The 111546-nt window shown below is 69.5% G+C and carries 101 protein-coding genes (1 of these 101 running past the window's edge); 57 read left to right on the forward strand and 44 right to left on the reverse strand.

Annotation, left to right across the window (positions count from 1 at the left end; all coding sequences use genetic code 11):
• From glcF to FIU88_RS03065, 4 genes are all read right to left on the reverse strand, one after another.
• Positions 1–277 carry the beginning of a glycolate oxidase subunit GlcF gene (gene glcF / locus FIU88_RS03050; protein WP_152478143.1) on the reverse strand. 965 nt of this gene lie to the left of the window's left edge, so only the first 277 of its 1242 coding nucleotides appear in the window; the start codon lies at positions 275–277; its stop codon lies off the left edge, out of view.
• Between the two features lies 1 nt (position 278).
• A complete protein-coding gene (gene glcE, locus FIU88_RS03055; protein WP_152478144.1) occupies positions 279–1364 on the reverse strand; it encodes a glycolate oxidase subunit GlcE in 1086 nt (361 codons plus the stop codon).
• A 9-nt stretch (positions 1365–1373) separates the two neighbouring features.
• Positions 1374–2873 carry a glycolate oxidase subunit GlcD gene (gene glcD / locus FIU88_RS03060; protein ID WP_152478145.1) on the reverse strand — a complete coding sequence of 500 codons (1500 nt, stop codon included), beginning with the start codon at positions 2871–2873 and terminating at the stop codon, positions 1374–1376.
• Positions 2874–3246: 373 nt separating this feature from the next.
• Positions 3247–4947 (reverse strand): L-lactate permease, encoded by a 1701-nt coding sequence (locus FIU88_RS03065; RefSeq protein WP_152478146.1) that lies wholly within the window; start codon positions 4945–4947, stop codon positions 3247–3249.
• A gap of 317 nt (positions 4948–5264) precedes the next feature.
• Here FIU88_RS03065 and FIU88_RS03070 point away from each other — a divergent pair, with 317 nt between their 5' ends.
• The gene (locus tag FIU88_RS03070; RefSeq protein ID WP_016855766.1) at positions 5265–5972 is read left to right on the forward strand and encodes a glutathione S-transferase family protein; all 708 of its coding nucleotides are present in this window, start codon (positions 5265–5267) and stop codon (positions 5970–5972) included.
• Positions 5973–6143: 171 nt separating this feature from the next.
• Positions 6144–6494 carry a phasin family protein gene (locus FIU88_RS03075; RefSeq protein WP_172977647.1) on the forward strand — a complete coding sequence of 117 codons (351 nt, stop codon included), beginning with the start codon at positions 6144–6146 and terminating at the stop codon, positions 6492–6494.
• 154 nt (positions 6495–6648) lie between these two features.
• Here FIU88_RS03075 and FIU88_RS03080 read toward each other — a convergent pair whose 3' ends face one another.
• Positions 6649–7272 (reverse strand): phosphoribosyltransferase, encoded by a 624-nt coding sequence (locus FIU88_RS03080; RefSeq protein WP_152478148.1) that lies wholly within the window; start codon positions 7270–7272, stop codon positions 6649–6651.
• 204 nt (positions 7273–7476) lie between these two features.
• On the opposite strand from FIU88_RS03080, the gene FIU88_RS03085 reads away from it, so the two are divergent.
• Positions 7477–8904, forward strand: coding sequence for a uracil-xanthine permease family protein (locus FIU88_RS03085; protein ID WP_152478149.1), 1428 nt, complete (start codon positions 7477–7479; stop codon positions 8902–8904).
• A gap of 87 nt (positions 8905–8991) precedes the next feature.
• Here FIU88_RS03085 and uraD read toward each other — a convergent pair whose 3' ends face one another.
• The gene (uraD, locus tag FIU88_RS03090) at positions 8992–9516 is read right to left on the reverse strand and encodes a 2-oxo-4-hydroxy-4-carboxy-5-ureidoimidazoline decarboxylase (protein WP_152478150.1); all 525 of its coding nucleotides are present in this window, start codon (positions 9514–9516) and stop codon (positions 8992–8994) included.
• A 224-nt stretch (positions 9517–9740) separates the two neighbouring features.
• Between uraD and uraH the strand changes: the two genes are divergently transcribed.
• The 3 genes from uraH to FIU88_RS03105 all read left to right on the forward strand — a co-directional run bounded on the left by uraH (position 9741) and on the right by FIU88_RS03105 (position 12415).
• On the forward strand, positions 9741–10094 hold the full coding sequence (gene uraH / locus FIU88_RS03095; protein ID WP_152478151.1) for a hydroxyisourate hydrolase: 354 nt from the start codon (positions 9741–9743) through the stop codon (positions 10092–10094).
• 206 nt (positions 10095–10300) lie between these two features.
• Positions 10301–11560, forward strand: a complete 1260-nt coding sequence (locus FIU88_RS03100; protein ID WP_152478152.1) for a urate hydroxylase PuuD — start codon at positions 10301–10303, stop codon at positions 11558–11560.
• A gap of 114 nt (positions 11561–11674) precedes the next feature.
• Positions 11675–12415 (forward strand): GntR family transcriptional regulator, encoded by a 741-nt coding sequence (locus tag FIU88_RS03105; RefSeq protein WP_016855759.1) that lies wholly within the window; start codon positions 11675–11677, stop codon positions 12413–12415.
• A gap of 101 nt (positions 12416–12516) precedes the next feature.
• Here the strand turns inward: FIU88_RS03105 and FIU88_RS03110 are convergent, their stop codons facing one another.
• The 3 genes from FIU88_RS03110 to FIU88_RS03120 all read right to left on the reverse strand — a co-directional run bounded on the left by FIU88_RS03110 (position 12517) and on the right by FIU88_RS03120 (position 16265).
• A complete protein-coding gene (locus FIU88_RS03110; protein WP_152478153.1) occupies positions 12517–13977 on the reverse strand; it encodes an NCS1 family nucleobase:cation symporter-1 in 1461 nt (486 codons plus the stop codon).
• 87 nt (positions 13978–14064) lie between these two features.
• Positions 14065–15420, reverse strand: a complete 1356-nt coding sequence (locus FIU88_RS03115) for an NCS1 family transporter (RefSeq protein WP_152478154.1) — start codon at positions 15418–15420, stop codon at positions 14065–14067.
• Positions 15421–15503: 83 nt separating this feature from the next.
• Positions 15504–16265 carry an aspartate/glutamate racemase family protein gene (locus FIU88_RS03120; protein WP_152478155.1) on the reverse strand — a complete coding sequence of 254 codons (762 nt, stop codon included), beginning with the start codon at positions 16263–16265 and terminating at the stop codon, positions 15504–15506.
• A gap of 636 nt (positions 16266–16901) precedes the next feature.
• Between FIU88_RS03120 and puuE the strand changes: the two genes are divergently transcribed.
• The 9 genes from puuE (at position 16902) to FIU88_RS03165 (ending at position 27520) form a co-directional block, all read left to right on the forward strand.
• Positions 16902–17828 carry an allantoinase PuuE gene (puuE, locus tag FIU88_RS03125; protein WP_152478156.1) on the forward strand — a complete coding sequence of 309 codons (927 nt, stop codon included), beginning with the start codon at positions 16902–16904 and terminating at the stop codon, positions 17826–17828.
• A gap of 65 nt (positions 17829–17893) precedes the next feature.
• Positions 17894–18382 carry an ureidoglycolate lyase gene (locus tag FIU88_RS03130; RefSeq protein ID WP_152478157.1) on the forward strand — a complete coding sequence of 163 codons (489 nt, stop codon included), beginning with the start codon at positions 17894–17896 and terminating at the stop codon, positions 18380–18382.
• Between the two features lie 51 nt (positions 18383–18433).
• Positions 18434–19282 (forward strand): bifunctional allantoicase/(S)-ureidoglycine aminohydrolase, encoded by an 849-nt coding sequence (locus tag FIU88_RS03135; RefSeq protein WP_152478158.1) that lies wholly within the window; start codon positions 18434–18436, stop codon positions 19280–19282.
• 337 nt (positions 19283–19619) lie between these two features.
• Positions 19620–21395, forward strand: a complete 1776-nt coding sequence (gcl, locus tag FIU88_RS03140; protein WP_152478159.1) for a glyoxylate carboligase — start codon at positions 19620–19622, stop codon at positions 21393–21395.
• Between the two features lie 88 nt (positions 21396–21483).
• A complete protein-coding gene (gene hyi / locus FIU88_RS03145) occupies positions 21484–22260 on the forward strand; it encodes a hydroxypyruvate isomerase (protein WP_152478160.1) in 777 nt (258 codons plus the stop codon).
• Positions 22261–22508: 248 nt separating this feature from the next.
• Positions 22509–23396 carry a 2-hydroxy-3-oxopropionate reductase gene (locus FIU88_RS03150; RefSeq protein ID WP_152478161.1) on the forward strand — a complete coding sequence of 296 codons (888 nt, stop codon included), beginning with the start codon at positions 22509–22511 and terminating at the stop codon, positions 23394–23396.
• A 193-nt stretch (positions 23397–23589) separates the two neighbouring features.
• Positions 23590–24960, forward strand: a complete 1371-nt coding sequence (locus tag FIU88_RS03155) for a glycerate kinase (protein WP_152478162.1) — start codon at positions 23590–23592, stop codon at positions 24958–24960.
• Positions 24957–26447, forward strand: a complete 1491-nt coding sequence (gene pyk, locus FIU88_RS03160; protein WP_152478163.1) for a pyruvate kinase — start codon at positions 24957–24959, stop codon at positions 26445–26447. The genes FIU88_RS03155 and pyk overlap by 4 nt, the downstream gene beginning before the upstream one ends.
• Before the next feature lie 344 nt (positions 26448–26791).
• Positions 26792–27520 (forward strand): GntR family transcriptional regulator, encoded by a 729-nt coding sequence (locus FIU88_RS03165; RefSeq protein WP_016855662.1) that lies wholly within the window; start codon positions 26792–26794, stop codon positions 27518–27520.
• 110 nt (positions 27521–27630) lie between these two features.
• On the opposite strand, the gene FIU88_RS03170 is transcribed toward FIU88_RS03165, so the two are convergent.
• From FIU88_RS03170 to FIU88_RS03180, 3 genes are all read right to left on the reverse strand, one after another.
• Entirely contained in the window at positions 27631–28875 is a 1245-nt protein-coding gene (locus FIU88_RS03170) for a nucleoside permease (RefSeq protein ID WP_016855663.1), read from the reverse strand.
• A gap of 94 nt (positions 28876–28969) precedes the next feature.
• Positions 28970–30040 (reverse strand): sugar phosphate isomerase/epimerase, encoded by a 1071-nt coding sequence (locus tag FIU88_RS03175; protein WP_152478164.1) that lies wholly within the window; start codon positions 30038–30040, stop codon positions 28970–28972.
• 12 nt (positions 30041–30052) lie between these two features.
• Complete coding sequence (locus FIU88_RS03180) at positions 30053–31213, reverse strand: Gfo/Idh/MocA family protein (RefSeq protein WP_253742697.1); 1161 nt, start codon at positions 31211–31213, stop codon at positions 30053–30055.
• 319 nt (positions 31214–31532) lie between these two features.
• Here FIU88_RS03180 and FIU88_RS03185 point away from each other — a divergent pair, with 319 nt between their 5' ends.
• The 7 genes from FIU88_RS03185 to FIU88_RS03215 all read left to right on the forward strand — a co-directional run bounded on the left by FIU88_RS03185 (position 31533) and on the right by FIU88_RS03215 (position 38190).
• Positions 31533–32417, forward strand: a complete 885-nt coding sequence (locus FIU88_RS03185; RefSeq protein WP_152478165.1) for a sugar phosphate isomerase/epimerase — start codon at positions 31533–31535, stop codon at positions 32415–32417.
• A gap of 53 nt (positions 32418–32470) precedes the next feature.
• A complete protein-coding gene (locus tag FIU88_RS03190; protein ID WP_152478166.1) occupies positions 32471–33370 on the forward strand; it encodes a hydroxypyruvate isomerase family protein in 900 nt (299 codons plus the stop codon).
• Positions 33371–33398: 28 nt separating this feature from the next.
• Positions 33399–35087: a GMC family oxidoreductase gene (locus tag FIU88_RS03195; RefSeq protein WP_152478167.1), complete on the forward strand. Its 1689-nt coding sequence runs from the start codon at positions 33399–33401 to the stop codon at positions 35085–35087.
• Positions 35084–35659, forward strand: a complete 576-nt coding sequence (locus FIU88_RS03200) for a gluconate 2-dehydrogenase subunit 3 family protein (RefSeq protein WP_016855669.1) — start codon at positions 35084–35086, stop codon at positions 35657–35659. The genes FIU88_RS03195 and FIU88_RS03200 overlap by 4 nt, the downstream gene beginning before the upstream one ends.
• A gap of 71 nt (positions 35660–35730) precedes the next feature.
• On the forward strand, positions 35731–36489 hold the full coding sequence (locus FIU88_RS03205) for a DUF1080 domain-containing protein (RefSeq protein WP_016855670.1): 759 nt from the start codon (positions 35731–35733) through the stop codon (positions 36487–36489).
• Positions 36490–36588: 99 nt separating this feature from the next.
• Positions 36589–37611 (forward strand): LacI family DNA-binding transcriptional regulator, encoded by a 1023-nt coding sequence (locus FIU88_RS03210; protein ID WP_016855671.1) that lies wholly within the window; start codon positions 36589–36591, stop codon positions 37609–37611.
• Between the two features lie 54 nt (positions 37612–37665).
• A complete protein-coding gene (locus tag FIU88_RS03215) occupies positions 37666–38190 on the forward strand; it encodes a DUF192 domain-containing protein (RefSeq protein WP_152478168.1) in 525 nt (174 codons plus the stop codon).
• Positions 38191–38200: 10 nt separating this feature from the next.
• Here the strand turns inward: FIU88_RS03215 and FIU88_RS03220 are convergent, their stop codons facing one another.
• Positions 38201–39070: a DMT family transporter gene (locus FIU88_RS03220; RefSeq protein WP_152478169.1), complete on the reverse strand. Its 870-nt coding sequence runs from the start codon at positions 39068–39070 to the stop codon at positions 38201–38203.
• A gap of 337 nt (positions 39071–39407) precedes the next feature.
• Between FIU88_RS03220 and FIU88_RS03225 the strand changes: the two genes are divergently transcribed.
• The 3 genes from FIU88_RS03225 (at position 39408) to FIU88_RS03235 (ending at position 42259) form a co-directional block, all read left to right on the forward strand.
• On the forward strand, positions 39408–40418 hold the full coding sequence (locus FIU88_RS03225; RefSeq protein ID WP_152478170.1) for a DctP family TRAP transporter solute-binding subunit: 1011 nt from the start codon (positions 39408–39410) through the stop codon (positions 40416–40418).
• A 79-nt stretch (positions 40419–40497) separates the two neighbouring features.
• Positions 40498–40974 carry a TRAP transporter small permease gene (locus tag FIU88_RS03230; protein WP_016855675.1) on the forward strand — a complete coding sequence of 159 codons (477 nt, stop codon included), beginning with the start codon at positions 40498–40500 and terminating at the stop codon, positions 40972–40974.
• On the forward strand, positions 40964–42259 hold the full coding sequence (locus FIU88_RS03235; RefSeq protein ID WP_035594922.1) for a TRAP transporter large permease: 1296 nt from the start codon (positions 40964–40966) through the stop codon (positions 42257–42259). Before FIU88_RS03230 ends, FIU88_RS03235 begins: the two co-directional genes overlap by 11 nt.
• A gap of 12 nt (positions 42260–42271) precedes the next feature.
• On the opposite strand, the gene FIU88_RS03240 is transcribed toward FIU88_RS03235, so the two are convergent.
• Positions 42272–42733: a macro domain-containing protein gene (locus FIU88_RS03240; RefSeq protein ID WP_253742698.1), complete on the reverse strand. Its 462-nt coding sequence runs from the start codon at positions 42731–42733 to the stop codon at positions 42272–42274.
• 345 nt (positions 42734–43078) lie between these two features.
• Between FIU88_RS03240 and FIU88_RS03245 the strand changes: the two genes are divergently transcribed.
• The 8 genes from FIU88_RS03245 to FIU88_RS03280 all read left to right on the forward strand — a co-directional run bounded on the left by FIU88_RS03245 (position 43079) and on the right by FIU88_RS03280 (position 53711).
• Complete coding sequence (locus FIU88_RS03245) at positions 43079–44059, forward strand: TAXI family TRAP transporter solute-binding subunit (RefSeq protein ID WP_152478172.1); 981 nt, start codon at positions 43079–43081, stop codon at positions 44057–44059.
• Between the two features lie 143 nt (positions 44060–44202).
• Complete coding sequence (locus FIU88_RS03250; protein ID WP_152478173.1) at positions 44203–46797, forward strand: TRAP transporter permease; 2595 nt, start codon at positions 44203–44205, stop codon at positions 46795–46797.
• A gap of 12 nt (positions 46798–46809) precedes the next feature.
• Positions 46810–47238: a universal stress protein gene (locus FIU88_RS03255; RefSeq protein WP_016855680.1), complete on the forward strand. Its 429-nt coding sequence runs from the start codon at positions 46810–46812 to the stop codon at positions 47236–47238.
• Positions 47239–47470: 232 nt separating this feature from the next.
• Complete coding sequence (locus FIU88_RS03260) at positions 47471–48289, forward strand: DUF2189 domain-containing protein (protein ID WP_152478174.1); 819 nt, start codon at positions 47471–47473, stop codon at positions 48287–48289.
• Between the two features lie 112 nt (positions 48290–48401).
• Positions 48402–48908, forward strand: a complete 507-nt coding sequence (locus FIU88_RS03265; protein WP_152478175.1) for an oxidoreductase — start codon at positions 48402–48404, stop codon at positions 48906–48908.
• Between the two features lie 18 nt (positions 48909–48926).
• Complete coding sequence (locus tag FIU88_RS03270) at positions 48927–51110, forward strand: ATP-binding protein (RefSeq protein ID WP_152478176.1); 2184 nt, start codon at positions 48927–48929, stop codon at positions 51108–51110.
• Between the two features lie 107 nt (positions 51111–51217).
• Positions 51218–52378, forward strand: a complete 1161-nt coding sequence (gene nosP / locus FIU88_RS03275; protein WP_152478177.1) for a nitric oxide-sensing protein NosP — start codon at positions 51218–51220, stop codon at positions 52376–52378.
• Positions 52362–53711 carry a hybrid sensor histidine kinase/response regulator gene (locus FIU88_RS03280; RefSeq protein ID WP_152478178.1) on the forward strand — a complete coding sequence of 450 codons (1350 nt, stop codon included), beginning with the start codon at positions 52362–52364 and terminating at the stop codon, positions 53709–53711. Before nosP ends, FIU88_RS03280 begins: the two co-directional genes overlap by 17 nt.
• A gap of 16 nt (positions 53712–53727) precedes the next feature.
• Here FIU88_RS03280 and FIU88_RS03285 read toward each other — a convergent pair whose 3' ends face one another.
• Entirely contained in the window at positions 53728–54435 is a 708-nt protein-coding gene (locus FIU88_RS03285; RefSeq protein WP_152478179.1) for a response regulator transcription factor, read from the reverse strand.
• 157 nt (positions 54436–54592) lie between these two features.
• Here FIU88_RS03285 and FIU88_RS03290 point away from each other — a divergent pair, with 157 nt between their 5' ends.
• Entirely contained in the window at positions 54593–56113 is a 1521-nt protein-coding gene (locus tag FIU88_RS03290) for an aldehyde dehydrogenase family protein (RefSeq protein ID WP_152478180.1), read from the forward strand.
• 276 nt (positions 56114–56389) lie between these two features.
• Here FIU88_RS03290 and FIU88_RS03295 read toward each other — a convergent pair whose 3' ends face one another.
• The 9 genes from FIU88_RS03295 to FIU88_RS03335 all read right to left on the reverse strand — a co-directional run bounded on the left by FIU88_RS03295 (position 56390) and on the right by FIU88_RS03335 (position 65644).
• Positions 56390–56863 (reverse strand): CreA family protein, encoded by a 474-nt coding sequence (locus FIU88_RS03295; RefSeq protein WP_367613880.1) that lies wholly within the window; start codon positions 56861–56863, stop codon positions 56390–56392.
• A 12-nt stretch (positions 56864–56875) separates the two neighbouring features.
• Positions 56876–57244, reverse strand: a complete 369-nt coding sequence (locus FIU88_RS03300) for a DOPA 4,5-dioxygenase family protein (RefSeq protein ID WP_152478182.1) — start codon at positions 57242–57244, stop codon at positions 56876–56878.
• 173 nt (positions 57245–57417) lie between these two features.
• Positions 57418–59469 (reverse strand): choline BCCT transporter BetT, encoded by a 2052-nt coding sequence (betT, locus tag FIU88_RS03305; RefSeq protein ID WP_016855690.1) that lies wholly within the window; start codon positions 59467–59469, stop codon positions 57418–57420.
• Positions 59470–59654: 185 nt separating this feature from the next.
• A complete protein-coding gene (locus tag FIU88_RS03310) occupies positions 59655–60341 on the reverse strand; it encodes a periplasmic heavy metal sensor (RefSeq protein ID WP_172977648.1) in 687 nt (228 codons plus the stop codon).
• 104 nt (positions 60342–60445) lie between these two features.
• A complete protein-coding gene (locus FIU88_RS03315; RefSeq protein ID WP_016855692.1) occupies positions 60446–61162 on the reverse strand; it encodes a response regulator in 717 nt (238 codons plus the stop codon).
• Positions 61159–62595 carry an ATP-binding protein gene (locus tag FIU88_RS03320; RefSeq protein ID WP_016855693.1) on the reverse strand — a complete coding sequence of 479 codons (1437 nt, stop codon included), beginning with the start codon at positions 62593–62595 and terminating at the stop codon, positions 61159–61161. The genes FIU88_RS03315 and FIU88_RS03320 overlap by 4 nt, the downstream gene beginning before the upstream one ends.
• A gap of 91 nt (positions 62596–62686) precedes the next feature.
• Positions 62687–63736 (reverse strand): LacI family DNA-binding transcriptional regulator, encoded by a 1050-nt coding sequence (locus FIU88_RS03325; protein WP_172977649.1) that lies wholly within the window; start codon positions 63734–63736, stop codon positions 62687–62689.
• Positions 63737–63960: 224 nt separating this feature from the next.
• A complete protein-coding gene (locus tag FIU88_RS03330; RefSeq protein WP_152478184.1) occupies positions 63961–64893 on the reverse strand; it encodes a lysine exporter LysO family protein in 933 nt (310 codons plus the stop codon).
• Positions 64894–64987: 94 nt separating this feature from the next.
• Positions 64988–65644, reverse strand: coding sequence for a hypothetical protein (locus tag FIU88_RS03335; RefSeq protein ID WP_152478185.1), 657 nt, complete (start codon positions 65642–65644; stop codon positions 64988–64990).
• 186 nt (positions 65645–65830) lie between these two features.
• On the opposite strand from FIU88_RS03335, the gene FIU88_RS03340 reads away from it, so the two are divergent.
• A complete protein-coding gene (locus FIU88_RS03340; protein ID WP_016855704.1) occupies positions 65831–66388 on the forward strand; it encodes a DJ-1/PfpI family protein in 558 nt (185 codons plus the stop codon).
• Between the two features lie 177 nt (positions 66389–66565).
• Here FIU88_RS03340 and FIU88_RS03345 read toward each other — a convergent pair whose 3' ends face one another.
• The 3 genes from FIU88_RS03345 to FIU88_RS03355 all read right to left on the reverse strand — a co-directional run bounded on the left by FIU88_RS03345 (position 66566) and on the right by FIU88_RS03355 (position 69559).
• Entirely contained in the window at positions 66566–67135 is a 570-nt protein-coding gene (locus FIU88_RS03345; protein ID WP_152478186.1) for a nicotinamidase, read from the reverse strand.
• Between the two features lie 68 nt (positions 67136–67203).
• Positions 67204–68139: a glyoxylate/hydroxypyruvate reductase A gene (locus FIU88_RS03350; protein WP_152478187.1), complete on the reverse strand. Its 936-nt coding sequence runs from the start codon at positions 68137–68139 to the stop codon at positions 67204–67206.
• A 16-nt stretch (positions 68140–68155) separates the two neighbouring features.
• Positions 68156–69559 carry a PLP-dependent aminotransferase family protein gene (locus FIU88_RS03355; protein ID WP_152478188.1) on the reverse strand — a complete coding sequence of 468 codons (1404 nt, stop codon included), beginning with the start codon at positions 69557–69559 and terminating at the stop codon, positions 68156–68158.
• Positions 69560–69765: 206 nt separating this feature from the next.
• Here FIU88_RS03355 and doeA point away from each other — a divergent pair, with 206 nt between their 5' ends.
• From doeA to FIU88_RS03405, 10 genes are all read left to right on the forward strand, one after another.
• Positions 69766–70965, forward strand: coding sequence for an ectoine hydrolase DoeA (doeA, locus tag FIU88_RS03360; protein ID WP_016855708.1), 1200 nt, complete (start codon positions 69766–69768; stop codon positions 70963–70965).
• A gap of 10 nt (positions 70966–70975) precedes the next feature.
• Positions 70976–71989 carry a N(2)-acetyl-L-2,4-diaminobutanoate deacetylase DoeB gene (gene doeB, locus FIU88_RS03365; protein WP_152478189.1) on the forward strand — a complete coding sequence of 338 codons (1014 nt, stop codon included), beginning with the start codon at positions 70976–70978 and terminating at the stop codon, positions 71987–71989.
• Positions 71986–72465 (forward strand): Lrp/AsnC family transcriptional regulator, encoded by a 480-nt coding sequence (locus FIU88_RS03370; protein WP_040478371.1) that lies wholly within the window; start codon positions 71986–71988, stop codon positions 72463–72465. Before doeB ends, FIU88_RS03370 begins: the two co-directional genes overlap by 4 nt.
• 170 nt (positions 72466–72635) lie before the next feature.
• A complete protein-coding gene (locus tag FIU88_RS03375) occupies positions 72636–73505 on the forward strand; it encodes a carbon-nitrogen hydrolase family protein (RefSeq protein WP_152478190.1) in 870 nt (289 codons plus the stop codon).
• Between the two features lie 38 nt (positions 73506–73543).
• Complete coding sequence (locus FIU88_RS03380; RefSeq protein WP_152478191.1) at positions 73544–75163, forward strand: biotin carboxylase; 1620 nt, start codon at positions 73544–73546, stop codon at positions 75161–75163.
• 56 nt (positions 75164–75219) lie between these two features.
• On the forward strand, positions 75220–76209 hold the full coding sequence (locus FIU88_RS03385) for a C45 family autoproteolytic acyltransferase/hydolase (RefSeq protein ID WP_152478192.1): 990 nt from the start codon (positions 75220–75222) through the stop codon (positions 76207–76209).
• A gap of 37 nt (positions 76210–76246) precedes the next feature.
• Complete coding sequence (locus FIU88_RS03390; protein ID WP_152478193.1) at positions 76247–79024, forward strand: aminotransferase class I/II-fold pyridoxal phosphate-dependent enzyme; 2778 nt, start codon at positions 76247–76249, stop codon at positions 79022–79024.
• A gap of 183 nt (positions 79025–79207) precedes the next feature.
• Entirely contained in the window at positions 79208–80689 is a 1482-nt protein-coding gene (locus tag FIU88_RS03395) for an NAD-dependent succinate-semialdehyde dehydrogenase (RefSeq protein WP_016855715.1), read from the forward strand.
• Positions 80690–80960: 271 nt separating this feature from the next.
• On the forward strand, positions 80961–82370 hold the full coding sequence (locus FIU88_RS03400) for an aminotransferase (protein WP_152478194.1): 1410 nt from the start codon (positions 80961–80963) through the stop codon (positions 82368–82370).
• Between the two features lie 140 nt (positions 82371–82510).
• Positions 82511–83185: a haloacid dehalogenase type II gene (locus FIU88_RS03405; RefSeq protein ID WP_152478195.1), complete on the forward strand. Its 675-nt coding sequence runs from the start codon at positions 82511–82513 to the stop codon at positions 83183–83185.
• Positions 83186–83192: 7 nt separating this feature from the next.
• Here the strand turns inward: FIU88_RS03405 and FIU88_RS03410 are convergent, their stop codons facing one another.
• Positions 83193–83912 carry a DUF3047 domain-containing protein gene (locus tag FIU88_RS03410; RefSeq protein ID WP_152478196.1) on the reverse strand — a complete coding sequence of 240 codons (720 nt, stop codon included), beginning with the start codon at positions 83910–83912 and terminating at the stop codon, positions 83193–83195.
• 199 nt (positions 83913–84111) lie between these two features.
• On the opposite strand from FIU88_RS03410, the gene FIU88_RS03415 reads away from it, so the two are divergent.
• Complete coding sequence (locus tag FIU88_RS03415; protein WP_253742699.1) at positions 84112–84570, forward strand: DUF302 domain-containing protein; 459 nt, start codon at positions 84112–84114, stop codon at positions 84568–84570.
• 1 nt (position 84571) lies between these two features.
• On the opposite strand, the gene FIU88_RS03420 is transcribed toward FIU88_RS03415, so the two are convergent.
• The 8 genes from FIU88_RS03420 to FIU88_RS03460 form a co-directional block, all read right to left on the reverse strand.
• Positions 84572–84766, reverse strand: coding sequence for a zf-HC2 domain-containing protein (locus FIU88_RS03420; RefSeq protein WP_016855720.1), 195 nt, complete (start codon positions 84764–84766; stop codon positions 84572–84574).
• Entirely contained in the window at positions 84763–85341 is a 579-nt protein-coding gene (locus FIU88_RS03425) for a sigma-70 family RNA polymerase sigma factor (protein ID WP_026068524.1), read from the reverse strand. Before FIU88_RS03425 ends, FIU88_RS03420 begins: the two co-directional genes overlap by 4 nt.
• A gap of 131 nt (positions 85342–85472) precedes the next feature.
• Positions 85473–86150: a TIGR04282 family arsenosugar biosynthesis glycosyltransferase gene (locus tag FIU88_RS03430; RefSeq protein ID WP_152478197.1), complete on the reverse strand. Its 678-nt coding sequence runs from the start codon at positions 86148–86150 to the stop codon at positions 85473–85475.
• A complete protein-coding gene (locus FIU88_RS03435; protein ID WP_172977650.1) occupies positions 86140–86832 on the reverse strand; it encodes a TIGR04283 family arsenosugar biosynthesis glycosyltransferase in 693 nt (230 codons plus the stop codon). Before FIU88_RS03435 ends, FIU88_RS03430 begins: the two co-directional genes overlap by 11 nt.
• Positions 86833–86866: 34 nt before the next feature.
• Positions 86867–87511, reverse strand: a complete 645-nt coding sequence (locus FIU88_RS03440) for an ATP-binding cassette domain-containing protein (RefSeq protein WP_172977651.1) — start codon at positions 87509–87511, stop codon at positions 86867–86869.
• Entirely contained in the window at positions 87508–89187 is a 1680-nt protein-coding gene (locus FIU88_RS03445) for an ABC transporter permease (protein WP_152480112.1), read from the reverse strand. The genes FIU88_RS03440 and FIU88_RS03445 overlap by 4 nt, the downstream gene beginning before the upstream one ends.
• A 49-nt stretch (positions 89188–89236) precedes the next feature.
• The gene (locus tag FIU88_RS03450; protein WP_152478200.1) at positions 89237–90472 is read right to left on the reverse strand and encodes an ABC transporter substrate-binding protein; all 1236 of its coding nucleotides are present in this window, start codon (positions 90470–90472) and stop codon (positions 89237–89239) included.
• 93 nt (positions 90473–90565) lie between these two features.
• On the reverse strand, positions 90566–91654 hold the full coding sequence (locus FIU88_RS03460) for an aminoglycoside phosphotransferase family protein (RefSeq protein ID WP_152478202.1): 1089 nt from the start codon (positions 91652–91654) through the stop codon (positions 90566–90568).
• A gap of 442 nt (positions 91655–92096) precedes the next feature.
• Between FIU88_RS03460 and FIU88_RS03465 the strand changes: the two genes are divergently transcribed.
• The 4 genes from FIU88_RS03465 to FIU88_RS03480 all read left to right on the forward strand — a co-directional run bounded on the left by FIU88_RS03465 (position 92097) and on the right by FIU88_RS03480 (position 97485).
• Positions 92097–93626 carry a nodulation protein NfeD gene (locus FIU88_RS03465; RefSeq protein WP_152480113.1) on the forward strand — a complete coding sequence of 510 codons (1530 nt, stop codon included), beginning with the start codon at positions 92097–92099 and terminating at the stop codon, positions 93624–93626.
• A gap of 91 nt (positions 93627–93717) precedes the next feature.
• Positions 93718–94488 carry a slipin family protein gene (locus tag FIU88_RS03470; protein ID WP_016855728.1) on the forward strand — a complete coding sequence of 257 codons (771 nt, stop codon included), beginning with the start codon at positions 93718–93720 and terminating at the stop codon, positions 94486–94488.
• A 562-nt stretch (positions 94489–95050) separates the two neighbouring features.
• Positions 95051–96541 carry a SulP family inorganic anion transporter gene (locus FIU88_RS03475; protein ID WP_152478203.1) on the forward strand — a complete coding sequence of 497 codons (1491 nt, stop codon included), beginning with the start codon at positions 95051–95053 and terminating at the stop codon, positions 96539–96541.
• Between the two features lie 89 nt (positions 96542–96630).
• Positions 96631–97485: a universal stress protein gene (locus FIU88_RS03480; RefSeq protein ID WP_152478204.1), complete on the forward strand. Its 855-nt coding sequence runs from the start codon at positions 96631–96633 to the stop codon at positions 97483–97485.
• 153 nt (positions 97486–97638) lie between these two features.
• Here the strand turns inward: FIU88_RS03480 and FIU88_RS03485 are convergent, their stop codons facing one another.
• The 4 genes from FIU88_RS03485 to FIU88_RS03500 all read right to left on the reverse strand — a co-directional run bounded on the left by FIU88_RS03485 (position 97639) and on the right by FIU88_RS03500 (position 100134).
• Entirely contained in the window at positions 97639–98097 is a 459-nt protein-coding gene (locus FIU88_RS03485; protein WP_152478205.1) for a DoxX family protein, read from the reverse strand.
• A complete protein-coding gene (locus FIU88_RS03490; protein ID WP_152478206.1) occupies positions 98094–98903 on the reverse strand; it encodes a DNA-binding domain-containing protein in 810 nt (269 codons plus the stop codon). Before FIU88_RS03490 ends, FIU88_RS03485 begins: the two co-directional genes overlap by 4 nt.
• A complete protein-coding gene (locus FIU88_RS03495; RefSeq protein WP_152478207.1) occupies positions 98900–99787 on the reverse strand; it encodes a DUF692 domain-containing protein in 888 nt (295 codons plus the stop codon). The genes FIU88_RS03490 and FIU88_RS03495 overlap by 4 nt, the downstream gene beginning before the upstream one ends.
• A 65-nt stretch (positions 99788–99852) precedes the next feature.
• Positions 99853–100134 carry a DUF2282 domain-containing protein gene (locus tag FIU88_RS03500; protein ID WP_152478208.1) on the reverse strand — a complete coding sequence of 94 codons (282 nt, stop codon included), beginning with the start codon at positions 100132–100134 and terminating at the stop codon, positions 99853–99855.
• A 297-nt stretch (positions 100135–100431) separates the two neighbouring features.
• Between FIU88_RS03500 and FIU88_RS03505 the strand changes: the two genes are divergently transcribed.
• Positions 100432–100794 (forward strand): RidA family protein, encoded by a 363-nt coding sequence (locus tag FIU88_RS03505; protein WP_152478209.1) that lies wholly within the window; start codon positions 100432–100434, stop codon positions 100792–100794.
• A 102-nt stretch (positions 100795–100896) separates the two neighbouring features.
• On the opposite strand, the gene FIU88_RS03510 is transcribed toward FIU88_RS03505, so the two are convergent.
• Genes FIU88_RS03510 through FIU88_RS03520 form a run of 3 tightly spaced genes read right to left on the reverse strand, consistent with a single transcriptional unit; the run spans position 100897 to position 104023 of the window.
• A complete protein-coding gene (locus FIU88_RS03510; protein WP_152478210.1) occupies positions 100897–102408 on the reverse strand; it encodes an ABC transporter permease in 1512 nt (503 codons plus the stop codon).
• Entirely contained in the window at positions 102405–103139 is a 735-nt protein-coding gene (locus FIU88_RS03515; RefSeq protein ID WP_253742701.1) for an ATP-binding cassette domain-containing protein, read from the reverse strand. The genes FIU88_RS03510 and FIU88_RS03515 overlap by 4 nt, the downstream gene beginning before the upstream one ends.
• Positions 103140–103168: 29 nt before the next feature.
• Positions 103169–104023 carry a putative selenate ABC transporter substrate-binding protein gene (locus tag FIU88_RS03520; RefSeq protein WP_152478212.1) on the reverse strand — a complete coding sequence of 285 codons (855 nt, stop codon included), beginning with the start codon at positions 104021–104023 and terminating at the stop codon, positions 103169–103171.
• 182 nt (positions 104024–104205) lie between these two features.
• On the opposite strand from FIU88_RS03520, the gene FIU88_RS03525 reads away from it, so the two are divergent.
• From FIU88_RS03525 to FIU88_RS03545, 5 genes are all read left to right on the forward strand, one after another.
• Positions 104206–104955, forward strand: a complete 750-nt coding sequence (locus tag FIU88_RS03525; protein WP_152478213.1) for a FadR/GntR family transcriptional regulator — start codon at positions 104206–104208, stop codon at positions 104953–104955.
• A gap of 66 nt (positions 104956–105021) precedes the next feature.
• A complete protein-coding gene (dgoD, locus tag FIU88_RS03530) occupies positions 105022–106170 on the forward strand; it encodes a galactonate dehydratase (RefSeq protein ID WP_152478214.1) in 1149 nt (382 codons plus the stop codon).
• A gap of 11 nt (positions 106171–106181) precedes the next feature.
• On the forward strand, positions 106182–107162 hold the full coding sequence (locus FIU88_RS03535; protein WP_152478215.1) for a 2-dehydro-3-deoxygalactonokinase: 981 nt from the start codon (positions 106182–106184) through the stop codon (positions 107160–107162).
• Positions 107163–107178: 16 nt separating this feature from the next.
• Positions 107179–107790: a 2-dehydro-3-deoxy-6-phosphogalactonate aldolase gene (locus tag FIU88_RS03540; RefSeq protein ID WP_152478216.1), complete on the forward strand. Its 612-nt coding sequence runs from the start codon at positions 107179–107181 to the stop codon at positions 107788–107790.
• Entirely contained in the window at positions 107787–108662 is an 876-nt protein-coding gene (locus FIU88_RS03545; protein ID WP_172977652.1) for an SMP-30/gluconolactonase/LRE family protein, read from the forward strand. Before FIU88_RS03540 ends, FIU88_RS03545 begins: the two co-directional genes overlap by 4 nt.
• Positions 108663–108920: 258 nt before the next feature.
• Here the strand turns inward: FIU88_RS03545 and FIU88_RS03550 are convergent, their stop codons facing one another.
• Positions 108921–109784 (reverse strand): MurR/RpiR family transcriptional regulator, encoded by an 864-nt coding sequence (locus FIU88_RS03550; RefSeq protein WP_016855744.1) that lies wholly within the window; start codon positions 109782–109784, stop codon positions 108921–108923.
• Positions 109785–110013: 229 nt separating this feature from the next.
• Here FIU88_RS03550 and zwf point away from each other — a divergent pair, with 229 nt between their 5' ends.
• Positions 110014–111522 (forward strand): glucose-6-phosphate dehydrogenase, encoded by a 1509-nt coding sequence (zwf, locus tag FIU88_RS03555; RefSeq protein ID WP_152478217.1) that lies wholly within the window; start codon positions 110014–110016, stop codon positions 111520–111522.
• The last annotated feature ends 24 nt before the right edge of the window (positions 111523–111546 follow it).

Here is a 111546-nt window from a genome sequence, read left to right on the forward strand (position 1 = left end):
CCACGCCGGACGGGCAGGTGGTCTCGCAGTTGCGGCAGGTCAGGCAGCGGTCCAGGTGCAGCCGGGTCTCCTCGGTGACGACGTCGTCCTCGGGGTTCTCCAGCATCTGCTTCATCAGGTAGATGCGTCCGCGGGGGCCGTCGCGCTCGTCGCCCAGCAGCTGGTAGGTCGGGCAGGTGGCGTTGCAGAAGCCGCAGTGCACGCAGGTGCGCAGCACCCGCTCGGCCTCGCGGATGTGCGGCTGTTCGAGATCCTGTTCGGTGAAGTGCGTCTGCATGTCAGAGCTCCGCGTAGAGTCGGCCCGGATTGAAGATGCCCTTCGGGTCCAGCTCGGCCTTGAGGCGACGGTGGTACTTGAACATCACCTCGGGCAGCGGGGTGAAGGGCTCGGCGGCGCCCGGCGTCAGGCAGGTGGCGTGTCCGCCGGCGGCGGCGCAGGCCTCGCGCAGTGACTCGGCGGGCAGCTCGGTCCTGAGCCAGCGCTGGGCGCCGGCCCAGTCGTGGAGCATGGCCTGCTCGTCGAGGCCGTCGGCCTCGAGCCGGGCGCGCTGGGGCAGCGAGATGCGCCACAGCGGGCGCTCGTCATCGCCGGCGAAGAGCGGCAGGCGCTGCTCGCGCAGGTCGTCCCAGAAGCCGGGATCGAGGTCCTCGCCGCCGAGGCGCTCGCGGGTGGCGGCCACCGAGCCCGGGCCGCCTTCGAGGCGGAGATGCAGGGCGCCGTCCTGCCAGGCGGCGGCGGTCAGCGGCAGCGGCTGGCGGCCCCATTCGGCGAGGCGTTCGCGGGCCTCGTCGAGCGGCATCTCGAGGCGCAGCCCGTGGCGGGCGGAGGGGCGCGGCAGCACCTTGAGCGTGACCTCGGTGAGCAGCCCCAGGCCGCCCTGGGCGCCGACCATCAGCCGCGACAGGTCGTAGCCGGCGACGTTCTTCATCACCTCGCCGCCGAAGCGCTGTTCTTCGCCGGTGTGGGTGATCACCCGGGCGCCGAGCACGAAGTCGCGCACGGCGCCGGCCCAGGGGCGGCGCGGGCCGGAGAGCCCGGCGGCGACCGTGCCGCCGACGGTGGCGGCGGCGCCGAAGTGGGGCGGCTCGAAGGGCAGCATCTGGCCGTTCTCGGCCAGCGCCGCTTCCAGCTGGGCCAGCGGCGTGCCGGCGCGCACCGAGACGATCAGCTCCACCGGATCGTATCCGGTGATGCCGCGATGCTCGCGGGTGGAGAGCGTCTCGCCCTCCACGGGGCGACCATAGAAGGCCTTGGTGTCACCGCCGACGATGCGCAGCGCCGTGCCCGCGGCGTTGGCCTGGCGGACGCGCTCGCAAAGCTCGGTGCCGATGTCCCGGTCCTGCGGGGATGTGGATGTGGCCATGATCATTCCTCAAAAACGGGGCAGCTCGGGGTGCGGCAGCTCGCCGCCGTGCACGTGCATGGCGCCGAACTCGGCGCAGCGTGCCAGGGTCGGGATGTTCTTGCCCGGGTTGAGCAGGCCCTCGGGGTCGAAGGCCGCCTTCACCGCGTGGAAGGTGGTCAGCTCGTCGCTGCCGAACTGGGCGCACATCTGGTTGATCTTCTCGCGGCCCACGCCGTGCTCGCCGGTGATCGAGCCGCCGGCTTCCACGCACAGTTCGAGGATCTTGCCGCCCAGCGCCTCGGCCTGCTCGAGCTCGCCCTCGCGGTTGGCATCGAACAGGATCAGCGGGTGCATGTTGCCGTCGCCGGCGTGGAAGACGTTGGCGACCTTCAGCCCGTAGGCCTCGGACAGGTCGGCGATGCCCTGCAGCACGCGGGGCAGCTCGCGGCGCGGGATGGTGCCGTCCATGCAGTAGTAGTCCGGCGACATGCGGCCCACCGCGGGGAAGGCGTTCTTGCGCCCGGCCCAGAAGCGCGCGCGCTCGGCCTCGTCGCGGGCCTGCTGGATGTCGGTGGCACCGGCCTTCTCGAGCACCTCGCGGACCCGCTCGACGTCGTCGTCGACGTCGGCTTCCACGCCGTCCAGCTCGCACAGCAGGATCGCCTCGGCCTCGACCGGATAACCGGCGTGGATGAAGTCCTCGGCGGCGCGGATCGCCAGGTTGTCCATCATCTCCAGCCCGCCGGGAATGATGCCGGCGGCGATGATGTCGCCCACGGCGCGGCCGGCCTTGCCCACGTCGTCGAAGCTGGCCATCAGCACCTTGGTGGTCTCGGGCTTGGGCAGCAGCTTGACGGTGATCTCGGTGACCACGCCCAGCATGCCCTCCGAGCCGTTGAACAGCGCCAGCAGGTCGAAGCCCGGGGCGTCCAGTGCCTCGCTGCCGAGGGTCATGCGCTCGCCCTCGATGGTGATGATCTCGACCTTCATCACGTTGTGCACGGTCAGGCCATACTTGAGGCAGTGCACGCCGCCGGCGTTCTCCGCCACGTTGCCGCCGATCGAGCAGGCGATCTGGGAGGAGGGGTCCGGCGCGTAGTAGAGGCCAAAGGGCGCGGCGGCCTCGGAGATGGCCAGGTTGCGCACGCCGGGCTGGACGCGGGCGATGCGGGCATCCGGGTCGACCTCGAGGATCCTGCTGAAGCGCGACATCACCAGCAGCACGCCCTGCTCCAGCGGCAGGGCGCCGCCGGAGAGGCCGGTGCCGGCGCCGCGGGTGACCACCGGCACGCCCAGTGCCCGGCAGCCCTTGAGCAGCGCCTCGACCTGATCGAGGGTCTCCGGCAGGGCCACCAGCATGGGCATGACGCGGTAGGCGGCCAGGCCGTCGCATTCGAAGGGATGCAGGTCTTCCTCGCGATGGAGCAGCGTCAGGCCGGGGACGGCCTGCTGCAGGCTGGCGAGCACCTCCGCCTTGTCCCGGCGGGGCAGCTCGCCATCGAGTCGTGCGTCGTAGTGGATGTTCATGACGGCTCCGGCGGATGAGGCAGCGATGGCATGATAGCGATCAGAACACGCCTCGTGCGTTTACAGAAATATTTTCCATACCATTCCCTGTTCACGCTCAGGGGACCGCGAGCGCGGGTGGCCGCGAGGGCGTCAAGGAATGCCTGATAGCAGAACGATACGACCCCGGGGGCGCGGGTGGCTACGCTGGATCATTGGTCATACCAATTGGTGCCGGCGGTGGAGTCGCAGGTTTCCGCCAATGTTCATTGACAATCAAGGGCTTAGTGAAAGGCGCCCGGCGCTTGTCCGGCCAGGCGCCCGAGGCGCGTTAGACTAATGAACGAGCCGCTCCGGCGACCGCCCGCGGCATGGGCCGCGGGCGGTCGCCGGCTCAGCCGAGGGCCAGCAGCGGGTCGGCGATGCTCCACGCCTGGATGGCGATCAGGCCGATCAGGCCCGCGGCCAGGACGTAGTAGATCGTCGGCAGGATGGTCTTGCGGATGGTGATCCCCTCGCGACCGAGCAGGCCCACGGTGGCCGAGGCGGCGACCACGTTATGGATGGCGATCATGTTGCCGGCGGCGGCGCCGACGGCCTGCAGGGCCACCATCATGGCGGTGGACACGCCGAGCTGCTGGGCCACGTTGAACTGGAAGTCCGACAGCATCAGGTTGGACACGGTGTTGGAGCCGGCGATGAAGGCCCCCAGCGCGCCCACGGCGGGGGCGAACAGCGGATAGATGCCGCCGACGCCGTCGGCCACCAGGCTCGCCATGGCCACCGGCATCGAGACCAGATCGGCGGTGTTGACGCCGGAGTTGATCAGGATGCGCACCATGGGAATGGTGAACACCAGCACGAAACCGGCACCGGCCAGGGTCCGGGTGGACTCGCCGAAGGCGGCGCGCAGTTCGCCGAGGCGCATGCGATGCAGCAGCGCGGTGAGCAGCACGACCGCCACCAGGATGCCGCCGGGCAGGTAGAGCGGCTGGATGCTGCCGGACACGCCGGCTTCGCCGAGGATGTTGCTCCAGCCGAGGCTGACCGAGGTCAGCGCGTCCTTCAGCGGGTCGATGGTGCGCGAGGCGACCAGCAGCACGGCCAGCAGCACGTAGGGCAGCCAGCCCATGGCGGTGGAGATGGGTGTCTTGCCGACCACCTCGTCGGTCTTGATGACCAGCTTGCCGATCCAGTGGTCAGGCCAGGCGTTGGATTCCGGGAAGTCCCAGCTCTCCTTGGGAATCAGGAAGCCGCGGCGGGCGGCCGGCACGACGATGGCCAGGCCGACCATGGCACCGATCATCGACGGGAACTCCGGCCCCAGCAGCACGCCGGCCAGCGCATAGGGCACCACGAAGCTGATGCCGGCGAACAGCGCGAAGGGCGCGATGGCCAGGCCTTCCTTCCAGGAGCGGTTGGCGCCGAAGAAGCGCACCATCACGGCGACCATCAGCAGCGGCATGAACATGCCGACCAGGGCGTGGATGATCGCGACCTGGCCGGCCACCAGGTGGAAGTATTCGAGCCAGCTGGCGCCGCCGGCCTCCAGGGTCGCGCTGATGCCGCTCTTGTCCAGGCCGCCCGAGACGCCGACCACGATCGGCGTGCCCACGGCACCGAAGGAGACCGGGGTGGACTGGATCATCATGCCGACGACCACGGCCGCCAGCGCCGGGAAGCCGAGCGCCACCATCAGCGGGGCGGCCACCGCGGCCGGCGTGCCGAAGCCCGAGGCGCCCTCGATGAAGCAGCCGAACAGCCAGGCGACGATGATGGCCTGGACGCGACGGTCCGGGCTGATGCCCGAGAAGCCGTTGCGGATGGCGGTGATGCCGCCGGAATGCTTGAGCGTGTTGAGCAGCAGGATGGCGCCGAAGATGATCCACAGGATCGCCACCGTCAGCATCAGGCCCTGCAGGGTCGAGGCCAGCACCCGGGTGGCGGTCATGTCCCAGGCGAACAGGGCGATGACGGCGGTCACGGCGAAGACGATCGGCATGGCGACCCGTGCCGCCATGCGCAGACCGATCAGCAGGATCCCCGCCAGCAGCAGGGGGGTGAAGGCCAGTAGCGCCAGTAGTGAGTCGTGCATGGATGAGGTCCCTCATCGATGATGGTGTTGTTGTAGGCCGCGCGAGGGCGACGATCCGCGGAACCTTACGACCGGCGGCACGGATTGACCATCCAGGGTAAATTGGTATTACCATTGGTTCGGGTACAAGAAACTCGTGCTGGTTTCACGAAAGTTTTTTTGGATCAATGGGTTAACGCTCTGAGGGATGAAGGCGAGCGACCGTTGGACGGCGCGATGCTTCGACCAATAGACAACGGCCGACGAGTCGCCCGCGGCGTGCGGGAAGGGCGTCGGCCTGTCATCATCGGGCTTTACCCCAGCGACAAGGAGTTGGTATGACACGCGAGCTCTATGATCTGTGCGGCATCGACGAACGGCTGCGGTTCTCGCCCTATTGCTGGCGCGCCCGGTACGCCCTGGCCCATAAAGGGCTCGATGTCCAGACGCGGCCCTGGCGATTCAGCGAAAAGGAGGCCCTGGCGTTCTCGGGCCAGGGGCAGGTGCCGGTGCTGGTCGATGGCGATGAGGTCGTCCATGACAGCTATGAGATCATGCGTTATCTGGATCGCGCCTATCCCGAGTCGCCGTTGCTCGGTGAGGGAGCGGCCGAGGCCCGTGCCCGCTTCTTCAAGCACTACGCCGAGCGTTCCCTGGCGCCGGCGATCCTTCGCACCGTCGTCATGGACCTGTTCAACGCCATTCACCCCGACGATCGCGCCTACTTCCGCGAGACCCGCGAGGCACGTCTGGGATGCAGCTTCGAGGAGTTCCACTCACCGGCCAAGGGGCTCTCGCAGCTCGACACCGCCCTGGCGCCGCTGCGCGGGCGCCTGGAAGAAGCCGACTTCCTGGACGGCGATGCCCCGGGGGGCGCCGACTATCTGGTGTTCGGCTTCTTCATGTGGGCGCACTGCGTCTCCAGCGCCGATCTGGTCTCCAACGCCGACCCGGTCTATGCCTGGCGCGAGCGCATGCTCGACCTGTACGACGGGCTGGGCCGCGAGGCGCTGCGAGTCACCGATATCGAGGGCGCCTATCGCTGAGGGAGAGAGCCGAGCGTGGCCCGCTGCTCGGGTGCCGCCTGGCAAGCGAGGCCCGATGGGCAAGGCGCGACGAGGATGAAAAACGCCCGTGTTGCAGTGCACAAAATCGCCTGCTATGTTGCAGTGCAACACGGGCCTTCGCCCGCTGTTCATCCCAATCGGAGGTGGAGCATGACCCAGGCAGCGACCGCCAAGACCGGCGAACAGTTCGACACCCTCTTCATGACCCCGATGCGCGCCTATGGCGCCCTCAACCTCGAGACCGCCGAGAAGCTGATGGCGACCCAGTTCGGCATCGCCGAATCGCTCTCCGAGGCGACGCTGGCCCAGGCCCGCGACTGGCTGTCGGTGAAGAGCGCCGAGGACGTCCAGAAGACGCTGGAGGGGCAGCAGCAGGCCATGCAGTCGCTCGGCGACCGACTGAAGTCCGACGCCGCGACCCTGTTGAGCCTGGGTCAGGACTACGTCCAGAAGAGCCAGAAGCTGGCCGAGCAGCAGTTCAAGGCGCTCGGCTCGCAGTAACCGATCATCCGCGGCGTTCGCCCGGCCTCGATGCCTGTCGGACGCCGGTCGAACCAGTAGGCCCTGCCGGGCCGTTGGGGCCATCGCCATGCGATGGCCCTTTTTCGTGCCCGAACGCTTTGTGTTTGAACCGGTGGGCGGGCCGGGCAAAGGCTCAGCCGTGCTCGGTGCCGAGCAGGCGCACGACCTCGTCGTCGCTGACCTGGCCGAAATCGGCGAAGAACCGGCCGACGGCGCCGAAGCTGGCCGGGGCCTCCAGGCAGATCACCTCGTCGGCCAGCGCCTCCAGTCGGGCCACGGTCTCGGGCGGGGCGGCGCCCAGGGCGGCGATCAGCCGCGCCGGGTGGCGATGCTTCAGGGTCTCCAGCGCCATGGCCATGGTGGCGCCGGTGGCGCTGCCGTCGTCGACCACCACCACCACGCGCCCCGCCGGATCGATAGGCGCGCGCACCGGGGTGTAGCGTCGTCGGCGGTCGGCCAGCCGCGCCTGCTGGGCCTCGATCTCGCTGGCGATCTGCCGCTCGTCGTAGTGGGCGGCCGCCGGCTCCAGCCTCACGCGTTCTTCTTCTCCCACCGCGCCGATGGCGTACTCCGGTTGGCCCGGCGCGCCGAGCTTGCGTACCAGCACCACGTCCAGCTCGCCCTCCAGCGCATCGGCGATCAGCCGCCCCATGGGCACGCCGCCGCGGGGGATGGCGAGGACCAGGGGGCGTTGTTGCCTCAGGGGCGCCAGCCGATGGGCCAGCTGTTCGGCGGCATCCCGACGGTCACGAAACATGGCGGCCTCCGCTATCGCCTGCATGGCTTCGAGTCTAGTTCAGTCGATGGGCATTCGCGGCCAAGGTCTGGTTGATTGTATACAGTTTTAATCGCTATGGTATTTCTCGATACCGATCAATGTGTATCCATGTGCTGGGAGCCAACCTGCCGGCGCGACGCTGACGGCTGAACGCACAACAACACCACACCGAAGGCCGAGACCATGCAGAGCAATGCCAACAACACCTCGCTATTCGACTTCCACGGCAGGCCGCGCCTGCTCAAGGCGCTGCCGATCTCCCTGCAGCACGTGCTGGCGATGATCGCCGGCGTCATCACGCCACCGATCATCATCGCCGGGGTGATCGGCGCCACCCCGGCGGAGAAGCTGCAGCTGATCCAGATCGCGGTGCTGGCCTCCGGGGTCTGCACCCTGTTCCACCTCTACGGGGTGTGGAAGTTCGGCGCCCGGCTGCCGGCGATCTTCGGCGTGGGCTTCGCCTACGTGCCGACGCTGATCGCCGTGGGCGGCCAGTTCGGCATCGAGGGCATCCTCGGGGCCCAGCTGATCGGCGGCATCACCATGATGGTGGTGGGCTACTTCATCCAGTACATCCGCCACCTCTTCCCGCCGGTGGTGGCGGGCACCGTGGTGCTGGTGATCGGGCTGTCGCTGTACGACATCGCCATCCGCTACATCGCCGGCAGCGGCAACGTCGACGCGCCGCAGTTCGGCGAGCTGAAGAACTGGGGCGTGGGCGCGCTGACCCTGGTGACGGTGCTGCTGGCTTCCCAGTTCGGCCGCGGCGTGGTCAAGCTGTCGGCGATCATCGTCGGCCTCCTGGTCGGTTACCTGGTCGCGCTGCCGCTGGGCATGGTCGACTTCGGCCCGGTGGAAACCGCCGCCTGGATCGCCGTGCCGACGCCGATGCCGTTCGAGATGGAGTTCCACTCCGCCGCCATCGTCTCGCTGGTGGTGATCTGCGTGATCAACTCGGTGCAGACCATCGGCGACCTGTCGGCGACCAGCGTGGCCGGCATGAATCGCGAGCTGAAGACCCGGGAGCTGACCGGCGGCCTGCTCGGCAACGGCCTGACCACCGCCGCCAGCGCTTTCTTCGGCGCCCTGCCGACCTCCACCTTCAGCCAGAACGTGGGCATCGTGGCCATGACCAGGGTGATCAGCCGAGTCGTGCTGGCCATCGCCGGCGCCTTCATGCTGCTGGCCGGCTTCAGTCCCAAGTTCGGTGCCCTGATGACCACCATTCCCTACCCGGTGCTGGGCGGCGCCACCATCACGGTGTTCGGGATGATCACCATGACCGGCATCCAGCTGCTGACCAAGGACGAGATGTCGGCCCGCAACATGACCATCGTCGGGCTCGCCCTGGCGCTGAGCCTGGGCATTGCCGCGGTGCCTTCGGCCATCGCCGAGTTCCCGCAGACCCTGCAGAACGTGATCGGCGGGGCGCCGATCGTGGTCGCGGCGATCACCGCCTTCGTGCTCAACCTGGTGCTGCCGCGCACCACCCTGGCCGACGAGGCCCGGGAGCGCGAGGCCATCGCCGAGGCGGATGCTGCCGTCGAGCAGGCCGCCCGTGGCGAGCCCCGGGCGGACGGCGGGCGCGTCGCCTCCGGCGCCCGCGACTGACGTTTTCACGCATCCGCCGGCACGAAAAAGGCGCCGCCGGGAGTCCGGCGGCGCCTTGCGGATGAGGCGGTGGGCAGCGGCGGGCGCTCAGCCCACCCGCGCCTCCAGGCGGAAGGCGGCGATGCGGTTGATCTGCTCGATGGCGGTGCGGCGCTCCTCGTCGAGGCCGTGCTCGAGGCGCGTCTCGAAGGCGGCCAGGATGGCGTGGCGGTCGCTGCCCTTGACCGCCATCACGAAGGGAAAGCCGAAGCGCTGCTTGTAGGCGGCGTTCAGGCGCTCGAAGCGGGCCATCTCCTCGGGCGTGCACTGGTCGAGCCCGGCGCCGGCCTGCTCGCGGGTGGAGTCGTCGGTGAGATCACCGGCGATGGCGGCCTTGCCGGCGAGGTCCGGGTGGGCGCGGATCACCTCGAGCTGGCGCTCCGGCTCCGCCTCGTTCAGCACTCGGCCCATGGTCGCGGCGAGGCCCGCGGGGGTGTCCTGTTCGGCGCCGAGGCCGCGCTGCCAGGCCAGCTCGGCCACCCAGGGTGAATGCTCGTAGATATCGCCGAACTGTGCGACGAAGGCGGCACGGTCCAGCTGGCTCGGGCGCGGGGAAAGCGTCTTGTGGTTCATGCTCGGGTCTCCGTGAGGGACGTCGATGTGGGTCGTCTCAGGGTAGCGATAAAACTGTATACAATAAAGTGTTTGAAATGTACGCTATCCAAGGCTAGAACTGTTGATAGACGTGACGCCCGCGCCATGGGGCGTCATCACAGGATATACGCCGGCCGGATCGGCGCCCGGTTTCGGGCCCCGAAGGACGACGGCGGCACACAACAACACGCGAGGAGACGACGATGGGCTATCTCACCACCCACGTGCTGGATACCTCCCTCGGCCTGCCGGGCGAGGGCATCCGCATCGAGATCTACCGCCTGACGGACGGCGAGCGCCAGCGGCTCGGCGAGGTGGTGACCAACGACGACGGCCGCTGCGACGCGCCGCTGCTGGAGGGCGAGGCCTTCGTCGTTGGCGAGTACGAGCTGCTCTTCCATGCCGGCGAGTACCTGGACCGCCGCGGCGTGGCCGCGGACGGGCCGCGCTTCCTCGATGCGATCCCGCTGCGCTTCGGCGTCGCCGATGCCTCGCAGCACTATCACGTGCCCCTGCTGCTGTCTCCCTACAGCTACTCCACCTACCGGGGCAGCTGAGAAAACGCCGATTTATTACGGCGCTCGGCATCCTGGCCGCCGGCGGGCCCGAAGCGTCGGACCGTCGTCATGCTCATGTAGCAGGCGACATTCCGGTGACTGTGGTCCGGCGGAGACCAGCCTTCCCTCGCTCGTGACATAAATCAGCCGTTTTCTGTATCGCTCGAATCGAACAACAATCGCACCATTCCAACGAGGCCTGACCGATGGAAGCCTACTTTCTGGACTTCGCCAACCTCCTGCTGAGGTGGCTGCACGTGATCGCCGCCGTGGCCTGGATCGGCGAGTCGATCTACTTCGTGATGCTCGACAACAGCCTGCGCCCGCCCAAGGCGGCGGAGGATCAGCAGAAGGGCGTGTTCGGCGAGATGTGGGCCGTGCACGGAGGCGGCTTCTATCACAACCAGAAGTACGCCAGCGCGCCGGCCAAGCTGCCGGCGGACCTGCACTGGTCGTTCTGGAAGGCCTACACCACCTGGCTGTCGGGCTTCGGGCTGTTCGTGCTGCTGTACATGGCCAATCCGGGGTTCTATCTGGTCAATCCGGGCAGCAGCTGGGAATGGGCCGCCAACCTGACCGGCTGGCAGGCCAACATCGTGGCACTGGCGTTCCTGCTCGGTGGCTGGGTGGTGTACAACGAGATGTGCAAGCGCATCAGCCCCAACATGGAGCGCGACGGCCTGCTGAGCCTCGGCGTGGCGGTGCTGATGGTGGTGGTCGCCTACCTGAGCAGCCAGATCTTCGCCGGCCGCGCGGCCTTCCTGCTCACCGGCGCGGTGATGGCCACCGCCATGTCGGCCAACGTGTTCTTCTGGATCATCCCCGGCCAGCGCCGCATGGTGAAGGCGATGAAGGCCGGCGAGACGCCCAACCCGCTCGACGGCAAGCGCGGCAAGCAGCGCTCGGTGCACAACACCTACTTCACGCTGCCGGTGGTGCTGCTGATGCTCAGCAACCACTACTCCTTCACCTACACCCATGAGCTGTCCTGGGTGATCATGTCGCTGTTCATCTTCGCCGGCGCCCTGATCCGCCAGTTCTTCGTGCTTATGCACGCCGGCCAGACCAGGCCCGCCTATCCCGCGGCCGGGGTGGCGCTGATCCTGGTGGCGGTGTGGATCGGTGCGCCGAGCGGTGCCGGCAATGCCGCGCCGATGGCCGGTGGGACGAGTGTCGAGACCGATGGTCAGGCGGTCGCCGCCGAGGACGCCACCGTCGCGTCCGGCGGCCCCGTGGACGAGATCCACGGCATCATGGAGCGGCGCTGTGCGTCCTGCCACGCCCAGCAACCCACCCACGAGGCCTTCACGGCGCCGCCCGCCGGCGTGGCCCTGGAGACCCGGGAGCAGCTGCTGCGCCAGGCCGATCAGGTCAAGCAGGTGGTGGCGAGCGGCTACATGCCGCTGGGCAACCTGACCCAGATGACCGACGAGGAACGGGCCAGCATCGCCGCCTGGACGCCCTGAACCCGGGGCTGTACGCCGCATCGACCGCCGCCCGTCGCCGACGGGCGGCGGTCGTCTCGTTGGGGAAAAAGCGTATACAATGTTCGTCATGAGTCGTCAGGAGGTGAGCAGTCCATGAGTCAGCGCCAGGTCGATGCCGAGCGCAAGCCGGCCTCGGGAAGCGGGCGTCCCGGCAAGAACGGCGATGGCGCCGAGCGCCACGAGGCGATCCATCGCTCGATCAGCGATGCGATCATCGAGCACCGCCTCAAGCCGGGGGCGCGGCTGCGCGAGGACGCCCTGTCGGAGGTGTTCGGCATCAGCCGCACCGGCATCCGCAAGATCCTGCAGCGCCTGGCCCTGGAACAGCTGGTGACGCTCACCCCGAGGCGCGGCGCCAGCGTGACCCGGCCCACCGCCGAGGAGGCCAAGGACGTCTTCGACGCGCGGCAGATGGTCGAATGCGGCCTGATGCCGGAGGTCGCCCGGCGCATCACCGCCGCCGACCTGGAACGGCTGCGCGACATGGAGCGCCGCGAGCGCCAGGCGCTCAAGGCCGGCGAGCAGAGCTCCGCGATCAAGCTCTCCGCCGCCTTCCACGGCGAGCTGGCGCGACTCTCCGGCAACGACACCCTGGCGGCCTTCGTCGAGCAGCTGTGCTCGCGCTCCTCGCTGATCCTCGCCGTCTACGGCAACGCCGGCCATCTGGGCTGCGAGTCCCACGACCATGACGGCCTGCTGCGTCATCTCGAGGGTGGCGACGGCGAACGCGCCCGCGCCTTCATGAGTCGCCACCTCAAGGCCATCGAGGCCTCGCTGTCGATCCACGAGCCCGAGGACGAGTCCCCGGACCTCTACGAGATCTTCTCCGGCTGAGTCACCCGTACCGACGCCCTCAAACAACGCGCCCCGGTGCCCGGATGTCATCCAGGGCCCGGGGCGCTTGAGTCTTACGGCGGCGATCGGGTCGCCGCTGATCAGGCGGGCTGAGCGGCCGGCAGGCGCTGCCCGCGCATCAGCAGGAAGTAGAAGCCGCCGCCGAGCCCGGCGCCGACCAGCCAGGCGTAGCCGCCCAGGGCCTCCAGCGCCGGCAGCCACACCGAGGCGATCGAGAACAGCGCGGCCAGGGCGAAGGCGGCGATGGCACGCTTGTTCCAGCCCTTCACGTAGTGATAGGCGCCGTCCGGGGCGCTGGAGAACATGTCCTGCAGGTCCAGGCGCTGGCGCTTCACCACGTAGTAGTCGACCACGATGATGCCGTAGAAGGGCGCGACGACGGCCCCCAGGGCGTTGACGAAGCCGGCGACGCCGATATCGCTGATCACGGACACCCACAGCGCGCCGACGAAGAAGGCGATGATGGCGGTGATCAGGCCGCCGAGGCGGAAGCTGATCTTGCTCGGGAACAGGTTGGCCAGGTCATAGGCCGGCGGAATGAAGTTGGCGACCAGGTTGATGCCCACGGTGGCGGCGAAGAAGGTCAGGGCGGCGACGATGGTCAGCGGCAGCGAGTCGACCCGCTCGATGATGTCCGAGGGGTTGGTCAGCGTCTCGCCGAACAGCACCAGGGTGCCGGCGGTGATGATCAGGGCGATGAACGAGAAGAAGGCCACGTTGAGCGGCAGGCCCACCAGGTTGCCGAGCTTCATCTCGCGATCGCTCTTCACGAAGCGGGTGAAGTCGCCGAAGTTGATCACCACCGCGGCGAAGTAGGCGATCATGGTGCCGGTGATGGCCAGGAAGGCGCCGATCGCGCTGCCGTGATAGTTGCTCTGGCCCTCGAAGATGGTGCCGACCGCGGGCAGCAGCTCGTCGCCGGCCTTGACCCAGACGACGATCATCAGCGCCACCATCACCACGTAGACCAGCGGCCCGGCCCAGTTGAGGAAGTACTTGATGCGCTCGATGCCGGCCCAGAACATCGCCATCTGGAAGGCCCACACGATCACGAACGACAGCCAGCCCAGCGCCGACATGCCGAGCAGGGTGCCGCCCGGATCGCCGAACAGCGACGTCAGCAGCAGCTTCATGGCGGTGGAGGCGAAGTAGGTCTGCACCCCGTACCAGAAGATGCCGATCACGGCGCGCAGCATGGCCGGCAGGTTGGCGCCGTGCACGCCCATGCTGGCGCGGATCATCACCGGGAAGGGCACGCCGTACTTGACGCTCGGCTTGCCGGTCAGGTTGACCAGGCCCATCACCACCACGCCGGCGAGGATGATCGCCGCCATCACCGCCCAGCCGTTGAGCCCGTAGGAGATGAACAGCGAGGCCGCCAGGGTGTAGCCGAAGAGGCTCTGGATATCGTTCGACCAGACGTTGAAGATCTCGAACCAGCCCCAGTTGCGATCACGCTTCTTGATCGGGGCCAGGTCGTCGTTGTAGAGGCGCGGATCGATGCGCCGGATTTCCAGTTCTTTGTCGCTCAGGTCCGTCATGGGATGGCCTTGTTGTCGTTATTAGGAAAACGGCCCGCCCCGGAGGGGAGGGCCGCGTTTCCCGGGCGTGCCGCCCGGGCGCGAGGATCAGTCGCGGAAGCGCTGGCAGGGGGCCCAGTGCTTCATCAGCAGGAAGTAGGTGACACCGGCGGGAATCAGGCTGGCGTACCAGGAGACGGAGGAGAAGGTCAGGGCGGCGGCGATGCCCATCGCGGTGGCGATCAGGGCCGCCGGGTTGACGCCGCGGTAGGGCCCCTGGGCGTCGTAGAGCTTGCCGAGGTCCAGGGTGCGGCGGCGGATCAGGTAGTAGTCGACCACCAGCACCGCAAAGATCGGACCGAGGAAGGCGGAGTAGGTCTGCACGAAGATCTGCAGGCCGGTGGCGGACTCGTCCTTGACCAGCTCCCAGGGGAAGGTGGCGAAGGCCAGCAGGCCGACGATCACGGTGGCGGTGCGATACTTCAGCTTGAAGGCGTCCATCAGCACGTAGGTCGGCGGCACCACGTTGTTGAGCACGTTGGTGGTGACCTGGGCGAAGGCGATGAACAGCAGGGTGGTCATCAGCAGCGGCGTGTTGTCCACGGCGTTGGCGAACACCTGGATGGGATCGGCGACGCCGGTGGCCTCGGAGACCATGTAGCCGATCAGGCCCATGAACAGGGTGCAGGGCAGGATCGACATGGCGTAGAGGGTGGTCAGCAGGCCCGGGCCGCTGCCTTCCTTGTGCTCGCGGGAGTAGTCGCTGACGTTGAGCATCATGGTGCTGTAGATGCCCAAAAACAGCATGGTGGCGCCCCAGAAGGGCAGGCCCCAGGAGCCGTCCATGGTCAGCATGCTGGCCGAGAGCTCGTCGCCGTAGCGCTGCACGGTGCTATAGAACATGTAGACCAGCGAGGCCAGGATGAAGCCGCTGCCGATGTTCTCCAGCCACTTGATGCCCTGGAAGCCCAGCACCGAGAGGCCGATCTGCAGGAACTGGAAGGCGACGAAGAAGAAGATCAGGTTGTCGAAGCCGAACAGGGTCGCCGAGACCATGTTCAGGGCGCCGGCACCGATCCAGCTCTGGAAGCCGTACCAGACGATGGCCGGCACGGCCCGTACCAGCCCCGGCAGGCGGGTGCCGGAGAAGCCGAAGGCGCTGCGCGCCTGGACCATGAAGGGAATGCCGTACTTGTAGCCGGCGGCGCCGTTCAGCGCCAGGGCGATGCCGATCACGAAGCAGCCGATGGCGATTGCGAGCGTCGCCTGCAGCAGGTTCAGCGTGCCGACCACGCTCGAGCCCATGGTGAAGGTGCCGATCGAGACGCAGCCGCCGAACCAGGCCAGCAGGTAGGAGCCGCGGCCCATGATGCGGGTCTGCTGCGGGGCCAGCGACTCGTGGCCGGCCCCCTTGGTGTGATGGGCGGAATCGTCCGCGTGGGAGCGTGAAGTCGAGAGGCTCATGGTGGGATCCTCGCTAAGGGTGCCGTGATTGTGGTTATTGTCCGCCCTGGGCGGTGGTGGGCGCCGTCAGCCGGCGCCGGGGCTCAGCGTGTCTCGTCGCTGCCCGACGCGCCCTGGTCCGAGAAGTGGGCGTAGCGGCCGATGAAGGGCTTGGGCCGCGGGAAGGCCAGATCGCCATGCTTGCTGGTGCCAAGCCCCAGGCCGACCAGCGCCTCGGTCAGCTTGACCGCCGCGGTCACGCCCTCTACCACCGGCAGGCCCACGGCCTCGGAGATCTCGTCGGTGAGATCGGCCATGCCGCCGCAGCCCAGCACCAGGGCGCCGATGCCGTCCTCGTCCCGGGCGCGGCGGCCCTCCTCGATGATCCGCGCAAGCGCCGCATCGCCGTCGTCCTCCAGGTCGAGCACCGGGATCTCGGCGGCGCGAACCCGGCGGCAGTGGTGGCCGAAGCCATACTGCTCGAGCAGGTGCTCGGCGATGATGCCGGTGCGGCCCAGGGTGGTGACCACCGAGAAGCGGGTGCTGATCAGGGTGGCCATGTGGAAGGCCGCCTCGGCGATGCCGATGACCGGGGCCCGGGTCAGCTCCCGGGCGGCCAGCAGGCCGGGGTCGCCGAAGCAGGCGATGATGTAGGCGTCCACGCCATCGCGCTCGCCCGCCGCGACTTCCTCGAGCACGCCCGTGGCGCTGATCGCCTCGTCGAAGTGGCTCTCGATGGAGACCGGGCCATGGGCCGGCTGGATGGCGCTGATGAGGGTGCCGGGGGAGGCGATGGCCTGGGCGGCGTTGCCGATGGTCTCGGTCATGCCGCGGGTGGTGTTGGGGTTGATGACGCGAATCTGCATGGGATCTCCGACGATGATTGTCTTTGTGAACAAGGGAGATTTTCTTTGTACACAAAATAGTCCCTATCCCCGTCGGAAATCAAGGCGCATCCGGCGCCGGTGGGGTGCTTTATTCCCGTTGGTAAACAGTGGCTTGAGAATACTCCAGGAATTTTTTATGGCGACAATAGCTGTATACATTTAATGGGCCACAAGCCTTCTGATGATCGGGCATTCATCGAGGCCATCACCCGTCGGGCTTGGTGCCCTGCGCCGTCCGGACGCCATCGCTGACCCGTCAGTGGGGGAGGGCGGTGCTTATGGACCGCCGTATGGAGAGCCGCGTGAGAGTCCGGGCGAGAACCGGGAGGGGATTGGCAATCCGGATGTTTTTGTATACAAAGTAGAGAGTGAGCCGCAAGGGCTGGCCGAAGGCGGTCGCCATGGGCCTCGCGGTTGTCATCTCGGATGCCGAAGCGTGCGTCGGGCTGCGCCCAGGACGGCGCAGGCTCCTTGCAAGCAAGGTGAGCACACCCTAGAATTTAATTGTATACACTTATTGTTCATCGTGGCGCTACGAGGCGTGAGGGCCGTCGGCGACGACGGCGACAAAGGCGATCTACAACCCCCCCCCTACAACAACATGGAGGCGTCGCCATGACCGCGACACGCGACTATCCCCGTGACCTGATCGGCTACGGCCGCACTCCGCCCGAGGCCAAATGGCCCGGCAAGGCGCGCATCGCCGTGCAGTTCGTCCTCAATTACGAGGAAGGCGGCGAGAACTGCGTGCTTCACGGCGACGAGGGCTCCGAGCAGTTCCTCTCCGAGATCATCGGCGCCGATGCCTACCCGGACCGCCACCTGAGCATGGAGTCGATCTACGAGTACGGCTCCCGGGCCGGCGTATGGCGCATCCTGCGCGAGTTCGAGCGCCGCGGCCTGCCGCTGACGGTGTTCGGCGTGGCCATGGCGCTGGAGCGCCACCCCGAGGTGGCCCACGCCTTCAAGGAGCTGGGCCACGAGATCGCCTGCCACGGCTATCGCTGGATCCACTACCAGAACGTGTCGGAGAGCGTCGAGCGCGAGCACATGCGCCGCGCCATCGAGATCTTCCAGTCGCTCTACGGCGAGAAGCCGCTGGGCTGGTACACCGGCCGTGACAGCCCCAATACCCGGCGCCTGGTGCTCGACGAGGGCAGCTTCCTCTACGACAGCGACTACTACGGCGACGATCTGCCGTTCTGGACCCGCGAGGCCGACAGCCAGGGCCGCGAGCACAGCCATCTGGTGGTGCCCTATACCCTGGACAGCAACGACATGCGCTTCGCCGCGCCGCAGGGCTTCAATACCGCGGACCACTTCTTCACCTATCTGCGCGACGCCTTCGACGTGCTCTATGCCGAGGGCGAGGACACGCCGAAGATGCTGTCGGTGGGCATGCACTGCCGGCTGCTCGGCCGCCCCGGTCGCTTCCGCGCTTTGCAGCGATTCCTCGACCACATCGAGGCCCACGACCGCGTCTGGGTCACCCGCCGGGTGGATATCGCCCGGCACTGGGCCGAGCATCACCCGGCCAACTGAGCCATCCGATGCGGGGCGAATGGCATCACGCTCGCCCCGATCCGCATGTCAGCAGGAGACCCCGCATGCTCGAACTCGAAGCCCGTCCCCTGACGCCCGAGGCCTTCGCCCCGTTCGGCGAGGTGATCGACACCCGGACGTCCGACTACTTCCCCATCAACGCCGGCCGCACCCGCCGCTATCACGACCTCGCGAGGGTCGAGACGCTGGGCGAGCAGGCGCGCACGCTGATCAGCATCTTCGTCAGCCAGCCCGTCACGGCGCCGCTGGAGCTCGCCTTCCTGGAGCGTCATCCCCAGGGCAGCCAGGCCTTCATGCCGCTGCACGAGGAGCGCTTTCTCGTGGTCGTCGCCCCGCCCGGCGAGGCCATCGACCCCGCCGAGGTGCGCGCCTTCGTCACCGACGGCCGCCAGGGCGTCAACTACGCGGCCGGCACCTGGCACGCCATCCAGTCGGTGCTGGAGCGCGAGGGCGAGTTCCTGGTGGTCGACCGGGGCGGCGAGGGCAACAACTGCGACGAGCATCACATCGACATCCGCGTGACCCTGCCGTAAGGCCGGCGCGTCGATCCCGGGACAAGACAACAGATCACAAGAGGACCTCTCATGAGCCAGCGCCAGCACTCGCATCAGTACTATGCCCCCCAGGGCGGCCATCCGGGCCAGAAGGTGATGACCACCGACCGGGCCATGTTCACCGAGGCCTTCGCGGTGATTCCCAAGGGCGTCTATCGCGACATCGTCGCCAGCAAGCTGCCGCACTGGGACAACACTCGCCTGTGGGTGCTGTCGCGTCCGCTGTCCGGCTTCGCCGAGACCTTCTCCCAGTACATCATGGAGGTCTCGCCCGGCGGCGGCAGCGAGCGCCCCGAGACCGACCCGGGTGCCGAGGGCGTGCTGTTCGTGGTCGAAGGCGAGATGACCCTGACCCTGGCCGGCGAGCCGCACCGCATGGAGCCGGGCGGCTATGCCTTCATCCCGCCGGGCACCGACTGGCAGCTGCGCAACGAGTCCGATGCCCCGGTGCGCTTCCACTGGATCCGCAAGGCCTACGAATTCGTCGACGGCATCGAGGTGCCGGAGCCCTTCGTCACCAACGAGAACGACATCGAGCCGTCGGTGATGCCGGACTGCAACGAGGTGTGGGCCACCACGCGCTTCGTCGACCAGGACGACCTTCGCCACGACATGCACGTCAACATCGTCAGCTTCCAGCCCGGCGGCGTGATCCCGTTCGACGAGACCCACGTCATGGAGCACGGCCTCTACGTGCTCGAGGGCAAGGCGGTCTATCACCTGAACCAGCAGTGGGTCGAGGTCGAGGCCGGCGACTACATGTGGCTGCGCGCCTTCTGCCCGCAGGCCTGCTACGCGGGCGGCCCGGGGCCCTTCCGCTACCTGCTGTACAAGGACGTGAATCGGCATATGGCGCTGCCGTACAGCAAGCGCCGTTGAGCCCACGATCGGCCCGGCACGCCACGGCATGACGACACCCGCCTTCTGGCGGGTGTCGTCGTCCGGGGCCTCTTTCAGCTCGCGATCCGGTCATCGATGCCATCGCCTGTATCGGGCCTGGGGCCGTTATCGGGACCGGTGAACCGGCACGGTCGTTGTCAACAATCCTCCTGTTTTACTCTCTCTTATCTGAATGAAATAAAAGGGATTATTTCGCCCTGATGAATTATTGGAAAAATTTTCCATAATTCGTTGACGGGGTGCCGGCGGCGGGCCTAGTCTCTGTATACAGAAATATTTTCCAGAAAATATAACAACGCCACTGGAGGATCTCGTCATGGCTCGCATGACCGCCGCGGAAGCCGCCGTTCACGTGCTCAGGAAGGAAGGCATCGATGTTGCCTTCGGCCTGCCTGGCGCCGCCATCAACCCCTTCTATGCCGCCATGCGCACGGTCGGCGGCGTGGACCACGTGCTGGCCCGCCACGTCGAGGGCGCCTCGCACATGGCCGAGGGCTACACCCGTGCCCGGCCCGGCAACATCGGCGTGTGCATCGGCACCTCCGGCCCGGCCGGCACCGACATGATCACCGGCCTCTACTCGGCCTCCGCCGATTCCATCCCGATCCTGTGCATCACCGGCCAGGCGCCGGTGAGCAAGCTGCACAAGGAAGACTTCCAGGCCGTCGACATCCAGGCCATCGCCGGTCCGGTGACCAAGTGGGCCACCACCGTTCGCGAGGCGGCCCAGGTGCCGCGCGCCTTCCAGCAGGCCTTCCAGCTGATGCGCAGCGGGCGTCCCGGCCCGGTGCTGCTCGACCTGCCGATCGACGTGCAGATGACCGAGATCGAGTTCGATCCGGACACCTACGAGCCGCTGCCGGCCTACAAGCCATCCGCCAGCCGTGCCCAGATCGAGAAGGCGCTGGCCATGCTCAACGAGGCCGAGCGGCCGCTGCTGGTCGCCGGGGGCGGGATCATCAACGCCGACGCCAGCGAGCTGCTGACCGAATTCGCCGAGCTGACCGGGGTGCCGGTCATCCCGACCCTGATGGGCTGGGGCACCATCCCCGACGACCATCCGCTGATGGCGGGCATGGCCGGCCTGCAGACCTCGCACCGCTACGGCAACGCGACCCTGCTCGCGTCCGACTTCGTGATGGGTATCGGCAACCGCTGGGCCAATCGCCACACCGGCAATCTCGAGACCTACACCGAGGGCCGCACCTTCGTTCACGTGGACATCGAGCCGACCCAGATCGGCCGCATCTTCGGCCCCGACTACGGCATCGTCTCCGACGCCGGGGCGGCGCTCGCGCAGTTCGTCGAGGTGGCCCGCGAGTGGCAGGCCGAGGGCCGGCTCAAGGATCGCAGTGCCTGGGCCGAGGCCTGCCAGGAGCGCAAGCGCACCCTGCTGCGCAAGACCCACTTCGACAACGTGCCGGTCAAGCCGCAGCGGGTCTTCGAAGAGATGAACCAGGCCTTCGGCAAGAACACGCGCTACATCAGCACCATCGGCCTCTCGCAGATCGCCGGCGCCCAGTTCCTGCACGTCTACAGGCCGCGCCACTGGATCAACTGCGGCCAGGCGGGCCCGCTGGGCTGGACCATTCCGGCCGCGCTCGGGGTGCGTCGGGCCGATCCCGAGGCCGAGATCGTCGCGCTGTCGGGCGACTATGATTTCCAGTTCATGGTCGAGGAGCTGGCGGTGGGCGCGCAGTTCCACCTGCCCTACCTCCACGTGCTGGTGAACAACTCCTACCTGGGGCTGATCCGCCAGGCCCAGCGCGGCTTCGACATGGACTACCAGGTGCAGCTGTCGTTCGAGAACATCAACTGCCCCGAGATCAACGGCTATGGGGTGGACCATGTCTCCGTGGTCGAGGGCCTGGGCTGCAAGGCGATCCGCGTCACCGAGCCGGGCCGGATCGGCGAGGCCTTCGCCGAGGCCCGCGAGCTGATGAGGCAGTACCGGGTGCCGGTGGTGGTCGAGGTGATCCTCGAGCGGGTGACCAACATCGCCATGGGCACCGACCTGACCGGCATCAACGAGTTCGAGGCGCTGGCCGAGAGCGTCGCCGATGCGCCGAGCTCCATCGCCGCCCTGCGGTAGGAAGCGTTAGGCTGGTCGCCGCTGGTGGCCGGCGGCGGGCGCATCGGCAAGATCGATGACACACACGACAGGACACAGGGAGAAGCACATGGCCAAGTTTGCCGCCAATCTCAGCATGCTGTTCACCGAGGTGGACTTCCTCGACCGCTTCCAGGCCGCCGCGCAGGCCGGCTTCAAGGGCGTCGAGTACCTCTTTCCCTACGACGTCGAGGCCGCCGAGATCAAGAAGCGCCTCGACGACCACGGCCTGACCCAGGTGCTGTTCAACCTGCCGGCCGGCGACTGGGGCGCCGGCGAGCGCGGCATCGCCTGCCACCCGGACCGCGTCGAGGAGTTCCGCGCCGGCGTCGACCGCGCCATCGAGTATGCCCGCGTGCTCGGCAATACCCGGGTCAACTGCCTGGCCGGCATCCAGCCCGCCGGCGTCAGCATGGAGCAGGCCCGCCGGACGCTGATCGACAACCTGCGCTTCGCCGCCGACAGGCTCGAGGCCGCCGGCATCCTGCTGGTCGCCGAGCCGATCAACACCCGCGACATTCCGGGCTTCTTCCTCAACCGCACCGAGCAGGCCCTCGCCATCTTCGACGAGGTAGGCTCAGGCAACCTGAAGCTGCAGTACGACATCTATCACATGCAGATCATGGAAGGGGACCTGGCGCCGACCATCGAGACACACATCGACCGCATCGCCCACGTGCAGCTGGCCGACAACCCGGGCCGCCACGAGCCGGGCACCGGCGAGATCCACTACCCCTTCCTCTTCGACCACCTCGATCGACTGGGCTACCAGGGCTGGATCGGCGCCGAGTACAAGCCGGCCGGAAGCACCCAGGAGGGGCTTGGCTGGCTGGACGGCGTTCGCTGAAATGCGACTGCGCTCGGCATCTCGATCGCCGGCGGTGCCCGGAATCCTCATGTACTGAAGTACATCCCGGCTCCTCCGCGCCGGGGACAAGTCGTAGCGAGGGTTCTTTGCCATGGATGGCAAAGGTTGCGCCCAGGGAAGGGTTTACAGCGCCTCGTGAAGGCTTGTCGCCGGGAAGCCCGAGCGATAACGGCAGTAGACATACGCTCGAGATCACGACGACAACAGAGACAAACGGGAGACGCATCATGAGCAAGATCGGTTTTATCGGACTGGGCATCATGGGCCGTCCCATGGCGGGCCACCTGCTGGACGCCGGCCATACGCTGACCACCGTCAAGCGCGGCCCCCTGGACGAGACCCTGGCCGGCAAGGGCATGCAGGCGCTCGAGAATCCCAGGGCGGTCGCCGAGGCCTCCGAGGTGATCATCACCATCGTCCCGGATACCCCGGACGTCGAGGAGGTGCTGTTCGGCGAGGGCGGCGTCATCGAGGGGCTGACGCCAGGCACCCTGGTGATCGACATGAGCTCGATCGCCCCGCTGGCCACCCAGGAGTTCGCCAGGCGCATCCATGAGGCCGGCGGCGAGTACGTCGACGCCCCGGTGTCCGGCGGCGAGGGCGGCGCCATCAACGCCGCCCTGACCATCATGGTCGGCGCCACCGAGGAAGGCTTCACCCGCGCCGAGCCGCTGCTCGAGGTGATGGGCAAGACCATCACCCATATCGGCGGCCACGGCGCCGGACAGACCTGCAAGGTGGCCAACCAGATCGTCGTCGCGCTGACCATCGAGGCCGTCTCCGAGGGCCTGCTGTTCGCCTCCAGGGCCGGCGCCGACGTGTCGAAGGTCCGCGAATCGCTGCTCGGCGGCCTGGCCCAGTCGAAGATCCTCGACGTCCACGGCCAGCGCATGATCGACCGCACCTTCGATCCCGGCTTCAAGATCAAGCTGCACCAGAAGGACCTCAACCTGGCGCTGGAAGGCGCGCGCAGCCTCGACCTGGCGCTGCCCGGCACCGCCAACGCCCAGCAGCTGTTCCAGGCCTGCGTCGCCCACGGCGGCGCCGACTGGGACCACGCCGGCATCGCCCGCGCCCTGGAGGCGCTGGCCGACCACGAGATCGGCAGCCAGTGATGCCATGCCACCGCCCGGCGACGTCGAACGGCGCCGCCGGGCGATGGAGGATGGGGAGGTGACTGCTCCCTGAAGGCAGGCGTCGGGTCGTCGTCTGCCGGAGTCGTCGCTTGACGGCTCCTTGCCCGGTGGCGAGTCTTCCCCTATGGACCCCTGGCTCGTCACCGGGCCCTTTTGCCAAGGAGACCCCTGAATGAATGCCCCTTCCCCGCGGACCGTTTCCCCGCAGGCCTTCGCCGAGCGCCCCGAGGCGGCGCGTGCCTGGCTCGAGCGGCTCGGCGAGATCGCCGTCTCGGCCGTGCACCCCGACACCCTGCTGCCCGACCGGCTGCCCGAGCCCCCGGCCGGCCGCACCCTGGTGGTCGGCGCCGGCAAGGCGGCGGCGGCCATGGCCGTCGCCCTGGAACGCGCCTGGGACGCCCATCAGCCCGAGGCGCCGCTGTCCGGCCTGGTGGTGACCCGCTACGGCCATGGCCCCCAGGCGCCGGACGCACCGCAACAGGAGCCGCCGGGAGAGGGCGACGCCGGGCGTCGCATCGAGATCCTCGAGGCCTCACATCCGATGCCCGATGACCTGAGCGAGAAGGCCGCCCGGCGCATGCTCGAGGCCGTGGACGGCCTCGGCGAGGACGATCTGGTCATCGCCCTGATCTCCGGCGGCGGCTCGGCGCTGATGACCCTGCCGGCGCCCGGCGTGAGCCTGGCCGAGAAGCAGGCCATCAACAAGGCGCTGCTGAGAAGCGGCGCTCCCATCGGCGAGATCAACACCGTGCGCCGCCACCTGTCGGCGATCAAGGGCGGGCGCCTGGCCGCCGCCGCCCATCCGGCCCGGGTGCTGACCTGGCTGATCTCCGACGTGCCCGGCGACGAGGCCTCGCTGATCGCCTCCGGGCCGACGCTGCCCGATGCCTCCACCCCCGACGAGGCGCTGGCGATCCTGGAACGGCGCGGCATCGAGGTCTCCGCCGCGGTGCGCCAACAGCTGGAGGCCAACCACGAGGCGCCGCGGCCGGACGATCCGGGCTTCGCCCGCGACGAGAGCGAGATCCTGGCCCGCGCCCGGGACGCCCTGGCGGCCGGCCGGGCCGCCGCCGAGGCCGACGCGGTCGAGGTGCGCCTGCTCGGCGACGACCTCGAGGGCGAGGCCCGCGAGCTCGGCCGCGAGCACGCCCGCCTGGCCCTCGAGGCCCAGGCCGGGCTCGAGCGGCCGCTGCTGATCCTGTCCGGCGGTGAGACCAGCGTGACGGTGGCCGGCGACGGCCGCGGCGGGCGCAACGTCGAGTACCTGCTGGGGCTGTTCACGGCCCTCCAGGGCGCCCCCGGCATTCACGCCCTGGCCATCGACACCGACGGCATCGACGGCTCCGAGGACAACGCCGGGGCGATTGTCGGGCCCGGCTGCTGGGCGCGCATGAACGAGCGCGGCCTCGACGCCGACGCCTATCTGTCACGCAACGATGCCTACTCGTTCTTCGAGGCGCTGGACGACCTGATCGTGACCGGGCCCACGCGCACCAACGTCAACGACTTTCGTGCCCTCCTGGTACTGCCGAGGAATTCATGACGACCCTGCCGCCCCATGCCCCGATCCACGAGCCGATCCGCCGCACCAAGATCGTCGCCACCCTCGGCCCCGCCAGCGACCGGGAGGGCGTGCTGGAGCAGATGATCGCCGCCGGCGTCGACGTGGTGCGCCTCAACTTCTCCCACGGCGCCGCCGACGACCATCGCCGCCGGCTGAGCGCGGTGCGCGAGATCGCCGCCCGCCAGGGGCGCAGCGTCGCCGCCCTGGGCGACCTGCAGGGGCCCAAGATCCGCATCGCCCGCTTCACCGAGGGCAAGGTCGTGCTCGAGGAAGGCGCGCCCTTCGTCATCGACGTGGCCCTCGACGGCCAGGCCGGCGACGCCAGCCGCGTCGGCTGCGACTATCGCGAGCTGGCCGACGACGTGACCGCCGGCGACCGCCTGCTGCTCGACGACGGCCGGGTGGTGCTCGACGTCTCCCGCGTCGACGGCAGCGCCATCCACACCACCGTGGCGGTGGGCGGCGAGCTGTCCAACAACAAGGGCATCAACAAGCAGGGCGGCGGGCTCTCCGCCCCGGCGCTGACCGACAAGGACAAGGCCGACCTCGAGACCGCCATGGCCATCGGCGTCGACTATCTGGCCGTGTCCTTCCCGCGCAGCGCCGCCGACATGCAGGAGGCCCGCGCGCTGCTGGGCGAGGCCGGCCGGGAGATCGGCCTGGTGGCCAAGCTCGAGCGCGCCGAGGCGGTGGCCGACGACGAAACCCTCGACGGCATCATCGAGGCCAGCGAGGCGGTGATGGTGGCCCGCGGCGATCTCGGCGTGGAGATCGGCGACGAGGCGCTGATCGGCACCCAGAAGCGCATCATCAAGCACGCCCGCAGCCACAACCGCGCGGTGATCACCGCCACCCAGATGATGGAGTCGATGATCGACTCGCCCTTGCCGACCCGCGCCGAGGTGTTCGACGTGGCCAACGCGGTGCTCGACGCCACCGACGCGGTGATGCTCTCCGCCGAGACCGCCGCCGGCGACTTCCCGGTCGAGACCGTGGAGGCCATGGCCCGGGTCTGCCTGGGCGCCGAGCGCGAGCGCATCGCCCAGTCCTCCGGCCACCGCATCCACGAGGGCTTCTCGAAGATCGACGAGACCATCGCGCTGTCGGCGATGTACGCCGCCAACCACCTGTCGGGCGTGGCCGCCATCGCCTGCATGACCGCCACCGGCTACACCCCGCTGATCGCCTCGCGCATCCGTTCCGGGCTGCCGATCGTCGGGCTGGCGCACAATCCGGTCGCCCAGCGGCGCATGGCGCTGTATCGCGGGGTGATCTCGCTGCCCTTCGACACCAGCGAGATGACGGCCGCCGAGCTCAACGACCGTGCCATGGCGCTGCTGGTAGGGCAGGGCGTGGCCGAGCCGGGCGATCACGTCATCCTCACCCGCGGCGATCACATGAACGCCCACGGTGGCACCAATACCCTCAAGATCCTCGACGTCAACGAGCGGCATCGCGACGACTGACTCAAGGATTCTGTCATTGTCCCGGTGACAGGCCTGCGAGGGGACGCTGTAAACCCATCCCTGGGCGCTACCGATGCCCTGCGGCGCTCCCGCCTCCTGCTCCGCTTGCAGGACCGGTGCTGGTCATCCACGACCAGCCCGTTCGTAGGTGGACTCCTCACCCATGGCATAGGATTCCCTCTACGGCCTGTCCCCGGCACTCGCTCGTTTGTCCTGGTACTCGCCGGTTTGCCCCGACCGTTGCCGACGGTCGGGGCATTTTCTGTATACAATGCCGGTATGCGATACAGTCAGCCATCCGCCCACATGCGACAGTCCGCGCGGACGATCAGGAGACCCACGTCATGAGCCAAGCCTGGCACGAGGAGTTGCAGGCCGACGTCAGGAGCGGTGCCCGCGTCGGCGACCGCGATATCGCCGACAAGGTGCGCCGAGCGGTGCTGATGCAGCGGCTGCCGCCGGGCACCAAGCTGCCCGAGGTGACGCTGGGCGAGGTGTTCGGCGTCAGCCGCTCGGTGGTGCGCAAGGCGCTGACCCGGCTGGCCTCGGAGCACGTCGTCGACCAGCGTCCCAACCAGGTGGCGCGGGTGCGGGCGCCGAGCATCGAGGAGACCCGCGAGACCTTCGCCGCCCGCCGCCTGGTGGAGGGCGAGGTGGTCGCCCTGCTGGCCGGCCGGCTGTCCGCCGAGACGCTGGACGCGCTCAGGCTCCAGGCGAACGAGGAGACCGAGGCCCATCGCCGCGGCGACGAGCCGGCGCGCATCGAGCACTCGCTGAACCTGCATCACCTGCTGGCCGAGCACTCGCCCAACCGGGTGCTGGGCGGCATGCTCACCGACCTGGTGCTGCGCACCTCCATCGTGGTGGCGCTCTACAAGCGCTCGGGGCTCTCGTCCTGCTATCAGGAGGCCCAACACGAGCGGCTGGTCGAGCTGCTGGCCGCGGGCGAGGCGGACGCCGCCCGCGGCGCGATCCACGATCACCTGCTCGGGCTGGAGGCGCTGCTGGACCTGAGCCCGCGGGAGTCGCGCATCGATCTGAAGTCGATCCTGGGGCAATCGCCCGCGACCTGAGACGGTCGAGATACCCCTCCGGCATTCCAAACGACACCGCCGCGCCTCTCGACCAAGAGGCGCGGCGGTGTCGTTTGGCGTCGAAGACGCCGGTGGCGGGGCGGGTGGCGTCAGGCGCGGGAGGCCGCCTCGGCGCCGGCCTGGGCGCGACGCTCGCGGAAGGCGATCAGGAACAGCACCAGCACCGCCAGGGCGAAGGCCGCCGGGAACAGCCAGATGCCCTGCCAGTCGTGGCCGCCGTCGGCCAGCGTGTAGTGGTCGGTGACCTGGCCGGCGATCCAGAAGCCGATCAGCATGCCGACGCCGTAGGTGGCCAGGGTGATCATGCCCTGGGCGGCGCTCTTGAACCGCTCGCCGGCCTTGGAATCGGTGTAGATCTGCCCGGTGACGAAGAAGAAGTCGTAGCAGATGCCGTGCAGCGCGATGCCCAGCAGCAGCAGGTAGAGCTCTCCCTCGGCGTCGCCGAAGGCGAACATCGCGTAGCGCAGCGCCCAGGCCAGCATGCCGATCAGCAGCGTCTTCTTGATGCCGAAGCGGCCGATGAACAGCGGCAGCAGCAGCATGAACAGCACCTCGGAGGCCTGTCCCAGGGTCATCTTGCCGGTGGGATTGGCCACACCGACCTCAGCCAGGAAGGGGTTGGCGTTCTGATAGTAGAAGGCCAGCGGAATGCAGATCAGCACCGAGGCGGCGAAGAAGATCGCATAGTTGCGGTCCTTCAGCAGCGACAGGGCGTCGAGTCCCAGCACCTCGCGCAGGCCGGTCCTGCCCTGGCCTTTGGCCTTGGGCGGGGTGGCGGGCAGGGTGAAGCTGTACACGCCCAGCGCGAGAGAGGCGATCGCGCCCATCAGGAAGGTGTTGCGCAGCAGGCCCTCGCCGATACCGGCGGCGGAGTCCCAGGCGAACACGTAGCTGATGCCGAGGCCGGCGACGATCCAGCCGAGGGTGCCCCACACGCGGATGCGGGCGAACTCGATGGCCGGGTCGCTCAGCTGGCGGAACGAGACCGAGTTCACCAGCGCCAGGGTCGGCATGTAGAGGATCATGTAGGCCAGCACCAGCGGATAGAAGGCCGCGAAGTCCTCGGCCAGATAGAGCCCGACCATCAGCGCCGCGCCCAGCAGGTGCAGCACCCCGAGCAGGCGCTCGGCGTGGAAGTAGCGGTCGGCGATCAGGCCGATGATGAAGGGCGCGATGATCGCCCCCCAGGACTGGGTGGCGAAGGCCATCCCGATCTGGCCGCCGCTGGCCTCCAGGTTGCTGGCCAGGAAGGTGCCCAGGGTGACGAACCAGCCGCCCCAGATGAAGAACTGCAGGAACATCATCAGGCTCAGGCGCGAGCGTAGCAGTGACATGGCGTTTTCCTTCTCGTGAGGCTTGTTGTTGTGAGGCGCGTTCTCGTGAGGCCCGTTCTTGTGAGGCCTGTGGCGTGCTCCTGTCGGGGCGGCGCTAGCGCGCCAGCCCCAGGATGCGGCGATTGCGGGCCAGGCTGGTGTCCTGGCCGGCGAAGTCGTCGAAGGCGCGGCCGGCGCGGGTGATCAGGTGTTCGGCGATGAAGGGCGCGCCCTCGGCGGCGCCCTGGGCGGCGTCCTTCAGGCAGCACTCCCATTCGAGCACCGCCCAGCCGTCGAAGCCGTACCGGGTCAGGCGGCTGAAGATGCCCTTGAAGTCGACCTGGCCGTCGCCCAGCGAGCGGAAGCGCCCGGGACGGTCGACCCAGCCCTGGTAGCCGCCGTAGACGCCGCTGCGCGCGTCGGGGGTGAACTCGGCGTCCTTGACGTGGAACATGCCGATGCGCTCGTGGTAGCGATCGATGAAGCCCAGATAGTCGAGCCGCTGCAGCAGCAGGTGGCTCGGGTCGTAGAGGATCCTGGCCCGCGGATGATGATCCACCGCCTCGAGGAAGCGCTCGAAGGAGGCGCCGTCGTGCAGGTCCTCGCCGGGATGGATCTCGTAGCACAGGTCGACCCCGGCCTCCTCGAAGGCGTCGAGGATCGGCCGCCAGCGCCGGCCGAGCTCGGCGAAGCCTTCCTCGACCAGTCCGGCGGGGCGCTGCGGCCAGGGATAGAAGAAGGGCCACAGCAGGGCGCCGGAGAAGGTGGCGTGGGCCTCTAGCCCGAGCCGCCGGCTGGCTTGCGCCGCCAGCTTGAGCTGGGCGATGGCCCACTCGGTGCGGGCCTCGGGATCGCCGTGCAGCTCGGCCGGGGCGAAGCCGTCGAACAGCTCGTCGAAGGCCGGGTGGACCGCCACCAGCTGGCCCTGCAGGTGGGTGGAGAGCTCGCTGATCTCGACCCCGGCCGCGGCGCAGCGGGCCTTGAGGTCGTCGCAGTAGGCCTGGCTATCGGCGGCGCGCTCGAGGTCGATGAAGCGCGGATCGTGGGTCGGCAGCTGGATGCCGCGATAGCCCTGCTCGGCGGCCCAGCGGGCGATGGCGTCGAGGCCGTCGAAGGGCGCCTCGTCGCCGATGAACTGGGCCAGGAAGATCGCCGGGCCGCGAATGCCGGAAGAGGTGTCGCTCATGGAAGGCTCCGTTCAGTTGATGGAGGGCAGGTCGGTCCAGCGGCTGCCGCCGGCCTGGCTCTGGGTGACCGCCTCGATGAAGGCCATGCCGCGCAGCCCCGAGGCCATGCCGGGCACGCAGGCGATGTCGCCGCGGTCGCCGCGCCGGATCGCCGCGGCGGCGTCGCCGTAGAGGTTGGCCAGCGCCTCGAGATAGCCCTCGGGGTGGCCGCCGGGCAGGCGTAGCCGCGACAGGGCCGCGTCGACCAGCTCGGGCTGGTCGATGCCGGCGCGCAGCACGCGCATCGGCGCGCCGCGCGAGCGGTGGACCAGGCTGTTGGGCTCCATCTGGCGCCATTCCAGGGCGCCGTCCTCGCCGTAGAGGCGCAGCTTCAGCGCGTTCTCCTCGCCGGTGCTGACCTGGCTGGCCATCAGGGTGCCGGAGGCCCCCTCGGCGGTGCGCAGCAGCACGTCGCCGTCGTCGTCCAGCCGCCGGCCGTCAACGTGGCTGCCGAGCGAGGCGCACAGCGATGCGACGCGCTGCCCGGAGACGAACTCGGCCAGGCCGAAGGCGTGAGTGCCGATGTCGGCCATGCAGCCGCTGGGGCCGGCCAGGGCCGGGTCGGTGCGCCATCCGGCCTGCTTGTTGCCCTGGGCCTCGAGGGTCTCGCCGAGCCAACCCTGGGGATACTCGACGTGGATCTTGCGCAGCCGGCCGAGCGCGCCGGCGTCGACCATGGCGCGGGCCTGCCACACCATCGGGTAGCCCAGATAGGTGTGGGCCAGGCCGTACAGGCCGCCGTGCTCGCGCCAGGTGGTCTCGAGGCCGCGGGCCTCGTCCAGCGACAGGGCGGCGGGCTTCTCGCAGAAGACGTGGAAGCCGGCGGCGAGGGCGGCCTCTGCGATCGGCACGTGCAGGTGATTGGGGGTGACGATCACCAGCAGCTGCATGCGCTGCTCGGCGGGCAGGGCGCGCTCGCCGTCCAGCAGGCGCTGCCAGTCCGCGTACAGGCGCGATGCCGCCACGCCGCAGGCGGCGCCGGTGCGGGCGTTGTTGTCGGCTTCGCGGCTGAAGGCGCCGCAGACCAGCTCGAAGTGGCCGTCGAGGTTGGCGGCCAGGCGATGGACCTGGCCGATGAAGGCGCCTTCGCCGCCGCCGACCATGCCCAGGCGGACTCTCGGGGTGGGGGACATCGATCGCTCCCGGATCGTGGGTGAATAACGGTGATGTAACCGGTTACATGCTGTGTTTCGCAACCTAGGGGACGCGGCGTGGGTGTCGCAATGCGACCAAAGGCTATGCGGCCAATGTCTAGTGCATGCCGGACGCCGCGCGCAAACGCCGCCATGCCGGGTCCCGGCACTCGTGCATCGGGTCCTGGAGGCGGCCGGAGAACCGGTCGGTACGTTGCGGAAGCGAGAACGATGACATATACCATGTAACCGGTTACATGGCCGTCGGAAGCGGCCATGGCTCGCCGCTGAGCCCACTCGACACGGAGGCACGCCCACCATGAACAACAACACCGCACGCCCGCTCGCCGCCTTTCGCCGCCGCACGCTGCTGGCCTGTCTGGGGGCCGCCCTGGCGCTGCCGGGGCTGGCTCACGCCCAGTCTCCGGCCCCGGCGGCCTCGCCGGTGGCCGCCCAGATGTACACCCTGCGCGATTTCGGTTCGCTGGAGGAGCAGTTCGCGGCCGTCGAGCGCGCCGGCATCGCCTCGGTGGAGCTGGTCGGCGACCAGGGCATCGAGGCCGAGGAGATGAACGCGCTGCTGGCCGAGCACGAGCTGTCGGTCAGTTCCAGCCACGTGCCCCTCGACGACCTGCGCCACGATCTCGACGACGTGGTCGACTTCCACCGCGCGGTCGGCAACGACACCCTGGTGATCCCCTACCTGGCCGAGGAGGCGCGCCCCGACAGCGCCGAGGGCTGGCGGGTGCTCGGCGAGGAGATCGGCGGCCTGGCCAGCCGACTCGCCGAGGACGACATGCGCCTGGCCTATCACAACCATGACTTCGAGATGCGGACCTTCGACGACCGCACGGCGCTGGAGATCCTGATGCAGGCCGCCGGGCCCGAAGTGCTGGCGGAGATCGACCTGGCCTGGGTGGCCCGCGGCGGCCTGGACCCCGCCGACTACCTGGCGAACTTCGAGGGCCGACTGTTCGCCGTGCACGCCAAGGACAATGCCCCGGCCGGCACCGCGGAGGATGAGCGCGGTTTCGCCATTCCGGGGCAGGGCGTCCTCGACTGGGGCGAGATCCTGCCCGCCGCCCGCGAGGCCGGCGTTGAGGTCTACATCCTCGAGCACGATCAGCCGCGGGATGCCCAGGCGGTGATGACCGAGGGGCATCGCTTCCTCGACGAGGCGCTCGCCGCCCTGCACCGCGAGTGAGTGTCGCCGGTATTCCGCCGGTGTGAGACGGACGACGCGAGAGGGGCATCGCCATGATGAGGCATTCCATCGACAGGCGCGGCTTGCTGCGCCAGACCCTGACCGGTGCCGCGGGGCTCAGCCTGCTCGGCGGCCTCGGCGGGCCGGCCTTCGCCGCCGAGGCGGGCGCGTCCCGCCGGCTCGAGGGCAATATTCGCCACGCCGTGGCGCACTGGACCTTCGATTTCCTGCCCCTGGAGTCGCTCTGCCGAGTGGCCGGGCGGCTGGGCATGTCGGCCATCGATCTGGTGGGGCCGGAGGAGTGGCCGGTGCTGAAGCGCCACGGCCTGGACTGCTCCATGTGCAATGGGGCGGAACTGAGCCTCGAGGAGGGCTGGGGCGACGACCGCTACCACGCGGCGCTGGTCGAGCGCTATCTCCAGCATATCGATCGGGTCAGCGCGGCCGGCTATACCAACCTGATCTGTTTCAGTGGCAATGCCCGGGGCATGTCGCCTGAGCAGGGGCTGGACAACGCCGAGGCCGGCCTGAAGCGCATCCTCGAGCGAGCCGAGCAAAAGGGCGTCGTGCTGCAGATGGAGCTGTTCAACAGCAAGGTCGATCACCCCGACTACCTCTGCGACAACTCCGCCTGGGGCATCGAGCTGTGTCGGCGCCTCGACTCCCCCAGTTTCAAGCTGCTCTATGACATCTATCACATGCAGATCAGCGAGGGAGATGTCATCAGGACGATTCGTGAGAATCACCAATATTTCGGCCACTACCACACCGCCGGGGTGCCCGGAAGGCATGAGATCGATGACAGCCAGGAGCTGAACTATCCGGCCATCTGCCGCGCGATACGCGATACCGGGTTCCAGGGCTATGTGGCCCAGGAGTTCCTGCCGGATCGAGAGAATGATCAAGCCAAGATCGAGTCACTCGAAGCGGCGGTCCGTCTCTGTGACGTGTGACGCACTTCAACAATAAAGGACGCTATTCATGGCAAACCATCACTACGATGCCATCGTGGTGGGTTCGGGCATCAGCGGTGGCTGGGCCGCCAAGGAACTCACCGAGAAGGGACTCAAGGTGCTGCTGCTGGAGCGCGGCCGCAACATCGAGCACATCAAGGACTACCACAACGCCCACAAGGAGGCCTGGGACTATCCCCACCGGGGCGAGCCGACCCGGCAGATGAAGGCGGACTATCCCGTCCTCAGCCGGGACTATACCTTGAACGAGCAGACCCTCGGCATGTGGGCCGACGAGCAGGCCAACCCCTATGTCGAGGAGAAGCGCTTCGACTGGTTTCGCGGCTATCACGTCGGCGGGCGCTCGCTGCTGTGGGGGCGCCACAGCTATCGCTGGTCGCCGATGGACTTCGAGGCCAATCAGCGCGAGGGCGTGGCCGTCGACTGGCCGATCCGCTACGACGACCTGGCCCCCTGGTACGATTACGTGGAGCGTTTTGCCGGGATTTCCGGCAACCGTGACGGCCTGGACGAGCTGCCGGACGGGCAGTTCATGCCGCCGGTCCCCCTCAACCAGGTGGAGAAGGACGTCGCCGCGCGCATCCAGCGCGCCTTCGGCGGTTCTCGCCACCTGATCAACAGCCGAGTGGCCAACATTACCCGGGCCAAGCCGGAGCAGAACCGGGGCAGTTGCCAGTATCGCAACAAGTGCTGGCTGGGCTGCCCGTTCGGTGCCTATTTCAGTACCCAGTCGGCGACGCTGCCCGCGGCGATGGCCACCGGCAACCTGACCCTGAGGCCCTTCTCCATCGCCACCCAGGTGCTTTATGACCGCGATCGCCGGCGCGCCCGGGGCGTCGAGGTGCTGGACGCCGAGAACGGCCAGACCTATGAATACACCGCCGATGTCGTCTTCCTCAACGCCTCCACCTTCAACTCCACCTGGGTGCTGATGAACTCGGCCACCGACGTCTGGCCGGATGGCCTCGGCAGCAGCAGCGGCGAGCTCGGTCACAACGTCATGGACCACCATTTCCGTGCCGGGGCCGGCGGCGAGATCGAGGGCTATCGAGACACCTACTACTACGGGCGACGTCCCGCGGGCTTCTACATTCCCCGCTTTCGCAACCTCGGGACGGAGGCGCGGGACTACCTGCGCGGCTTCGGCTACCAGGGCTCGGCCAGCCGCGAGCGCTGGGATCGCGCGGTGGCCGAGGTCAGCCATGGCACCGACCTCAAGCAGGCGCTGAGCCAGCCGGGGGGCTGGACCATCGGCATGACCGGCTTCGGCGAGATGCTCCCTCGCCACGACAATCGCATCGCCCTGGATCACGGGGTCACCGATGCCTGGGGGCTGCCGGTGCTGTCCATGAACGTGGAGCTCGGCGACAACGAGCGGGCGATGCGCCGGGACATGGTCCAGGACGCCATCGACCTCCTCGAGGCCGGCGGCGCGACCAACGTCAAGGGCGAGGAGGGCGACTACGGCCCGGGCATGGGCATCCACGAGATGGGCACCGCCCGCATGGGCCGCGATCCCGCCACCTCGGTGCTCAACGCCCACAACCAGGTCTGGGACGCCCCCAATGTCTACGTCACCGACGGCGCCTGCATGACCTCGTCGTCCTGCGTCAATCCATCGCTGACCTACATGGCGCTGACCGCCCGGGCGGTCGACCACGCCGTGGCCGAGCTGAAGAGGGGGAACCTGGGATGAATCGTCGCGAACTGCTCAAGATGATCGCCGTCGTCACCGGCACCGCGCTGGTCGGCGGCCAGGCCCTGACGGCCTTCGCCGTTGGCGGGGGCGAGGAGGCACTGACGGACGCGGACGTGCGTCTGCTCGACGAGGTGGCCGAGACCCTGCTGCCGCGCACCGAGACTCCGGGCGCCAAGGACGCCGAGGTCGGTGACTTCATGCGGGTGTTCGTGCGCGACTGCTACACCGCCGAACAGCAGGCGCGTTTCCGCGACGGCATCGCCCGGATCGAGGCGCACAGCCGCGCGGCCCATGGCGACGGCTTCCTGGCCCTGGACGCGCCGCGCCGCGGCGAGGTCGTGGCCGCCCTCGACCGCGAGGCTCGGGCGCGAATGGACGGCGAGGCCCGGGAATGGTCCCCCGCCGAGGGCGGGCCCCACGGCTTCACCCTGATCAAGCAGCTGACCCTGTTCGGCTTCTTCACCTCGAAGGCCGGCGGCACCGAGGTGCTGCGCTATGTGGCCATCCCCGGCCGCTACGACGGCGATCTGGCCTACCGGTCCGGCGAGCCGGCCTGGGCAACCACCTGAGCGCCTCCGGGCGCATCCGGGCGCGGGCGTCACCGCCCGCGCGGCTCACGACATGCGAGAGGAGACATCTTATGCACAAGGGAATTTCTGCGGGCGCGCTGATCACCGGGCTGGCCGCCCTGGCGTCGACCGCTATCCAGGCCGACGCGCCCAGCGACGCCGAGCGGGCGGCCAGGACGGAGGTCTGGGAGCCGGCGCCGCCGGTGGTGGCGGCACCGGCCGACGGCGTGCCGTCGGACGCCGTGGTGCTGTTCGACGGCACGGACCTGTCCGCCTGGGAAGGCGAGGAGGGCGGGACGGCCGGGTGGCGAGTCGAGGACGGCACCATGACGGTGGTGCCCGGCGCCGGCGGCATCCGTACCCGGGAATCGTTCTGCGACGCCCAGCTGCACCTGGAGTGGCGCGCCCCGGCCGACATCGGCGGTTTCGACGGCCAGGATCGCGGCAACAGCGGCGTCTTCCTGCAGCAGCGCTACGAGGTCCAGGTGCTGGATTCCCACGACAACCCCACCTACGCCAACGGCCAGGCGGCCTCGATCTACAAGCAGCACATGCCGCTGGTCAACGCCTCCCGGGACCCGGGTGAGTGGCAGGCCTACGACATCCTCTACACCGCGCCACGCTTCGACGAGGACGGCGAGCTGGACGCGCCGGCCCACGTCACGGTGCTGCACAACGGCGTGCTGGTGCAGCATCACGCCACGATCCAGGGCACCACCGAGTGGATCGGCGAGCCCTCCTACGACGAGGCTCACGGCTGCGCGCCGCTCGCCCTGCAGGATCACGACGCGGCAGTGAGCTTTCGCAACGTTTGGATCAGAAGGCTCTAAGGATATCGCCGGCCGCATGCGATAAGCTGGGGCGTCCGCCGCGGCCGGTTCGTCGGGCGAGCCGGGGCGGCGGATCGTGTCGCATCGAGAAGAGGACGCATGTCCAATATACGCAAGGTCGCCGAACTGGCGGGCGTCTCCGTGGCCACGGTGTCGCGGACCCTCAAGTCGCCGGATATCGTGTCGCCTGCCACCCGCGACAAGGTGCGCCGAGCCATCGAGGCCTCGGGCTACCGCCCCAACCAGATGGCCGTGCAGTTCCGCTCCCGGCGCAGCCACAACCTGGCGGTGCTGGTGCCGACCATCGCCAACACCTTCTTCGCCCGGGTGATCGCCGGGGTCCAGCAGGCGGCCCGTGAGCAGGGCTACGGCGTGCTGTTGTGCAACACCCTGGGGCAGGAGGAGGACGAGATCCAGTACGCCGGCATGGTGGCCGCCCGCCAGGCCGATGGCGTCATCCAGCTGCGCGCCTTCAATCCCTTTCCGGACGATGCCGTCGAGCCGGGTCGGCCGCTGCCCATGGTCAACGCCTGTGAGGTGCTCGACGATGCCCCTTGCCCGACGCTGCGCATCGACAATCGGGCGGCGGCGCGCACCCTCACCGAGCACCTGATCGCGCTGGGCCACCGGCGCATCGCCATGATCCAGGGGCCGCGGCGCAGCCCGCTGACTCGCGATCGCGTGGCGGGCTATCGCGATGCGCTGGTGGCCGCGGGCATCGAGCCCGACGAGACCCTGCTGTGTCCCGGCGACTTCACCCCGGCCTCCGGGCATGCGGCGGCGGGCAGCCTGCTGGCCGTCGGGGTGCCGCCGACCGCGATCTTCTGCGAGAGTGACGAGATGGCCATCGGCGCCATCAGCCGCCTGCGGCAGGCGGGGCTGTCCGTGCCCGCCGATGTCTCGGTGGCCGGCTTCGACGATATCGCCTTCGCCTCCTACAGCGACCCGGCGCTGACCACCATCGCCCAGCCCGCCGAGGCCTGCGGACGTCGCGCCGTGGAGATGCTGATCGCTATCCTGGAGGGGCGCGGCGAGGTCGCGCCCAGGGTCGTGCTGCCCCACGAGCTGGTGATTCGCGACAGCACCGCGCCGCCCCGCGACGGCATCCGGGACCGCGCATAGCGCCATCGGCTACCCTGTTCGGCAACCGCGCCGCAGCCCCATGAGAGGAGTGTCATGAATCCGACCCGTCGCCGCCTGCTTCAAGCCCTGTCCTGTCTTCCCCTGGCCGCCTCCTGGCCCGGCCTCGCCAGAGCCCAGGAGGCGCGCCTGCCGCGGGTGCCGCTGACGGTGCACGGCGAGGCGGGCCCCCGTCGGCTGACCGTCGAGGTGGCGCGGAGTGCAGGCGAACGCGCCCGGGGGCTGATGGGGCGCGAGCGCCTGCCCCTGGACGCCGGCATGCTGTTCCTCTACGACCGTACCCAGCCCTCGCATAATGGCTTCTGGATGTACCGCACCCTGATCCCGCTGGACATCGCCTTCATCGACGAGGCCGGGCGCATCGTCGATATCCGCCGCATGGCGCCCTGCGCCTCGTCGTCGGCCAGGGACTGCCCGGTGACGCGCCCGGATGCGCCCTATCGAGCGGCGCTGGAGGTCAATGCCGGCGTCTTCGAGGCGCACGGCATCGCGGTCGGCGACTGCGTCAGCTGGCCCGGCGACGGCGGCGAATGCGCCATCGCCGCCGATATGAGCGGCTGATCGTCATCGCTCAGGTCGAGCCGTCGTGCCGTGCACGGCCACCGAAGCGAATCACGATCAGCGCGACGCCGGCCACCACCAGGCCACCGCCACCGAGCTTGAAGGGGTCGACACTGTCGTCCAACAGCACGATGCCGAGGATCACGGCCAGCACCGGCACGAGCAGCGTCAGTGGTACCACTCGATTGACGTCATGGCGCCGTATCAGGCCGAACCACATGCCGTAGGCCAGGATGGATGACATCACCGCCGTGTAGAACACGGCCCCCCAGCCCTTGAGCCCGGCCTCCAGCATGAATTGCCAGTGGTGGTCCTCGAACCACCAGGAGGCCAAGGCCAGCTGTGGGGTGGCGAACAGCGCAATCCAGCCAGCCATGGCCATGGGGGAGACCTTGGGGCCGAGCTTGATCAACAGCTGTGACACGGCCCAGCCCAGGGCGCTGGTGAGCAGCAGGGTCGTGGGCAGCGGGGCGGGCAGGGATGGCCCGCCGGCCAGCACCAATACCCCGGCAAACGACAGCAGCAGGCCGGCCAGCCGCCGCGGGCCCAGCTTCTCCTTGAGAAAGATCACCGCCAGCAGGGTGGCGAAGGGCGTGCCCATCTGTACCAGCAGCGCCCCGGTGCCGGCCTCAGCCTGTTCCAGGCCGATGATCAACAGGGCGAAGTTCATCACGCCGAACGTCACCGACAGCAGCGCCAGGAACGGCAGCTGGTGACGCGATATCGGATGAAAGGGCACCAGCAGGATGGCCACTAACGCCAGGCGCAGTGTGGTCAGCAGCAGTGGCGGAAGCTCGGTCACGCCGAGCTTGATGACGATGATGTTGAGCGCCCAGATAACGATGACGCTCAGTCCCAGAACCAGGTCCTTGAGGGGCACGGCTCTTCCTTGATCGGTCGTGGAATGAAGCCACAGCCTAACAGGAATCGCCGTGCCGGGGCCGCACGGCACGGCATCGGCAGGTCCCGCGCATCATGGCCCGAGGCAGCGACGGGTCGCTGTCTTCGGGGCCGAACGTGTTCTCCCGGTACCGATGCTCCAGCCCCACGCCCGGGGGCTCGGTGGCAGGCCCCGCCACGTGGGGGCCTTTCGTGGTGGCCGTCGTGCGTCGACCAACGTCGACCCTTGTCGTGGCGGGGGCTTGCAGGCATATTCTTTTGTTGCGAAATACCGACAACGCCGATAACCGCTGCCAAAGCGGACACAAGGACACGCTATGCCCACCTCCCGCTCCCTCGGGCGTCTCGCCGCCACCCTGGCCGGCGCCGCCCTGCTGACCTCGACCCTGACCGCCCAGGCCCGCGAGCTCTCCGTCTCCACCGTGCTGTCCGACGCCTTCCCCTGGGGGCAGGCCGCCGAGAAATGGGCGGAACTGGTGGAGGAACGCTCCGACGGCGAGCTGACCCTGCGCGTCTATCCCAACGCCCAGCTGGTCAGCGGCGACCAGACCCGCGAATTCTCCGCCATGCGCTCCGGGCTGATCGACCTGGCGGTCGGTTCGACCATCAACTGGTCGCCCCAGGTGCCGGCGCTCAACCTGTTCTCGCTGCCGTTCCTGCTGCCCGACGAGGACGCCGTGGACGCGGTGACCGGCGGCGAGGCCGGCGAGATGATCTTCTCCGCCATCGAGGACAAGGGCGTGGTGCCGCTGGGCTGGGGCGAGAACGGCTTCCGCCAGCTCTCCAATTCCCGCGGCGACATCGACGCGCCGGCCGACCTCGAGGGCCTGAAGATTCGCGTCGTGGGCTCGCCGCTGTTCCAGGACACCTTCTCCGCGCTGGGCGCCAACCCGACCCAGATGAGCTGGGCCGACGCCAAGCCGGCGCTGACCACCGGTGCCGTGGACGGCCAGGAGAACCCGCTGTCGGTGTTCGACGTGGCGCGCATCGATCAGGTCGGCCAGGCCCACCTGACGCTGTGGAACTACATGAACGACCCGCTGGTGTTCGCCGCCAACCGCCAGGTGTGGGGCTCGCTGACCGAGCAGCAGCAGCAGATGCTGCGCGAGACCGCGGTCGAGGCCGGCGCCTGGGAGATCGCCAAGAGCCGCGGCGAGCAGGCCGACCGGCTGGCGGCGATCCGCGAGCGCGGCGTGAGCGTCACCGAACTCGACGACGGCCAGTACCGGGCCTTCGTCGAGGCGACCGAGAGCGTCCATGACAAGTGGGTGCCGCGCATCGGCGAGGAGATCGTCGAGGCCGCCCGCCGCGACATCGACGCGCCCTGACGCTCGCCTCCCCCCATGAGACGTCGCCCGGCCTCGGCCGGGCGACGTCGTCGTTCCTCACCCTTCAAGATCCCCCGTCATGAAACGTCCCGACGCAAGACTCGAGCGCGTGCTCGCGACCCTGGCCATCCTGATCATCGGCCTGATCAGCCTGGCCAACGTGGTGGTGCGCTACATCACCGACGCCTCCTTCGCCTTCACCGAGGAGTTCTCGGTGTTCCTGCTGGTGCTGCTGACCTTCGCCGGCGCCTCGGTGGCGCTGCGCCGCCATCGCCATATCCGCATCGCGCTGCTGGAGCGGGCCCTGCCGCCGGGGCCGCGGCGCGCGCTGATCCTGTTCCAGGGCCTGTGCGGCCTCACCGTGCTGGGGCTGGTGGCCTGGTACGGCGGCAAGCTGGCGTGGCAGGAATACCAGTGGGAGACCCTGTCGCCGGGCCTGGGGCTGCCCCAGTGGTGGTACCTGGCGTGGCTGCCGCTGCTGGCCGGCCTGATGCTGTGGCGCCAGTGCCAGCAGACCCTCGACCGCCTGCGCGGAGGGCTCGACGATGAGTCCTGACCTGTGGATGCTGCTGGCCTTCGCCGGCCTGCTGATCGCCGGCGTGCCGGTGGCCTTCTCGCTGGGGCTGTCCGGGGCGGTGGGCATCGTCGCCGGGCTGTCGCCGGCGATGCTGGCGACGCTCGGCACCAACACCTACAACAGCGTCGCCAAGTACCCGCTGATCGCCATTCCGCTGTTCATCCTCACCGGGCTGATCTTCGAACGCGCCGGGGTGGCGGCGCGCCTGGTGCGCTTCGCCCAGGCGCTGATCGGCCCGCGCCACGGCGGCCTGGCGCTGGTGGCGGTGCTGGTGTGCATGATCATGGGCGGCATGAGCGGCTCCGGCCCCGCCGACGCGGCCGCGGTGGCCATGGTGATGCTGCCCAGCATGACCAAGGCGGGTTATCCCCGGCCCTTCTCGGCGACGCTGATCGCGGCCTCGGCCTCCACGGCGATCCTGATTCCGCCCTCGGTGGCGCTGATCCTGTATTCCATCGTGGTGCCGGGCGTGGACCTGCGCGCGCTGTTCGCCGCCGGCCTGTTCCCGGGCATGCTGGCCGGGGCCGCGCTGCTGGTGCCGGCCTGGTGGCTGTCGAAACGCAACGGCTGGGAGGCGCCCGGCGAGACGGAGCGTCCGCCGATCGGCGAGAGCTTCCGTCAGGCGATCCCGGCGCTGTTCGCCCCGGTGCTGATCCTCGGCGGGCTGCGCTCGGGGCTGTTCACGCCCACCGAGGCGGCGGTGGTGGCGGTGGCCTATGGCGTGGTGGTGGGCCTGTGGCTGACCCGCGAGCTCGGCTGGCGCGACCTCTGGGCGCTGCTCGGCGAGGCCGCGGTGATCTCCGGGGTGGTGATGCTGATCATCGCCCTGGCCGGCATCTTCGCCTGGGCCGGCACCATGCTGGGCACCTTCCGCCACCTGGCGGAGTGGGTGATCGGGCTGTCGGACAACGGCACGCTGCTGCTGGTGCTGATCATGCTGGCGGTACTGCTGGCCGGCATGCTGCTGGATGCGATCTCGATCTACCTGATCATGATGCCGATCCTGGTGCCGGTGATGCAGCACTTCGGCTGGAACCCGGTGTGGTTCGGCATCCTGCTGGCGATGAACATCGCCATCGGCCAGTTCACGCCGCCGGTGGCGGTCAACCTGATGGTCACCACCGAGGTGGCGCGGGTGCGCCTGGAGCAGACCGTGGGCTGGGCGCTGGTGTTCGTGGCGGCCATGGCCAGCGCGCTGGCGCTGGTGGTGATCTTCCCGCAGCTCGCTCTGTGGCTGCCAGAGCTTTTGGGCTACAACGTCTAGGCTCGCCGCGGCTCAGGCCTCGGTCAGGGCCTCCAGGGTGTGCTGATGCAGCTCGGCGCCGGCGGCGTCGAACAGCACGAAGCGCACCCGCCTGATCGCCGGGCAGTGGGGCAGGGTGGTCAGCACGGTGGACAGGGCGATGCGCGCCGCCTCGGCGGCCGGATAGCCGAAGGCGCCGGTGGACAGCGCCGGGAAGGCGAGGCGTTCGATGCCATGCCGCTGTGCCAGTGCCAGCGCGTTGCGGTAGCAGTCGGCGAGCAGCGTGTCGGAGGGCTCGTCGACGCCGTAGACCGGCCCCAGGCAGTGGATGACGTGGCGATTGGGCAGGCCGTAGGCGTCGGTGATCACCGCCTCGCCGGGATGAATCGGCGCCAGGGGCGCGCAGGCCACGGCGAGCTCGGGGCCGGCGGCACGGTGCAGGGCGCCGGCCACGCCGCCGCCGGTGCGCAGCCGGGCGTTGGCGGCGTTGACCACCGCCTCGACGTCGTGCTGCCGGGCGATGTCGCCCTGGCAACATTCGATGCGGGGTGCGCTGGCGTGCTGTGGGTGTCCTCGTGGACGCTCATGGTCCTGTCAGTCTGGTGGCCGCGCCGGCGATCTGACAAGCCGGGCGCTCGGCGCGGCTGCCGCCGCGTTGACCAGGACGGCGGGTGACGAGCGTTGACGGCAACTACACTGGGGGGGAAGCAATAAACTCCATCGGACAGACGTTTTTTCGCTAAAGTAGGTATTGTCGAATAGATCGAACTGGCTCAGGATGCGCCGTCGATCGAATGGCTTTGCCAAATGTTTTGTCAACAACGTCAACGAGGTGCGTCAATGAAACGCCATGCTTTCTCCACCGCCGCCTTCTCCGGTGCGCTGCTGGGTGCTGCCATGTTCGCGTCGCCGGCCATGGCGCAGGACGAAGAGCAGTTCATCACCATCGGCACCGGCGGCCAGACCGGCGTGTACTATGTGGTCGGCCAGTCCGTCTGCCGCCTGGTCAATCGTATCGACGACGCCAACATCAAGTGCAACGCGCCTTCCACCGGCGGGTCGGTGGCCAACGTCAACGGCATCAAGTCCGGCGAGCTGGACATGGGCGTGGTGCAGTCCGATGTCCAGTACCAGGCCTACAACGGCACCGGCAACTTCGAGGACGAGGCCTACGACAAGCTGCGGGCCGTGTTCCGCGTTCACGGCGAGCCGCTGACCATCCTGGCCCGCGCCGACGCCGGCATCGAGACCCTCGACGATCTGGAAGGCAAGCGCGTCAACATCGGCAACCCGGGCTCCGGCCAGCGCAACACCATGGAAGTGGTGATGGACGCCAAGGGCTGGACCCAGGATTCCTTCTCGCTGGCCTCCCAGCTCGACGCCGCCGAGATGGCCTCCGCCCTGGCCGACAACAACATCGACGCCATGGCTTACGTGGTCGGCCACCCCAACGGCGCGATCCAGGAAGCCACCACCACCGTCGATTCGCGCCTGGTGGCGCTCAACGACGAGGACGTCCAGGGCATCGTCGATGAGTACCCCTACTACTCCATGTCGGTGATCCCGGGCGGGCTCTACAAGGGTAACCCGGACGACGTCGAGACCTTCGGCGTGGCGGCCACCTTCGTGACCGATTCCGACACCAGCGAGGAGGTGGTCTACCAGACCGTCAAGGCGATCTTCGACAACTTCGATCGCTTCAAGCAGCTGCACCCGGCCTTCGCCAACCTGGACCCGCAGGAAATGGTCACCCAGGGGCTCTCGGCACCGCTGCACGAGGGGGCCGCGCGCTACTACCGCGAACAGGGCTGGATCGAGTGATCGTCAGCCGCTGAACCTGCATCATTCGCCATGGCATGCGCGGCCCTCGCCGAGGGCCGCGCATTGCGTTTGTGATTCCGAAAGAAGAGTGAAAGAGAGCGTCGTGCACTCCATGCGTCATCCACATCAACCAGGGCACGCTTATGACTGACGACAAGACAAGGGCGCCGGGCGCCGAGGTCGATCTGGAGGACATGGTCGCCTCCAGCGACTCGGGGGCGCGCAAGCCGGCCGGAACGCCGGGCAAGCTGCTGGTCAGCATTGCCGCGGTCTGGTCGCTGTTCCAGCTGTGGATCGCCTCGCCGATTCCCTTCGTGCTGGGCTTCGGGGTCTTCAACGCCACCGAGGCGCGCTCCATCCACCTGGCCTTCGCACTGTTTCTGGCCTACATGGCCTATCCCGCCCTCAAGCGCTCGCCGCGGGACCGCATTCCGCTGCTGGACTGGGGGCTGGCCTTCGCCGCGGCCTTCTGCGGCGCCTACATGTTCATGTTCTACGAGCAGCTGTCCCAGCGCCCCGGCGCGCCGATCACCCAGGACGTGATCGTCGGCGTGATCGGCATCGTGCTGCTGCTCGAGGCGACGCGCCGCGCCCTGGGGCCGCCGCTGATGATCGTGGCCCTGGTGTTTCTCGTCTACAGCCTGGCCGGCCCCTGGATGCCGGGCATCCTCGCCCACGGCGGGGTCAGCCTCAACGGGCTGGTCAATCACCAGTGGCTGACCACCCAGGGGGTGTTCGGCATCGCGCTGGGCGTGTCGACCAGCTTCGTGTTCCTGTTCGTGTTGTTCGGTGCCCTGCTCGACAAGGCCGGGGCCGGCAACTACTTCATCAAGGTCGCCTTCTCGCTGCTCGGCCACTATCGCGGCGGGCCGGCCAAGGCCGCCGTGGTGGCGTCCGGCATGACCGGCCTGATCTCCGGCTCCTCGATCGCCAACGTGGTGACCACCGGCACCTTCACCGTGCCGATGATGAAGCGCGTCGGCTTCCCCGCCGAGAAGGCCGGGGCGGTGGAGGTGGCGTCCTCGGTCAACGGCCAGATCATGCCGCCGGTGATGGGCGCCGCGGCCTTCCTGATGGTCGAGTACGTCGGCATCTCCTACGTGGACGTGATCAAGCACGCCTTCCTGCCGGCGCTGATCTCCTATATCGCGCTGGTCTACATCGTCCACCTGGAGGCCCTCAAGGCCAACATGCAGGGCCTTCAGAGCAGCAATCCGCCGAAGCCGCTGGTGCGCAAGGCGGTGGGCTTCCTGGCCGGTCTGCTGCTGATGATGATCACCGCACTGGTGGTCTACTACGGCCTGGGCTGGCTCAAGCCGGTGCTCGGCGATGCCACCCCCTGGGTGGTGGCCGTGGCCCTGGCGGCGGTCTACGTGAGCCTGCTCAAGGTGGCCTCGCGCTATCCGGAACTGGAGCTCGACGACCCCGACGAGCCGGTCTACAAGCTGCCCCAGACCCGGCCCACGGTGATGGTCGGCCTGCAGTACATCCTGCCGGTGATCGTGCTGATCTGGTGCCTGATGGTGGAACGCCTGTCACCGGGGCTGTCGGCCTTCTGGGCCACGGTGTTCATGGTCTTCATCATGATCACCCAGCGCCCGATCACGGCCATGTTCCGCCACCGCAGCAATCTGGCGGCGGACCTCCGCGAGGGCTTCCATGACCTCTGGGAAGGCCTGGTCGGCGGCGCCCGCAACATGATCGGCATCGGCATCGCCACCGCCACGGCGGGCATCATCGTCGGCGCGGTGTCCCAGACCGGCGTGGGCCTGGTGCTGGCCGACGTGGTGGAGATCCTCTCCATGGGCAATCTGCTGCTGATCCTGCTGCTCACCGCGGTGCTCAGCCTGATCCTCGGCATGGGCCTGCCCACCACCGCCAACTACATCGTGGTGTCGGCGCTGCTGGCGCCGGTGATCGTGCAGCTCGGCGAGCAGAACGGCCTGCTGGTGCCGCTGATCGCGGTGCACCTGTTCGTGTTCTACTTCGGCATCATGGCCGACGTGACGCCGCCGGTGGGGCTGGCCTCGTTCGCCGCGGCCGCGGTGTCCGGGGGCGACCCGATCCGCACCGGTTTCCAGGCGTTCTACTACAGCCTGCGTACCGCGGCGCTGCCGTTCCTGTTCATCTTCAACACCGACCTGCTGCTGATCGATGTCTCGCTGCTTCAGGGCATCCTGATCTTCGTGGTGGCGACGGTGGCGATGCTGATCTTCGCCGCGGCGACCCAGGGCTTCATGATCGCCCGCAATCGCTGGTACGAGTCGCTGCTGCTGCTGCTGGTGGCCTTCACGCTGTTCCGCCCGGGCTTCTGGATGGACATGATCCATGATCCCTACCAGGACGTGCCGCCGGCGCAGTTCGTCGAGGCGCTGGGCAACGCGGACCCCGATTCCTCGCTGCGGATCCAGATCAGCGGCCTGGACGCCTACGGCGATCCGATGACCACCTACATGACCCTGCCGGTGCCGGACGGCGAGACCGGCGAGGATCGGCTGTCGAACCTGGGGCTGATGCTCAACGTCGAGGACGATCGTGCCGTGGTCGACATGGTGACCTACGGCAGCGAGGCGGCGAAGCTCGGCTTCGACTTCGACCAGGAGATCATCCAGGTGCAGGCGCCGGTGGATCGCTGGACCAAGGAGTGGATGTGGATTCCCGCCTTCCTGGTGCTGGCCCTGGTGGTGATGCTGCAGCGACGGCGCCGCGATCACGGCGGCAAGCCGGTCTCTGCCTGATGGAGGTGACCCATGTATAGCAAGATCCTGTTGCCGGTGGACCTCAACGAGGAGTCCTCCTGGACCAAGGCGCTGCCGACGGCGCTGGCGCTGTGCAAGAGTTTCGGTGCCTCGCTGCACGTGGTGACGGTGTTGCCGGACTATCGCATGCCGCTGGTGGGGGCCTATTTCCCCGAGAACTTCGCCGCCAAGGCCCATGAGGAGGTGACCAAGGCCCAGCACGAGTTCATCCAGCAGCACGTGCCGGATGACGTCCAGGTGCAGAGCGTGATCGTCGACGGCTCGCCCTGGGAGGCGATCATCAAGGCGGCCAGGAAGCTCGAGGTCGACCTGATCGTGATGGCGTCCCACAACAAGCGCAAGTTCGCCGATTACGTGCTGGGCCCCAACGCCGAGCATGTGGTGCACCACAGCAAGATGTCGGTGATGATCGTGCGCTGACGCCCGCGCCCGGCGCCCGCGACGCCCACGTCCCCGCCCGGGGGGCGTGGGCGTCGTCGTTTCACCGCTCGGGTTTTGCCACCCGGCGGCATGATCCGAATCACGGCGGGGGCGCGGGGGAACGGCTAGAGTAACCAGTGACGGGGCGTGATGCCGGGCCTGGAATCGCTGGCGACCGCCCGTCCTGCCCGGCGAGTCCGGGACTTCAGCGTCGGCAAACGGGGGTGTCACCATGTGTGCAGCAGCCACGAAGAGCGGCGGTAAGGAGGGTTCTCGGGTGCGAATCCGCATTCGGTCGGTCGGCATGGACAAGCCGCGAATCTGGCTGGCCGAAGGCGTCGCGGACTTTCGACGCGCCACGGCGGTCAGCCTGGCCTACGGGCTGTTCTGGGTGGGGCTGAGCATCGCCATCACCGCCGGGGCCTTCGTGCTGGGGCTATGGCACTGGCTGCTGCCGCTGATCGCCGGCTTCATGTTCCTTGGCCCGCTGGTGGCGGTGGGCTCCTACGGCATCAGCCGGTCGCTGGAGGCCGGGCGCGAGCCGACCCTCGGCGACGCCTTCGGGGCCTGGACCGGCCATGTCGGATCGCTGGCGATGATGGGCGTGATGATGATGATCTTCTTCCTCGCCTGGATTCGTCTCGCCACCCTGCTGTTCGCGCTGTTCTTCGGCCTCGGCGCGCCCGACCCGGCGACCCTCTATGCGACGCTGCTGACCACCCCGGAGGGGCTCGGCATGCTGGCCGTGGGCACGGCGGTCGGGGCGCTGCTGGCCTTCGGCGCCTTCGCCATCAGCGTGGTGGCGATTCCGACCCTGATGGATCAGGACCTGACCTTCATGGAGGGCATCGAGGCCAGCATCCGTGCGGTGGCCTCCAACCTGCGCCCGATGATGCTGTGGGCCGCCATCATCACCGGCTGCGTGATGGTCGGCGTGGCCACCTTCTACATCGGCCTGGCGCTGATCCTGCCGGTGCTCGGCCATGCCAGCTGGCATGCCTACGAGGACCTGGTACGGATCGAGCTCGTGGAGGGGGACGAGGCGGCCTGACGCCGCCCGTGCCCGGGGCAGTGCGTGCCGGGGCGGGGTGGGTGCCGGCGCCTGACGGCGTGGCGGGATTCGCGTAATCTTGGCGCCGAGACCGTAAAACCGGAGCCCCGACATGCGCCTTCGACGCCTGCTGCCATTGATCCTGGCCCTATCCTGGAGCCTGGTGGCGACCGCCGCCGAATCCCTGCCCGAGCCCGAGGGGTGCGTGATGCTGACCGTCAGCGGTGACATCTCGCGCACCAACGGCGACGGCGAGGCGCGCTTCGACCGGGCCATGCTCGAGGCGCTGCCGTCGCGCACCATCGAGACCCATACTCCCTGGCACGAGGACTCGGCCCGCTACGCGGGGCCGCTCGGCGAGGCGCTTCTCGAGGCGGTGGGGGCCCGGGGCGACGAGGCCCGGGTGATGGCGCTCAACGGCTTCGAGGCCGAGGTGCCGGTCAGCGACTTCAGCCGCTACGGCGTCATCCTGGCGATGACGCGTGACGGCGAACCCATGCCGATCCGCCGCCTGGGCCCGCTGTTCGTGCTCTATCCCTTCGATGAACGCCCCGAACTGCGCAACGAGGAAATCCGCTTTCGCTCGGTCTGGCAGGTGGCGCGCATCGAGATCCACTGACCGACGAGGAGCCGCCCGGTGCGCCATTCTCCGCTGCGCCTGAAGCTCGGCGTCGTCGCGGCCCTGCTGCTGTTCGTCGCCGCCATCCTGATGGTCGGACTGGTCGCCTGGCGCCAGGACAGCCTGGTGTGGCGGGTCGGCGGCGACACCGTCTGGCACGCCTACAAGCTGGATCGTGACGCCGTCGAGCTGCGCAGCTATCTGGCCCTGAGCGACGCCGATCCCGAGGCGCTCGATGAAGCGCGACTGCGCTTCGAGCTGCTCTACAGCCGGCTGATGCTGCTGCGCGGCGGCAAGATCGCCGCGCTGATCGAGCGCATTCCCGCCTCCGACCGCCTGGTCGACGAGATCGAGCAGCAGCTGCAGGCACTGGATACGCGGCTGCAGGCCCTCGACGCCCTGGGTCCCGTCGCGCGTCAGGACCTGATCGAACACCTGGGCCGTATCAGTCAGCCTGCCGAACGCCTGATCATCACCCTCAACAGCCACCTGGCGAGCGTGTCGACCCACGAGCGCGATCGCCTGCAGTGGCTCTATGGCCTGCTGCTGGCGCTGATCCTGGGCATGAGCGTGGCGGCGATGCTGGTGGTCGCCTTCCTGATCCGCGAGGCCCGCGACAACGCCGCCGCACGTAGCGCGCTGGAATCGCTCAGCCGCGAGCTGGAGGCCACGGCCCGGCGCGCCGAGTCGGCCAGCCAGGCCAAGTCGGAGTTCCTGGCCACCGTCAGCCACGAGATCCGCACCCCGCTCAACGGCGTGATCGGCATGAGCGACCTGCTGGTGGAGCAGCCGCTGCCAGAGCGTGCCCGCCACTATGCCGATACCATCCACGAGAGCGCCGGTCGCCTGATGGAGCTGATCAACGACATCCTGGACTTCTCCAAGATCGAGGCCGGCCGCCTGGAGCTCGAGCATCGCGCCCTGGCGCTGTCCGAGCTCGTCGAGGGCGCGGTCTCGCTGTTCCGCCCCCACGCCGAGGCTCGGGGCCTGCGGCTCGAGTGTGGCCTCGATACGACGCTGCCGGCCCACGTCATCAGCGATGCCGGGCGGCTGCGCCAGGTGCTGCTGAACCTGCTGTCCAACGCCGTGAAGTTCACCGATAGCGGCGCGGTGCGCGTGGAGGCGACACGTGACGACGAGGGGCGGCTGTGTTTCGCGGTGAGCGATACCGGCTGCGGCATCACGGCCGAACAGCAGGCGCGCCTGTTCGAACCCTTTCGCCAGGGCGATCCCGGCACGGCGCGCCGCTTCGGCGGCAGCGGCCTGGGGCTGGCGATCAGCAAGCGGCTGGTCGAGGCGCTCGGCGGCGAGATCGGCATCGACAGCCGGCCGGGCGAGGGCAGCCGCTGCTGGTTCCGGGTGCCGCTGATCGAGGCGGCGGCCCCCTCGGTCGAGCCGGCGGCCGCGTGGCCCATGGACACCGCCTCGCTGTGCGAGGCCCGCCTGCTGGTGGTCGAGGACAATCCGGTCAATCAGCAGGTGGCAATGGCCATGCTCACCAAGCTCGGCTGTCGCGCCAGCCTGGCGAGCTCCGGCGCCGAGGCCCTGGCCAGCATCGACCGGGAGCGCTTCGATCTGGTGTTCATGGACGTGCAGATGCCGGACATGGACGGCCTGGAGGTCACCCGGCGCATCCGCTCCCGCGGCGGCTGGCTGGCCGACATGCCGATCGTGGCGATGACCGCGGGTGGCCCGCTGGGCGACCAGGCGCGCTGCCTGGCGGCGGGCATGAACGGCTATCTGGCCAAGCCGCTGCTGCAGGCCTCGCTGCTCAAGGTGCTGCATCGTCACCTGGCCGGCCGCGATGCCTGGCCGTGGCCGGCCAGGCCGGCGCCCGACGCCGCGCCCGCCACGGCGGAGCCGATCCTGGACGAGGAGGTGATGGCGGCGCTGCGCGACAGCCTGGACGCCGAGGCCCTGACGACGCTGGTGGCGCGCTATCGTCAGGACGCCGCGGACCGCCTCGCGGCGCTGGACGTGGCGTTCGAGGCCGGCGAAGCGGAGCGGGTGCAGCATCTGGCCCATCAGCTCAAGGGCGAGTCGGCCACCCTCGGCGCCGTGCGGGTCGCGGCGCTGGCCGCGCGGCTCGAGCATGCCGCCCGCGACGCCGCCCTGGACGGCGAGGACGCCACCCTGGCCGCGCTGCGCCAGCGGCTGGACGAGGCCCTGGTGGCACTCGACGGCGAGGTCGCGGCGACCTGAGGCCGGCCTCATCGCCATGAACCGGGCCGGGCCTCATGCCAACCGCGCATTGTGGGCCGGGGCGGTGCCCGCCTACACTGCGCCCATCCCGTCCTCGCGAGGCTGCCATGTTCGACGCCCCCGGTTCTTCTTCCCCGACGGCCTCGCCGCGCACGGCCGCCAGCGACAGCCTCGACCCCGAGCGGGCCGCCGCCGAGCTGGCCGAGGCGCTGGCCGGCCCCGGGCTCGGCTTCGTGCTGTTCTTCTGCAGCGCCGACTACCCCCTGGCGGCGCTCGGCGAGGCGCTGGAGCGAGCCTTCGCCCCCGTGCCCCTGGCCGGCTGCACCACCGCCGGCGAGATCACCCCGGCGGGCTACGGTCGGGGCTGCATCGTGGCCATCGGCTTCGATCGCGACGACTTCGCCATCGGCTGTGCGCGGGTCGCCGATCTCGAGGCCTTCGCGCTGCCCCAGGCGCAGCGACTGGTCGACGGCCTGCTCGCCGACTGCCGGCGCCGGGCGCCCGACGCCGAGGCGCGCCCCTTCGTGCTGACCCTGCTCGACGGCCTCTCCAGCAGCGAGGAGCAGGTGCTCTCGACCCTCGAGGCCGCGCTCGGCGGCATTCCCAACTTCGGCGGCTCGGCCGGCGACGACAACCGCCTGAGCCACACCCACGTCTACGCCGAGGGCGGCTTCCACGACGCCTCGGCGGTGGTGGTCATGATCGCCAGCCGCCGGCCCTTCGAGGTCTTCACCACCCATCATCTGCGCCCGCGCCGGGAGAAGCTGGTGGTCACCGCGGTGGACCGCGAGCGGCGGCGGGTGCTGGAGCTTAACGCCGCGCCCGCCGCCGAGGAATACGCGCGCCTGGTGGGGCGGCCGGTGGCGGCGCTGGACGCCGGCGTGTTCGCCCGCCACCCGCTGGCGGTGCGCATCGGCGAGGACCACTACGTGCGCTCGATCCAGCGGGTCGACGATGACGGCGGGCTGCGCTTCTACTGCGCGGTGGAGAACGGCATCGTGCTCACCGCCATGGAGCCGGCGCCGATGCTCGAGGAGCTGGCCGGTGTGCTGGACGGCCTGGGGCGTCGCCTCGGCCCGCCGGCGCTGATCCTCGGCTGCGACTGCTTCCTGCGGCGCCTGGAGCTGGAGGCCCTCGGCCGGGTCGAGGACGCCTCGCGGCTGCTGGCCGAGGCCCGGGTGGTGGGCTTCAACACCTACGGCGAGCAGCACCAGGGACGGCACATCAACCAGACCTTCACGGGGGTGGCGATTGGATCTCGGGGCTGAGCGGCCGGACATCGAGCCCGACACCGAGCGCGAGCGGGCGCTGGCGGAGGAGAACGCGCGGCTGCGGCGCATCTGTGGCGCGCTGATCGAGCGGGTGGAATCCGCCGGCATGGCCGACGGCGCGCCCTACGGCGCCTTCGAGCACGCCGTGCTGCTCGCCGAGCAGGTGCGCGAGCGCACCGACAGCCTGCATCGCACCCTCGAGGCGCTGGAGGAGGCCCGGGCCGAGGCCGAGGCGGCCAACCGCTCCAAGACCCGCTTCCTGGCCGCCGTGAGCCACGACCTGCTGCAGCCGCTCAACGCCGCGCGGCTGTTCGCCAGCGCCCTGGAGGACCAGGCGCTGCCCGAGGCGGCGGCGCGTCAGGTCGGCCATATCGGTCGTTCGCTCAGGGACGTGGAGTCGCTGCTCGGCACCCTGGTGGACATCTCGCGGCTGGACGCGGGCGTGCTGACCCCGGACATCGCGGCCTTCCCGGTGGCCGAGCTGCTCGACGTGATCGCCGAGGAATTCCGCCAGCTGGCCGGCGCCCGCGGGCTCGAGTTCCGCTACGTGCCGAGCGAGGCGGTGGTCCGCTCCGACCTGGCGCTGCTGGCCCGGGTGGTGCGCAACTTCCTGACCAACGCGGTGCGCTACACCGAGCGCGGCCGGCTGCTGCTGGGCTGCCGGCGCCGTCCCGACGGCCTCGAGATCCTGGTCGGCGATACCGGACCCGGGATCGACGAGGCCCAGCAGCAGGCGATCTTCCTCGAGTTCCGCCGCGCCGTGACCGAGCCGGCCGAGGCCGATCGCGGCCTGGGGCTGGGGCTCGCCATCGTCGATCGCATCGCCACCATGCTCGACCATCCGCTGCACCTGGCCTCGCGGCCGGGGCGCGGGGCGCTGTTCTCGATCCGGGTGCCCTACGGCCGGCGCATCGAGACGCCGCCGGCGGAGGCGCCGCCGGGCATGCATGATCTGTCCGGGGCGCGAATCTGGGTGCTCGACGACGACCCGGCGATCCTCGAGGGCATGGCGGCGCTGCTGGAGGGCTGGGGCTGCCGGGTGCGCTGCGCGGCCACGCCGGCGGCGCTGGAGGCGGTGAGCCGCCGCGAGCGCGCCGACCTGCTGCTGGTCGACTATCACCTGGCGCCGGGCGGCCCCGACGGGCTCAGCGTGGCGGATCGGCTGCGCCGGTGGCATCCCGGGCTCGGTGTGGTGGTGATCACCGCCAGCCACGACGGCGAGCTCAAGCAGCGGGCGAGGGAGCGCGGCTACGACTGCCTGCTCAAGCCGGTGAAGCCGCTGCGGCTGAGGCTGTTGATCGCCAACCGGCTGGAGGCGGGCAGCGCCTAGGCGTTCCAGGCATCGCCTAGTCGTGGTGCCGGGCCGCGGGCGACAGGCGCGCCAGCCGGGCGGCCAGCTCGCCCTGGTCGGCGGCCAGGATGGCCTGCACCCGGCTGCCGACGTTGAGCTTGCGCAGGATCGCCGAGACGTGGGTCTTGACCGTGGTCTCGGCGATGTCGAGGTCACGGGCGATCACCTTGTTGGCGTCGCCCCGGGCGAGGCGGGCGAGCACCTCGAGCTGCTTGTCGGTGAGGCTGTCCAGCGGCGAGGGCGCCTTCGGGGCGGTGGGCGCGGCGAAGGCGTCGTGATCGTCCGCGGTTGGGGCCGGCGGTCGGCGCATGATGTCCGGCGGCAGGTAGATCTGGCCGCTCAGCACCTGACGCAGCGCCTCGAGCATCGCGCGCCGCGGCGTCGACTTGGGAATGTAGCCCACCGCGCCCAGGGCGATGGACTCGAGGATCAGGTTGCGTTCGCGCTCGGCGGAGACCACCACCACCGGCAGCGCCGGGCAGGCCTCGCGCAGCCGTTCCAGCCCGGCCAGCCCCGCGGCGTCGGGCAGGCCCAGATCGAGCAGCAGCAGGTCGATGTCCTCCTCTTCCTCGGCGATGCCCTTGAGGGCGTCTTCGAGGCTGCCGGCCTCGAGCAGCCGGCAGCTGGGCAGGCCGGCGCGGATCGCCGCGCCGATCGCCTCGCGAAACAGCGGGTGGTCGTCGGCCACCATCAGGGTATTCATGCGGGACTCCTTGGATCGCTCGGCCGCCTGCCTGTCATGCCTCCGGGTCTCCTACCGAAGGAGGAGGCGCTCTCCTGCCATCGCAGTATGTCTCAGACGCCGGGGCTGGCCAAGACTGGGAGGGCACTCACATAACCACAACCGCTGGAGACACGCCATGATCTTCGCCAACCCCGGCAGCCCCGAGTCCGTGGTCAGCTTCGATGCGCGCTACGGCAACTATATCGGCGGCGAGTTCGTCCCGCCGGTCAAGGGCCAGTACTTCGACAACGTCAGCCCGGTCAACGGCAAGCCGTTCTGCGAGATTCCCCGCTCCACCGCCGAGGACATCGACAAGGCGCTGGACGCCGCCCACGCCGCCGCCCCGGCCTGGGGCAAGACCTCGGCCGCCGAGCGCGGCAATATCCTGCTCAAGATCGCCGATCGCATCGAGCAGAACCTGGAAGCGCTGGCCGTGGCCGAGACCTGGGACAACGGCAAGGCGGTGCGCGAGACGCTCAACGCCGACCTGCCGCTGGCGGTGGACCACTTCCGCTACTTCGCCGGCTGCATCCGCGCCCAGGAAGGCACCGCGGCGGACATCGACGCCAACACGGTGGCCTATCACTTCCACGAGCCGCTGGGTGTGGTGGGCCAGATCATCCCCTGGAACTTCCCCATCCTGATGGCGGTGTGGAAGCTGGCGCCGGCGCTGGCCGCGGGCAACTGCGTGGTGCTCAAGCCCGCCGAGCAGACCCCGGCCTCGATCCTCAAGCTGATGGAGCTGGTCGGCGACCTGCTGCCGCCGGGCGTGGTCAACGTGGTCAACGGCTACGGCGCCGAGGCCGGCCAGGCGCTGGCCACCAGCACCCGGATCGCCAAGATCGCCTTCACCGGCTCGACCCCGGTGGGCTCGCACATCCTCAAGTGTGCCGCCGAGAACATCATCCCCTCCACCGTGGAGCTGGGCGGCAAGTCGCCGAACATCTACTTCGCCGACATCATGAACGCCGAGCCCGAGTTCATCGACAAGGCCGCCGAGGGCCTGGTGCTGGCGTTCTTCAACCAGGGCGAGGTGTGCACCTGCCCGTCGCGGGCGCTGATCCAGGAGTCGATGTACGACGCCTTCATGGCCAAGGTGATGGAGAAGGTCGCGACCATCACCCGCGGCAATCCGCTGGATACCGACGTCAAGGTCGGCGCCCAGGCCTCCCAGGAGCAGTTCGACAAGATCATGTCCTACATGGACGTCGCCCGCGAGGAGGGCGCCGAGTTCCTGACCGGCGGCGACAAGGAGCGCTTCGATCCGGCCTATGACAGCGGCTATTACATCCAGCCGACCCTGCTCAAGGGCCACAACAAGATGCGCGTCTTCCAGGAGGAGATCTTCGGCCCGGTGGTGGCGGTGACCACCTTCAAGGACGAGGAGGAGGCGCTGGCCATCGCCAACGACACCGAGTTCGGCCTCGGCGCCGGGGTCTGGAGTCGCGACATGAACGTGGCCTTCCGCATGGGCCGCGGCATCCAGGCCGGCCGGGTGTGGACCAACTGCTACCACCAGTATCCGGCCCACGCCGCCTTCGGCGGCTACAAGAAGTCCGGCGTCGGCCGCGAGACCCACAAGGTCGCCCTCGAGCACTATCAGCAGACCAAGAACCTGCTGGTCAGCTACGACATCAACCCGCTGGGTTTCTTCTAGGCCCCCGGCGGCCGATCGCCGCGCCCGCGACATGGCGCCGTGATGGCGGCGGGTCCCGCCCCGGGCGCAGCCCGGGGCATTCCCCCCGACGCAGCCCGTCGCTCGATGGCGGCGGGCATCCCCCGTCCCGCAGGACAACGATAGACCATGAACGCCGCCGTGGGGCGGGTCGTCAGCAGGCCCCGAACGAGGCGGGGCGCGACGCGGGTCGCGCCCCGCTTTTTTTGGCCCCGTGCTGGCTCGGGCGAGGGCTTTTTCGGCCGTGCGGCACCGGCGTCAGGGAGACGCGGCCGCCTGCCAGGCCTGGGTGCCCCACAGCGGCACGCTGCTCAGGGCGTGCTTGAAGCTGCCGCTGCTCTCCTTGGTGGTGTAGGCCAGGTACAGCAGCGACTGGCTCTCGGCATCATAGATGCGGCGCAGCTTCAGGCTCTTGAACAGCACGCTCTGGGAGCGGCGGTAGAGCAGCTCGCCGGACGGCGAGGTATCGATGTCGGTAAGCATGTCCGCGGTGATCGGTCCGGTCTGGCGGCAGGCCAGGCTGGTGTCGGACGGATCGGCCAGGTCCAGGTCGGCGTCGATGTTGCTGAGATGGCAGGTCACGCCGGGAATCTTGGGATCGACGAGGCTCTCGATCTTGATGTCCTTGGTGGTGAACAGGCCCAGCGAGACGTCGCCGACCTCGTTGTCGTTGCCGCAGCCGGCGAGCCCCGCCAGGAGCAGGCCGATCAGGGGGGTACGCAGTGTCAACACGTCGCTATCCCCTCAGGCCCGGTCGCCGAACTGGCTCAGGTCCAGGGGGTGGCTGTGGCCGAGCCACATGGCGCCCTGGGTGTGATCGAAGAGATCGTCGTCGGTGCCGAGGTGGACCAGCACGTCCAGCGAGCCGCGGTTCAGCGCCAGCCAGGGGATGAAGGCGCCGAAGGTCTCGGGGGCGAAGGAGAGCTGGCAGCTCCACAGCGGATGGGGCCCCACCGGCCGCTCGTGGAAGCGCCCGACGCGGATCTCGAAGCGCGCGGCGGCGGCCTCGGCGATGCGGCGCGCCTCGGCCAGGCCGGCGGCGTCGCGGTAGTAGAGGTGGGCGTGGTAGTAGCGGATGCGGGTCGGGTCGGTGAGGGGCGGGATGTCGCTCATGACGGTCTCCTGGCTGGACACCGTCAGGGTAACCGTTGCGGGATGGCAACGCGAGGCGGCTCTACCCGGGACCCGGGCCGGACGCGGGCGTCATCGACCTCGCTCCTGTGGGCGGACCACACACGACGACGGCGACCCGAGGGTCGCCGTCGTCAGGGCACGGAGCGTCAGGCTCAGGCCGGATTGAGGTCCTGGGGCGGCTCGCCCACGGAGCCCGGCATCGCCTGGACGTTGGCGTTTTCCTGACCGGCGCGGGCCAGGAAGTAGATGTGGCTCTCGTACTCGGTGACCACGTTGTGGATCACCTGGGCGCGGCTGTAGCCGTTGAGATCCTGCTCCAGGCCGCCCTCGTTGAGGTAGACGTCGAAGCGCACGTAGTAGTCGTCGTCCACCGGCAGGAAGCTCGGGGTGCGCAGGCGGTGGGCCCGCACCTGGTAGACGAAGCTGGCGGCGTCGTCGAAGTCCACCTGCAGGGTCAGCTGACGCAGCGGTTCGCCCTCGACCTCTTCCTCGGTCACCGTGGCCGGCTGGCCGCGACGCTCGAGCTCCTCGGCGAACTGGTTCAGCGCCGGCCGGATGGCGTGCTCGAGGGTGGCGGCGGCGCCGGCGCGGTTGGAGGTGTCCAGCGCCCGGTCGAGGCGCTCGCGCCAGTCGCCCTGGATGCCGGTGCCGCCGATCTGGCGACGGGTGTCGGCCTTGGTGCACTCCAGCTTCAGGGCGCGGCTCATGCCGGCCATGATGGCGAAGATCACCAGCGAGAAGGGCAGGGCGGTGATCACCACCGCGCTCTGCAGCGCCGAGAGGCCGCCGGCCATCAGCAGGGCCACGGTCACCAGGCCGATGGTGGCCGACCAGAACACGCGCAGGCGGATCGGGGCGTCGTGGTTCACGTCCGACAGGATGGAGGTGAAGTTCGCCAGCACCAGCGCGCCGGAGTCGGCGGAGGTGACGAAGAACACGATGCCGAGGATGGTCACCACCGAGGCGGTGATGCCGATGTAGGGATACTGCTCGAGGAAGGTGTAGATGGTGGTCTGAGGCGCATTCAGCGCCTGCTCGCCCAGTTCGACGAGGCCCTGGTTGGCGACCATCTCGATGCCGCTGTTACCGAAGATCGACATCCAGGCCATCATGAAGCCGAGCGGCAGCAGCAGGGCGCCAAGCACGAACTCGCGGATGGTGCGGCCGCGCGAGATGCGGGCCAGGAACAGGCCGACGAAGGGCGTCCAGGCGATCCACCAGCCCCAGAAGAAGATGGTCCACCAGCCCTTCCACTGTTGGGCATCCTCGCCGGCGAAGGCGTAGGTGTCGAAGCTCTTGCCGATGAAGCCGCTCAGGTAGTCGCCGGCGTTGAGCACCATGGCGTCGAGCAGGTGCAGGGTGTTGCCGGCGAACAGCACGAACAGCAGCAGCGCCACGGCCAGCGCCATGTTGAACTCGGACAGCCGGCGGATGCCCTTCTCGACCCCGGTGATCACCGAGATGGTGGCCAGGATCATCACCAGTACGATCAGCACCACCTGAGTCGTCAGGCTCTCGGGCACGCCGAACATGAAGGTCAGGCCGTAGTTCAGCTGCATCACGCCGATGCCGAGGCTGGTGGCGATGCCGAACACGGTAGAGATCACCGCGGTGATGTCCACGGCGTTGCCGATCGGGCCGTTGATGCGCTTGCCGAGCAGCGGGTAGAGGGCGCTGCGGATGGCCAGCGGCAGGCGATGACGATAGCTGAAGTAGGCCAGCGCCATGCCCATCAGCACGTACATGCCCCAGCCGGACAGGCCCCAGTGGAGGAAGGTCTGAGGCACGGCGGCGCGCATGGCCGCGGCGCTCTCCGGCGCCATGTCCGGCGGCGCCAGGTAGTGCGACAGCGGCTCGGCCACGCAGAAGAACAGCAGGTCGATGCCGATGCCCGCGGCGAACAGCATCGAGGCCCAGGACAGCAGCGAGAACTCGGGCCGGGCGTGGTCCGGGCCGAGTCGGATGTTGCCGACGCGGGAGCAGCCGATGGCGATCACGAAGACCAGGTAGACCACGGCGGCCAGCAGGTAGTACCAGCCGAAGGTGTCGCTCACCCAGGCCAGGGCGGCGTCGAAAAAGGCGCCGGCCTCCTCGGTGAACGTCATGGTCAGCACCAGGAAGATCAGGATGCCTGCCACGCTGCCGTGAAAGACGGTGCGATTGATGCGATCTCGTCGCTCGGGATGGGCGGTGTTATCCGACATTCGCAAATGACTCCTGTCGCGGGGGCGACTTCTTTTTTTGAATGAACGTTCAAATAAAATACGCACATCCCCCGGCGCCTGCAACAGCAAGGCGCCCAAGGCGAAGTATTCTTTACCTTCCGGGCACGAAAACGCCCGACCAGTGGCCGGGCGTGAGTGGAGTATAACGTTTTGAAATTTAGGCGTTATTCGGCAGCGTGCTCGGCCTGGTCGGGACCGCCGTGCGGGCCCGGCTTGCCGTGATGGCCGCGCTCGCCACGATGGCCGTGACCGTCATGGGGCGGGCGCATGGCCTGCTCCAGCTCGCCGATCTGTTCCTCGCTCAGCAGCTCGGCCAAGGCATCGTGGTGCTGGTCGCGCATCGCCTTCCAGGCCTGGCGGCGTTCGTCGCGGGAGTCGAACGACTGGGCCTTCAGCGCCTGGGCATCCTCCATGAAGGCGTGGCGCAGCTCGTCCAGCGACTGGCGGGTCTCGCCGTCGAGGTCCCAGCCGTCGACCACCGCGTCGATGCGTGCCTCGATGGCGTCTCGCCGCTCGGCGCGATGCTCCTGGTGAATCTCCTGGCGGGCTTCGTCCAGCGCGGCGCGCTGCTCATCGTCGAGGATTTCGTCGATCTGCTCGCGGTAGTCGTGGCGCAGTTCGCGCATGGCCTCGCGATGTTCCTGCTCGGCCTCGGCGAGCTCGTCACGGGTCTCGGCGTCGATGCCGGCGCGGTCGAACAGTGCCTCGCGCTGCTCGGCGTGGAAGCCGTCCGGCTGGGGCTGGCCATGGGGGCCGCCCTGGCCGGCGTTGGCCGTGAACGCCAGCGGCGCGATGGCGGCGGCGAGCAGGGCGGGGGCGAACAGCGTGCGGGTCAGGTTGGTCTTTTTCATCTCGGGCAATCCTCTTTGGCCGCGAATGGACGCCTTCACTGTCGCCCCTGGGCGTGCAAGCGGTTTGCAGTCAGCGTGCAAACATCGAGGACGCTGCCCGGGAATCATTCCTCCGGCTGGTACTTGTAGCCCACGCCGTAGACCGAGCGGATGATCTCGCGCTCGGGCCAGACCTCGGCGATCTTCTTGCGCAGCTTCTTGATGTGGCTGTCCACGGTGCGCTCGGAGACGATGCGATGGTCGCGGTACATGTGATCCATCAGCTGCTCGCGGGAGAAGATGCGCCCCGGGGAGTGCATCATCACCCGCAGCAGCTGGAACTCCACCGCGGTCAGCGCCAGGTCGTGGCCGTCGGCCAGCGCTCGCCAGCCCTCGTCGTCGAGGCTCAGCTGGGCCTCCTCCGGTGCCTCCTCCGGCGCCGCGGTGGCGGCGCGGCTGCGGCGCAGCACGGCCCGGGCCCGGGCCACCACCTCGCGGGGGCTGAACGGCTTGCAGATGTAGTCGTCGGCGCCGAGCTCCAGGCCCAGCAGGCGGTCGACCTCCTCGACCCGGGCGGTGAGCATGATGATCGCTACCCCGGGCCAGCGCTGGCGGATCTCGCGGCACAGGGTCAGGCCGTCGGTGCCGGGCAGCATGAGGTCCAGCAGCACCAGCTCGGGCAGCGCCTCGCGCTCCTCCAGCCAGGGCATCACGGCGTCGCCGTGCTCCAGGTGATGCGGCGCGAAGCCGCTGCCCGTCAGGTAGTCGGCCACCAGGCGGGCGATCTTGGGTTCGTCCTCGACGATCAGGACGGTATCGGTCGCGAGTTCCGTTGTGCTCATGCGTCTTCCTCCCTGAGCTGATGATCGGCGATGGCGGGGAAGGTCAGGGTCCAGCATAGCCCGTCGAGCGACGAGGCACTGGGGGTCATCTCGGCGCCGTGGGCGCGCGCCAGGGCCATGGCGATGGAGAGGCCCAGGCCGCTGCCGCCGCTGGCGCGATTGCGCGAGCCCTCGACCCGGTAGAGGCGCTCGGTGAGCCGCGGCATCTCCGCCTCGGGCACGCCGGGCGCGCTGTCTTCCCAGCACAGCCGGTAATGGTCGCCTGTTTGCGTGAGTGTGACCCGCAGCCGTCCTGGCGTGTGGGTGTAGGCGCAGGTGTTGTCGAGCAGGTTCGTCCACAGCTGGCGCAGGCGCTGGGTGTCGCCGCGGATCCAGGCCGGACCTTCGATGTCGGTCTCGAGCGTGATGTCGGCATCATGCAGCCAGGTGCCGGCCTCGTCGAGGCGATCGCCCAGGCTGGCGGCCAGGTCCAGCGGTGCCAGTTGCACCTCCAGGGCACCGGCATCGCTCTGGGACAGCAGCCGCAGGTCGGCCACCAGGCGCTCCAGCTGGTCGACCTCCTGGCCCAGCGAGCCGAGGCTGTCCAGGTCCAGCGGGCGGATGCCGTCCTGCATCGCCTCGATCTCGCCGCGCAGCACGGCGAGCGGGGTGCGCAGCTCGTGGGCGATGTCCGAGACCCAGCGGCTGCGCGCCTCGCGGCTGGCCTCGAGGGTGGCCGCCAGCACGTTGAAGTCCCGCGCCAGGCTCGATAGCTCGTCGCGGCCGCGCTCGGGCAGGCGGATGCTGTAGTCGCCCTCGGTGAGCCGGCGGGTGGCCAGCGTCATGCCGCGGGCGCGGCGCCCCAGCCACCAGGACAGCCCGCCGGCGAGCAGCAGCGAGGCCAGCCCCAGGGCGGCGACGATGATCGCCAGGTTGCGCTGCTGCTGGGTGAGGAAGAGGCGGTCCATGCGCGCCATCAGCTGCTGCGGCGGGCGGTAGCCCAGGGTGCCGACGCGCTCGCCGTCGCTGACGATGGTCAGCCAGCGCAGCTCCGCGGCCTCCAGGTCGTTGTCCGGCGGCAGGCCGATCACCGGCAGGCCGTTGGCGTCGTGGAGCACGAAGTCCTTGGGATCACCGAGGCGTCGCTCGAGCCCCTCCGGCGGTGCCTCGCCGGGCCACAGCTGGCGCCGTACCAGATGGTGCCAGGCCCGCGGCGACTGCCGCAGCCACTGCCAGTCGCCGCGCCGGGCCCACTCGTCGGCGAGCCCGGTGGCCAGGGTCTCGGCGCGATGGGTCTGGGTGCGGTCCAGGTACTCGATGAAGCCCTGGTCGAGGCTCCTCGACACGGCGATGAAGACCAGCCCCGAGATGGCGACGTTGACGATCAGGATGATCGCGAACAGCTTGATGCCGAGTCGGGACACGGCCGGGTTCAGGGCGTGGCGAAGGGACATGGCACGGGCTCTCGATTGAACGGGCAAAGTGCCCTAGCGTAGCGCACCGGGTCACCGGGAGGATGCAATTCCGGTGCAAGTCCGCTCTGGCTCAGGGACAGGTTTCGCCGATCAGCAGCTCGGTGCCGAGCAGGCGGGGCGTGGCCGGCTCAAGCCCCAGCACCATGCGGGCCGCGATGCGCCCCTTCTCGACGCTGTCCTGGCGCACCGTGGTCAGTCGCGGCGAGCGGTACTGGCCCTCGGCGATGCCGTCGAAGCCGGTGATGCGCAGGTCCTCGGGAATGCGCAGGCCACGCCGCTCGGCCAGGGTCAGTACCGTCAGGGCGATGCGGTCGGACATGCACAGCAGCAGGTCGGGACGCTCCTCGTCGGGAAGATCGAGGATTCCCTCGATCACCGGCGTACAGACCTCGTGGGTGTTCTCCTCCACGTTCCACATCGGTACCGCCGCGGCGTCGGTCCCGTGCTCGTCGAAGGCCCGATAGAAGCCGTCCAGGCGAGCGCGGGTGATGGTCCGACTGGCCGACAGCAGGGTCTGTCCGGGGCCGATGCGGCCGTTGCAGGCCTGTTCGGTGAGGCGCAGGTTGATGATGCCGGCACGACGCGGTGGCGTCCTCAGCGCATGGCAGGCGATGGCGTGGGCCGCGGGTTCGTTATCCACGTGGACGCTGGCCTGGCCCGAGATGTCGAAGTCCACCGCGACCTGAGGGTGCTGCGAGGGCAGGTCGTCGAGCAGCGAGGGGCTGGGCATCAGGCCGTAGACGATGAAACCGTCGGCGATGCTGGCCGAGCCCGGCATTCTATCGTTCGTCTGGCGCCCGGATAGCAGCAGAAGAGTGTGGCCGTGGGCGTCCAGCACCTCGGCGATGCCCGACAGCAGTTCGCTGGCCACCGCATCGTTCAGGCTGTAGGCCAGGCTATCGGCGAGCAGTACCGCGACGATCTGCGAGCGGCCGGTACGCAGGCTGCGGGCCTTGGCGTCGGGGCCGCGATAGCCCAGCCGGCGGGCCTCGGCGAGGATCCGTTCGCGCAGGTCGTGAGACAGCTGGTCCGGGCGGTTGAAGGCGTTGGACACGCTGGCCGTGGACACGCCGAGGTGTTGGGCCAGCTCCTTCAGGGTGATGCGGCGTGACGAAGACACGGAATGGCTCGCTTCTCTGGCGGCGATACGGGGTCGCCTCTGCCTCGATTTAGTCAGGCGCCATCCTAGCCGCCCCTGCCGGCGATGAACAGTGACCGAGGGCCGCTTCATCGGCGGTATGCCCGCCCGTGCCGTGGCGCGGGCGGGGCGCCGGACAAGAAACTACAGGATCGGCGGCGGGCAGGGTGGAGCGCGCCGCGCGAGGAGGGCGTCCGAGGCCAGCGTTACAGCGTCAGCAGGAACAGGATCAGCGGCGGCGAGAGCAGCGAGAGGATAAAGCCCGAGACCACCGCCACCGGCACGCAGTTGACGCCGCCGTGCTGCTGGATCACCGGCAGGGTGAAGTCCATGGAGGTGGCGCCGCCGTAGCCGATGGCCAGCGCCGGGTGACGGCCGATCACCAGCGGGATCAGCACGAAGGCCAGCAGCTCGCGGCCCAGGTCGTTGAAGAAGGCCACGCCGCCCAGCAGCGGCCCCAGCGCGTCGCCGATCAGGATGCCCGACAGCGAGTACCAGCCGAAGCCGGCGGCCATGGCCAGGCCCTCGTTCCAGGAGAGGTCGAGCAGCGGGGCGGCGACCAGCCCGCCGATCAGCGAGCTGGCCCCCAGGGTCACGGCGATGGCCAGCCCGTGGCGGTTGAGCAGGATCTGCCTGAGCGGCATGCCGGAGTTCCTGAGCTGGCAGCCGATCAGCACCAGCAGGGCGTAGAGCACCCATTCCGACAGGCGCTCGGCCCAGGCGAAGGGCGCCTCGGCGCCGCCGAACAGAACATGGATCAGAAGGCCGAGCACGATGCCGGCGAACACCACCCCGACCAGCGCCAGCGAGCCGGCCATGGCGGCCAGCTTGCTGGTCGGCGCGCCGGCCACCGCCTGGCTCGAGTCCACGGCCAGGCGCAGCCGCCGCGACAGCCAGCCCAGGGCGACGAGGTTGAAGGCCGAGGTCACGCCGAGCAGCGCAAGCGCCTGGCCGCCCATGCGCGAGAACTGGCCGCCGAGGTCGTCGAGCCCGGCCAGGCTCACGCCCATCAGCAGCAGGATGGCGTAGATCGCGGCGCTGACGCCGCGGTTGATCGCCGCCATGACGGCGTCGCGACGCACCCGGACCAGATAGCCGAGGATCAGCGGCAGCAGGACGATCAGCAGTCCGGTGAGCATGCGAGAGTTCCTTCCCTGATTCTTTCCCGTTCGGGCCGTCGGCGACGGCCAAAACCGGTCACTCTAGCAGCTTGTTGGCGCCGGGGCAGCGGCCTCAGTCGTCGTCGAGCCGGGTCAGCGACAGGCGGCTCTTGCGCTCGCCGTCGCGGTAGTAGGCCATGCCCAGCAGCAGGCCCGGGCGCCGGGCATCGAAGGTGATCTCCATGCGGCGGTCGTCCTCGTCGGGTTCGGCCAGCGTCACCCGCACCGCCTCGAAGCGCCCCGTCGGCAGGGTCACGGGCGCGCGGTCCAGCACCCGATAGTCGAGCCGTTCCTCGCGGCCGCGGTGGTCGCGATAGCGCAGCCGGCCCCGGTCGTCGGCGTCGTCGATGACGCGGCGGGCCAGCGCCACCAGGGCGCTCTGGCGATCGGGCAGCGGGGCCAGATCGTCCCGCTCCAGCGAGTAGGCGCGGCTGATGCCCAGCAGCGAGTAGCCGGCGGCGTAGTGCAGCGAGCTGACCCGCTCGTCGTCGAGCCGGAAGCGGCCCCATTCGTGGCCCTTGGCGCCGGGCAGGCTGGCGCGCATCTCGCTCTGCCAGTGGTCGGCCCGCTGCGACAGTCGGTGGTCGATATCGATGTCCGGCCAGCCCGAGACCTCCAGGTGGTAGCGGGCGTCGAAGGGCTGGGGTGCGGTGGCGGCCAGGCTCGGCAGGGCCGTGATCAACAGCGCCAGGCCCAGCAGCCGGGCGCGGCGCGGCGGGCGAAACGTCATCGGGAATTCCTCGCGGGAAAGAACATCGGGGTGACTCGATTGAGAGGGCGCGGCGGCCGCCGGGTTCCCCGTCGGGCATGCTCGACGGTGATCTCGTTGACGCCTCGCTGGCATGGCCGCGTCATCCATGAGCGGTTAGGCTGGCGGGGCAGGCTCCCATTTTCGTCTTTCACAGGAGGTGTTGTCATGGCCAGACTGCTGCTTATCGCCGGCGACTTCGTCGAGGACTACGAGATCATGGTGCCGTTCCAGGCCCTGCAGGCCATGGGCCACCGGGTGGACGCGGTGTGCCCCGAGAAGCGCGAGGGCGACAGCATCCGCACCGCCATCCACGACTTCGAGGGCGACCAGACCTACACCGAGAAGCCGGGGCACAACTTCACCCTCAACGCCACCTTCGCCGAGGTCGCCGCCGGCGACTACGACGCACTGGTGATTCCCGGCGGCCGGGCGCCGGAGTACCTGCGCCTGGACGAGCGGGTGCTGGAGCTGGTGCGCCACTTCTTCGACGCCGACAAGCCGGTGGCCGCCATCTGCCACGGTGCCCAGCTGCTGGCCGCCGCGGTGTCGCTGGCCGACTACCGGGTCTCGGCCTATCCCGCCTGCGCCCCGGAGGTGCACCTGGCCGGCGGCGACTACGCCGAGATCGGCATGGACGAGGCCATCGTCAGCGGCAAGCTGGTGACCGCCCCGGCCTGGCCGGCGCATCCGGCCTGGCTGGCGCGCTTCAACGAGCTGCTGTAAGGCGGCGCCGCCCCCGGCAAGGACGTCAGGGTGCCTCGTCGACCCGGCGGAAGACTGGCTGGCGCCCGGGCCGATGGATCCCGCCGGGGGAGTGCTTGAGCTTCTGCCCGGCACATGCGTCCCGCCTGCAGGACAGCTCGTCGACGCTCGGCGGGCCGATATGGCATGGCGCGCCCCTCACGGCATGACCGTGGCGCCGGCCCCGTCGAAGGCGGCACGGCAGTCGGCCACGGCCTGCGGGTCCACCGCCGCGCTGAGCGATTCGAGCAGCAGGGTCTCGAAGCCGTGCCGGCGGGCGTCGATCACCGTGGCGCGCACGCAGACGTCCAGCGCCAGGCCGCAGACGATCACCCGGGTGACGCCGCGCTCGCGCAGGTAGTCGGCCAGGCCGGTGCCGTCGAAGGCCGAGTAGGCGTCGGCGTCGAAGGCGGTGGCCTTGCTGACGCGGAGCGTATCGGCGTCGAGGTCGAGCGCTGGGTGGAAGTCGGCGCCGGGGGTGTCCTGCACGCAGTGCACCGGCCAGGGGCCGCCGCGGTGGACGAAGCTGACATGATCGATGGGGTGCCAGTCCCGGGAGGCGACGATCGGCGCGCCGCCGGCCCGGGCGGCGGCGATCTCGGCGTTGATGCCCGGCACCAAGGCGTTGCCGCCGGCGACGGCCAGGGCGCCGCCCTCGCAGAAGTCGTTCTGCATGTCCACCACCAGCAGCGCGTCCGCGGGGCCGTAGTCCAGCTGGGCTTGCGGCATCGTTTCCTCCTTCGGGGTCGCTGACGTTCCCTTCAGCGTATGCCCCGAGGCGGCGTCCGTGTAGGGCATCAGTAACCCGCCTCGGGGTCGATGGTCTCGACGTCCTCGCCGGCATCCATGGCGCGCAGCGCCTCGGCCACCTGATCGAGCGCCTCGCCGAGCGGCGTGGGGCCGGCCATGTGCGGGGTGACCAGCACCCGCGGATGCGACCATAGCGGGCTCGATGCCGGCAGCGGCTCCTCGGGGAAGGCGTCGAGCAGCGCGCCGCGCAGCCGGCCTTCCGCCTCGCCGTCGCCCAGGGCGTCGAGCAGCGCCGCCTCGTCGATCAGGCTGCCGCGCCCCGGGTTGATCAGGCTGGCGCCCTCGGGCAGCGCGGCCAGGGCCTCGGCGTCGATGATGCCGCGAGTCGCCGGCGTGTCGGGCAGCAGCAGCACCAGGCTCTTCACCTCGGGCAGCAGCTCACGCAGGCCGTCGTCGCCGTGATGGCAGCGCACGCCGGGCAGCGTCCTGGACGAGCGGCTCCAGCCGTGCACCGGGAAGCCGTCGTCGGCCAGCGCCTGCGCCACCCTGGCGCCGATGGCGCCGAGTCCCAGCACCCCCACCGGCCAGTCGGCCTTGTCGACCGGCGGACACTCGCGCCACTCGGCGCGGGCCTGCCGGCGGCGATAGCGGTCGAAGTCGCGCTGGAAGTGCAGCACGCCGTAGCGCGCGTAGTCGGCGATGGGCCCGGCCATGCCGGCGTCGCGCAGCTTGACGATGGGCACGCCCCGGGGCAGGGCGGGATTGTCGAGCAGGGCGTCGACCCCGGCGCCGAGGTTGACGATGCCCTTGAGCGCGGTGAGCTCGCCGAGCAGCGAGGCGGAGGGCTTCCAGGCCGCCAGGTAGTCGGCGCGGCGGCGCTCGTCGGCGGGGGCGGCGCTGGTGAGGATCTCGGCGTCGGGCAGGCGTTCGGCCAGGGCCTCGCGCCAGGCCTCGGCGGCGTCGGTGTGGACCAGGACTCGCATGACGTTCTCCTTCGTGTCAGTAGATGATCTGCATCGGCGGCGGTGCCTCGTCGAGCAGCGCGGCGAGGCGCGACAGGGCGCCCTCCAGGCGGTCGAGGTCCGGTTCGGCGCCGAGGCTCAGGCGGATGCGTCGCGGCGCCGGAGTTTGCTCGACCATGAAGGGCGTGGCGGTCGTGACGGTCATGCCTTCCTGCTCGGCCTGCTGCTGCAGCTCCTCGGGCCGCCAGGCCACGGGCAACGACAGCCACAGGTGCAGGCTGGAGGGGCGGGCGCTGAACTCGTGGCCGCCGAGCAGGCGGCCGGCCAGGCGCTGGCGCTCGCTCAGCCGCTGGCGCTGTTCGTCGGCCAGCTGCGCCAGGGTGCCGTCGGCGAGCCAGGCGTCGGCCAGCTCGAAGATCAGCGGAGTGGCCATCCAGGTGGTGGCGCGCATGCGCGGCAGGGTGTGGTGCAGCTGGCCGCGGGGCACGCTCAGATAGCCGGCGCGCAGCCCCGGCAGGGCGACCTTGGTCAGGCTGGTGACGTGGAAGCACAGGTGCGGCAGCCGGGCGGCCAGCGGCGTGAGCCCCGGTGGCTCGAGCAGCGCGTGGACGTCGTCCTCGATCAGCCATACCCCGTGGTGGTCGAGCACCCGCGCCACGGCATCGCGTCGGGCCTCGTCCATGGTCGCCCCGGTGGGGTTGAGCTGGGTCGGGGTCAGGCACACGGCGCGCGGCCGCAGGCGCCGGCAGGCCAGGTCGAGGGCTTCGGGAATCACCCCGCGCTCGTCGATGGCCACGCCGCGCAGCTGGAAGCCCAGGGTGCGCGAGAGGGCGATCAGGCCGTGGTCGGTGAGCGCCTCGGTGAGCACCAGGTCGCCGTGCTGGACCACGGTGGAGATGGCCAGCATCAGGCCGTGGGCGGCGCCGTTGCACAGCACCCGGTCCTCGGGGCCGCCGGGCACGCCGAGGGTGTCGGCCAACCAGTCGCTGGCGCGCTCGCGCTGGTGGAGCAGGCCGGCGATGGGGCGGTTGGCGGCGATCACCTCGGGGCGCAGCTGCTCGGCCAGCGAGGCCAGGGTCTCGCGAAAGCGCAGCTGGTGGCTCGGAGTACACACCGGGTGAGCGATGGAGAGGTCGACCAGCGGGCTCTCCTGGCGCGGCTCCTGGCCGCGCAGGTAGGCCGACTCCCGGGCGTCGTCCAGGGCGTTGATCCAGGTGCCGCTGCCCACGCGCGACTGCACCAGGCCCATCTTCTCGGCCTGGGCGTAGGCCCGCGAGACGGTCTGCACGCTCACGCCCAGCGTCTCGGCCAGCCGGCGGTGGGGCGGCAGCCGAGTGCCGGGCGTGAGCTCGCCCTGGCGGATCGCCTCGGACAGCGCGCGGGCGATGGCCAGGTACTTGGGGCCGCTGTCCTGAAGGAAGGGGGTCAGGTCGATTGTCATGATCCAATAAAGCCTTTGACCGTCGGCCAAGTGGGGGTGCTAGTATCGGCAGAAAGACATTGACTGAAATTGTCATGCATTGTGATGTCATCAATCATGACAATTCAAGCGGCCCCTCGCATGGCCGTCAACCGCCTTGGCGCCCCGGCATCTCCCGGCATGGAGATGGCCGGTATCGGTGACGTGATCGTTGGACGAGCGATTTCATGATTCAGGTTTCCCTCCCTTTCACTCGCGAGGAGTACGCCGGCCGACTGTGGAAGGTCCGCGCCGAGATGGCGAGCCGCGGCATCGACGTGCTGATCATCAGCGACCCCTCGAACATGGCCTGGCTGACCGGCTACGACGGCTGGTCCTTCTACGTGCACCAGTGCGTGCTGCTCGGGCTCGAAGGCGAGCCGGTGTGGTACGGCCGGCGCATGGACGCCAACGGGGCGCTGCGCACCTGCTGGATGGACCCCGAGAACCTCACCTACTACCCGGATCACTACGTGCAGAATCCGGACATGCACCCCATGGAGTACCTGGCCCAGTCGATCATGCCCGATCGCGGCTGGCACCAGGGCGTGGTGGGCATGGAGATGGACAACTACTACTTCTCGGCCAAGGCCTATCAGTCGCTGCTGCGCGAGCTGCCCCACGCCCGCTTCATGGACGCCAACGGCCTGGTCAACTGGTGCCGGGCGATCAAGTCGGCCCAGGAGATCGAATACATGCGCATCGCGGCCCGCATCGTCGAGGGCATGCATTCGCGCATCCTCGAGGTGATCGAGCCGGGCCTGCCCAAGAGCAAGCTGGTGTCGGAGATCTACCGGGTCGGCATCGAGGGCTGGAAGGACGAGCATGGCAAGGTCTACGGCGGCGACTATCCGGCCATCGTGCCGATGCTGCCCACCGGCAAGGACGCCGCCGCGCCGCACCTGACCTGGGACGACACGCCGTTCCGCGAGGGCGAGGGCACCTTCTTCGAGATCGCCGGGGTGTTCAAGCGCTACCACGCGCCGATGTCGCGCACCGTGTTCCTCGGCCGGCCGCCGGCGGAGTTCGTGCGCGCCGAGTCGGCGCTGCTCGAGGGCATCGAGCACGGCCTCGAGGTGGCCAAGCCCGGCAATCGCACCGCGGACATCGCCATGGCGCTGGGCGCGGCCATGGACAAGTACGGCTTCGACCGTGGCGGCGCGCGCTGTGGCTATCCCATCGGCATCAGCTATCCGCCGGACTGGGGCGAGCGCACCATGAGCCTGCGCCCCTCCGACGAGACGGTCCTCGAGCCCGGCATGACCTTCCACTTCATGCCCGGCCTGTGGGTCGACGACTGGGGCCTGGAAATCACCGAGAGCATCCTGATCACCGAAAACGGCTGCGAGACGCTGGCCGACTTCCCCCGCCAGCTGTTCGTCAAGTAAGGAGCACCCCATGAGCAAGCGACCGAGCCCCATCGCCGCCACCGTCGACTTCGAGGCCGACGGCGTCCAGCACGGCTTCCTCAAGCTGCCGATCTCCAACGACGAGTCGGCCTGGGGGGCGGTGATGATCCCGATCACCGTGGTCAAGAACGGCGAGGGCCCGACCGCGCTGCTGACCGGCGGCAACCACGGCGACGAGTACGAGGGCATCACCGCGCTGCAGAAGCTCTCGAGCTCGCTCGCCGCCGAGGACGTCAGCGGCCGGGTGATCATCGTGCCGATGATGAACACCCCGGCGGCCCAGGCCGGCAAGCGCACCTCGCCGATGGACGGCGGCAACCTCAACCGCAGCTTTCCCGGCGACCCCGACGGCAGCGTCACCGAGAAGATCGCCGACTACTTCACCCGCATCCTGGTGCCGATGAGCGACGCGGTGCTCGACCTGCACTCCGGCGGCCGCACCCTGGACATCGTGCCCTTCGCCGCCTCCCACGTGCTCGACGATGCCGACCAGCAGCGCCGCGCCCTGGACGGCGCCAAGGCGTTCGGCGCGCCCTACGCCATGATCATGTTCGAGCTCGACGCCGAGGCGCTGTTCGACACCGCCGTGGAGCGCCAGGGCAAGGTGTTCGTGGCCACCGAGCTCGGCGGCGGCGGCACCTCCACGCCGCAGAGCCTGGCCATCACCGAGCGTGGCATCCACAACTTCCTGGTCCACTTCGGGCTGGTCGAGGGCGAGATCGAGGCGCCCGCCGAGCCCCAGGTCTATCTCGACATGCCGGACGCCAGCTGCTACGTGCAGAGTGAGCACACCGGACTGCTCGAGCTGACGGTGGCGCTGGGCGAGACGGTGGAGCACGGCCAGGTGATCGCCCGGGTCTACGACATGACCCGCAGCGGCGCCGCGCCCATCGAGTACCGCGCCGAGCGCGACGGCCTGCTGATGGCGCGCCGCTTCCCGGCCAACGTCAACATGGGCGACACCATCGCGGTGATCGCCGAGGTGGTCGAGTCGCTCGAATGAAGCTCGATCGCTACGATCTCAAGATCCTCGAGATCCTGTCCCGCGAGGGGCGCATCACCAAGTCGAAGCTGGCCGAGGCGATCAACCTCTCGGTCAGCCCCTGCTGGGAGCGGGTGCGGCGGCTGGAGAGGGCCGGCATCATCGAGGGCTACGGGGCGCGGATCGACCCTAACGTGCTGCGGCCGCGCACCCCGGTGTGGGTGCAGATCGAACTCAAGAGCCACAACGCCGAGAGCTTCGCCCGCTTCGAGGCCCTGGTGCGCGACACCCCCGAGGCCGTCGAGTGCGTGGCCGTGGGCGGCGGCGTGGATTACCTGGTCAAGTTCGAGGCCGCCTCCATCGACGCCTATCAGCGCCTGATCGACGCCTGGCTGATGTCCGACGTCGGCATCGAGCGCTATTTCACCTACATCGTCACCAAGCGCGTCAAGCGCCCCGATAGCGGATTCGCCGCCGGTGACTTCGTCCCCGACTGAGGACGACGGCCCGCGGCGCCCCTGCTGCGTTGATTCGCCCCGCCGCGCGTGGCATAAGCTAGAAGGGTGATGGGGTTTCCCCCCACGCCTGGCGATCCCTCCGGCGTAGCACGATGCGTGGCGCCGGCCGCCTGCAGTGATTCGAGATCGCCTGACGCAGAGGGAATGACATGTCCTATTTCACGATTGCCGGTGTCCAGATGCTTGCCCTGCATCACGGTGACAACACCGACGCCATGCGCCATCGCATCGATGTGCTGATGAGCCGCTTTCCCCAGGTGCAGATGGTGCTGTTCAGCGAGCTGATGCCGTTGGGCGCCTCGCCGCATCACGCCGAGCCGATGCCCAGCCACGCCGAGGCGGTGTTCTGCCACCTGGCCGAGAAGCACCGCATCTGGCTGATTCCGGGCTCGATGTTCGAGCAAGCCGGTGATGCCATCTATAACACCCTGTCGGTGATCAATCCCCGCGGTGAAGTCGTGACGCGCTACCGCAAGATGTTCCCGTTCCGCCCCTACGAGGCCGGCGTGGAGAGCGGCGAGGAGTTCGTCGTCTTCGACGTGCCGCAGGTGGGGCGCTTCGGCGTGTCGATCTGCTACGACATGTGGTTCCCCGAGACCACCCGCACCCTGGCGTCGATGGGCGCCGAGGTGATCCTGCATCCGACCATGACCGACACCATCGACCGAGACATCGAGCTGTCGATCGCGCGCACCAATGCCGCGGTCAACCAGTGCTACTTCTTTGACATCAACGGTGCGGGGGCCATCGGCAACGGGCGCTCCATCGTGGTCGGGCCGTCCGGCGACGTCATCCACCAGGCCGGCACCGGCGAGGAGATCATGCCCGTGGAGGTCGATCTGAGCCGGGTGCGCCGCGAGCGCGAAACCGGCCTGCGCGGCCTCGGCCAGCCGCTCAAGAGCTTCCGGGACCGGCGCGTCGACTTCACTCTGTATCGTCACGAGGGTGGCTCCTCACCCTTCCTCGATACCCTGGGGCCACTCGAAAAGCCACAACGAACTAATATTGAGGATTACTGACCGTCTCGCAGGAACAATTCCGGAACTGAGGAGCCCCCATGTTCGCCCGAATCCTCGATGGCCTGCGTCGCCTGTTCCATTCGTCCGCGGCCGCCGGTGATGCCGGCGCCGACCAGCCCGAGCGCTCCGCCCCTGCCGCGGCGGGGCGCGCGGCTTCCGAAGACCCTCAGGGAGCGATCACGATGAGCAGCAAAATAACAAGCATTGCCGATGTCCGTCGCCATTTCCTCAACAACAAGCGACCGATCTATTTCATCTCGGCGACCAACTTCAACCTGCTGGGGATCGGCGACTGGGTCGGTAGCTTTCGCCACATCAACTACATCGACTGCTTCGACCGGCGTCAGCGCAACGTCTTCGTGCCCCGGGAGAAGTTTCCCCGCGACTTCGAGGGCATCGAGGACATCAACAACTACCTCCTCGAGCACAAGGAGGTGATCGACTTCATCCACTCCCGTGCCCAGGGGGATGACGGCGGTATCGCCACCTTCCTGATGTTCGACGAGCACACCGAGGAGATCTGCGACCAGCTGGGGCTCAAGGTCGCCTTCCCGCCGGCGGCGCTGCGCTCGCGCATGGACAACAAGATCGAGACCGTGCGTATCGGCAACAAGGCCGGGGTGCCCAGCGTGCCGAACGTGCTGGCCAAGGTGGGCAGCTACCAGGAGCTGCTGGAGGCCAGCCGCGAGCTCGGCACCGACCTGGTGGTGCAGACCGCCTACGGCGACTCGGGGCATACCACCTTCTTCATCGCCAGCGAGGAGGACTACTACAAGGTCGCCGAGGAGATCGAGGCCGAGCCCGAGGTCAAGATCATGAAGCGCATCAACTGCCGCGGCTCGGCCATCGAGGCCTGTGCCACTCGCAGCGGCACCGTGGTCGGCCCGCTGATGACCGAGCTGGTGGGCTTCAAGTCGCTGACGCCCTACAAGGGCGGCTGGTGCGGCAACGAGATGTTCGCCGGGGCCTTCAGCCAGACGGTGCGTGACAAGGCCCGGGAGTACACCTTCAAGTTCGGCGAGGCGCTGCGCGAGGAGGGGTACCGGGGCTACTTCGAGCTCGACTTCCTGATCGACATGGACGGCGGCGATGTCTATCTCGGTGAGCTCAACCCGCGGGTCACCGGGGCCAGCTCGCTGACCAACGTGGCGGCCTTCGCCCATTCCGACATCCCGCTGTTCCTGTTCCACCTGTTGGAGTTCTCGGACCTGGACTTCGAGCTCGATATCGCCGAGATCAATGATCGCTGGTCCCATCCCGAGAGCATCGACAGCTGGAGCCAGCTGGTCATCAAGCACACCGAGGAGAGCGTCGACCTGCTGACCGCCGCGCCGGCCTCGGGCGTGTGGAGGATGGGGGAGGACGGCCGCATCGCCTACGACCACTACGATTCGCACCCTCATGCCGCCGAGAGCGAGTGCGAGGCCTTCTTCCTGCGCATCAGCGGCGAGGGCGATTTCCGCTACGAGGGGGCCGACCTGGGGATTCTGATCACCCGCGGTCGACTGATGGACGACGATTTCCAGCTCACCGAGCGGGCCAAGGCGTGGATCGAGGGCATTCGCGGCGAGTTCTCCGGCCAGCCCCTTCAGGATCCGGTGGTGGAGGAGGTCGCCGTCAGCCATGCCATCGGCGGCGGCAACTTCAAGATCCTATGAGCGGGAGACACCACGCGGGCCCGCCGCCGGGCGGGTTGGGGGGCGGGCCGGACAAGATGCTGGACTTTCGCACCGTGCGGGAGGCGTCCCCGGGGGCCAAGTGGCGGTCGCTGTTCGACTACCACTGGCCGGCCTACGAGCAGTGGTACCTGAGCGAGGGCGAGCGTGAGCGGCCGGCCTACCTGGCCTGCTACAACGCCTTGCGCCGCCACATGCCCGAGCTGGTGGACACCTATCGGACCCTGTGCGAGCTGGCCGGCGGGGGCGATCTCAGCGCTCGCTTGCTGAGCCTGTACCGGCCGCCGGCCTATATCACCGGCTGCTCCCAGGCGGTGCTGGCTCGGCCGTCGGCGACGGTGCTGGCCCGCAACTACGATTACCCGCCGGAGCTGTGTGAGGGCACCATCCTCTACAGCCACTGGAACCAGCGCCGGGTGATCGCCATGTCGGATTGCCTGTGGGGGGTGCTCGACGGCATGAACGACGCCGGGCTGACGGTCTCCCTGGCCTTCGGCGGCCGCAAGGCGGTGGGCGATGGCTTCGGCGCGCCGATCATCCTGCGTTACGTGCTCGAGACCTGTGACGACGTGCCCCAGGCCGCCGAGGTGCTGAGGCGGGTGCCGACGCACATGGCCTACAACATCACCGTCGCCGACCGCAGCGGCCGCTACGTGACGGCGATGATCGCTCCCGATCGCCGCGCCAGCATCCGTCGCGTGCCGGTGGCCACCAACCACCAGAAGAAGATCGAGTGGTACGCCCATGCCCTGGCCTCGGAGACCCTGATCCGCGAGCGCCAGCTGTCGATCCTGGTGGACGACGAGGACACCAGCGAGGCACGCCTCATCTCCGCCTTCGCCTCGCCGCCGCTGTTTCGTCATGACTACGGCCGCGGCCTGGGTACGATCTATACCGCCGTCTATCGCCCGACCGAGGGTCGGGTGGGCTTCCGCTGGCCGGGGCTCGCCCTGGAGCTGGGCTTCGACGACTTTCCTGAGGAACGCATCACCGTGCGCTACGGGGCGCGGGGGCTCTATACGGGCTGAGAGGGTGCAGAACAACAAGAGCCACAAGGGGACCGCCATGCACGAGAGCAGCCATACCGAAACGTCCTACACCGCGCTGGGGTTCTATCACAAGATTTCCCAACTGCGTGCCGATACCTGGAACGCGCTCAAGCGCGACCTCGGCCAGCTGGTGCGCCTCCAGGGCGAGGCTGGCGAGCGCCAGCTGGTCAAGGCGATCGACGTCAAGCTGACTCGCCTGGAGATCATCGAGGACTACCACGCCTTCCCCTCCAAGGAGGATTTCCGGCACATCTGGGCGCTGTTCGACCGCGAGGAATACGTGCTGCTCGAGAAGGTGGTCAAGCGCCTGGTGCGGGCGCTGATCAGCGAGTCCTACCGGCGTCGCCACGTCGACCTCAGCGAGACCGATGCCGATGCCGAGGATCTGGAAACCCTGGACGCCCTCAACCAGCTGCGCCGCGGCCACCCGGCCTCCAACAGCTCGGCTCAGCCCTACTTCGAGCTGCTGATCGTCGACAACTGCTCGCCCCAGGAAGAGGAGGTGGTGCGGGAGGCCTTCCACAACCTGCGCCGGCCCGAGGACCGCTTCGTCTATGACGTGGTCACCGCCCGCAGCTTCGAGGATGCCCTGATCGCGGTGCTGGTCAATCCCAACATCCAGGCCTGCCTGATCCGCTTCGACTTTCCCTTCAAGTCGAAGTACAACCTCAGCGCCCTGCGCGGCTATCTCGAGGGGTTGTCCGAGCAGTCGATAGAGACGCATTCCGAGGCGGAGCGCAGCATCCTGCTCAGCTCGATGATCCAGGAGCTGCGTCCGGAGGTGGACCAGTTCCTGGTCAGCAGCGGCGACGTGGAGAGCACCGCCAGCAGCGACATCCGCTACTTCAAGCGGATCTTCTACCGCGAGACCGACTACATCGAGCAGCACCACACCATCCTGCGGGCGATCGACGAGCGCTATCGCACGCCCTTCTTCGATGCGCTGCGCGAGTACAGCAAAAAGCCCACCGGCGTGTTCCATGCCATGCCCATCTCGCGCGGCAAGTCGGTGACCCGCTCGCACTGGGCGGGGCACATGATCGACTTCTACGGCATCAACATCTTCCTCGCCGAGACCTCGGCGACCTCGGGCGGCCTGGACTCGCTGCTGCAGCCCTTCGGGCCGATCAAGAAGGCCCAGGAATACGCCGCCCGAGCCTTTGGCGCCCGCCAGAGCTTCTTCGTGACCAACGGCACCTCGACCGCCAACAAGATCGTGGTCCAGGCGCTGATCAAGCCTCGGGACATCGTGCTGGTCGACCGCGACTGTCACAAGTCGCACCACTACGGCATGGTGCTGGCCGGGGCCCACGTCAGCTATCTGGATTCCTATCCCCTCAACGACTACTCGATGTACGGCGCGGTGCCGCTGCACGAGATCAAGAAGACCCTGCTTGCCTATCGTCGCGCCGGCGAGCTCGATCGGGTGAAGATGCTGCTGCTGACCAACTGCACCTTCGACGGCGTGGTCTACAACGTGCGCCGGGTGATGGAGGAGTGCCTGGCGATCAAGCCGGACCTGGTGTTCCTGTGGGACGAGGCCTGGTTCGCCTTCGCTTCCTTCAACCCGACCTACCGGCCGCGCACCGCCATGCACGCGGCGCGCACGCTGCGCGACCGTTACCGCAGCGAGGCCTATCGCGAGGAGTACGCGGCCTGGAAGGCCGAGTTCGACGCCCTCGACCCCGACGACGACGCCACCTGGCTCGAGCGTCCGCTGCTGCCGGACCCCGACCTCGTGCGCATTCGCACCTACGCCACCCACTCCACCCACAAGACCCTGACCTCACTGCGTCAGGGCTCGATGATTCACGTCTACGATCAGGACTATCGTCAGCGCGTCGAGGCGCCTTTCCACGAGGCCTACATGACCCACACCTCGACGTCGCCCAACTACCAGATCCTGGCCTCGCTGGACGTGGGGCGCATGCAGGCCGAGATGGAGGGCTTCGAGCTGGTGCACGCCCAGGTCGAGGCGGCACTGTCACTGCGCGAGCAGCTGTATAATCATCCGCTGTTGCAGAAGTATTTCCGGGTGCTCAAGAACGCCGATATGGTGCCCGCGGAGTATCGGCAGTCCGGCGTCGAGTCCTACTACGACCCGGTGACCGGCTGGAATCAGATGGAGGAGGCCTGGGCGCGAGACGAGTTCGTGGTCGACCCCTCCCGGGTGACCATCGGCATCGGCGCGACCGGGGTCGACGGCGACGCCTTCAAGAACGAATACCTGATGAACAAGTACGGCATCCAGATCAACAAGACGTCGCGCAACACCGTGCTGTTCATGACCAACATCGGCACCACCCGCGGCTCCATCGCCTATCTGCTCGACGTGCTGATCAAGCTGGCCAAGGAGTTCGAGAACCGCTGGGAGGACAGCAGCCGTCCCGAACGCAAGATCATCGAGCAGCGGGTCCACTCGCTGACCCGGGAGCTGCCGCCGCTGCCCGATTTCAGCCGCTTCCACGACGCCTTCCGGCGCGGCCCCGAGACCCCCGAGGGAGACATCCGCAGCGCCTACTTCCTGAGCTACGACGAGGAGAACACCGAGTACCTGCGCTTCGACAACGGCGAGCTGCAGGCCCAGGCGCGCCAGGGGCGCGACGTGGTCTCGGCCAGCTTCGTGATTCCCTACCCGCCGGGCTTTCCGGTGCTGGTGCCGGGGCAGGTGGTCAGCGAGGAGATCCTGCACTTCCTGCAGGCCCTGGACGTCAAGGAGATCCACGGCTATCGCCCCGAGCTCGGCCTGCTGGTGTTCACCGAGGCCGCCCTGGCAGCGCCGCCGGCCTACTGAGGGCGGGACGAAAAAAATCGCAACTCTTTGGCGCCGGAACGAAAAAACGTCACGTCTCCGGCGCCCGACTTCAAAAACTCCCGCCCGCCTTCCTGCCTTACCCTGACTCCATCGCGCGGCAACCGCCGCGGAGCCATGTCATCGCCGATACGATCCTGCATCGGCGTTTCAGGGGAGGTGCTTATGACGCTGTCCAACATGCTCGACGACCCGCGCCTGTTCCGGCAGTACGCCTATGTCGACGGCAAGTGGACCCACGGCGACGAGGGCCGCGAGGACGCGGTCGTCGACCCGGCCACCGGCGAGGTGCTGGGCCATATTCCGCTGCTCGAGGCGGCGCAGATCGGCGCCGCCGTGGACGCCGCCGAGGCGGCCTTCGTGCACTGGCGGGCGCTGCGCGCCGACGAGCGCTGCGAGCGTCTGCTGGCCTGGTACGACCTGCTGCAGGCCCATCGCGAGGACCTGGCGCTGATCATGACCCGCGAGCAGGGCAAGCCGCTGCCGGACGCCCGCGGCGAGGTCGAGTACGGCGCCAGCTTCGTGCGCTGGTTCGCCGAGGAGGGCAAGCGCACCTTCGGCGAGACCATCCCCAGCCACATCCCCAACGCCGCGCTCGGCACGCTCAAGGAGCCGGTGGGCATCGCCGCGCTGATCACGCCCTGGAACTTCCCGCTGGCGATGATCACCCGCAAGGCCGCCGCCGCCATGGCCGCCGGCTGCCCGGTGATCGTCAAGCCGGCCCACGAGACGCCGTTCTCGGCGCTGGCGCTGGCCGAGCTGGCCGAGCGCGCCGGCATTCCGGCCGGCATCTTCAACGTGGTGCTGGGCGATGCCGCCCAGGTCTCGAAGCTGCTGTGCGATGAGGATCGTATCAAGGCGCTGTCGTTCACCGGCTCCACCCGGGTCGGCCGGCTGCTGATCGAGCAGTGCGCCCATACCGTCAAGCGGGTGTCGCTGGAGCTCGGCGGCAATGCGCCCTTCATCGTCGGCCCGGACATGGACCCCAAGGAAGCGGCCTTCGCCGCCGTGGCGGCCAAGTTCCAGACCGCCGGCCAGGACTGCCTGGCGGCCAACCGCATCCTGGTGCACGAGTCGATCCACGACGCCTTCGTCGAGCAGTTCGCCGAGCGCATGGCGGCGCTGACCGTGGGCAACGGCCTGGACGGCGAGGTCGACCTGGGGCCGCTGATCCACCGCCAGGCGGTGGAGAAGGCCGCGGCCATCGTCGACGACGCCGTCTCCCGCGGCGCCACCCTGGTGGCCGGCGACCAGAACCGGGCGCCGGGCGAGAACTTCTTCATGCCGACCCTGCTGACCGGGGTGACGCCGCAGATGAAGGTCTGGCGCGAGGAGAACTTCGCCCCGGTGGCGGGCATCACCGCCTACCGCGACGACGACGAGGTCATCGAGATGGCCAACGACACCGAGTACGGCCTGGCCGCCTACGTCTACACCCACGACATCCGGCGCATCTGGAAGCTGCTGCGGGCGCTGGAGTACGGCATGGTCTCGGTCAACTCGGTGAAGATGACCGGCCCGCCGGTGCCCTTCGGCGGCGTCAAGCAGTCCGGCCTGGGCCGCGAGGGCGGCGTGACCGGCATCGACGAGTATCTGGAGACGAAGTACTACTGTCTCGGCGCCCTGGGCTCGGTATCAGGGAGCTAGCTGCGCTCGGCCATACGGCGTTGGATCCTGTCTCGGGCGCGAGTCCGATCGAACATGCTCATTTACGGAACGTAAACTCCGCTGTTCTCTCCAGGGTCCGCCTTGTCTGGCCGTCGCTCGCAGAGCTCTCTTGTTTTGAGGCAGAAGTTTTTTCAGCAAGCTGTGCCCGAGCGGCGCGGGTTTAGGAAGAGGATCGGCGGTGGCCGGTCCGCGCATGACGAACGACGAACCTCCTCCCCGACGGCGTCGGGGAGTCCTACTGGAGACACGCATGACCACCCATCAGGACCTGATCGACCGCGACCGCAAGGTGACCTTCCACGCCTCCACCCACCTGCGCGACTTCGCCCACGGCGACGCGCCGGGCCGCGTGATCACCGGTGGCAAGGGCATCAACATCGTCGACAAGGACGGCCGCGAGTTCATCGACGGCTTCGCCGGCCTGTACTGCGTCAACATCGGCTATGGCCGCACCGAGGTGGCCGAGGCCATCTACCAGCAGGCCCTCGAGATGTCCTACTACCACACCTATGTGGGGCACTCGAACGAGCCGCAGATCGCCCTGTCCGAGAAGATCCTCGAGCTGGCCGGCCCCGGCATGTCCAAGGTCTACTACGGCATGTCCGGCAGTGATGCCAACGAGACCCAGCTCAAGATCGTGCGCTACTACAACAACGTGCTCGGTCGTCCGCAGAAGAAGAAGGTCATCTCGCGCATGCGCGGCTATCACGGCTCCGGCATCGCCACCGGCTCGCTGACCGGCCTCAAGGCCTTCCACGACCAGTTCGACCTGCCGATGGACGGCATCCTGCACACCGAGGCGCCGTACTACTACCACCGCGCCGCCGAGCAGGAGGGCATGACCGAGCGCGAGTTCTCCAGGCACTGCGCCGCCAGGCTCGAGGAGATGATCCTGGCCGAGGGCCCGGACACCGTGGCCGCCTTCATCGGCGAGCCGGTGCTCGGCACCGGCGGCATCGTGCCGCCGCCGGAAGGCTACTGGGACGCGATCCAGGCCGTGCTCGACAAGTACGACGTGCTGCTGATCGCCGACGAGGTGGTGTGCGGCTTCGGGCGCATCGGCGCCGACTTCGGCAGCCACCACTACGGCATCAAGCCGGACCTGATGACCACCGCCAAGGGCCTGACCAGCGCCTACCAGCCGCTCTCCGCCGTGATCGTCGGCGACCGCGTGTGGCGGGTGCTCGAGCAGGGCACCGGCGAATACGGCCCGATCGGCCACGGCTGGACCTACTCCGGCCACGCCCTGGGCTGTGCCGCCGGCCTGGCCAACCTGGCGATCATCGAGCGCGAAGGCCTGACCGCCAACGCCGCCGAGACCGGCGCCTACCTGCAGGAGCGCATGGCCGCGACCTTCGGCGACCACCCGATCGTGGGCCAGGCGCGTGGCGTCGGCATGCTGGCCTCGCTGGAGTTCTCCGCCGACCCGGAGAAGCGCGCCCACTTCGATCCGTCGCTCAAGGTCGCGCCGCGCATCGCCGCCGCCGCCCTCGAGGAGAACCTGATCGCCCGCGCCATGCCGCAGGGTGACATCCTCGGCTTCGCCCCGCCGCTGGTCGCCACCCGCGACGAGGTCGACGAGATCATCGCCCGCACCGAGCGCGCGGTGAACAAGGTCACCGACGAGCTGACCCGCGAAGGCGTGCTGCAGACCGCCTGATCGCCCCCCGCCTCCAGGAACGCCGCGGCCCCGCCCGCGGCGTTCCTGGTTCCGGGCGCCGCACCGGCCCCTCTTCCCCTTGTGTCGGGCGCGATGCTGCCCCAGTCTTGGGGAGGTTTTTCTGATGGAGGAAGACGCCCATGACGACGCTACTGGCCTTCGATGTCTATGGCACTCTGATCGATACCCACGGCATAGTGACCGAGCTGGAGCAGCAGCTGGCCACCCCCGAGCAGGCGACGGAGTTCTCGCGCCGCTGGCGCGACAAGCAGCTCGAGTACAGCTTCCGGCGTGGCCTGATGGGGACCTACGTGGACTTCGCCCGCTGCACCCGGGAGGCACTCGAGTACACCGACCGGGCGCTGCAGACCCGGCTGTCCGAGGCCGACAAGGACCATTTGATGAGCCGCTACGCTCAGCTGCCGGCCTTCCCCGATGCCGCGCCGGCATTGGCGCGGCTGGCCGAGGCCGGGATCAGCTGCGTGGCCTTCTCCAACGGCAGCCAGGAGGCCGTGACCCGGCTGCTCTCCGCGGCGGGGCTGCGCGATCGTTTCGAGGAGATCGTCAGCGTCGACGAGGTGAAGCGCTTCAAGCCCGATCCGTCGGTCTACTTCCACCTTCGCCAGAGCCTCGAGGCCGAGCCGGACGATACCTGGCTGGTCTCCAGCAACGCCTTCGACGTGATCGGCGCGCGTCATGCGGGCCTGCACGCGGCCTGGGTGAGGCGCAGCCCGGAGGCCCCCTTCGACCCCTGGGGCATCGAGCCCGACTTCACCGTGGCCGGCCTCGATGCGCTGGCCGATCGGCTGACCTGAGCCGGCCTCATCCCGGGCAGTCGGGCGGCGTGGGCGAGGCGGAGAGGCCGAGGTGGGTGAACCAGGCCGTGGCATCGACGCCGGCGTTGTCACCGTCGCTCATCAGGGCGAGGCCGTCGATGCTGGCCGGGCGGCTGCCGAACAGGCGCCGGTAGTCCGCGCCGACGTCGCGCACCTCCGCCACCCACTCGCCGACTCGCGCGTCGCCGCTGCGCAGCGCCAGCAGCCGGGCGCGATTGGTGAAGGCGTTGGGCCAGGCGCTGTCGGCCGGCTGGGTCGAGGCCCAGACGTAGTTCACCGACTCCACCTGCCAGGGCAGCAGCCCCGTCTTGCGGGCCACGTAGACCCGGGCCGGGTAGTCGTCGCCGTCCTGGCGCGTCTCGTCGAGCCCCGGGTGGGTCTCCGAGACGCGCCAGCACCAGTGCAGATAGGGCGTCGCCTCGAGGTCGATCTCGCGCTCCAGGTACTTGGCCGAGGCCTGCCCCCGGGCGCGGGCCCGAAGCGCCCGGGTGCCCGCCAGGTCGACGACCCGGTACTCGGTCTCGCCGGCGAAGGCCCGGGTCGGCCAGTCGTGAATCGCCTCCGGCGAGAAGTGCAGGTCGTCGGCCGCTCCGGCGAGGCCTGCCCCGGCCAGCAGCGGTCCGGCGAGCAGCGCGGCGAGCCGCCGACGGCCCGTCGGGCGACCCGGGCATGTCTGGGGGGAAACGCGTGGCGATCGAATCGTCATGGGGGCACTCCAGGGATCGGGGAACCGGGCTCGGTCGAGGACGCAAGGCCATCCTTACAGCGTCGTCGGCCGACGGCCGCGTCGGGGCCCCGCCTATCCGTCGTCGGCGGCCCCGATCGGTCGCCCCGGCGGGCGGACTTGCCAGGGCCGCCGGGGTTGGCCACGCTGTGCGGGCCATCAACGAGAAGGAACAGACATCATGAGCAGAGCAGTGATCGGGGCGGCCCTGGGCCTGCTGCTGGCCGCGGCGCCGGTCGTGCAGGCGGAGACCCACGGCGTCATGCATCTCGAATCGGACGATGCGTTCGAGCGCGTCGACCAGCGGCTGCGCGCGGCGATCGAGGAGAAGGGGCTGACCCTGATGACCGTGGTCGACCATGCGGCCAATGCGCAGCGCGTGGATCTCGCGCTGCCGCCGACCCGCACCTTCGTGTTCGGCAACCCGGCGGCGGGCACGCCCATGATGCAGTGCCAGGGCAGCATGGCGCTGGACCTGCCGCAGAAGATGGTGGTGAGGGAGACCGACGAGGGCGTGCGCCTGGAGTGGAACTCGCCCCACTACCTGGCCGAGCGTCACGGCCTGGAGGGCTGTGAGCTGCCCCTGGAGAAGATCGACGGCGTGCTCGAGGGCCTGGCCGGGGCCGCCGCGGGCCGCTGACTCAAGCCGGCGGTTCGTCGCTGTCCTCGGGGCCGAAGCGCCGGCCGGCCTCGTGCAGCAGCGTGAACTGCCGGTTGCACTCCCGGCAGGCGCCGCACATGGCGAGGTGCAGCCGCAGCGAGAGCCGCTCCTGGAAGCTGAGGGGGCGGTCCTGGCGCAGCGACATCAGGCGGGTCGCTTCTTTGCACATCATCATGAGGCATCTCCCTCGAGCCAGCCCTGCTCGATGCAGGCGCGCAGTTTCAGCCGGGCGCGATGCAGCATGACCCAGCAGTTGTTCTCCTTGATCTCGAGCTCCCGGCAGATCTCCTCGGTGGAGAGCCCCATCAGCTCGCGCAGGGAGAAGATCCGTGCGGCGCTGTCGGGCAGGGCGATCATGCAGGCGTCGAAGACGCGCCAGAAGTGCTCGCTCTCGAAGGCGGCCTCGGGCTCGCCCCAGCTCTGGGGCCTGGCATCCGGCCGCCAGTGGCCGCTCTGCTGGAACTGGCGGTCGATCGCCTCCTCGTCGTTTTCGTCCGCCAGCGGCTGCCACTGCCCGTGGCGTTTCTGGGCGCGCATGGCGTCGAGGATCTTGTACTTGAGGATGCCGAAGACCCAGGTCTCGTAGCCCGAGCGCCCGGCGAAGCTGTCGTTCTTCTCGATGGCGGACATCATGGCCTCCTGTACGGCATCCTCTGCCCGGCTTCGATCCCGCAGATGCATGAGGGCGAAGGAGACCAGTCGCGGCCTCACTGCCGTGAGCCGCTCCATTCGGTGTGCCTTGTCGTCCATTACTCGGTCGCCATCCCCATCGCTTGTCGTCGTGATGGGGAACGAGTCTATCAGCAGGGTTTTGCCGTCGTGTAGTGAGACTCCGTTTAAACCATCGTGGATGGTCTTGGGTCGTGTCGTGCCGACCTTCCTTACAGGGCGGGACGCGAGTCGCGGCGCCCCCGATGGCGAGGCGCGAGGAAGTCGACGCCGAGCGCCTCGCCCAGCCGGGCCAGCCGGGGGAGATCCTCGGGGCGGTCGACGTCCCAGAGCCGGGCCGGGCAGGCGAGGCGCCAGCCCATCGCCATGGCGCGCTCGCGGGTCTGGGCCATGACCCGGTCCGTGCCCCAGTCGATGCCCTGGAACAGGCCGGGCTCGGCGCGTCGGGCGCCGACCAGCGCGTAGCCACCGTCCTCGACCGGCACGCAGACGCCGTCGGCCTCGATCAGCGCCGCCGCGCAGCGTCGCAGCAGCGCCGGGGTCAGCGCCGGGCAGTCGCTGCCGATCACGAGCCCCGGTGCGCCCATGGCCGCGAGGGCGTGGTGCATGCGCGCGCCGAGGTCGCCCTCGGGCTGGGCGCGCAGCGCGATGCCGTGGCGCTCGGCCAGTTCGCGGAACAGCGGGTGGTCGTGCTCGAGCGCCGTCCACAGGGTGATGCGCGAAGGCTCGCTTGCCGCCAGGGCGGTGGCGACGGCGTGGCGCAGCAGCCGCACGTGGAGCCGGCTGGCGCCCTCGGCGCCGAGCGCCGGGATCAGCCGGGTCTTGGCGCGCCCGGGGATCGGGGCCTTGGCGAGTATCGCCAGGGAGGCGTCGCGGGGGTCAGCGCACATGGCGATAGGCCCTGGCCAGGTCGTCGGGGGAGGCACCGCGCCAGTAGCGCCAGCGCAGCCGCCACATCAGCAGGATGGTGCGCCAGGCGCCGCCCCGCTCCCAGCGCCGGCCCGAGGTCGTCACCCGCGCGCGCAGGCAGGCCGGCCTCGAGACCCGCTTGAGTCGTCGCGACATCTCGATGTCCTCCATCAGCGGCTGATCGGGGAAGCCGCCCGCGGCGTCGAAGGCCGCTCGGGTCATGAACAGGCCCTGGTCACCGGTGGCGATGCCGGTCCAGCGCGAGCGGCGGTTCATGGCGAAGGCGATCACGGGCAGCAGCGGATGGTGCCCGGCCAGCCGCACGTCGAAGCGCCCCCAGGCGTGCCCCTCGGCCAGCGCCGCGGCGATCGCGGCCTCGGCCCCCGGCGGCAGATCGGTGTCGGCATGCAGGAACAGCAGCGCTCGGCCCCGGGCCTCGGCGGCGCCGGCATTCATCTGCCGGGCGCGACCGGGCGCGCTCTCGATCACCCGCGTGGCCAGCGGTCGCGCCCGGGCCGGCGTCTCGTCGCGGCTGCCGCCGTCGACCACCAGGAGCTCCACGCCGGCCGCCTTCATCGCCTGCAGGCGGGTCAGGGTCGCCTCGATGATGGCGGCCTCGTTCAGCGTCGGCAGCACGATGCTCAGCCGGGGCGGGGGCGACATCGCGGTGCTCCAGAGGGATCGGCCGGGCATCGCCTCACCGGCCCGCGGGCGAGAGCTCGATCACCCGCCCGCCGGCGGCCTCGGCGTCCTCGCGGTCGTGGGTGACCAGCAGGCTCGGCAGGCCGGCCTCGCGCAGGTGCTCGAAGACCAGCCGGCGCATCGCCTGGCGCAGGTGGGTGTCGAGCTTCGAGAAGGGCTCGTCGAGCAGCACCGCGCTGGGGGCCGAGAGCAGCAGGCGCATCAGCGCCACCCGCGCCTTCTGGCCGCCGGAGAGCGTGGCAGGGTCGCGCTCGCCGAACCCGGCCAGCCCGACGTGCGCGAGCGCCTGCTCGACCCGGGCGGCCTTGTCGGCGCCGGTGCCGGCGAGGCCGAAGCGCAGGTTGCCGGCCACCGAGAGGTGGGGGAAGAGCAGCGGGTCCTGGAACAGCAGGCCGATGCCGCGGCGTTCGGCGGGCAGGGGCGTGAGGTCGCGGCCGTCCAGCAGGATGCGGCCCGAGGCCGCGAACTCGGGCGCCAGGAAGCCGGCCAGGCAGGCCAGCAGGGTCGACTTGCCCGAGCCGGAGGGGCCCATGACGGTAAGTACCTCGCCCGGGCCGATCTCGGCGTCGAGGGCGACCAGGGGCGTGTCGCCCAGGCGGATGTGGAGGTCGCGAAGTGCGAGTCGATGGGGCGTGGTCATGGGGCTCCCTGCATGCCGCGGCGATGGGACCATAGCAGTTTCGGCAGGCCGATGGCGATCGCGAAGCCCACCAGCGGCAGGCCCGCCTGGACCAGCGCCCAGACCCCGATCACCCGGCGGTTGCCGCCGGCGGCCAGCGACACCGCCTCGGTGGTGACGGTGCTCACCCGGCCCGCGCCGAGCAGCTGGGTGGGGAGGTACTGGCCGATGCTCACGGCCAGGCCCACCGCGCAGGCGGTGAGCAGCGGGGCCAGCAGCATCGGCAGCCGGACCCGCCAGAAGACCGCGTTGGGCGAGGCGCCGAGGGTCAGGGCGAGCCGGGTCCAGCGGGGGTCGATCCGCCGGTAGGCCTCCGAGAGCGACAGGAAGACGTAGGGCAGCACGAACAGCAGGTGGCCGAAGACGATCAGGCCGTGGGACGGCCGGGTACCGAGCTGTTCCATCACCACCACCAGCCCGAACAGGAAGGCGATCTGCGGCACGATCAGCGGCAGGTAGAGCAGCCACAGCGCCTTCGAGGCGGTGCGCCCGGTGCGCTGCTCGTTCTCGAGTGCCGCCAGCACCAGCACCGCGGCGAGCAGGGTGGCGCCCAGCGCGATCAGCGCCGTCGAGGCGAGGGGCTCGCCGAGGGCGGGCAGCGCCTGGGCCCAGTGATCCAGCGTCATGGTGCGGGGCAGGGCGTCGGGGAAGCGCCAGAACCCGGCCACCGAGGTGATCGCCAGGCCGCCGACGCCGGCGAAGGCGATCCCGGTGGCGAACAGGATCGGCAGCTTGCCGGCGTGGCGCAGGCCGGCCTCGCCCCGGTCGCGCCCGCCGCGGGTGATCCAGGCCGTCATCAGCCTCGCCATGAGCCGCTCCAGCCCCCACCAGGCAAAGAGCGCCGAGGCGGTGACGCCGAGCTGCAGGATCGCGCCGGCCGAGGCCAGGAAGCGCTGGTCGAGGTCGGGGTCGCTGAACCAGGTGAGGATCGACACGGCCAGCGTCGGCGGCAGGGTCGGGCCGAGGATCATCGCCACGTCCACCACCGAGGAGGCGTAGGCGATCACCGCGAACACCGGCAGGCGGATCAGCGGATAGAGCGCCGGCGCCACCACCTTGAGCCAGGCGATGGCGGGCCGGTAGCCCAGCGAGCGGGCCATGGCCACCCGGCGCTCGGCATCGAGCTGGGGCAGCGCGGCCAGGCTCATCAGCAGCAGGAAGGGCACCTCCTTGATGACGAGTCCCGCGATCAGCGAGAGCCCCCAGGGGTCCTGCACGATCAGCAGGTCCGGCGGCTGCTCCCAGCCGGTCAGCGCCGGCGAGGCCAGCCGCGCGAGCAGCCCCGTGGGGGCGATCAGGAAGGCCAGCCCGAAGGCCGCGGCGGCGTGAGGAATGGAGAGCAGCGGCGAGACCAGCCGCCGGATCCAGCGATCGAGCCGGCTGCCGCTCGCCGCGGCCAGGTAGAGCAGCACCACGGCCAGCGACAGGGCGGTGGCGACGAGGCCGCCGGCGAAGCTGATGGCGACCGAGCGGCCGATGCCCGGCTGGGCGGCCAGCGCCCGCCAGGGCGCCAGCGAGAGGCTCTCGCCGCCGAGCGCCGGCAGGTAGCCGAAGGCCGGCAGCAGGGCCATGGCGAGGCCCGCCAGGATCGGCGCGACCAGCAGGGTGACGATCAGTGCGGGGGCGAGGCGCAGCATCATGGGGTCGGCCCCGCGTCGCCCGCACCGCAGGGGGTAGCGCTCGTTCTCATCGGCCGACGTAGCGCGCCTGCCAGGCGTCCTGCAGTGACGTCATCCAGCTGGGGTGCGGCTCGGGCAGGGTGCGCGCGAGGGCGCCCGCCGGCAGCATCGCCGGGTTCTCCGCGTCCAGCGCGAACCGCGCCTGGTCCTCCGCCGGCAGCCGGGCGACGTCGAGCACGGTGCGGTCGCCCCAGACGTCGAGGTCCTGCTTGGTCGCCTGGGCCTCCGGGGACAGCAGGTAGTCGGCGATGACCATGGCGCCGGCCTGGTGGGGCGAGTTGTAGGGGATGGCGACGAAGTGCACGTTGCCGAGGGTGCCGCTGTCGGGCACGTAGCTGCGCGTGCTCGGGGGCAGTTCGTAGTCGGCCACCGCCGCGGCCGGCTCCGAGGGGGTGAAGGTGAAGGCCAGCGAGAGCGCGCCGTCGCCCATCAGGCGGCGCATCTCGGGGCCGCTGGCGGGGAACTGGCGGCCGCCGCGCCACAGGTGCGGGTGCAGGGCATCCAGGTAGTCCCACAGCGGGGCGGTGACGGCGGCGAAGTCGCTCTCCTCGACCGGCGCGTAGAGCGCCTCGTCCCGGTCGGTGAGCTCGATCAGCGCCTGCTTGAGGAAGGTGCTGCCGGTGAAGTCGGGAATGCGCGGGTAGGTGAAGCGCCCCGGATTGGCCTCGGCCCAGGCGAGCAGTTCTTCGATGTCCTGGGGGAGCGCGTCATGGGCGTCGCCATTTCCGCGCAAGGCGTCGCCGTCATAGTAGTAGGTGATCTGCGCCCGGCCCCAGGGAGACTCGTAGCCCTCGGTGGGCAGGGTGAAGTCGGTCACCACCTCGGGGTTGTCCGCCGGGCGGGTCAGGGCGAAGTTCGGCAGCGCGCGGGCGAAGGGGCCGAACAGCAGGTCGCTCTCCTTCATGGCGGCGAAGTTCTCGCCGTTGAGCCAGATCAGGTCGACGTTGCCGGCGGTGTCGTTGCCGGCCTGCTTCTCCGCCAGCACCCGGGAGACCGCCTCGGCGGTGTTGCCGACCTTGACGTGCTCGAGGTCGATGTCGAAGCGCGCATCGACGCGCTCGGCCACCCAGTCGATGTAGTCGTTGGTGCGCTGGTCGCCGGCCCAGGCGTACCAGTAGACCGTCTGGCCGCGGGCCTCCTCGAGCACGGCCGGCCAGTCGGCCGGGTCGGGGGCGGCCATGAGCCCCGTGCTGGTCAGCAGGGCGGGCAGCAGGGCGGCCAGCCGGAGAGAGGGTGCGCGCATCGTGGATCCTCTTGGTGAAGGTGAAGGTGAAGGTGAAGGTGAAGGTGAAGGTGAAGGTGAAGGTGAAGGTGAACAGGGGCAAGGGGGCATGCGTCAGGACGCAAGGCGGCGTTGCAGGTCGCGATGCTCGCCGCGCACGTGCTCGATGGCGGCCACCGACAGGTAGTGGTCCACGCGCTCGCGCACGTGGGCGATCAGGGCGTCGTCGCTCAACGCCGCGGACCAGTCCTCGCCGCGCCGCCGCGCATCCTGCGCCCGTCGATGGCTGGCGCGCCACTTGGCGCACCAGGTCAGCGACCAGAGCCACATGGCGCGCCGGCACGCCAGCAGGGTCTCGACCTCCCCCGCGAGCCCGGTGGCCGCGAGCCAGTCGCGGTAGAAGGCGGCCACCTCCCCGGGCGCCAGCTCGGCACGGCTATGGAGATCCCAGGTGGTGGAGGTGTAGAGGCTGGCGTGGGCCAGGTCGAAGCCGACCAGGCCGTAGCGGCACTTCTCCAGGTCCACCAGCACCGCGCGACCGTCTTCGGTGATCAGGAAGTTGCCGGGATGGGCATCGAAGCTGATCAGGCGGGGCTCGGCCCCGGGGCCGGGTGGCAGGCGGCGGGGCAGGGCGGCCAGCTCGGCCTCGATCGGGGCACGGGCCGCGTCCGGGAAATCCGCCTGCTCGAGGAAGCGCGCCTGCTCGTCCAGCTCCTCGCGCATGGCGGCCCAGGGATCCGCGGGCGAGAGCAGCGGCGCCCGGGCCTCGGCCGCAGGGACCGCCAGGGTGTGGAGGCTGGCCAGCGCCTCGGCGAGGCGAGGCAGGTCCTCGGGCAGGCGCGCCGGGCGGCCGCGGACGGCATCGACCAGCAGCCCGCCCCGGGGCAGCGTCGGGTCCGGCGGCAGCAGGCCGTGCAGCGCGGGGGCGTGGCCGCCGCGGCTGGCGCGGGAGAAGCAGGCCGCCTGGTAGGCGAGGTTCGCCGCGGGGTCGAGGCGCATCTGGCTCTGCTTGGGCAGTCGCGCCACCCAGTCGCCCCCGGTCCGCTCGAGCCACAGATGGTGGTGGGCGAGGCCCGTGTCGGCCATCGGGCGCAGCGCCGCGATGCCCGCGTCGAGGCCCGTGCGGGCCAGGGCCGCGGCCACCGGGTCGCGGAGGGTCGACGGGACCCGCGGCGTGTCGCGGCGAGAGTCAATGTCCGGCATGACGCTCCTTGTTCGGGGACGATGGTCATGGATGGTCGCATGAGGGCGTCTCACCTTACACGCACCTCGACGATGCGGCTGCACGCCCGCCTGGCCCGCAGGAGATCACGCCAGTGGGCCGGCGCCGGGTCTCCGTCGCGCCATGGGCCGAGCGGCGACGACAGACGGCGCAGCGATCGGCCGCAGGGCGCGAGTCGCAGCGGGCAACGAGGGGGAGGGCATCGGCGCATCTCGGCGAGGCTCGTGGCGTCATCGACGGGGCGTATGCCTTGCGCGGCCGACCGCGTGTCGCGGCGATGCCGCTCTCTGGCGGGGGGAAGGCCCACGCCGAGCCTTCTTCGGGTGCGACGACTACACTGATCGGCAGGTGCCAATGATAGGGATCTTGCGCGGTGTGGCCAGCCCTCACCCGTATGCCGAGAGCCCGGGCGAGGTGCCCATGATGTTTCGATCGTCCCTGCCGCATCGCGTGCTGCTCTGGTTCAGCCTGGCCTGCCTGCTGCTGGGCGGGCTCGCCGCCTGGCAGGCGAGCGCCCAGCAGGAGCGGGGCACGGCCCTGGTGATGACGCTCGACGGCGCCATCGGCCCGGCCACCGGCGACTACTTCCTGCGCGGCCTGGAGATCGCCGCCGAGCGCGAGGCGCGGCTGGTGGTGGTACGGCTGGACACGCCCGGGGGCCTCGACGCCTCCATGCGCGACATGATCTCGGCGATGCTGTCCTCGGAGATTCCGGTAGCGTTCTATGTCTCGCCCGGCGGCGCCCGGGCGGCCAGCGCCGGCACCTACCTGCTCTATGCCAGCCACGTGGCGGCCATGGCGCCGGCCACCCATCTCGGCTCGGCCACGCCGGTGCAGATCGGCGGCGGGGGCGGGCTGCCCGGCATCGGCGAGCCGGAGGCGCCGGACGACGCCGATGCGCAGGATGCGGCGCCCGCGTCCGACGGCAAGGGTAAGCCGGCCGCCGCGACGGAGGGGAGCGACGTGGCGCGCGACGAGGCTGGCGAGGCCTCGGCCGGGGAGGGCGACGACACGGCGGCGGGGGATCAGCAGGCCGCCCCCAAGCGCCGCGGCGAGACCGCCATGGAGCGCAAGGTGCTGGAGGACGCCGTGGCCTATATCCGCTCGCTGGCCGATCGCCACGGCCGCAACGCCGACTGGGCCGAGGACGCGGTGCGCGAGGCGGTCAATCTCACCGCCCGGGAGGCGCTGGAACGAAACGTCATCGACGTGCTGGCGAGCGACCTCGACGACCTCTTCGCCCAGCTCGACGGCCGCGAGGTGGTGATGGAGAACGGCACCGTCACGCTCCAGACCGCGGACCTGGTCGTCGAACGCTTCGATCCCGACTGGCGCACCCGGCTGCTGGAGGTGATCACGAACCCCAACGTGGCCTACTTCCTGATGATCATCGGCTTCTACGGCCTGATCTTCGAGCTCTCCAATCCCGGCAGCCTGGTGCCGGGCACCATCGGCATCATCTGCCTGCTGCTGGCGCTGTTCGCCTTCCAGGTGCTGCCCGTCAACTATGCCGGCCTGGCGCTGATCCTGGTGGGGCTGGGGCTGATCGTCGGCGAGGCGCTGATGCCCAGCTTCGGCATCCTGGGCATCGGTGGCATCGTGGCCTTCGTGATCGGATCGGTGATGCTCATGGACGCGGATACCCTGAATATTTCCCTGCCGCTGATCGGCGGCGTGGCCCTGGTGGCGGCGGGCCTGATGCTGTGGGTGATGACCCGCTTCCTGGGCCTGCGCCGGCGCACGCCGCGCACCGGCCAGGAGGAGCTGATCGGCACCGAGGCGGTGGCGCTGGAGGACTTCCAGGGCGACGGCCATGTGCGGCTGCACGGCGAGCGCTGGAACGCCCGCAGCGAGCAGCCGCTGCGCCGCGGACAGACGGTGCGGGTGGTCGCCATCGACGGGCTCACCGTCGACGTCGAGCCGCTTCGGGCCGCGGCCGCCGAGCGCCGATAGCGCGTGATGTCTCGACCCCGAGACCGATACGTCCCTGAAACCGATACGTCCCTGAAACCGATACGCCCTTGAAACCGAAAGGAGACACGACATGCTGATTTCCTATCTCGTGCCGCTGGTATTGGTGCTGATGCTGATCGCGGCCTCGATCCGCATCCTGCCGGAGTACAAGCGCGGCGTGGTGTTCTTCCTCGGGCGCTTCCAGGCGGTGAAGGGGCCGGGGCTGTTCATCATCATTCCGGGCATCCAGAAGATGCAGGTGGTCGATCTGCGGGTGATCACCATGGACGTGCCCGAGCAGGACGTGATCTCCCAGGATAACGTCACGGTGAAGGTCAACGCGGTGCTCTACTTCCGGGTGGTGGACCCGGAGCGGGCGATCATCCAGGTCGAGCACTACGTCAACGCCACCAGCCAGCTGGCCCAGACCACGCTGCGTTCGGTGCTCGGCAAGCACGACCTGGACGAGATGCTCTCCGAGCGCGACCGGCTCAACGACGACATCCAGGAGATCATCGACGCCTCGGCGGAGAGCTGGGGCATCAAGGTGGCCAACGTGGAGATCAAGCACGTCGACCTGGACGACAGCATGATCCGCGCCATCGCCCGCCAGGCCGAGGCGGAGCGCGAGCGCCGCGCCAAGGTGATCCACGCCGAGGGCGAGCTGCAGGCCTCGCAGAAGCTGCTCGAGGCCGCCAACGTCATGTCCGCCAATCCGATGGCGCTGCAGCTGCGCTACCTGCAGACCATGAGCGACATGAGCAACAAGAACGCCTCGACCATCGTGGTGCCGCTGCCCATCGACCTGGTGGACGCCTTCAAGTCGATGGCCGGCGCCGTCGGTGACCAGGGGAATCAGTGATGGCAGGCGGCAGCATGAACAGTCATCGTGTCCTCGGGGCTGATCCGTCGACAGGTCTGCGAGGGGCGCTGTGAACCCATCCGTGGGCGCTACTTTTGCCATCCATGGCAAAAACCCCCTCTACGACCTGTCCCCGGCGCCCCTCGTCGATCTTCGGGTCTCGCCGGATGCAGCGATCCGGCGGGTCTGGTAGACTCCCGCGCTCCTGACGGGATAGCCGGATCAGCCCGGTGTCTCGTCGATCCAACGCAAGGGAACCGACATACCGTGATGCCCTCTCGTTCCGGGCTGGCCACGCCGCCCTAGCCTTTCCCTCCCGAATTCGGGCCGCGATGATGTCGTCACGATGTCATCGCGGCCGGGCATCGTCTCGATGTCCTGGGCGCCCCGCGCCCGCCTTGCACCGTCAGTCTCTTTCCAGCAGCGCCACCGCGCGCTCGACAGGCCTCGGCGCTCGACCGGCGCCACGGCATCGGCCTCCTCGCGAGGCCGGGAAGGGCTGCGCATGACACGACCCTGACGCCTTCATGGCATCCACCTCCACCCTCGACTGGACCGCAGCATGACTCGATCCCTCAAGCAAGACTGGTTCTCCAACATCAAGGGCGATCTCCTGTCGGGCATCGTCGTCGCCCTGGCGCTGATTCCCGAGGCCATCGCCTTCTCGATCATCGCCGGCGTCGATCCCAAGATCGGCCTCTACGCTTCCTTCTCCATGGCGGTGATCATCGCCTTCGCCGGCGGCCGGCCGGGCATGATCTCGGCGGCCACCGGCGCCATGGCGCTGCTGATGGTCACGCTGGTCAAGGAGCACGGGCTCGAGTACCTACTGGCCGCGACCCTGCTCACCGGCGCGCTGCAGATCGTCGCGGGCTACCTGCGCCTGGCCGACCTGATGCGCTTCGTCTCGCGCTCGGTGGTGACGGGCTTCGTCAACGCCCTGGCGATCCTGATCTTCATGGCGCAGCTGCCGGAGCTGACCAACGTCACCTGGCACGTGTATGCCATGACCGCGGCCGGCCTCGGCATCATCTACCTGTTCCCCTACCTGCCGGTGATCGGCAAGGCGCTGCCGTCGCCGCTGGTGTGCATCCTGGTGCTGACCGCCGTGGCCATGATCACCGGCCTCGACATCAACACCGTGGGCGACATGGGCGAGCTGCCCGACACCCTGCCGGTGTTCCTGTGGCCGGACGTGCCGCTCAACCTCGAGACCCTGTCGATCATCTTCCCCTACGCCATCATGCTCACCGTGGTGGGCCTGCTGGAGTCGATGATGACCGCCACCATCGTCGACGACCTGACCGACACCGAGAGCGACAAGAACCGCGAGTGCAAGGGCCAGGGCATCGCCAACATCGGCACCGGCCTGCTCGGCGGCATGGCGGGCTGCGCGATGATCGGGCAGTCGGTGATCAACATCAAATCCGGCGGCCGCGGTCGCCTCTCGACCCTGTTCGCCGGCGTGATGCTGCTGATCATGGTGGTGTTCCTCTCCGACTGGGTGTCGCAGATTCCCATGGCGGCGCTGGTGGCGGTGATGATCATGGTCTCCATCGGCACCTTCAGCTGGGCCTCGATCCGCGACCTGAAGAAGCACCCACTGTCCTCCAACCTCGTGATGCTGGCCACCGTGGCGGTCACGGTGGGCACCCATAACCTGGCCATGGGCGTGTTCGTCGGCGTGCTGCTGGCGGCGCTGTTCTTCGCCAACAAGGTCGGCAACATCCTCTACATCGGCGTCGAGCAGGCCGAGGCGGGCCGCCGCCGCGTCTATCGCGTGGTGGGGCAGGTGTTCTTCGCCTCCTCCGAGCGCTTCGGCCGCGCCTTCGACTTCAAGGAGAGCGTGGAGAAGGTCACCATCGACCTGTCACGGGCGCACTTCTGGGACATCACCGCCGTGCAGGCGCTGGACCGGGTGGTGATCAAGTTCCGCCGCGAGGGCACCGAGGTCGAGCTGGTCGGCCTCAACGAGGCCAGCGCCACCATCGTCGACCGCTACGCCATCCACGACGACCCGGAAGCCGTCGAGAAGCTGATGGGCGGCCACTGAGCCGCCCGTCGGCGGCCGCCCCTGTGACGGGGCGGCCGGATGGTGTAGAACGAAAGCCAGACAATCCACGCCAGCTTCAGGACAGACAGATGACAGAACAGGTGATGGCCGCCATCGACGGCTCGCAGTTTTCCGAGGGCGTCTGCGACTACGCCGCCTGGGCCAGCCTGGCGCTCGAGGCGCCGCTGACCTTCCTGCACGTGGTCGACAATCATCCGCAGACCGCCGAGGCGGATCTCTCCGGCAACATCGGGCTCGGCTCCCGCGAGCATCTGCTCGAGGAGCTGTCGCAGCTCGACGAGCAGCGCGCCAAGGTGGCCCAGGAGCAGGGCCGACTGATGCTCAAGGCGGCCCAGGAGCGCGCCGTCGCGGACGGCGTGGCGGAGCCCGGCAGCCGCCAGCGCAACGGCACCCTGGTCGAGACCCTCGCCGAGCTGGAGGACGAGATCCGCCTGCTGGTGGTGGGCAAGCGCGGCGGCAGCGCCCATCAGGACAGCGAGCACCTGGGCTCCAACCTCGAGCGGGTGGTGCGCGGCCAGCATCGACCGATCCTGGTGGTGCCCCAGGCCTTCAAGCGCCCCGAGAAGGTGATGATCGCCTTCGACGGCAGCAACACCACGCGCAAGGGCGTCGAGCTGCTGGCGAAGAGCCCGCTGTTCTCCGGCATCGCCTGCCACGTGGTGATCGTCGGCGCCGAGACCGGCGACAACCGCTCCCAGCTCGACTGGGCGCTCTCAACCCTGCGCGAGGCCGGCCATGAGGCCGAGGGCGCGATCCGCGCCGGCGAGGTGGAGGAGACCCTGCGTGCCTACAAGCAGGAGCACGACATCGATCTGGTGGTGATGGGCGCCTACGGCCATTCCCGCATCCGCCACCTGCTGGTGGGCAGCACCACCACCGAGATGCTGCGCCACGCCAGCGAGCCGGTGCTGCTGCTGCGCTGAGCCGCGTCTTCGCTCTTCAGGGCCCCGCCACGGCGGGGCCTTTTCGTGTCATCGTGCCCCGCAAGCGTTGTGCGTCGGCACCGGGCGCACACCATGAGCCATCGCCCCGCGGGGGCCCCTGGCGCTGCCCGGCGTGGCCCGGGGCGTGCCGCGTCAGGCCGCCGACACCCGACGGCCCAGCAGCCGGTCCAGCGACAGCGCGCCGGGGCCGCGCAGCAGCAGGGTCAGCAGCCCCGTGGCCCAGAGGCCGTGGGTGACCCAGGCATCGGGATAGACGAAGGTCTGGATCAACAGCGTCATGATCAGCAGCCCCAGGGCGGCCAGGCGGGTCGCCAGGCCCGCCCACAGCAGCAGCGACAGCACGAACTCGGCCAGCGTCGCCAGCCAGGCGGCGAGCACCGGCGAGATCAGCGGCAGGGCGTACTCGTGCTCGAACAGGAAGAAGGTGCTCTGGCTGATGGTGACGCCGTCGACCTTGGTCAGCGCCGAGCGGAAGAAGACGCTGCCGAGCACGAGGCGTGCCAGCAGGGCCACGAGATCGACGGGCAGCCGATCGAGGGCCGGCTCCAGGCGTCGATAGTAGAACCTGAGCGGTGATATCGGCATGTTCATGGGGCGGCCTCCTCGTTCGGCTCGTCATCATCGGGCGCGGCATGGCGCTCGCACAGCGCGCCGAGGCCGAGCAGGGTGCCCAGCGCCTCGCCGGCCGCCGTCTCGCCGTGGGCCTCGGCGACCGCCGCCAGCGCATCGCCCAGCGCCGTGTCTCGAGGCGCCCGAAGTCTGCCATACAGCGCGGCGGTGACGGCGTCGACGGGCGTCAGCAGCACCTGCTCGCCGCGGCGCACCGCCAGCCAGTCCTCCTCGCCGGCGGCGACGGATTCGCCCGGCGCCTCGCTGCGCTCCAGCCGCTGCCACAGCGCGCCCACCGCGAAGCGACAGCGCACCCGCCGGGTGGCCGGCCGCGGCGTCACGCAAAGGCGTGCCGGGTCGGGATGCTCGGCCAGCCGGGTGGCGTCCAGGACCGGCGCCTCGGCGGCAGGGCCGACGTCGAGCCGGGCGCGCTCCAGCCGGCAGACGTCGCTCGCGTAGCGATAACCGGCCAGCGGCGGCAGGTCGTCGAGGAAGTCGGCGAAGCCGGCGCCGTAGTGAGACAGCCGCGGCTCCCGGGGCAGGTGATCGCGGGCGTAGTCGCCGGCCGCGGCGGCGAAGTAGCGCGGGCCGAGCAGCGTGCGGGTATGGGGAAAGGCGGTGGCCAGCGCCTCGATCAGGCTCTGGCGCACGTTGTTGCGATAGACGTCGAGCCCGGCGGGCCGGCCCAGCTCGGCGGCCCCGTCGTCCATGGGAGCGGCATCAGGGGCGGCATCGGGAGTGCGCAGGGCGGCGGCGAAGCGTCGCTGCCACTCGGCCAGGGCGCTCATGCCGGCATCCTCGTCAGCGTGGCCGTCGATGCCGCCGGCAGGTCGGCGTCCCGATGAGCGCGGGCCCGCTCGGCCTCCTCGAGCCAGCGCTCCAGCGTCGGCACCTCGGCGTCCCACTCGATCAGGGTCGGCGCTTCGGGGGCGGAGGGTGCCCAGCGGCGATACAGCGACCAGACGGCCTCGGTGACCGGGCCGGCGTGATCGTCGATGCGCAGCGGCGGGTCGACGGCGGTGTCCAGGCTGTGGCCGGCCAGGTGCAGCTCGCCCACGGCATGCCAGGGCAGGGCGCCCAGGTAGGCGTCGAGGTCGCGGTTCAGGTTGAACGCGCTGATATAGGCATTGTTGAGATCCAGCAGCAGCCCGCAGCCGGTGCGGGCCACCAGCTCGGTGAGGAAGTCGGCCTCGTCGAGGGTGTTGATCGGGATCGTCACGTAGAGGCTGGGATTCTCGATCAGCAGCCGGCGCCCCAGGGCCTGCTGGACGATGTCGATATTGCGGGCGAGCAGCGCCAGGCTCTCCTCGGTGAGCGGCACCGGCAGCAGGTCGTTGTAGCAGTCGCCGTCGAGCCGGCTCCAGGCCAGGTGTTCCGACACCAGCGCCGGCTGGAGCCTGTCCACCAGCCGGGCGAGCCGCGCCAGATGAGCCGCATCGGGGCGCGCGGCGCCGCCCAGCGACAGCCCCACGCCGTGCACCGAGAGCGGGTAGCGCTCGGCCAGGGCCTGGAGCCGCTCGCGGTCGGGGCCGCCGGCGCTCATGTGGTTCTCGGCGTGCAGTTCCAGGAAGTCCGCACGCCGGGGCGCGGCGAGCAGCGCCGGTGCATGCTGCGGCTTGAGGCCGATGCCCACGGCACCGGGGGGCAATGAGAGGGAAGAGGGCAGCGACATGGCGATCTCCTCGGGGGCCGGCCCGCCGCGCGGCGGGCCGGGAGGGCTTCCGATCGGGGCTGGGCTCAGGGACGCTCGACCTCGCTCAGGCTGCCCATGCCGTGGGGCGTCTCGATGCTGGTGCAGGTGCCTTCCGGCACCAGCGTCCAGGCGTTGCCCTGGTAGTCCACGGTGGAGGTGCCGGCGCAGGTGGTGCCCGGGCCCGCCTTGCAGTCGTTCTGGCCGGCCAGGGCCACGCCGTAGCACTTCTCCATGGCTTCGCCTTCCTGGGCCTGGGCGGCGCTCATGACGCCCGCCTGGGCGATGGCGGTGGTGAACACGGCAGCCAGCATGGTGGAACGCTTCATGGGATCTCTCCTCTGGGTCGTCGGGTGCGCTCTTGGCGATGTCGCGTTGCGCCCTTCTCTGTCGGGTCGCCGGGGAATGGCTTACAGCGCGACGAGCGCTCGGCGGCCGCGATGCCGACGAAGACAGGGGATGCATGAAGGTTGCGCCGTCAATGCGAATGATATTTCTGATCAGGTTTTAAAAGTTGGCGAATATCACTGTTATGAGGAAGAATTTTGGTGAGCATGACGGATCGTCCGCCCTCGTGCTGCGGTAAGATCATGGGCCCTTCATTCCTCGACTTCAGGAGCGATGCCATGACCATCCAGCGCCATGACACCAAGGCCCGCATGAGCCGTGCCGTGATCCACAACGGCGTGGCCTACCTGTGCGGCCAGGTGGCCGGCCCCGAGGCCCGCGAGGGCGACATCACCGCGCAGACCGAGAGCATGCTGGCGCGGGTCGATGCGCTGCTCGCCGAGATCGACTCCGACCGCGAGCATCTGCTCTCGGCGACGATCTACCTCAAGGACGGTGGCGACTTCGCGGCCATGAACGCCGTGTGGGACGCCTGGGTGCCCGAGGGCCATGCCCCGGCCCGCACCTGCGTCTGTGCCCCGATGCCGGCCGATGAGCTGCGCGTGGAGATCACGGTCACCGCGCTGGTGAAGGACGCCTGAGCCGGCGTTCGAGCCGCCGCTCCCAGGAGCGGCCATGAAACGGAAAAAGGCCGACGCGAACGCGTCGGCCTTTTTCGTTGGCGGGACGGCGGGGGGATCGGTTCAGCGCAGGCAGGGGTCTTCCTGCGGCACCTCCCGCGGCCTGAGCCGGCGCGAGAGCGCATCCACGGCGATGTTGAGGCCGGCGGTGACCAGCAGCAGGAAGGCCGCCGTGTCGAACATCAGGTACTGGAAGTTCTCGTCGATGTAGTAGCCCAGCGTCGCCACCCCCAGCATGCCGAGGATCGCCGTCTCGCGCAGGATCACCTCGGCGCGGTAGTAGAGCAGGGCCAGCAGGCTCGGATAGACCCGCGGCAGCAGCTCGTAGGCCAGCCGGCCCGAGGCGGGCAGCCCCGGCATGCCGGGCTCCAGGCCGTCGGCGTGGCGGGCGACGAGGAAGGCGATCAGGGCGCCGTTGTGCAGCGCCAGGGCCAGCCAGGCGGGCAGCAGCGAGGGGCCGAGCAGCAGCAGGAAGACGAAGGCCAGCATCAGCTCCGGCGTCGAGCGCAGCAGCACCAGCAGCCCGCGGCCGGCCAGCCGGCTCGCGGGATGGCCGAAGTGGCGGCTGGCCAGCGGCCACAGCGCCATCGCCACCAGCAGCGCGCCGACGGTGCCGAGCAGCGCCAGCAGCAGGGTGTTGCCGATGGCCGGAGCGAGCTCGGGGATGCTGGCGAACCAGTCGACCAGCCCCGCCCCGTCGCCGGCCAGCAGCGGCGCGGGCCACAGGTCCTGGCTGACGAAGCGCCACAAGAGCCCGCCGTCCACCGCCGGCCAGGGGCCGAGCAGGAAGGCGCCGCCGACCAGCAGCAGCGGCACCAGCCGCCGGTGGCTCCACCAGGGCAGGGTGGCGATCAGCAGGTAGAAGCACCACAGCAGGGCGCCGGCCTCCGGGTAGCGGCCCTCGCGGAAGGCCGTCTCGAGCTGGAAGCCGAGCGTCGGCAGGCCGACGAAGCCCAGCAGCACGCTGGCGCGCAGGCCGCATTCGAAGCGGTAGCGGGTGTAGGCGGCGAGCTGGGTCCAGGCCAGCGGCAGCTCGGCGTAGAGGAAGCGCGACAGCCGGCCGACGCCCGGCGGCAGGGCATCGGCCGGTGCGCGCGGGGTCTGCTCGAGGATCTCGGCGAACACCTTGGCGAAGATGCCGGCGTAGGGAATCGCCAGCGCCGCCAGGGCGGTCAGCGCCGAGAGCCCGAACACCTGCAGGAACAGCAGCGCCCAGAACAGCTCGTGGATGGCGCGCACGAAGGCGCAGCCGGCGCGCACCAGCCGCGAGCGGGCGAACAGCAGCGCCAGCGGGAAGCCCAGCACCACGCCCGCGAGCGTGCCCCACAGCGCCACCGAGACGGTCAGCCCCAGGGCGTGGAAGGGCGACTCGACGGAAGCGAAGTCGGGCCAGGCCAGGCCCTGGAGCATCCGTCCGAGTTCCGTCCAGGGGTCGCGGGTGACCACCGACAGATCGGCCAGCGGCGCAAGCAGCAGCGCCAGGGCGATCAGCGTCAGGGTATGGCGGGCCAGGCGCGGGCCCGTGGCGCGGCCGGCCAGCCAGGCCGGCCGGCGCGGCAGGGCGGCATCGCTCATGCGCGCCCCCGGGAGCAGGGCAGGGACGCCGGCGAGGGCGCCGCGGGCTCGGGCGCCTCGGCTGACGCGGCGGTATCGTCGGCGTCCGGGTAGAGGGCGTCGAGGTCGTCAAGGCTCAGCGTGGAGGCCGGGGCGTCGATCACCAGCCGGCCGTCGCGCAGGCCCCAGACGCGGTCGAAGCGGGTCAGCGCCAGCTCGCGCTGGTGCAGGGCGATCACGCTGGTGGTGTGGCGCTGCTCGATCAGTCCCAGCAGGCGGTGGGCCTGGTGGGGATCGACGCTGGCCACCGGCTCGTCGCCGAGGAACACCTCCCGCTGCTGGTAGAGCGCCCGGGCGATGGCGGTGCGCTGGCGCTGGCCGCCGGACAGCTGGCCCACGGGGCGGCGCATCAGCCCGTCCAGGCCGACCCGCTCGCACAGCGCGGCCACCTCGCCCCAGGGGCCGCGCAGCGGCCGCACCAGGTTCCACAGGTTGGCCAGCGCCGAATGCTCGGCGAGCCGGCCCATGTAGACGTTGTGATAGACCGCCAGCCCCGGCACCAGGCCGTGATGCTGCGGGCACCAGGCGACCGCCCCGCCAAGCCGCTCCCGCAGCGCCGCCAGCAGCGTGGACTTGCCGGCGCCGCTGGGCCCGAGCAGGGCGACGCGCTCGCCGCGCGCCAGGTGCAGATGCACCCGGGGCAGCACCACCCGCTCGCCGTGGCCGAGATCGACCCCGTCGAGCGTCAGCAATGGCTCGTTCGTGTGTTCCGTCGGCGCCATCAGCGCAGCAGGCCGAGCTCTTCCGCCACGTCCTCGATCGGCGCGTACATGGCGTTGTCGGCGGGGATGAAGGCCGAGCGCGGGAAGCTGTCGAGCAGCGCGGGGTCGTCCATCTCCAGCAGCGCCGCGCGGACCCGGTCGGAGAAGCCCTCGCCGTAGCGCTCGTCGGCGTCGCCGCGCAGGGTCCACTGGTAGTCCGGGTAGCTCGGCGTGGTCCAGATCACCTGCACCTGGTCGGTGTCGACGCGGCCGTCCTCCACGGCGGCGTCCCACACCGCGTAGTTGACCGCGCCCAGCTCGTAGGTGCCGGCCTCGACCAGGGCGATGGTGCGCGAGTGGTCACCGGAGAAGCCGACCCGGGAGAAGATCTCGTCCGGCGCCTCGCCGAAGCGCTGGCGCAGGTAGTGCTCGGGCATCAGGCGCCCGGAGGTGGAGGTCTTGGAGCCGAAGGTGAAGCTCATGTCCTCGACCGCGTCGGGCAGCTCGTCCCCGTCTTCCAGCCCCGTCGACCGGTGAGCGATGAAGTAGGTCTCGAAGGCCGCGTCCTCGGCGCCCTGGGCGATGGCCCGGGAGTCCGGCACCAGGCGGCGCGCCTGGACGCCGGAGAGACCGCCGAACCAGGCCAGCTGGACCTGGTCGTTGCGGAAGGCGGTGACCGCCGCGCCGTAGGACTTCACCGGCACGTACTCCACCTCGACGTCGAGCCGCTCCTCGAGGTAGTCGGCGACCTTGGAGAAGCGCTCGACCAGACGCGACTGGTCCTCGTCGGGAATGGCGGTGAAGCGGAAGGTGTCGGCGGCCGCACCCTGGGCGAGCAGGGCGAGGGCGGCGGCGGAAGCGGCGATCCAGCGCATGGGCGGTCTCCTGGAAGGAATCGGGAGGGGTATTGTTGTGGCTGGTGGCGGGCATGGCAAGTCCGTCGACCGGGAGCCATTGGACCAAAGGCGCATGACGCGGGGGTGTGGTTGGGCTTACACTCTCGCGATAAATGTCAGACATTTTTGCGCCGACGCCACTCGGCCATGGGGAGCGATCGATGAGTCTCGAGGCACTGGGCCCGCATCAGGGCGATGCCGATGCGCTGGCGCGGCGGCTGGCCCGGGCGCTGCTGGGCGGCGACTGGCAGCCCGGCGACGCCTTCCCCAAGGAGCTGGACATCGCCGCCCACTGCGCCGTCAGCCGCAACCTGGTGCGCAATGCCCTGGCCAGCCTGACCGCCGCCGGCCTGCTCGAGCGCACCGCCGGGCGCGGCACCCGGGTGCGCGAGGTCGGCGACTGGCACCTGCTCGACCCGCAGATGAGCGACTGGCTGGTCGGCCTGGCGAATCCCCAGCCGCAGCTGGTGCGCGAGCTGCTGGCCTTTCGCTACTCCGCCGAGCCGGTGGTGGCGGAGCTGGCCGCCCGCGCCGCCGGCCCCGACGATCTGGCCCGCCTCGAGGCGGCCTTTCGCGGCATGGCGGCGACCGCCGACGCCTCGCAGCAGGCCGCCCAGCACGTGGAGTACGACGTGGCCTTCCACGAGGCCATCTACGAGGCCAGCCACAACCTGATCTGGCGCCAGATGGGCCACCTGCTGCGGCCGTCGATCCTGGCCCTGGTACAGCACTCCCAGCGTCCCGCCCGCGGCGACGACGGCCTCGGCGACAGCCTGGAACGCCACGGCGCGGTGCTCGAGGCGATCAGGGAGGGCGACGGACCGCGCGCCGCCCGGGCCGCCCGCGAGGTGCTGGGCCGCACCGCCCGCGACCTGGGCGTCGACACCGAGACCGGCGCCCGCACCGACTGATACCGGCGGTCGCCCCGCGGCGGCCGTTCATGCTTGACCGTTCATGCTTTCAGAAAGGAGCCATCCATGAAGATCACCCGACTCAAGACCTGGCAGGTGCCGCCGCGCTGGCTGTTTCTCAAGATCGAGACCGACGAGGGCGTCTACGGCTGGGGCGAGCCGGTCATCGAGGGGCGCGCCGCCACCGTCGAGGCCGCGGTCCACGAGCTGTCCGACTACCTGATCGGCCAGGACCCGCACCGCATCGAGCACCTGTGGAACACCCTGTACCGCGCCGGCTTCTACCGCGGCGGGCCGATCCTGATGAGCGCCATCGCCGGCATCGACCAGGCGCTGTGGGACCTCAAGGGCCGCGACCTGGGCGTGCCCGTACACCAGCTGCTGGGCGGCGCCGTGAGGGACAGGATGCGCATGTACGCCTGGACCGGCGGCGACCGGCCGAGCGACGTGGGCGAGGGCGCCAGGGCGCTGGTCGACCAGGGCTTCACCGCCTTCAAGATGAACGGCACCCCGGAGCTGCAGATCGTCGATTCCCACAAGAAGATCGACGAGGCCGTGGCGCGGGTCGCCGAGGCCCGCGAGGCGGTGGGCCCCGACGTCGGCATCGGCATCGACTTCCACGGCCGCGTGCACCGGCCCATGGCCAAGGCGCTGCTGCGCGAGCTGGAGCCCTTCCATCCGATGTTCGTCGAGGAGCCGGTGGCCCCCGAGCACCTGCCCTGCCTCAAGCACATCGCCGGCGGGCTCGGCTATCCGCTGGCCACCGGCGAGCGCCTGCACACCCGCTTCGAGTTCCGCGACCTGCTGGCCGACGGCATGATCGACATCGTCCAGCCCGACCTCTCGCACTGCGGCGGCATCAGCGAGGGCCTGAAGATCGCCGCCCTGGCCTCCGCCCACGACGTGGCCATGGCCCCGCACTGCCCGCTCGGCCCGCTGACGCTCGCCACCTCGCTGCACGTGGATGCGGTCAGCCACAACGCCTTCATCCAGGAACAGAGCATGGGCATCCACTACAACAAGGACAACGACGTGCTCGACTACCTGGTCGACAAGTCGGCGCTCGGCATCGAGGACGGCTTCTGCGCCATTCCCCAGGGGCCGGGGCTGGGCGTGGAGATCGACGAGGCCTTCGTCGAGGAGCGCGCCAAGGTGGGCCACCGCTGGCGCAACCCGGTGTGGACCCATGACGACGGCTCCATCGCCGAATGGTAAGCGAGGCCGAGATGACGCAAGCGATTTCCACGCGACTGGCCTGGGTCGCCGTCGACTGGGGCTCCAGCAACCTGCGCGCCTGGGCCCTGGGCGCGGGCGGCGAGGTGCTGGCCGAGGCCGAGGCCGCCCGCGGCATGCTGGGTCTGGCCCCGGCCGACTATGAGCCGGCGCTGCTGGCCGTCATCGGCGACTGGCTGCCCGCCGAGGGCCGCGTCACGGTGCTGGTCTGCGGCATGGCCGGCGCCCGCCAGGGCTGGCGCGAGGCGCCTTACCGGCCGGTGCCCACCGCGCTCGATGCCCTGGCCGAGGGCGCGGTGCGCCCGGCCGTCGAGGACGCGCGCCTCGACGTGCGCCTGCTGCCCGGCCTGTGCCAGGGCGCGGACGCCGGCGGCTTCGACGTGATGCGCGGCGAGGAGACCCAGCTCGCGGGGCTCGCGGCCCTCGCGCCCGGCGTCTCCGGCCTCGTGTGTCTGCCCGGCACCCACGCCAAGTGGGCGACGCTCGAGGGCGGGCGCGTGCAGGGCTTCCACACCTACCTGACCGGCGAGCTCTATCGCCTGCTGGCCAGTCAGTCGGTGCTGGCCCACTCGCTCTCCGAGGACGATCTCGAGGACCCGGCCTGCCGCGAGGCCTTCACCGCCGCCGTGGCCGAGGCCGCCGCCGCGCCGGAGGCCTTCACCCGGACGCTGTTCGGGCTGCGCGCCATGGACCTGCTCGACGACGCCCTGCCGGCCGGCGAGGCCCGCGGCGCCGTGCTGGCGGCCAGGCTCTCCGGGCTCGCCATCGGCCTGGAGCTGGCCGGTGCCTGCCGGGATCTCACCGCGGGCCAGAGCGTGCGGCTGATCGGCGGCGAGGCGCTGTGCCGCCGCTACGCCCTGGCGCTCTCGGCGCTGGGCCACTCGAGCGAGATCATCGCCAACCAGCGCGCGGTGCTGGCCGGCCTCGGCCTGGCCCAGGCCGCCCTCGCACACGCTTCCCCTGACCATGACTGAACAGGAGTCTCGTCCCATGTCCCTTCCGCTGATCGGTATCCTGCGCGGCATCACCCCCGACGAGGCCGTCGACGTCGGCGAGGCGCTGCTCGCCGCCGGCCTCGACCGCCTCGAGGTGCCGCTGAACTCCCCCGAGCCGCTGGAGAGCATCCGCCGCCTGGCCGAGGCGCTGGGCGATCGTGCCGCGGTGGGCGCCGGCACCGTGCTGACGCCCGAGCAGGTGCGCGACGTGCACGCGGCCGGCGGCCGGTTGATCGTGTCGCCCAACTGCCGCCCGGCGGTGATCGAGGAGACCCGCCGGCTGGGCATGGCGTCCTATCCCGGCATCGTCACGCCCTCCGAGGCCTTCGACGCCCTGGACGCCGGCGCCACGGCGCTCAAGCTGTTCCCGGCGGTACAGGTCGGTATCGAGGGCATGAAGGCGGTGCGCGCCGTGCTGCCGGCGGGCACCGCGCTCTATGCCGTGGGCGGCATCGGCGTCGACAACTTCGCCCAGTGGCGGGCCGCCGGCGTCGACGGCGCCGGGCTCGGCAGCGCCCTCTACAAGCCCGGCCTCGGCGCCGAGGAGGTCGGCGAGCGGGCGCGCCAGCTGGTCGAGGCCTGGCGGGCCGCGGATCCGGCGGCATGAGCGAAGCGGCGCGTGTGGCGGCGGCAGGCGGCTGCGAGCTGGGCGAGGGGCCCCAGTGGCACGCCGCGTCCGGCCGCCTGGTGTGGTGCGACATCCTCGGCCGGCAGCTGCACTGGCTCGAGGTGGCAAGCGGCGAGACCGGCGTGATCGACCTCGACCACATGGCCTCGCTGGCCGCGCCGCTGGACGACGGCGGGATGCTGGTGGTGGGCGAGGATCGCCTGAGCCGCCTGGACCCCGCCTCCGGCGCGATCGAACGGCTGATGGGCTTCGAGGCCGACAACGCCGCCACCCGCAGCAACGACGCGCGGGTGGATCGTCATGGCAGCCTGTGGCTGTCGAGCATGGGCCGGGGCGCCGAGGACGGCGCGGGCAGCCTCTACCGGCTGCATCGCGGCGAGCTTTCGCGGCTCAGGACCGGGCTGACGATTCCCAACGCGATCTGCTTCTCGCCTCAGGGCGAGCACGCCCACTTCGCCGACACGGCGCGCGGCGTCGTCTATCGTTGGGCGCTGGACGCCGAGGGCTGGCCGGTCGGCGAGCCCGAGCCGTGGGGGGACGTCACTCGGCGCGAGGGCAATCCCGACGGGGCGGTGATCGACGCCGAGGGCGCCATGTGGCTGGCGCTGTGGGGCGCCGGCCGGGTGGTGCGCCTGGACCGCAAGGGCCGCGAGATCGGGGCCATCTCCGTTCCCGTCTCCCAGCCCTCCTGCCCGGCCTTCGGCGGCCCGGGGCTGGCCTCGCTCTACATCACCACCGCCCGCGAGGGCATGAGCGCCGAGCAGCGGGCCCGCGAGCCCGGCGCCGGCGATCTGTTCGTCGCCGATCTCGCGGTGCCGGGGCTCGCCGAGCCGACGCTGCGATTGAGCTGATACCGGGCATCTCTCATGGGCGCCGGGGACAAGGCTAAGCGAGGTTCTTTTGCCCATGGGTGAGGCGGATTCCGCCGAACGGGCTGGCCAGGGAAGGCCAGCACCGGTCTTGCAAGTGGAGCAGGATGCGATAGCGAAGCAGGGCAAAAGAAGCGCCCAAGGATGGGTTTACAGCGTCCTCGTGGTGGTCCGGCACCCCGGGGCTTGTTGCCGGATCAGCCCATCCTCAAACAGCCAATCAGGCACTGCAAATCTTCTTCAGCCGGCGTCGCCCATCGGATAGCGGGTCTCGCGCAGGCTGTCCTTGATCTTCTTCAGGTGGGGCAGGAAGTCCTCGCCGCGGCGCAGGGTCACGCCGGTGGCCAGCACGTCGATCAGCGCCAGCTGGATCATGCGCGAGGTCATCGGCATGTAGTGGTCGGTGTCCTCCGGCGCCGAGACCGCCAGGGTCTCGGTGCACTCGTCGGCCAGCGGCGAGTCCGGCGCGGTGATGCCCAGCACCACGGCGCCGTTGTTGCGCGCCACCTGGGCGATGTCCACCAGCTCGCGGGTGCGGCCGGTATAGGACATGATCACCACCACGTCACCGGTGTGACAGGCGGCGGCGATCATGCGCTGCATCAGCACGTCGATGTAGGCCGACACCGGGATGTTGAAGCGGAAGAACTTGTGCTGCGCGTCCTGGGCCACGGCGCCCGAGGCGCCCAGGCCGAAGAAGTGCAGCTGCTTGGCCTGGGTCAGGTAGTCGACCACCCGCTCGACCCGCGCCGGGTCGACCTCGCGCCGGGCGATGTCCAGTGCCGCGATGGTGGCACCGAAGATCTTGCCGGTGTATTCGGCCGCGGCATCGCCGGGTTCCACCGCCTGGCTGACGTAGGGCGTGCCGCCGGCCAGGCTCTGTGCCAGCTTGATCTTGAAGTCCGGATAGCCCTTGGCGTCGAAGCTGCGGCAGAAGCGGTTGACCGTGGGCTCGCTGACCGAGGCCGCATGGGCCAGGCTGGCGATGCTCATGCTGGTGGCGGCGGTGGGGTCGGCGAGGATGACGTCGGCGACCTTGCGTTCGGATCGGTTGAGCTCATCGAGGCGACGGCGAATGCGGTCCAGCAGATCGTGACTGACCATGCGCGAGGGAGTCTCCGTGAAGCGGTAGCGGCGTCGGTCGCCGCCGGTGTGTCGATATGATGTGGTGATTTAACTACATTATGTCCACTATCCTAGCGCGCGCGGGCGGGTAACGGCCAGCCGTGACCGCTCGGGCCTCTCCGCATTTAGTAGTAATTTTACAGAAGTTTTTGGAGATGGTCGGCGCGATAGGCTATTATTTTGTTAATTTAACCAGATGAGGGTGGTCATGAGCCAACACAAGCGGCCCCAGGAAGGAGGCTCCTTCGGCGATTTCGGCACGGCAATCGATCTGGCCCTGTTCGGAGCGCTCGGCGATCTGGCCCAGCGCAAGCTCTTTCCGGCGCTCTTCCACCTGGAGCGCGAGGGGCTGCTCGATCCCGCCACGCGGCTGCTCGGGCTGGCCCGTCAGGAGCTGGACGTGGACGCCTTCAAGGCGCGCGTCGAGAAGTCCCTGAAGACCTACGTCAAGGCCGAGGAGCTCGACCGCGAGGCGCTGGCCCGCTTCATGGCGCGGCTCGACTTCCTGCAGCTCGACTTCACCAGGCCCGAGGGCTACGCCGGCATCCGCGAATGGCGCCAGGGCGCCGAGCATCCGATGGTGGTCTACCTGTCGGTGGGAGCCAAGATCTACGGCGACATCTGCCGTCACCTGGACGCCAGCGGCAGCCTCGACGCCACGAGCCGCGTGGTGGTGGAGAAGCCGATCGGCCATGACCTCGCGTCCTCGGCCGAGGTCAACGACGCCATCGGCGCGGTGTTCCCCGAGTCGAGCATCTACCGCATCGACCACTACCTGGGCAAGGAAACGGTTCAGAACCTGATCGCGCTGCGCTTCGCCAACCCGCTGTTCGGCACCCAGTGGAACCAGAACCATATCTCCCACGTGGAGATCACGGTGGCCGAGAAGGTCGGCATCGAGGGGCGCTGGGGCTACTTCGACGAGGCCGGTCAGCTGCGCGACATGGTGCAGAACCACCTGCTGCAGCTGGTGTGCCTGATCGCCATGGACCCGCCGGCCAACCTCGACGCCGACGCCATCCGCGACGAGAAGGTCAAGGTGCTCAAGGCGCTCAAGCCGTTCACCGACGAGATGCTGGGGCGCGACGTGGTCCGCGGCCAGTACATCGGCGGCACCATCGACGGTCAGTCCGTGCCGGGCTACCTCGACGAGGAAGGCGCCAACACCTCGAGCCACACCGAGACCTTCGTGGCGATGAAGACCGAGGTGGCCAACTGGCGCTGGGCGGGCGTGCCCTTCTACCTGCGCACCGGCAAGCGCATGCCGGGCAAGATGTCGCAGATCGTTATCCACTTCCGCCAGCAGCCGCACTACATCTTCGATCCGGACCAGCGCGACCTGGCCGCCAACAAGCTGGTGATCCGCCTGCAGCCGGAGGAGGGCATCGCGCTGGAGGTGCTGACCAAGGACAGCGGCCTGGACAAGGGCATGCGCCTGCGCCGCGGCCCGCTGCACCTGGACTTCAACAGCGCCTTCCCCAAGGCGCGGATCCCGGACGCCTACGAGCGCCTGCTGCTCGAGGTGATGAAGGGCCAGCAGTACCTGTTCGTGCGCCGCGACGAGGTCGAGCACGCCTGGCAGTGGTGCGACAGCCTGATCGAGGCCTGGAACAACCGCGCCGAGCCGCCGCGCCGCTATCCGGCGGGCTCCTGGGGCCCGGTGGCCTCCATCGCCATGATCACCCAGGACGGCCGCAGCTGGTATGAAGACTACTAAGCCCGGCAGGAACGAGGACGATTG

This window comes from Halomonas sp. THAF12, assembly GCF_009363675.1.
GTDB classification, from domain to species: Bacteria; Pseudomonadota; Gammaproteobacteria; order Pseudomonadales; family Halomonadaceae; genus Halomonas; species Halomonas smyrnensis.

What these genes read in the sequence shown, in the direction of transcription:
- FIU88_RS03475 (WP_152478203.1), top strand. Translation starts at nt 95,051, where the DNA reads ATGACTCGATCCCTCAAGCAAGACTGGTTCTCCAACATCAAGGGCGAT.
- FIU88_RS03150 (WP_152478161.1), top strand. Translation starts at nt 22,509, where the DNA reads ATGAGCAAGATCGGTTTTATCGGACTGGGCATCATGGGCCGTCCCATG.
- nosP (WP_152478177.1), top strand. Translation starts at nt 51,218, where the DNA reads ATGTTCGACGCCCCCGGTTCTTCTTCCCCGACGGCCTCGCCGCGCACG.
- FIU88_RS03135 (WP_152478158.1), top strand. Translation starts at nt 18,434, where the DNA reads ATGAGCCAGCGCCAGCACTCGCATCAGTACTATGCCCCCCAGGGCGGC.
- FIU88_RS03205 (WP_016855670.1), top strand. Translation starts at nt 35,731, where the DNA reads ATGCACAAGGGAATTTCTGCGGGCGCGCTGATCACCGGGCTGGCCGCC.
- glcD (WP_152478145.1), bottom strand. Translation starts at nt 2,873, where the DNA reads ATGAACATCCACTACGACGCACGACTCGATGGCGAGCTGCCCCGCCGG.
- FIU88_RS03335 (WP_152478185.1), bottom strand. Translation starts at nt 65,644, where the DNA reads ATGACGTTTCGCCCGCCGCGCCGCGCCCGGCTGCTGGGCCTGGCGCTG.
- FIU88_RS03260 (WP_152478174.1), top strand. Translation starts at nt 47,471, where the DNA reads ATGTGTGCAGCAGCCACGAAGAGCGGCGGTAAGGAGGGTTCTCGGGTG.
- FIU88_RS03490 (WP_152478206.1), bottom strand. Translation starts at nt 98,903, where the DNA reads ATGAGCGCCCTGGCCGAGTGGCAGCGACGCTTCGCCGCCGCCCTGCGC.
- FIU88_RS03460 (WP_152478202.1), bottom strand. Translation starts at nt 91,654, where the DNA reads ATGCCGGACATTGACTCTCGCCGCGACACGCCGCGGGTCCCGTCGACC.
- FIU88_RS03120 (WP_152478155.1), bottom strand. Translation starts at nt 16,265, where the DNA reads ATGCAGATTCGCGTCATCAACCCCAACACCACCCGCGGCATGACCGAG.
- FIU88_RS03450 (WP_152478200.1), bottom strand. Translation starts at nt 90,472, where the DNA reads ATGCGCGCACCCTCTCTCCGGCTGGCCGCCCTGCTGCCCGCCCTGCTG.
- FIU88_RS03345 (WP_152478186.1), bottom strand. Translation starts at nt 67,135, where the DNA reads ATGCCGCAAGCCCAGCTGGACTACGGCCCCGCGGACGCGCTGCTGGTG.
- FIU88_RS03440 (WP_172977651.1), bottom strand. Translation starts at nt 87,511, where the DNA reads ATGACCACGCCCCATCGACTCGCACTTCGCGACCTCCACATCCGCCTG.
- FIU88_RS03130 (WP_152478157.1), top strand. Translation starts at nt 17,894, where the DNA reads ATGCTCGAACTCGAAGCCCGTCCCCTGACGCCCGAGGCCTTCGCCCCG.
- FIU88_RS03370 (WP_040478371.1), top strand. Translation starts at nt 71,986, where the DNA reads ATGAAGCTCGATCGCTACGATCTCAAGATCCTCGAGATCCTGTCCCGC.
- FIU88_RS03225 (WP_152478170.1), top strand. Translation starts at nt 39,408, where the DNA reads ATGCCCACCTCCCGCTCCCTCGGGCGTCTCGCCGCCACCCTGGCCGGC.
- FIU88_RS03400 (WP_152478194.1), top strand. Translation starts at nt 80,961, where the DNA reads ATGACCACCCATCAGGACCTGATCGACCGCGACCGCAAGGTGACCTTC.
- FIU88_RS03250 (WP_152478173.1), top strand. Translation starts at nt 44,203, where the DNA reads ATGACTGACGACAAGACAAGGGCGCCGGGCGCCGAGGTCGATCTGGAG.
- FIU88_RS03190 (WP_152478166.1), top strand. Translation starts at nt 32,471, where the DNA reads ATGATGAGGCATTCCATCGACAGGCGCGGCTTGCTGCGCCAGACCCTG.
- FIU88_RS03065 (WP_152478146.1), bottom strand. Translation starts at nt 4,947, where the DNA reads ATGCACGACTCACTACTGGCGCTACTGGCCTTCACCCCCCTGCTGCTG.
- FIU88_RS03525 (WP_152478213.1), top strand. Translation starts at nt 104,206, where the DNA reads ATGAGTCTCGAGGCACTGGGCCCGCATCAGGGCGATGCCGATGCGCTG.
- gcl (WP_152478159.1), top strand. Translation starts at nt 19,620, where the DNA reads ATGGCTCGCATGACCGCCGCGGAAGCCGCCGTTCACGTGCTCAGGAAG.
- FIU88_RS03405 (WP_152478195.1), top strand. Translation starts at nt 82,511, where the DNA reads ATGACGACGCTACTGGCCTTCGATGTCTATGGCACTCTGATCGATACC.
- FIU88_RS03395 (WP_016855715.1), top strand. Translation starts at nt 79,208, where the DNA reads ATGACGCTGTCCAACATGCTCGACGACCCGCGCCTGTTCCGGCAGTAC.
- FIU88_RS03435 (WP_172977650.1), bottom strand. Translation starts at nt 86,832, where the DNA reads ATGTCGCCCCCGCCCCGGCTGAGCATCGTGCTGCCGACGCTGAACGAG.
- FIU88_RS03340 (WP_016855704.1), top strand. Translation starts at nt 65,831, where the DNA reads ATGGCCAGACTGCTGCTTATCGCCGGCGACTTCGTCGAGGACTACGAG.
- betT (WP_016855690.1), bottom strand. Translation starts at nt 59,469, where the DNA reads ATGTCGGATAACACCGCCCATCCCGAGCGACGAGATCGCATCAATCGC.
- FIU88_RS03550 (WP_016855744.1), bottom strand. Translation starts at nt 109,784, where the DNA reads ATGGTCAGTCACGATCTGCTGGACCGCATTCGCCGTCGCCTCGATGAG.
- glcE (WP_152478144.1), bottom strand. Translation starts at nt 1,364, where the DNA reads ATGGCCACATCCACATCCCCGCAGGACCGGGACATCGGCACCGAGCTT.
- FIU88_RS03350 (WP_152478187.1), bottom strand. Translation starts at nt 68,139, where the DNA reads ATGCGAGTCCTGGTCCACACCGACGCCGCCGAGGCCTGGCGCGAGGCC.
- FIU88_RS03075 (WP_172977647.1), top strand. Translation starts at nt 6,144, where the DNA reads ATGACCCAGGCAGCGACCGCCAAGACCGGCGAACAGTTCGACACCCTC.
- FIU88_RS03320 (WP_016855693.1), bottom strand. Translation starts at nt 62,595, where the DNA reads ATGTCCCTTCGCCACGCCCTGAACCCGGCCGTGTCCCGACTCGGCATC.
- FIU88_RS03265 (WP_152478175.1), top strand. Translation starts at nt 48,402, where the DNA reads ATGCGCCTTCGACGCCTGCTGCCATTGATCCTGGCCCTATCCTGGAGC.
- FIU88_RS03175 (WP_152478164.1), bottom strand. Translation starts at nt 30,040, where the DNA reads ATGAGCGACACCTCTTCCGGCATTCGCGGCCCGGCGATCTTCCTGGCC.
- FIU88_RS03230 (WP_016855675.1), top strand. Translation starts at nt 40,498, where the DNA reads ATGAAACGTCCCGACGCAAGACTCGAGCGCGTGCTCGCGACCCTGGCC.
- FIU88_RS03170 (WP_016855663.1), bottom strand. Translation starts at nt 28,875, where the DNA reads ATGTCACTGCTACGCTCGCGCCTGAGCCTGATGATGTTCCTGCAGTTC.
- FIU88_RS03070 (WP_016855766.1), top strand. Translation starts at nt 5,265, where the DNA reads ATGACACGCGAGCTCTATGATCTGTGCGGCATCGACGAACGGCTGCGG.
- FIU88_RS03215 (WP_152478168.1), top strand. Translation starts at nt 37,666, where the DNA reads ATGAATCCGACCCGTCGCCGCCTGCTTCAAGCCCTGTCCTGTCTTCCC.
- doeB (WP_152478189.1), top strand. Translation starts at nt 70,976, where the DNA reads ATGAGCAAGCGACCGAGCCCCATCGCCGCCACCGTCGACTTCGAGGCC.
- FIU88_RS03355 (WP_152478188.1), bottom strand. Translation starts at nt 69,559, where the DNA reads ATGACAATCGACCTGACCCCCTTCCTTCAGGACAGCGGCCCCAAGTAC.
- FIU88_RS03410 (WP_152478196.1), bottom strand. Translation starts at nt 83,912, where the DNA reads ATGACGATTCGATCGCCACGCGTTTCCCCCCAGACATGCCCGGGTCGC.
- FIU88_RS03485 (WP_152478205.1), bottom strand. Translation starts at nt 98,097, where the DNA reads ATGAACATGCCGATATCACCGCTCAGGTTCTACTATCGACGCCTGGAG.
- FIU88_RS03290 (WP_152478180.1), top strand. Translation starts at nt 54,593, where the DNA reads ATGATCTTCGCCAACCCCGGCAGCCCCGAGTCCGTGGTCAGCTTCGAT.
- FIU88_RS03085 (WP_152478149.1), top strand. Translation starts at nt 7,477, where the DNA reads ATGCAGAGCAATGCCAACAACACCTCGCTATTCGACTTCCACGGCAGG.
- FIU88_RS03390 (WP_152478193.1), top strand. Translation starts at nt 76,247, where the DNA reads ATGCACGAGAGCAGCCATACCGAAACGTCCTACACCGCGCTGGGGTTC.
- FIU88_RS03330 (WP_152478184.1), bottom strand. Translation starts at nt 64,893, where the DNA reads ATGCTCACCGGACTGCTGATCGTCCTGCTGCCGCTGATCCTCGGCTAT.
- hyi (WP_152478160.1), top strand. Translation starts at nt 21,484, where the DNA reads ATGGCCAAGTTTGCCGCCAATCTCAGCATGCTGTTCACCGAGGTGGAC.
- FIU88_RS03315 (WP_016855692.1), bottom strand. Translation starts at nt 61,162, where the DNA reads ATGAGCACAACGGAACTCGCGACCGATACCGTCCTGATCGTCGAGGAC.
- FIU88_RS03375 (WP_152478190.1), top strand. Translation starts at nt 72,636, where the DNA reads ATGTCCTATTTCACGATTGCCGGTGTCCAGATGCTTGCCCTGCATCAC.
- FIU88_RS03100 (WP_152478152.1), top strand. Translation starts at nt 10,301, where the DNA reads ATGGAAGCCTACTTTCTGGACTTCGCCAACCTCCTGCTGAGGTGGCTG.
- FIU88_RS03495 (WP_152478207.1), bottom strand. Translation starts at nt 99,787, where the DNA reads ATGTCGCTGCCCTCTTCCCTCTCATTGCCCCCCGGTGCCGTGGGCATC.
- doeA (WP_016855708.1), top strand. Translation starts at nt 69,766, where the DNA reads ATGATTCAGGTTTCCCTCCCTTTCACTCGCGAGGAGTACGCCGGCCGA.
- FIU88_RS03195 (WP_152478167.1), top strand. Translation starts at nt 33,399, where the DNA reads ATGGCAAACCATCACTACGATGCCATCGTGGTGGGTTCGGGCATCAGC.
- puuE (WP_152478156.1), top strand. Translation starts at nt 16,902, where the DNA reads ATGACCGCGACACGCGACTATCCCCGTGACCTGATCGGCTACGGCCGC.
- uraD (WP_152478150.1), bottom strand. Translation starts at nt 9,516, where the DNA reads ATGAACCACAAGACGCTTTCCCCGCGCCCGAGCCAGCTGGACCGTGCC.
- FIU88_RS03165 (WP_016855662.1), top strand. Translation starts at nt 26,792, where the DNA reads ATGAGCCAAGCCTGGCACGAGGAGTTGCAGGCCGACGTCAGGAGCGGT.
- FIU88_RS03185 (WP_152478165.1), top strand. Translation starts at nt 31,533, where the DNA reads ATGAACAACAACACCGCACGCCCGCTCGCCGCCTTTCGCCGCCGCACG.
- FIU88_RS03115 (WP_152478154.1), bottom strand. Translation starts at nt 15,420, where the DNA reads ATGAGCCTCTCGACTTCACGCTCCCACGCGGACGATTCCGCCCATCAC.
- FIU88_RS03465 (WP_152480113.1), top strand. Translation starts at nt 92,097, where the DNA reads ATGTTTCGATCGTCCCTGCCGCATCGCGTGCTGCTCTGGTTCAGCCTG.
- FIU88_RS03500 (WP_152478208.1), bottom strand. Translation starts at nt 100,134, where the DNA reads ATGAAGCGTTCCACCATGCTGGCTGCCGTGTTCACCACCGCCATCGCC.
- FIU88_RS03470 (WP_016855728.1), top strand. Translation starts at nt 93,718, where the DNA reads ATGCTGATTTCCTATCTCGTGCCGCTGGTATTGGTGCTGATGCTGATC.
- FIU88_RS03415 (WP_253742699.1), top strand. Translation starts at nt 84,112, where the DNA reads ATGAGCAGAGCAGTGATCGGGGCGGCCCTGGGCCTGCTGCTGGCCGCG.
- FIU88_RS03180 (WP_253742697.1), bottom strand. Translation starts at nt 31,213, where the DNA reads ATGTCCCCCACCCCGAGAGTCCGCCTGGGCATGGTCGGCGGCGGCGAA.
- FIU88_RS03110 (WP_152478153.1), bottom strand. Translation starts at nt 13,977, where the DNA reads ATGACGGACCTGAGCGACAAAGAACTGGAAATCCGGCGCATCGATCCG.
- FIU88_RS03310 (WP_172977648.1), bottom strand. Translation starts at nt 60,341, where the DNA reads ATGAAAAAGACCAACCTGACCCGCACGCTGTTCGCCCCCGCCCTGCTC.
- FIU88_RS03080 (WP_152478148.1), bottom strand. Translation starts at nt 7,272, where the DNA reads ATGTTTCGTGACCGTCGGGATGCCGCCGAACAGCTGGCCCATCGGCTG.
- FIU88_RS03545 (WP_172977652.1), top strand. Translation starts at nt 107,787, where the DNA reads ATGAGCGAAGCGGCGCGTGTGGCGGCGGCAGGCGGCTGCGAGCTGGGC.
- FIU88_RS03235 (WP_035594922.1), top strand. Translation starts at nt 40,964, where the DNA reads ATGAGTCCTGACCTGTGGATGCTGCTGGCCTTCGCCGGCCTGCTGATC.
- FIU88_RS03445 (WP_152480112.1), bottom strand. Translation starts at nt 89,187, where the DNA reads ATGCTGCGCCTCGCCCCCGCACTGATCGTCACCCTGCTGGTCGCGCCG.
- FIU88_RS03105 (WP_016855759.1), top strand. Translation starts at nt 11,675, where the DNA reads ATGAGTCAGCGCCAGGTCGATGCCGAGCGCAAGCCGGCCTCGGGAAGC.
- pyk (WP_152478163.1), top strand. Translation starts at nt 24,957, where the DNA reads ATGACGACCCTGCCGCCCCATGCCCCGATCCACGAGCCGATCCGCCGC.
- FIU88_RS03520 (WP_152478212.1), bottom strand. Translation starts at nt 104,023, where the DNA reads ATGCGCTGGATCGCCGCTTCCGCCGCCGCCCTCGCCCTGCTCGCCCAG.
- FIU88_RS03255 (WP_016855680.1), top strand. Translation starts at nt 46,810, where the DNA reads ATGTATAGCAAGATCCTGTTGCCGGTGGACCTCAACGAGGAGTCCTCC.
- FIU88_RS03430 (WP_152478197.1), bottom strand. Translation starts at nt 86,150, where the DNA reads ATGTGCGCTGACCCCCGCGACGCCTCCCTGGCGATACTCGCCAAGGCC.
- FIU88_RS03510 (WP_152478210.1), bottom strand. Translation starts at nt 102,408, where the DNA reads ATGAGCGATGCCGCCCTGCCGCGCCGGCCGGCCTGGCTGGCCGGCCGC.
- uraH (WP_152478151.1), top strand. Translation starts at nt 9,741, where the DNA reads ATGGGCTATCTCACCACCCACGTGCTGGATACCTCCCTCGGCCTGCCG.
- zwf (WP_152478217.1), top strand. Translation starts at nt 110,014, where the DNA reads ATGAGCCAACACAAGCGGCCCCAGGAAGGAGGCTCCTTCGGCGATTTC.
- FIU88_RS03425 (WP_026068524.1), bottom strand. Translation starts at nt 85,341, where the DNA reads ATGGACGACAAGGCACACCGAATGGAGCGGCTCACGGCAGTGAGGCCG.
- FIU88_RS03200 (WP_016855669.1), top strand. Translation starts at nt 35,084, where the DNA reads ATGAATCGTCGCGAACTGCTCAAGATGATCGCCGTCGTCACCGGCACC.
- FIU88_RS03535 (WP_152478215.1), top strand. Translation starts at nt 106,182, where the DNA reads ATGACGCAAGCGATTTCCACGCGACTGGCCTGGGTCGCCGTCGACTGG.
- FIU88_RS03420 (WP_016855720.1), bottom strand. Translation starts at nt 84,766, where the DNA reads ATGATGATGTGCAAAGAAGCGACCCGCCTGATGTCGCTGCGCCAGGAC.
- FIU88_RS03505 (WP_152478209.1), top strand. Translation starts at nt 100,432, where the DNA reads ATGACCATCCAGCGCCATGACACCAAGGCCCGCATGAGCCGTGCCGTG.
- FIU88_RS03480 (WP_152478204.1), top strand. Translation starts at nt 96,631, where the DNA reads ATGACAGAACAGGTGATGGCCGCCATCGACGGCTCGCAGTTTTCCGAG.
- FIU88_RS03380 (WP_152478191.1), top strand. Translation starts at nt 73,544, where the DNA reads ATGTTCGCCCGAATCCTCGATGGCCTGCGTCGCCTGTTCCATTCGTCC.
- FIU88_RS03540 (WP_152478216.1), top strand. Translation starts at nt 107,179, where the DNA reads ATGTCCCTTCCGCTGATCGGTATCCTGCGCGGCATCACCCCCGACGAG.
- FIU88_RS03210 (WP_016855671.1), top strand. Translation starts at nt 36,589, where the DNA reads ATGTCCAATATACGCAAGGTCGCCGAACTGGCGGGCGTCTCCGTGGCC.
- FIU88_RS03285 (WP_152478179.1), bottom strand. Translation starts at nt 54,435, where the DNA reads ATGAATACCCTGATGGTGGCCGACGACCACCCGCTGTTTCGCGAGGCG.
- FIU88_RS03300 (WP_152478182.1), bottom strand. Translation starts at nt 57,244, where the DNA reads ATGAGCGACATCCCGCCCCTCACCGACCCGACCCGCATCCGCTACTAC.
- dgoD (WP_152478214.1), top strand. Translation starts at nt 105,022, where the DNA reads ATGAAGATCACCCGACTCAAGACCTGGCAGGTGCCGCCGCGCTGGCTG.
- FIU88_RS03385 (WP_152478192.1), top strand. Translation starts at nt 75,220, where the DNA reads ATGCTGGACTTTCGCACCGTGCGGGAGGCGTCCCCGGGGGCCAAGTGG.
- FIU88_RS03155 (WP_152478162.1), top strand. Translation starts at nt 23,590, where the DNA reads ATGAATGCCCCTTCCCCGCGGACCGTTTCCCCGCAGGCCTTCGCCGAG.
- FIU88_RS03245 (WP_152478172.1), top strand. Translation starts at nt 43,079, where the DNA reads ATGAAACGCCATGCTTTCTCCACCGCCGCCTTCTCCGGTGCGCTGCTG.